Here is a 110,926-nt window from a genome sequence, read left to right as displayed (position 1 = left end):
AAAGGCTATATATCCAAAGCTTTGGCCGACCTGCTTTGGGGAAATGGTATACAGATGATTACTAAACCCCGTAAAAACATGAAAGACTTTAACATCTCTCAGGCCGATAAAATAATGCTCAGAAAAAGGGCTATCATTGAATGTGTAAACGATGAGCTAAAGAACATCTGCAAACTTCAGCACACCAGGCACAGATCCGTGAATAACTTTCTGATGAACACTATGGGCGTGCTTTGCGCTTACCATTTCTTCCCTAAAAAACCTTCCCTTAATATTATATTTCAAGAAAATGACGACCAGCTTTTATTAGCTGCTTAAACCGAACTCACGTTAATTATCATCGTGTAACTGCCCTGCAAGCTTCTTTTTAATAAAACCAGCCGCCTTGGTATATCCCCCTTCCGATCCGTCCACAAAATGAATATGCCCATCTTCCAGATCGCGCACATAGCATGACATTACCGACTCGCGGCTTACATGAAACCCGAAATACAATTTACCTTCGTTTTCCATTTTCACTAATAGGTGATGCAACCTCTTCCGCTGTTCGGAGGTTCCAGATATAACAGTATTAATCTTACCGTCAATCACCAGCGTATCCGACATTTCAACCAAACGCTTCAGGTATTTTTTCCCATCGCTGGTATTGAAATAAATGTGGCTGTAAAGCATAATTAACCATTCTTTCAGCAACTCCAATATTTTTATTTCGCCCAATCGTGCTTTCATCTCTTTACCCAGGCGGGCAAAGGTTGAGTTCTGTTTTAGCTGCAGAACGGAGATCGGCTGCCGTTTTTCGGGGGTACCATAAATTTCGTCAATATAACAAATCACATCTTTAAACACCATGGCCTGCTTCTCCTCGTTACGGGCTACTACCAATAATGACACTACCTCTTCGGTATTTTCGGGCGGGGGGATCTTGTCCCATCGGCAACTCATCCCGGTAAGGTCAAGTTCTCCCTCACCAGCGGTATGCTGATGCGGGTTTTCCTTATCGCCCTTTACCAGTTTTTCGGCATAGCTCAAACCGTTACCTAATACAATGGGAATGGTAAAATTGCCGGACGTGCAATATTTGCTGATAGTCAGCCGGTACCCGTTCTCATAAACTTTGCTCACGGTAACCATGCCGGTACGCAACTCTAACCCGAAATTACGCTGCGTATTTTCCCGGTATAAAGCCAAAGCTTTCATCACGTCATCCACAATAAGCGGCGGAACAATAAACGTAGCGCCATCTCCGCCGAAAAAGAAAGGCACGGTTATATCCTGTTTAAAAGCGATATTTAACACGGTTACTATACTGCCGGTAGCAGCGAAATTTACATTTTCATGTTCGCCGTTTTGAACTGCCTGTGTGCTGTTACAGATGTCGGTAATGATGATATGCCAGTCGCGGGGCACATGCTGAAAAAGATCAGGCCTTATAAAAAGCTCACTTAAAGGGATGTTATTTACCTTGAGCGACGTGTAAAACCGGTTAGTGTTGGCGGGCATTACGGGTTAATGTTTTGGAGATCATATTGTTTTAAATTTACGCAAAAAACCGATCTGCCGTTTTCACTGAACAAATTACCCCAATTACGGATGAACACAATTTCAGAGAGATAATAATCCCTAAATTCGGCCAATTCTGTAAGTCAACATAACCATGCTAAGAAATTACGCTACGCTCCTCCTTGCTCTCATCCTCCTTATCCTTGCGGGCTGTAACCCCAACAACACCAAACAACCCGAAGCAGATGTTTACAAAGTAGTTAAGGTAAAAGACGGCGATACCCTTGGTTTACTGAGCAGCGATAACCAGGAAGTTACCGTACGCCTTGCAGAGATAGACTGCCCCGAAAAATCGCAGGCTTTTGGGCAGGCAGCCAAGAAATTCACTTCGGATATTTGCTTTGGGAAACAGGTTAAGTTAATAGGCAGCGAGCACGACCGGTATGGCCGTACCGTAGCACAGGTTATTTTGGTTGATGGCACTAACATCAATCATGAACTGGTAAAAAACGGCTATGCCTGGCAATACAAGGCTTACTCCAAAAGTGCCGAACTGGCCACTATGGAAGAGCAGGCCCGTCAAAATCACCTCGGCCTTTGGCGAGACCCTAACCCCACCCCACCCTGGCAATTTCGCAGGGAAAAGAAACAGCCAAAGGCAGATTCGCTTCAAACCCCAAAACCTAAAAAACATTACCGCAGGCACAAGCCAAAACTTGAATATGCAGCTTAAAAGCCTAACTTTATAGGCAATATTACCATATGAAACTCACTAAAGCACTTATTGCTATACTGATTACTTCGGCGCTTATCTGGGCCTTACAAACCAAGTTCGGCGTAGCGCCCCCGATAGGAAAATTTTTAAGCCCGGCAGAAGGCTTCTGGCAAAACGCTGAAAGTAAAAACATCCTGCAAACACACGAGTTGAAGCTGAAAGGCCTGCAAGGCAAGGTGACAATCAAATTTGATGAAAACCATATCCCGCACATTTTTGCCGGTAACCTGCACGATCTGTATTATGCGCAAGGCTACATGACAGCTACCGACCGCCTGTGGCAAATGGATATCCAAACCCGGCAGGCATCAGGACGGCTGGCCGAAGTGATAGGCCCCAAAGTAATGGATATCGATCGTTACCATCGCCGGATGGGAATGGTTTACGGCGCCGAGAAAACGTTAACAGCCATGATGGCCGATCCGATAGTGAAGAACATGGTACTGGCGTACACCGATGGCATCAACGCTTATATTCATAGCCTCGCCCCAAAAAACTACCCTATTGAGTTTAAGCTATTGAATTATGCTCCGGAAGACTGGAAGCCGATCAACTGCGCTTTTTTACTGAAACTGATGTCTGAAACATTGGCCGGAGGCTCGAACGAATTTGCAATGACGAATATTCTTAAAAAATTCGGCCCCGGGGTTACTAATGATCTTTTCCCGGATTACCCGATGCACGAAGATCCGATCATCCCGGCAGGTACCAAATGGGATTATTTTAAACCGTTAAGCATCCCCAAACCCTCAGCCTCTTTTTTAGCCGGTATGACGGATAGCGCTAAAACCAAGCCCCGCGTTGAAGGTATAGGCAGCAATAACTGGGCGGTTGCAGGCAGCAAAACGGCTAATGGCTACCCCATTTTAGCCAACGATCCGCACCTTAACCTCACCCTGCCATCTATCTGGTACCAGGTGCAGCTTTCGGCGCCGGGCATGAATGTTTACGGGGTATCGTTACCCGGCGCGCCCTGCGTTATTTTAGGTTTCAATAACGATATCAGTTGGGGGATCACCAATGTTGATGCCGACGTACTGGATTGGTACCAGGAAAAATTTAAAGATGGGCAGATGAACGAATACTGGTATAACAATAGGTGGAATAAAACCAGCCGCCGCGTTGAAAAGATTGAGGTATTGGGCCAAAAGCCAATTTATGATACCGTAATTTATACCCATCACGGCCCTGTTGTTTACGAAAGCAATGCCAAAAAGGGTGATGGAGCCAGTTTTGTACCCATAGGCCACGCGTTACGATGGATAGCTCACGAACCATCGGACGAGCTGATGGCCATGTACTTACTGAACACCGGCAAAAATTATGACGACTACCGCAAAGCGCTGCACTATTTCAGCGCCCCGGCATCAAACTTTGTATTTGCCAGTAAAACGGATATCGCCATAACGCCAAACGGTAAATACCCGCTTAAATTTAAAGACCAGGGCAAGTTTATTTTAGATGGTACCGACCCGGCAAACGACTGGCATGGCTTTATCCCCTTTGAACATGATCCGACAATAAAAAACCCGGCGCGTGGCTTTGTAAGTTCGGCCAATCAATCATCAACAGATCCTACTTATCCATATTACATCAACTGGTCGTTTGCGCCTTATGAGCGTGGCAAACGTATCAATGATCGCCTTACCGCGATGAATAAAGCTACCGTTGATAGTATGCGAATCCTGCAAACAGATACCTACAGCATACGCGCACAGGATATTTTGCCCGCCATGCTCAAATACATCGACCCAACAAAGCTTGATGCCACACAGCTTAGCGCCTATCATCAAATAAACAGGTGGAATAAGGATGTCACCGCCAACTCCATAGGGGCCAGCATTTTCAGCTACTGGTGGTCGGCAACCTACAACATGATCTGGAGTGATGAATTTGCGGATAAAAACCTGCAGGAAAATTATCCGTCTGCCGATAGAACAGAACAACTCATCCTGAAAGAAGCTAATTCAAAATGGTTTGATGATGTACGCACCCCCGAAAAGGAAACCGCTGCAGATATTATCAGCAAAGCATTTAACATAGCAGTTAAACAACTGGCCGATAAGCAGGGCAAAATTGGCACTAACTGGCAATGGGGTAAAGTAAGGCCATTTGAAATAGCCAGCCTTTCGCGCCAGCAGGCCTTTGGGTCGGGTAATTTCGAGGCGGGTGGCTCGGGCACCACCGTAAATGCATTGAACAATGGCCACGGCCCGTCGTGGCGTATGGTGGTACAAATGGGGCCAAAAGTGAAGGGCTACGGGATCTTTCCGGGCGGCGAGTCAGGCAATCCGGGTAGTTTTTTTTATAACGACATGCTTAAAACCTGGCAAACCGGCCAGTTAAAGGAGTTACTTTTCATGCAATCAGTAAACGAAAGCTCGCCCCGTATCAAATCAACCTATACATTAACAGCTAAATAAAAACCAAAATGGTATTCCTCGTTATATTAATACTTTCATTTGCCAGCGGGTATTTTTTGCCGTGGTGGATTGTGGCGCTCATTTCGTTTTTAACCACATTAATTATCGGCCGTACGGCCAGGGGCGCGTTTTGGTCGGGCTTTAGCGCGGTGCTGATAGTTTGGGTAGTACTGGCCCTTTTTAAAAGCATCCCTAATGATCACATCATGGCCACCCGCATAGCTCATTTGTTTATGTTGCCCGCCTGGGGATATATTTTAGCCATTACGGGAATAATCGGTGGCATAGTAGGGGGCATGTCGGCGTTGTCAGGCTTGTGGCTCCGGCAGGTATTTCTAAAGCCATAAAACAACAACGCCCGGTTTAATGACCGGGCGTTGTTGTTTTGCTCATTTATTTAATTAAAATGTCGCGAGGGTTTCTTTTAAAGTGTTAACAGCTTCCTTATCGCTTGTAGCTTGCGCAAAAATATCCTGCGAAGTAGCTTTAGCGCCATAATAAGCAGCGTTCGAATCTTTATCGATACCTAAATTTGAACCATTGATGCTTATACCGGCAAATAAACCACGGCTGCGTGAATACGAGTAAACCTCGGCCTCTAATTTATAATCGGTGCTTGCGGTAGAGCTGCGACCAACCGGACCTGCTGCAGCCGAAATATCACCACCGATGGTAAAATCGCCATTTTTCACTTTGGTTAACACACCTTTATGACGGAAAACCAATACCAGGTCGACAGATTGAACACCAATTTGTAAACCAAAGCTACCGCCTGTAAGTGTAACAAATACCGGATCGCTCCACTTGCCATTTCCCAGTTTCACCATGGCAACGCCTTTTCCTCGTTTACCGCCAATACCGAAGCCGGCGTTGATCAGTTTAGGGATAATTACAATACCTTCGTACTGATCAAGCAGATCGTGCGGGATACTCTCCTTCATTTTGGAAAACTCTTTCAAAACGTTCGACGCGTTGTGCAAACGCTCTGTTTGCTTGCTGCCATCATCCACGGGCTTAGCCGACGTTAATACAAAAAAAAGGCTCATCAAAAGGGGGAGGCTCAAAAATTTCAGCTTTTTCATGGGGTTTTACATTTAAATATGGTTAATTTTCATAGTTTTCAATACACTACAAACCTCCAAAACACGTACTTGTTTTTTTATTTTTTGTAATGGTAACGTCAAAACCAATCATTGATTACACAGGGTTTAGCTAATTTTTCGTTATAAGACAAAAAATAAGCTAAATCAACGTGACCAAAAAAAGCGATCAACGGTTTATCTTTGCCGGTGCAAATGAACAAGCCGGATAAACAACAGGTATTTTCTATCAATAACGAGCAACAATTTAACGAGGTTGCTTTGCAGGTTTTTAACTACCAGGCCCTCAACAACCCTGTTTACAGGCAGTTTATCACCGGCTTAGGTATTGATGTAAACACAGTTAAAACCGTTGATCAGATCCCTTTTTTACCTATCGAGTTTTTCAAATCGCACTCTATATTGAGTACTGCCGATCGGGTAGAACTCACCTTTACCAGTTCGGGAACTACCGGCGTGATCACCAGCAGCCATCGTGTTACCGATAAAACATGGTATGAAGAAAGCTTCCGTAAGGCGTTTGGTATTTTTTATGGAGATATAAAAGATTATACGATACTGGCGCTGCTTCCATCCTATTTGGAGCGTGAGGGCTCATCGCTTATTTATATGGTTGATGACCTGATCAGGCAATCAGCTAACACGGATAGCGGCTTTTTTCTGTATAACCATGATGAGCTTTATCAACAGCTAAAAAAACAACAGGATAAAGGTAAACCAACACTTTTAATTGGCGTTACCTTTGGCCTGCTCGATTTTATTGATAACTACAGGCTCAATTTCCCCGAATTGATTGTAATGGAAACTGGCGGAATGAAAGGCCGCCGCAAGGAAATGATCCGTGAGGAATTACACGAAATTTTATGCAATGGTTTTGGCGTTAAACACATTCATTCCGAGTATGGAATGACCGAATTGCTGTCGCAGGCTTACTCCTATGGCGATGGTATTTTTGAATGCCCGCCGTGGATGCAGATCATCATACGCGACACTAACGATCCGTTAAGCATATTAAAAACGGGTAAAACGGGGGGCATCAACGTTATCGACCTCGCCAATATCAACTCCTGCGCGTTCATCGCCACGCAGGATCTGGGTAAGCTTTATCCCGATAAAAAATTTGAGGTATTAGGCCGGTTTGACCAAAGCGATATCCGCGGATGTAATTTGCTGATTGCTTAAAAGCGGTGAGAAGCAAGAGGGAAGAAGCAGGAAATAAGAAAAGTATTGCATACAGGACAAAACGGTACCAGGTAAGAAGTCACCCTGGCTCACGAACAATAGTTGATAAGATTTCTTGATTCTTAACTCCTGATTATTGACACTTTAACAGGTATAATTGTTATTTTTGGGCGCATCATAAAATGCTGAAAACATGATTGAGAAATTTTTAACCGAGGAGCAGGATCCTAAAGCAGTTGAAAAGGTTTATTCGCGTTTGGTTGACTTGCTATCAACCGGCGAGGAGATCATTTATATTGCCGTACAGAAAAAACCGCTTGTAAACCTTTTTCCCGATTGCATAGCGATAACTAATAAACGCGTACTGTTTTTTACCCCGGCAAACCTGGGTTTATCTATCAAGTTTGTTGACTTTGTTTGGAAAGATATTGTTGACGTACATACCAAGGAAGAAATTATTGGCGCAGTGTTCAGCGTGCGTACCACCGGCGGTGCAGAAATGGCGGTAGATTACCTGCCCAAAGTACAGGGCCGTAAGCTTTATCAATACGCCCAGGAGCGTAAGGAAATAGAACGCGAAGCCCGCCGCCAGCGCGACCTTGAGCAAAAACGCGCCGAATCGGGTGCTATCCAGTTAGAAAACACCCCTAACCGTGCTGCATTTGTAGCTCCGGCATCGCCGCAGCCATTCGCACCGGCTCAGCCAAACGGGTATACCGCACCTACGGTTCCGTTAACGCCACCTGCGCCGGTTGCCGCGCCTGCTCCGGTAGTTCAGGAAACACCGGCCCCGGTCGCTTCGGCAGCCGCGGCTCCAAAGCCTGATGAGCTTACGGAAAAATTGAAGAAACTGAAGTTATTATTTGATAACGGGCTTATCTCCCAGGAAGATTATAATGCTAAGAAACTGGACCTGCTAAGCGATTTTTAATTGCTATAACATACGATACAGGGAGCGATGGTTTTAAAAATCATCGCTTTTTTGTTTTTCAGGCGGTACCAGGTATTAAATTAACCGTTGGTCAAACCGGAACGGCAATCGTTTTATAAGTTTAACCTGATCCACATCCGGGTGAAGAGGATTAATAAGGTAATTGTACTCATCAGGCACTATGGATGAGGGTACGCGCATTAACAGATGTTTCAGTTCTTTTATAAAAGCGTCACCAAAATCGCGCAACTTCAGCGGCGCATCGATATCCCGCCAGTTATCAGGCAGCAAATCCATATCCAAAGTAGCAACCTCGCGGTCCGGAACTTGAATTTCGGTAAGGCAAAAGTCATCGGGAATGATCAGCGGCTGCAAATGTACCAACACCTCAAGTACGGCCAGGGCTCTTGATGATGCCGTGTACAGCATCGCCCTCCCCTCGCTGTTCCAGCGGCCGCCGTATAACCGCGCGCCAGTACCGCTCAGGTCGTTAGCATAGTGGCATTTAACAATACGGTATAATATCATCAGGCAAAAATACCGTGCTCTATACGGCCCAACTCTTTAAATACCATATCAAAACCGGCAGAAGTATCCAAAATAGTAATAGGAGCTTCGCCACGGAAAATAACCGAAGGCGTTTTGATCCAAATCTTGAATTTCTCCATCGAACCGAATACTTCTTCACCACGGGCGTACAAACGGGCTAATTCAACGGCCTTTTCGGCGTATTCTGTTTTAATGATAGCATCATCTTCATAGCGTTGCAGTGTTCGCTCAGAAATATGTAATATACCCGCGAGTTCCTGGATATTAAGGGATATTTTTTTTGCGAATGAAAGCAAAACGCTTTTAGGGAAACCCTTACGCGCCAGGTTTATAATATCAAAGCCTGATGAGAAATTAAACGCCCTTGAGCCGCCCAACATCTCAAATACAGAGGGCATAGCATTTTGTACCCTATATGCTGCCATTGGTTCGTGGAGCATATTTTCAGTTTCAGCTTTCTTTTTTTGCGACATATATACAAATATAATTACCATTTGTCGTATCAGCAATAACTTTCTTAACTTTTTAACTCTTTACATTTACAAATACTTGAATTTCGGCATCATCTTGCCGTAACAAATAATCCATATATTACCCCCGCATAATTTATTATGGAAAACACGGATATCATTATTATTGGCGGAGGGGCGGCAGGATTAATGACCGCCCGCACATTGGCAAAAGCGGGAAAAAACATGGTATTGCTGGAAGCACGCGACCGCCTTGGCGGGCGGATCCATACATTAGAAAATGGAACCTCCCTGCAACACGCCGAACTCGGGGCCGAATTTATCCACGGCGACTTGCCCCTTACCCAGGCTTTACTTCATGAAGCCGGTATCAAATATTCGCCGGCATCTGCCTCTATGTGGCGATACGATGATGGTAGATTTATAGCCGAAGGGCATGTAATTGAATACTGGGACGAGTTCCTGGAACGTATCCTCCAACTACAGCAGGATATGAGTATAGAAGAATTTTTACAACTCGAATTTTCGGACGATAAATATGCCGGGCTTAGGGAATCTGTTCGCAGGTATGTTTCCGGGTATGACAATGCCGACCCTAAAAAAGCCAGCGCGTTTTCTATCCGTAAAGAATGGCAAAACGAACACGAGGATGCCCAATACCGCATTGAAGGCGGCTACCGCGAGTTGGTTAATTACCTGGCCGATGAGTTTAAACAGGCGGGCGGCCATATTTTTGTGAATGCCATCGCAAAAGATATAGACTGGGGGCAACACCATGTTATAGTGAGTACCGACATCGGCATAACCTACCAGGCTAAACAATTGCTGGTTGCCATGCCGTTAGGTTTATTACAAGCCGAAGCCGGCTTAAAAGCAACCATCAGCTTCGACCCTCCTATCGATTATTATATCAAAGCATTAAAATCACTTGGCTTCGGCGCCGTGATCAAAGTATTATTAGAATTTGACGAAGCCTTTTGGTACAGTGATGAGGTTAGAAAAATGACAGGCGCCGACCTGGAAGACATGGGTTTCCTGTTCTCGAACGAGGCCATCCCGGTTTGGTGGACGCAAATGCCGGTCCACCGCCCCCTGCTTACCGGCTGGCTCGGTGGCCCTCCCGCTGCCGAACGTTTACACACCAGCAATGAAGATATGCTGATGCAGGCACTTGAATCCATCTCCCACATGTTTAAGATAGATATCGAGACCTTAAAGCAAAAGCTTTTAACCTGGAACGTCATAAACTGGACAGCCGATCCGTTTTCGCGGGGATCATACAGTTATGATACCATTGACACCGCCGAAGCGAGGAAAATATTAAGTCATCCAATTGGCGATACACTATTTTTCGCCGGAGAGTACCTGTATGAAGGCACAGCCATGGGAACTGTTGAGGCGGCTTTGACGAGTGGGTTGCGGGCAGCAGAGCGGTTGTTGGGGGGGTAATGAGATGTGTCCCTCTTAGCCAGGCTTTAAACCGCATTTGCCGCACTCGTAGCCTTTATCCCATTTTATCGCAGAAAGGAATTTCCTGCAATCATCATCCGTTGCAAACCTTCAGAAAATTCTATTATGTTTAATCCTTTAAACATCTTTTTTAATATTTATACCTCGTCTGGTATAAATACACTAATAATTTTAGTATTTATAAATACCTTATTCTATAATCCGAATAATTATGGACAGTTTGAAAATCAATTCGGGTGAAAATTTCTTATCGCGACTTATTTGAATAGCTGCAATTATCTTAAAAGCGATATCCCTGAGTGAGTTTCCTACTGAATAATAATATTAACTTTTATTAATTATTTTAATTTGTCTTTCTTGTAACGAATAATTACGATATTTATTTTTTCATATATGGAAAAATCACTTAACTTCATAATAAGTTCAATTGACGGTTGATTCGCAATTGTTAACCCTAATTCAAAGCCTTTTAAACCTGTTTATGTAATCCTGCGCTACCTATGAAAAATATATATTTAAATTCTGTGTCTTGCCTTTTTGGTGTTTTAATATCCTTGTTGATAACTGGATGCCTAAAGAATAAAAGTGATAGCGACATCATTACCGCCCCCCGACATGGGATAACTTAACTACATGGGTTGAAATCCAGCGATCAAACACAGGCGATGTTTGGACGGAAATTGCAAATGGTAAAAAATTTAATCTGCAATGGAGTTATCAAGATCCATCAAAAGCAGTAATTGTTGGTAGGTACCAATACAACTTTTCAAATCTTGAAGTTAAAATCGATACTACTGGAGCAATCCGGATTAAAAGCAATCAGCTATCCTTTATCAACATAAACTCGAATGGACAGTTAGCTGATTCCGCAGCTGTAGCTTTTACTCAGGAAAGTGATTCAACGATTATTCTTAAAAACAATACCATAACACCGGCTATAGCAATCCGATATAAAAAGTTAAAAACTCCTTAAAAGAATGCCTATGAAAAATAAACCTGATCGCTTAAACCTATCCTAAGAAAACAGTCTTCTAAATTCAATCGAATTCACAAATGAAAAATAAAATTAACCTTATTATTATAGGGCTTGCCCTCCTGTGCATTTTCCCTGCCTGTAAACGTACAAGTGACTTTCGTCCAGACGCTGTTGACCCTATCAAAAACATGAAAGATGGCCCTATTACTTTAAAATCAGGGGTCGTAATAATTAAAAAGGGAAATAACTATTACTGACAGGGAGACGTACTGCTTACAGATATCCAAGTTAAGGCATTGGATCAGTACGGAACATTGGTTGCTAAAAAGCCCGACTATATTGGACCCGATACCACAGTTCATCCTGTTTACAATATACCGGTGCAGAAAGGGGCTGACGGGAAAACTGTTGCAAGAGCTTTTGGCGTATACCCAACACCATATAATCTTTGGGCAATGGTGCGTTTTGTTTATGATGCTAATCTCACTTACGATCGGAAGTATATCATACAACAGGCATTAGCTCATTGGGAAGCCAATACTAATGTCAGGTTCTATAATGCTACGGGGCAGCCGACTGTTGACCCGACCTATGGATTTGCATACCCATACATATTATTTGTAAATGCCAGCGATAACAGTTCTGCAATTGGCCGCCAGGGAGGAGCTCAACAACTTCACCTCGCAGCATTTCAAGGTGTAAATGCCGCTATCCACGAGATTGGACACGCGCTTGGCCTTTATCATGAACAGAGCCGATATGATAGGGATAACTCCATCAATATAAATCTGGCGAACGTTGCAGATTCTGTTCGTTACAATTTCATTAAATACACAACAAATTATTACGCCATAGGAGCTATTGACTATAATTCAATAATGATGTATGGTTCGTACGATTTTGCTATTAACTCAAGTATTCCGGTAATGACCAAAAAATCGGATGGAAGCACCTGGACAGGGGGATCCGTGCTTTCGGACCTCGATAAGAGATGGGGGAATACTTTCTATATCCCATATATAGCGAGATCTGACACCTATGCCGAATTGGCTCCAACTGTTTACAAGGCTGATAATACGGTTATGACAGCACAGGAGCGCCTGAATTACCAGGCGCAATTGAATAATGGGAACCCAAATCCTCCGAACTGTTGTCGTTTACCAAACACGTTCTGATAATAGGTAATTGCAGTATTGAAGTAGCGGAAACACCGCTACTTTTTCGTGTTTCTGTACCTTATCATAGATACTTGTAACGCCATATGCAAATTAAGGCAGCTTTTGTTCTCTTTTTTATAATCCAGATTTCTATTGAATGTATCCATGCTCAATGTAAGACAACGTTCAGTAGCGCAACAGATTTAACATTTTCCGGACTGAGATGGTCAATTGCCGGTAACAATGAAGGAAATTCTCCCAATATATTATCTGAGTTGAAATTTAACAATCTGGTTTATATAGGGAGCCGATTGAATAGTGAACTTCAAGTAAAGCGTGGGATGAAATTCAGTATTGGGTTTCAAAAAGCATGGTCCGCGAATGGAAGTGGAACCGACATGGATTATACACAAAATGACCGAACCGAGCCAACCTTTCAATCGTCATTCGATAGCAAGCATGGTTTCCTGCAATCGTTTCAAATAGGAATTAATATCCCTGTATTGTATAAGCGGAAAATAATTATAACGATAGGGCCTAAATATCAAAACACTTTACAACGGCTTGATATAACCAACCCAAACTTCAATGATCTAAATAGTACTTATAAAGCAGAGTGGAAAGGGATTGGATTGGAATCCGAAATCGGTGGAAGATTGACGAAATCAATAAATGTTAAAGGGCAATTATGCTTTGGTTTTTCGAAATATTACGGACAAGCCGATTGGAATATCATCACTATTTTTCAGCACCCCAAAAGCTTTGACCAGCGTGCCAACGGCTGGTTTTTAAATGAGAATATTAGTTTTCTTTACAGCATTAATCGGTTTTTGGGAATATCAATTTCAACTTACTACAATTTAAATCGGTCTGATAAAGGCGTTGATAAATCTTACTTAAAGAATGGGAATCTGCTCACCACCCGGTTTAATGGAGTAACCGCGCACAATTACGGTGTAGCCTTAGGAGCTATCTTAACGATTGGAGAAAATGATCGTCATTAAAAAGGTAACGAAGATCGACACATCAACGATTGTATAGCCCTTTTAGTACAAAAAAAGACTTTAACGCATTGTTAAAGTCTTTTAAGTGTTCCCGACGAGATTCGAACTCATATCAACTGAACCGGAATCAGTAATTCTATCCATTGAACTACGGGAACATGCGGTGCAAATATAGATTATTTTAAACAGTTTAAAACCCTTACTTATTTTTTATTGGTTGAACTATCTGCTAAACAGGTTCGGATTTAGCCTGATCTTTTTCAATCCGGTATAGGTTGGTTGTTTGGGGCAGCTTTTCTGTTATGTTTACAAAGAAGTGAATTAAGAAACACCCGAAAGCTCTTCGCTTCCGGGCGTTCATATCCCTTCACAAATCCATGATGAACCTAACCGGCCGGTTAATTTTTAATTTTCAAGTTCGATCCGTTCCTGATCTCGTCCGAAGCTACTTTAACCAGTTTATCTTCCGGTTTCAGGTCGCCGCCAAAAATCTCAACGCTATCGCCGCTGGTGAGGCCTTTTTTAACATCAACCCAAACGGCTTTATTGTTAACTACCTTAATTATAAAAACCTTTTCGGTAGATGTAGCTACGGCGGTTTTAGGCACAACATAAGCGCTGTCGGCGGCAGGCAGTGGTACGCTTACTTCGGCAAACATGTGTGGCAACAGTTTTTTGCTTTTGTTATATACGTCCATTTCCAACCTTTCGGCGCGGAGTTTCTCGTCTAACGCGCCGGCTATACGCTTAACCTGCGCGGTAAATTTTTCGCTTGGTAAAGCCCTTACGGTAAAGTTCACTTCGCTTTTATTACTTAAGGCTCCGGTGTAAATTTCGGGTACCGATACTACCAAACGCATGCGGTTTTGATCCTGCACGGTAAACAGCGGATCGGTACTTTTACCCCCCGGGCCAACGTAGGCGCCCAGGTTTACATTACGGCTGGTGACAACGCCATCAAAAGGCGCGCGGATTTCGAGGTAGCCCAAATTTGCCGAAACCTCCTTTAAGCCCGATTTAGCGGCTTCAACATTGGCCAGGTCGGCATTTTTTTTGGCCTCGGCCTGTTCCAGGTCGTTTTGCGACACGGTACCGGGGGTTTTGCTGGTGCTCAGCAACCTGTCGTAAGTGGCTTTGCTGGCATAATAAACAGCCTCAAACTGTTTAATGCGCGATTGCGCCGAGGCCACCTGCGAATTCACTTCCGGCGCTTCCAGTACCGCCAGTAGCTGGCCGGTGTGTACTTCCGAGCCGATATCAACCAGCAACTTTTTTACATAGCTGTTGGTTTTGGCATACAGGTCAACCTGTTGGTAAGGGAGCAGTTCGCCGGGTATAGTGATGGCGCTGCTTAGCCTGCCTTTGGTTACGGGTACAACCTCAACCGTTGGGTTTTCTACCGCCTCCTGTTGTTCCTGTTCTTCCTGTTGTTCTTTTTTTTCTTTATCATCCGAGTGGCATGCACTCATTGAGCCTATTGCCATTGCTAAAACGGCAAGCAGCAATATCGATTTGTTTTTAAGCTTGTTCATGGTGGTGCAAAGGGACATAAAATTTACTTTCTTTATCTTCCGGGTCTAATGAAACAGATTGGGTGCTGGCATTACCTTGTGCCCAGGCAAAAACCAATGGCAGTATCAGTAACGCGGCGAAGGTTGAGGCGATTAAGCCGCCAATAACCGCGCGACCAAGCGGCGAGGTCTGGTCACCGCCTTCGCCAAGGCCTGATGCCATGGGGATCATGCCCACAATCATGGCTAAACTGGTCATCAAAATAGGGCGTAAACGCAGGGCTACAGCTTCGCGGGCCGATTTCAGGGCATCGCCGTTATGGCGGCGCAGCTCTTCGGCATTGGTGATCAGCAATACCGCGTTAGAGATTGATACACCTACCGACATGATCATACCCATGTACGATTGCAGGTTAAGCGTAGCGCCCGTTATCTTCACTAAAAATAATGAACCAAACAATACAGCCGGCACGGTTGAGAGTACCACCATCGACATTTTGAATGACTGGAAGTTGGCTGCCAGCATCAGGAAGATCACCAATACCGCTACCAGTAAACCGCCCTGTAAGCTGTTAAGCGTATCTGTAAGGGTTTGGCTCAGGCCGCGTAATTCAACCTTTAAACCGCGTGGCGGATCGCCTAAGCCATCAAGGGCTTTTTGCACATCATGTGTGGCTGTACCCAAATCTTTTTTATTGATATTGGCCGTAACCGATAGGGTAGGCACAGCGCCCACGTTGTCGTTTTCGCCAAAGGTGGTACCGGTTTTAACATCGGCCACGTCGCCCAAAACCGGGCGTGCCTGGTTAGCCAATACCGGGATTTCCCGTACATCATTTAAACTGGCCATCTGGTATTCGGGTACCTGCACCTGTACCAGGTAGCTCAGGTTTGATTTCTCATCAATCCAGTTATTTTTCTCGGTAAACCTTGATGAGGAAGTTGACGCTACCAACGAGCGCGAAATATCATTCAAACCAACGCCCAGTTGCGCGGCGCGTTGCCTGTCGATATTGATATCGATAGTTGGGTAATTAAACGATTGGCCTATCTGCACATCCCGCAGGTAATTAATACTTTTAAGTTTATCAATCACTTTAAAGGCATAATCAACGTTTTGCTTTTTGTTTTTACCGGTGATGGCAATTTCAATAGGGGTTGGCGAACCCTGGCTCAAAATTTTATCGGTAAGTTCTATCGGCTCAAACGATAATTTAACATCCGGCAATTGCCTGGCCATCCGTTGCCTGAACTTTTCCTTCAGTTCATCCAGGTTAGTCTTATAGTCTTCGGTTAAGCTCACCTGCATAACGGCCTCCTGCGGACCGGCCATAAACAGGTAAATAGGGTTGGTTGAAAATGATGACGGGTGCGAACCAACAAAGGTAGAGGTGATAGCGATGTGGTTTTTACCTACAATATCACCTAAAATATCCTGCGCTTTAACCGCTATCAGTTCGGTACGCTCTAAACGGGTACCATCAGCAGCACGTAAGCGCACCTGGAATGTGCCTGAATTTACCTTAGGCAATACATCGCGCCCAATGGTAGCAAACAGTAAAAAGGCAAGGCCAAACGCGCCTAACAAATAAATTGTTACCAGTAACTTGCGTTTGGGCAGCATGCGCTCCATCAGGCGCATAAAGCTATCCCTGAATTGATCAAACCTGGTGGCTTTATGATCTTTGTGCTCAAGAACGGATTTCATCACTTTTTCTTTCTGCTCCCAGGGTTCGCCTTCATCCTCTAAAGCGAAACCATCCTTATGGCTGTGGTCTTCGTGCTTGTTGATCATGATCCAGTTGGCCATGATAGGTACAAAGGTTTGTGCCAGGAAGTAAGACACGATCATGGAGAAACCGATAGCCAATGCCAGCGGCAGGAACAGGGCGCCCGGGATGCCGTTCATGGTAAAGGCCGGTGCAAACACCGCCAGGATACAGAACAGGATCAGCAATTTAGGGAACGCGATCTCCTTACAGGCATCCCAGATAGCCAAAGCTTTAGGCTTGCCCATATCAAAGTGCTGGTGGATGTTTTCGATGGTTACCGTCGATTCGTCTACCAGGATGCCGATAGCCAGCGATAAGCCGCTCAACGTCATGATGTTGATGGTTTGGTGCGCCAGCGACAGGAAGAAGATGGCCGAAATGATACAGGTTGGGATAGTAAGGATCACGATAAGCGCGCCGCGTTTATCGCCCAGAAACAGCAATACCATCAAGCCGGTAAGTACCGCGCCGATAGCGCCCTCTTCAGCCAGACTTTTTACGGCGTTAATTACATACACCGACTGATCGAACACGAAAGAGAGCTTCACATCTTCGGGCAGTAAAGCCTGGAAGCGGGGCAGCGCCTTTTTGAGGTTTTGTACCACATCCCATGTAGAAGCCGTGGCCGATTTGGTGATGGGCAGGTATACCGAACGTTTACCGTTAATAAGCGCGTAACCGTTGGTGATATCGGCACCATCTTCAATAGTGGCTACATCCTTCATAAACACCGTTTGGATGCCGTTTTTATAAAGGGGGATATCGCCAAAATCCTGCACTTTTTTTATGGTGGTGTTGGATGGCGCAAGGTAATTGTAATCGCCGATGCGCACGTTACCTGCCGGGGTGTTCTGGTTGTTTTCGCGCAGGGCTACCACCACCTGATCGGGCGTTAGGTTGTGCGCGCGTAACAGGTTGGGATCTGCCTTGATCAGGATAGTACGCTGGTTACCGCCAAAAGGAGCCGGTGCAACAAGCCCCGGGATAGAGGTAAACGACGAACGTACATAAACCAAAGCATAATCAAGCAATTCGTTATTGCTGCGGGTGGCGCTGCTCAACACCAGCTGACCAACCGGCAGCGTTGAGGCATCAAAGCGCAGAATAAATGGCGGCTGCGACCCTTGCGGGAAACTGGCCTGGGCGCGGTTGGTATAACTCGTGACCTCCGCCGCGGCCTGGGCCATGTTAGTGCCCTCGTAAAAAGTAACTTTTATTAAGGTTAAGCCCTGGATGTTTTTGGTTTCGATGCTTTTTACGCCCGATACAAAAAGCAACAGGTTAACATATTGCTTACCGAAATAAGCTTCCATTTGGTTTGGGGTGAAACCGCCGTATGGGTGCGATACGTAAATAACCGGCAGGTTAAGATCCGGAAATATATCGATCTTGATGGTACGTACCGCGTTTATACCGAAGAAGAACAGCCCGGCTACGATAACCAATATTGTAATTGGTTTTTGCAGCGCCCCTTTTATCATTCCCATTGTATATGTGTGTAACAGTTAAAAATTATTGATGAATAACCCGAAATCGCCGGTTGATGCCGATTTATAAAGCAGCGCCTGCCATACATTGTTCAGGGCGATGTACTTATCGATCTCGGCCCGGTTAAGGGTATAAAGCGCCTGCGTAAAATCAACGATGTTTGACAGGCCGTTTTTATACAGCGTATATTTCTGAATGTAAGCGTTGTTGGCTGCGCTGACCTCAACAGGCACCTCGTTCGCGTTTTTGAGCGCGTTGGCTATCCGTGTTTCGGCTAATGATTGCTGGGCCTTCAATTGCTTGTCAACCAGTTCGTAATCGTTTTTATATTGCTGCGAGGTAAACTTTTGCGATTGTACCTGGTAATGGGTACGGAAAACGCTGGTAAAGTTCCATACCACGCCTATGCCAAAAAGATAGTTAAAACGCGTAGGGTCAACACCTGCGCCGTAACTGCCTGTGTAGCTATCCTGGTTAACGGCATAATCCGAATTAAAGCCGGAACCCCTGCCCTGGTAAACGCCAAATAAACTGAACGTTGGCATGGCGAAGGTGCGGAGGTATTTAGCCTGCTGATCGCTTACGTTGATCCTGTTTTGGTAAAATTTGAGGGTAGGATGATCGCTTGCAGCTACTGAACTCAGGGCTTCGAGGTTGTTGGGCTGTTTGGTGATGAAAGCGCTGTCCAGCAGAAACTCCTGCGGCGGGATGCCCAGGTAAATAGAAAGCTGGTTGCTTTGGTCCTGAACGGTTTGCTGCGCGTTGGTCAGGGCTATTTTAGCGTTTGATACCTCGGCGTTAGCTAAAGATGAGTCAACGCCCGGGTTTAGCCCGTTCTTTACACGTGCCACAACTACGGTTTGCAGTTGTTTGGCGCGGTTAAGGTTATCCTGCTGTGCTTTGGCAAGCTGTTGGGCTGCCAGTAAGTTAAGATAAGTAGCCGCCACGCGTACCTGGTGCTGAAACTGCTCCTGCGCAAGGTCGGTCTCATCACGCGATACGATGGTTTTCTGTACGCCGATACGCTGCTTCGATCTGCCGAAGGCAAAAAAGTCCCAGCTTACGTTGGTTAAATAGAGGGCTCCAAAAGCTGCGTTCCAGTTTTGTTTGGCCAGGGCCGGTCCTGATGAGGATACCGAAAGGCCGCGGTAACCGTACGATGGCCCGTTTTGGCCGTTCACCGTACCGTAGTCCTGCTGCGCGGAGAAATTGACATCCGGCAGGTACTCCGTTTTTGTTTCTTTGAGGTATGCCTTAGAGGCGTTAAGCTGGTTTGCCTTCGACTTGATGGAAGCATAGTTAGCAAGGGCCATTTGTTCAGCATCCTTAATGGACAGGATTTGTTGCTGAGCTTGTACGTGTAAGACATATAAAACACTCAAAAAAAACAGGAGTAATTTTTTTGAATTAGTGTTTAACATGAGGGTGTATTTTATACACCGCAAATGTATAGGTATATGATTCATGAGAAAAATGAATTATTTTTGTACAAATCATTAGTAAAACTAATAATGAATATCGCATTACATCATTTCAGGTTGGTAGATACCATATCCAAAGAGGGTTCGCTCACCAAAGCTGCCGCCTCTTTACACCTCACCCAATCTGCCCTTAGCCACCAGTTAAAAGAGCTGGAAAAGGAACTGGGTATAGAGGTTTTTCACCGCCAGGGAAAGAAGCTCCAGCTAACCGAAGTCGGCTTCCGTTTTTTACGAAGTTCAGAAAAAATACTGGCCGAAATACGTATCCTCGAAGAGGATATTAACAACTATAAAAATGGTAAAACGGGCAAGCTCAATATCAGTATGCAGTGCTATACGGCTTACCATTGGTTGCCGGGTGTAATTAAGGATTTTAAGAGCCAATGGCCTGATATTAACATAAATATAGTTTCTGACGCGAGCCGAAGGCCACTTGAATACCTGATGCGCGGCGACCTTGACCTGGGCATTGTGCGTACCCAGATGGTGAACACCCAGATAGTGTATGAACGCATTTTTGAAGACCGCCTGATCTGCATTTTACCGGCCGATCATCCACTGGTAAAAAAGCCCGTAATTGACATTTGCGACTTCCAGGACCAGGAGCTTATTCTGGCCCTTTACGACCCCTCATACCAGGAGACACCCATCATTGAAACGCTGATACAAGAGCAGCAGGTAAAGCCCAAAACTTTGAGCCGGATCCACTATACAGATGCCACTATAGAGATGGTAAATGCAGGCCTCGGAATAAGCGTTATGGCCGACTGGATTGTGAAGCCGTACCTGCCCGGTAAACACATTGTTACAAAACCATTGCACCATAGTATTGCAAAACGTACCTGGTACGCCGCCACCTGCCGCGATACCCCGGTAATTCAAAACTTTTTGAGCTGCCTCAAAAATCATTTCTGCAAAACCGAAATGCTGTGCAATGAATTTGACAATGCCGAAAATTACCAGGAACTGCGTGCAGTTTAGCTGCTTTTTGATATTGCTATTGATAGTGAATGGCCTGTGTGCGCAAACAGTATTGAGACCGTTTCCAAAACATGTTGTTTACGCTGCCGGTACCATCAAACCCAGCCATCTGACTCAAAAACAGCTGGATGAGCAGGTAGAAATGTTTTACAACCAATGGAAGGCGCGCTATATTAAGCCTGGCTGCGATAGGCAGCAGTATTATGTTTGGTTTGAGAAACCGGGAAAAGAATGCGTATCTGAAGGGCAGGGTTATGGCATGATCATCACCGCGCTGATGGCCGGTTATGATAAGCAGGCCAAAGCCGTTTACGATGGTTTGTACAATTACTACAAAGCCCATCCTGCAGGCAGATCGGCTTACCTGATGGCCTGGGCGCAGGGAAAAGGCTGCAAAAGCCTTGACGGAAGCGCGGCTACTGATGGCGATATGGATATAGCTTATTCGTTATTGTTAGCAGATAAGCAATGGGGAAGTAAAGGAGGTATAAATTACCTGCAGGAAGCCCGGAAAATGTTAACCGCCATTATGCGTTATGAAATTAACCCGCTTAGTTACTCCGTATTATTAAGCGATGGCAGCGATGGCGATAGCAGGGATTACTATGATATGCGCACATCAGATTTTATGCCGGCCAATTTTAAGGCTTTTGATGACGCTGTAAAAAACGGCAAATGGCAAAAGGTTATTGATCGTAATTACAGCCTGCTTGCTAAACTGCAAAAAACTTACAGCCCTGATGCAGGCCTGGTTCCTGATTTTATACAAAGGATTGATAAAAAAGCCCGTCCCGCCAAACCCCATTATCTCGAATCCAAATATGATGGTTTTTATAACTATAATGCCTGCCGTGTACCTTGGCGTGTAGGCACCGATTATTTATTGTACGGTGATAAGCGGGCTAAGTTATTTGTTGATAAGATAAACCACTGGATAAAAGAGACAACCAATGGCAACCCGGATAATATTTCGGCAGGGTATACGCTGGAAGGGAATGATATTAAAGGCCGGTATTTTGAGGCTTTGAGTTTTATCGCTCCTTTTACGGTGGCCGCGATGGTTGATAAAGGTAACCAGCAATGGTTAAACAAGCTTTGGGACTACCTCGTAGCTTTTAAACTGGAGGATTACGATTACTATGATAATAGCATCAAAATGCTGAATATGATTATTGTAAGTGGGAATTACTGGAAAGTGGAATAGAATTCTCCCTTATTTCATTGCTTCGTGTTTACTCATGATGTGTTATGTTTTTAAGAAACACGTTGTCATAGGGGAGTCTACTTCGAACCACCCGACGAATGAAATCACTTGCAATATCGCATTGATTAACAAATAATTACAACAAAAAAAATGAACAAGCGGGAAATTATCCGACTTGTCCATTAACGTGATCTCATTTGGATTCGAACCAAAGACCTACTGCTTAGAAGGCAGTTGCTCTATCCAGCTGAGCTATGAGACCATCGCGACTTTTTCGCGGTGCAAAGATGCAAATTTATGGCGAATTTTCAATCAATTTTATTAATTGATTTACTGTTAGTTATTTAGCCGCCCACAAAGGCATAACTATGGCCTCGCGGTGTTTGTTTTTAATGGTATCGCAAAAGTCGGCGGTGCGTGCAAACGGGTAGCCTTTAGCTTGTGCCCAGTCAATAAAACCGGCCAGCCGCGCGGTTAAGGGTTCGCCGGAGTTTCTGGCTATATAGCCGGGGATGCCAAATCGCTCGTGATTGTGCAGGTCTGTAAATTCCCAGGGATGGAAATACAGGTTCAGGTAACCATCTTTTCGGTAGGCTCCATTACTCATCCGTTTTAATAAAAACAAGGGGAGGTTATGGAAGCTTAGCCAAAAAAGCGGAAAACGCAGCCACGACGATACCGATGCCGGGAGCTGCAAAACATTCTGATCGTAAAACCAGGAACGCGGCTTTTTCAGGTTGTTATACCTGCCCGGCAACCAGGTTGGGTTTAATGACGAGTTATATTCATAACCGGCCTTTTCAATTTCGGCTTCATCAACCGGCATCATCCGTGCCATCCTGAAACCAGTTACCGGGGTGCCGGAAAGCTCTTCCAGTACCTGCTTTGATTGCAGCAGGTGCTCGGGTATGAATTCCGAATGGTAATAACCGTGCGATGCGATCTCGTGGCCGTCTGCTACTATCTGCCGGATGACGTCCGGTCGGTTAACCGCGTAGTTTGCGGTGCAGAAAAAAGTAGCTTTTACTTTTTTCTGCTTCAGCAATTCAAGTATGGTTCGGGTACCGCGGGTAGAAATTTCAAGTTGCTCATCAAAAGGGATCGATTTGCCGTATTCTGTCGGCAGATCAAACTCCTCTACATCAAATCCTAATAAGATCATTATCTACAATAACAACATTTGATGAACGGATAATATAATTGGGCCTGTGTTTGGATTGCATAAAGATCTTACCCACATAAATACCTATCACGCTCATCAACATTAGCTGCAGGCCGCCAAAAAAGGCGATGGTCGCGATGATTGACGCCCAGCCCGATACCGCGTATCCCAAACAATAGCTGATCAGTACATAAGGGATATACAAAATAGCCACGGTTGAAAACAGCAGGCCAACCATCGAGATGATGTAGAGCGGCCTGGCGCTAAAAGCCATAATTGTGGTTACCGCCAGTTTAACCAGCTTGGCAAACGAATAGCTCGCTTCGCCGGTATGGCGTTTGGACGGTACATATGGAATGCCAATCTGTTTATAACCCGCCCATTTGATGATCCCTCTGAAAAATATCTCGTACTCATCAATCAGCTTGAGCTGCTTCACTACCTTCTCGTCTATCAGCCTGAAATCGGCAGTGCCGTTTTCCATTTTAATGTCTGATAGCATATTCAGGCCCTTGTAAAACAGCCTGGAGGTAACTTTTTGATAACCTTTGCCATGGGGGTTTTCGCCTTCGCGATACGTGTAAACAATATCGTAGCCCTCTTCCCAGTGGTACAGCATTTTTAATATCATTTGCGGCGGGTGCTGCAAATCGGCATCCATGGTTATTACCGCGTTACCACTGGCCATGGCTATGCCCGCTTTCAGCGCGTAATCTTTACCAAAATTGCGCGATAATTCCACATAAAATACATTAGAGTGTATTTCGGCATTAACCTTCAGCTCATTTAGCGTATTGTCGCGGCTTCCGTCATCAACAAAAATCAATTCGTAAGCGTAGCCGGTGGGCTCAAGTGTTTCGCGGATCTGATCGATCAGGTAACTGATATTTTTCTCCTCGTTGTGAGAGGGTATAACAATAGAAAGCTTTTTATCGACAAGGTAAGCCATTTTACTCGATCACTATTTTTTTGCAGCAGGTTTAATAAAGGTGAAACCAGATCTTGATATATCCCTATACCCACGTAACATACCTGTTACGCTAAAAAGTATAAAACGCTACAATACCCCACGTTTTTTTTAATTGAGGGTATCGAAAGCTCAAAATCGTAACATAACCGTTACAAAAATAACCAATAACAATATGATATACGAAGTTCTTTATCGTTTTTTTGTCAAATTAAAAGCCGGCTTAATATTTAACTATAGTTTAACCAGCTATTCAATCGCGGTTGCGGGGGCCGGTGTTTCGGCACTGAAATCCCTGAACAGGGTTTCGTAAATGATTTTAACCCAGATTAAAAAACAGGGCAGCGATTTCAATTTATACGGTACGATATAATGCCTGCGGATATAATCGGGAAAAAGATCTGACGGAGACAGGCTGGTGATAATAAGCGCGAAAACCAGCAAAAAAATCTCGAAACCGGTAACCGGCCTGTCCAGGTTCATAAACCAGATGGCTACGCCGGTAAAGGCGATAATGTAAGTAGATGATTCGGCCGAGCTGCTAAAAATAACCGCGAAAATAAGTACCGACGACAGGATGAGCAATTGATACTGAAGGGTTTTATACGCTTTAATTCGTAAATACGACAGGCCAAACAATACCAGCGCTGGCCCGATCACATACATATTTTTCAAATCCTGGTAATCAAACACCCTCCTGATTAAACCTGTTATACAGATTTCCTGCATGTACGAATGCTGGTTATCATTATTTTTAACCACCAAATCGGTATACCAATCATGATAGGTTTGCACAATAAACGATGGCGACGAGATAGCCATGGGCAATACAAACAACACAGCCGACCAGAAAATAAAGCTCAAAACAAATTTGGGCTTGTTGGTTGAAAAGAAAAAGAAAGCCAGGCCAACTATCCCGTAAAGTTTTATAAAAGCTCCTAAGGCTATCATGAGCGCCGCCCAGAAATCTTGCTCACGTTTTATAAAATTAAAGCCAAGGATAATTAAAGCGGCTATCATGGGGTTGCTTTGCACGTTGGCCGAGGCTGTCATCAACTCATGCGCGCAGAGCAGCAGAATCACCACATACTGGTCTTTTTTTATCGGCAGCGTTTGAATGGCTTTAAGCAGGATAAAGGCGTTAAGCAATACCCATAAAATAACCCCTATACTATCGGGCAGTATGGCAAAGGGCGCCATAATGATAGAAAACACCGGACCGTAGTGGTTCAAATCGTAATAATGCTCAGGTTGGTAAGCATACAGGTTATGCTGATGGATTACATTTAAAAAGTTGTATTTAAAAATGGTATAGTTGTTAAAACCCTGGTGGGCTAAAACGCCTTTAACAACCAAAAATAAACTTAAACCAAACCATAGTGTGTAAACAAAAGGTTTGTTATAGGCGAGCTTAGCAAGTTTTTGCACGTATTTAGGATATTTCTGTGCGAATATATAACATCGGTAACAAAACTGTTACTTTTTTGATATTTCTTAATACAGGTAATGATGGGTACCGGGGAATCACTTTTGAAAAAGAGTTGACTGAGTGTAGCCTCACCTAAATCCTCTCCAGAGGAGAGGACTTTAAGAAATAAAGCGCTGCCTCTTTGAGGAGGGCTGGGGTGAGGTTTTTCGCGTAGGCAAAGGCAACTCTTTTTAGCGATTCCCCCTGATGATGGGTGTTAAACAGGAGCCTGCTCTCAACCTTAATTGATATATTTGATTACACTTAATTATCAACCTGATGAACCAAACGCAAAATTCCACTCCCTTTAACGATGGTGTTAACCGCCGCAAATTTATTGCGCAATTAAGTACTCTGGCCGGAACAGCCGCCTTGTTATCTGGCCCCTTAACCGGCAATGCCGCATCCATTATCAAACAGGCCGAAAACATAACCGTAGGCCAGATTATTGATCTGTTTATGAAACAGGTGCCCGGCGCGCCATTGCCTAACACGGTTGATACTTTGAAAGCCGGGAACCGGGATATAGTGGTTACCGGTATAGTTACCACCATGTTCGCTAACATAAGCGTTATTGAAAAAGCTATAAGCCTTGGCGCAAACTTTATTATTGCCCATGAGCCTACCTTTTACAACCATGCCGACGAAACAGCCTGGCTGGCCAATGATGATGTTTACCAATACAAAAAGCAACTATTGGATAAGCACAATATAGCCGTTTGGCGCAATCACGATACCATCCACAGCCTTAAGCCCGATGGCGTGGGCCTCGGCTTTTTAAAACAACTGGATTGGGTGAGTTACTACAAACCCGAAACCGGCAACCTGCTTACCCTCCCCCCTACCTCATTAGGCAATTTGATAGATACACTGAAAAAGAAGCTGAAAATAGAAAAGGTACGCTATATTGGTAATATAGCGCAAAGTTGCCAAAAGGTGCTGCTGTTACCCGGCGCGGCAGGCGGCAAACGCCAGATTACCGAAATGAGCACCAAAAAACCAGATGTACTGATTTGCGGCGAAATTTCGGAATGGGAAACCGCCGAGTACGTGCGCGATGCCCAGGCCAAGGGCGATAAGCTATCGCTGATTGTATTAGGCCACATTGCCAGCGAAGAGCCGGGATCAGAATTTATGATTGGCTGGCTTAAACAGCATGTACCGGGCGTGAAGGCTACGCATATCCATCCGGGCAATTCGCTGCAGTTTTTGTAATAGGCAGTTGTTGAGTCCAATGCTTTTAATTTTTTTCGAAAACTACTTGCGAAACCAAATAGTTGCACATATATTTGCAACCAGTCAGTTTCTTATTAAAACCTTTAATCATGAAAAAAATAATACTGTTTGTTTTGTGCCTTTTAACAGGCCTGATGTTTATTAATGCGGGTTTAAATAAATTTTTTAACTACATGCCTATGCCTAAAGATATGCCCGCCGAAATGGTAAAAGTTGGGCAGGCGTACATGACTATTGGCTGGCTGATGCCGCTGGTAGGCGCAGCCGAAGTGATAGGTGGTTTGCTGCTGATCATTCCGGTAACAAGGGCATTGGGGGCGGTAGTGCTTACACCGGTATTAACCGGAATTTTGTTATCCAATATCAGCATGTCGCCATCGGCATTGCCTGTTTCACTGGCGTTAACGGCGGTTGTTATTTGGGTAATTATTGATAACCGGGAAAAGTACCTCCCCATGATCAGGAAATAATATAATTTATAACTTTTGATTTTGCCGGTCGGCGGTTTGCACAACTAAAGATTTAATGAGACGAGATATTTTTCAGGCCATATCCGATCCAACCCGTAGGGCCATTATAGCCCTTATTGCCCTACAGGCCATGACACCCAATGCCATTGCAGAGCATTTTGACACCACCCGGCAGGCCATTTCAAAACACCTGAAGATATTAACCGAATGCAGGTTGCTAAAGCAGGAACACCAGGGACGGGAAATTTATTACCAGCTGGAGATTGACAAAATGAAAGAGATAGATAAATGGCTGGAGCAGTTCCGCAAAATTTGGGAAACCCGCTTTTCGCAGCTCGACGAACTTTTATCTAACCTAAAAAAACAACAATAATGAAACACCATTTGCAGTTTGATTTTTTGGCCGACAAACAAAACAATACACTTACCATCAGGCGTGAGTTTATGGCAGGCAGACAACTGGTTTGGGATTGCTACACCCAAAGCCGGTTGCTTAACCAATGGTTTGCCCCCAAACCGTTAACTACCAAAACAAAATCGATGGATTTTAGCGAGGGTGGGCACTGGCACTATGCCATGGTTGAACCAAACGGTACCGAATACTGGGGCCTTACCGAGTATGTTAAGATCAGGCCGATTGATTATTACACCGCTTTAGACGCTTTTAGCAATGCCGAAGGTGAAATAAACGAAGCATTGCCCCGCGCCGAATGGCTGGTAAGCTTTACCGGCAAGGATGAAAACACCCTGGTTGAAACCATCGTAACCTATAAATCGCTGTCTGATCTGGAAACGGTTATACAGATGGGTATGGAGCAGGGCATGATGGCTACGCTCCAAAAACTCGACGAGCTATTGTTAACCTTAAATAAATAAAAATGAGCACGAATAAAAAAAGTTTATGTAAATAAACTGGTTGATTTATTAATGATATAGCTTTAATGGAATATTAACTTACCTCTTCGGCAAAGTTCCCTGTACCTTATAGTCGTTGCGTCCCATTAGCTTTACGTGCTGCGATTTTTCAATCCGGTACAATGAATCGGGAAAATAGCTCAGCTTTTCATTGGTTTCATACAACAGATTTTTAGTGTGATTGTAAATCAGGATCCATTGTACCTTTTCACCAATTTTTTTGATGATAATACGGCGGGTTTTTAATTCGGGTGTTCGTGCGCTGTAAATGATGGCGCTATCGCCCGCGCTTACCAAGTAACTGTTTTTCCAGGCAGGGCGGTTAATGTCTGATTGGATAAAAAGGTTCAGCTCCTGGCTCCAGTTACCTATATGTACAGTTTTGGCTTCGGTAACCCCGTTATGGGTAACTGTTTTTATGACTGCAGGATTAACGCTTGCTAACCGGGCCGAATCCGCCCGGAAAAATGCTTTCAGGTCAAAATAAACCAACTTCGCGCCGCTTTGCCTGTTATCGGGCCTGCACGAAAATACAAATGTTACCAACAGCAAAAAGCCGCCCCATAGGGCGGCTTTCCTTATATTTTTGAGGTTAAACCAATACATTGCCAGTCATTTCGGCAGGAATCTCTACGCCTAATATGCTTAGTATAGTAGGTGCAACATCGCCCAGTTTACCATCTTTCACTTCTTTCACATCTTTATCAATCACAATACATGGCACCAGGTTAGTGGTATGCGCTGTGTTGGGTGAGCCATCTTCATTGATCATGTAATCGGCATTACCATGGTCGGCCAGGATAATGAACGAGTAGCCATTAGCCAAACCTGCTTCAACAACCGCCTGGGTGCAGCTATCGGCAGTTTCGGCAGCCTTCACTACCGCGCTGAATACGCCGGTGTGACCAACCATATCGGTATTGGCAAAGTTAAGGCATACAAAATCCGGCCAGCCGGCTTCCAGTTCAGGAATGATGGCATCCCTTATACCGGCTGCACTCATTTCCGGTTGCAGATCATAAGTAGCCACTTTAGGCGACGGCACCAGCAGGCGTTTTTCATTAACAAATTCTCTTTCGCGGCCACCCGAAAAGAAGAAGGTTACATGCGGATATTTTTCAGTTTCGGCAATCCTGATCTGGCTTTTGCCCGCGTTCTGCAAAATCTCGCCAAGGGTTTTGGTCAGGTCTTCCTTGTTAAACACAATCTGCACGTTTTTAAACGTTTCATCATATGGGGTCATGGTGATGTAACGGATATTGAGCGGATGCATGTTATACTCAGGGAATGATTTCTGGGTTAAAGCCAGGCTGATTTCGCGGCCCCTGTCTGTACGGAAGTTGAAACAGATCACTACATCACCTTCGGCAATAACAGCAAGTGGTTTGCCTTCACCGTCAATAGCTACAATCGGTTTTACAAATTCGTCTGTAACTTCTTCCAGGTAGGAGTGTTTAATGAGGTCGGTAATTTTTTCGGCAGGCGTGCCAATGCCGTTAACCATCAGGTCGTAAGCTAATTTAACACGTTCCCAGCGGTTATCGCGGTCCATCGCGTAATACCTGCCAATGGCCGAAGCAATTTTGGCGTTGGTACCTGCAATGTGTTCTTCCAGATCGGTAATAAAACCCAGGCCCGATTTTGGGTCGGTGTCACGGCCATCTAAAAAAGCGTGAATGTACACGTTGGGTACTTCCAGCTGTTTAGCTGCATCGCAAAGGCCTTTTACGTGCCTGATGTGTGAGTGAACCCCGCCATCAGATACAAGGCCGATGAAATGAACGTTTTTATTGTTTTGTTTGGCGTATTCAAAAGCGTCTTTCAAAACGGGGATGGTTGGCAGTTCGTTATCGTCAACCGCTTTATGGATGCGGCCAAGTTCCTGGTAAACCACCCGGCCTGCACCAAGGTTCATATGCCCAACTTCGGAGTTGCCCATCTGCCCGGCCGGTAAACCTACCGCGGTACCCGATGCTTCGAGCTTTGAATTTGGATATTGCTGAATCAGGCTGTCAAAAAACGGCGTTTTTGCAGCAATGATAGCGTTTGATTGATCGTTGCGGCCGTAACCCCAGCCATCAAGTATAATTAATGCGAGTTTTTTCTTGTTTTCCACAATGCAAATATAACCGCATGGCAATACTTTAGGTACAATTTTTTTATTTATAGATCATTGCAAAATAAGCATAAAGTATTGCCGTTTTATATTTAATATAATTTTGAAAAATCTTTCAAAAACCAATTTAAACATGGTATCTCTTTGTAACTTTATCACCTTATGAAACTATTATACTTGCCCTCAGTTATTTTACTGTTAATGCTTCCGCTTGCCACCATGGCCGACGGGATAGATAATGTGGCCAATTTGCTTAAAGCCGGTAATACCAAAGAGTTATCCAAACTACTTGCGCCCAGTATCGAAATTACCATTATGGATAATGAGAATACCTATTCGCAAACCCAGGCTACTGTTATCCTCGATAAATTTCTGGCAAAAAATAAACCCAAAAGCATCAAATCGTTGCATAAGGTAAACTCAGGCGGTAACTATCATTTTGGTGTGTATTTGTTAAATACAGATAACGGCGAATTCCGGGTAGCCATTACCCTTAAGGATAACAGTGTGGTTGAGCTGAAAATAGAGGATGAGAAAGTGAAGTGAGTTTTTGATAGTTCATGGTTCATGGATCATAGTTCATAGCCGAATGTTTATAGTTCATTTTGCTCTTTTTGCTCAACTACCGAACCTGTGTTTTGGCCATGAACTATGAACCATTATCTATGAACTCAAAAATTGTTACTTTTGCCCCAAATAGTAACACACTTGGATAAAGAACTTATACACCAATTTATAAAGTATACCCTGGCAGAGGATGTAGGCGATGGCGACCATACATCCCTGTCAACCATACCTGCAGGTGCTACCGGTAAGGCAAAACTTTTAGTTAAAGACGAAGGTGTACTGGCCGGTGTTGAACTGGCTGCTGAAATTTTTCATATTGTTGATCCTAACCTGAAGCTTACTGTTTTTATAAACGATGGGGCCACGGTAAAGTATGGCGACGTAGCTTTTGAGGTAGAAGGCAGTTCGCGCAATATATTAACTGCCGAGCGTTTGGTACTGAATTGTATGCAGCGCATGTCGGGAATTGCTACAAAAACACGTGAGATTGTTGAGCTGCTGAAGGATACCGGTACCCATGTTTTAGATACCCGTAAAACAACGCCAGGGCTGCGTTATCTTGAAAAATGGGCCGTACGCATTGGCGGCGGCGTTAACCACAGGTTTGGTTTGTACGATATGATCCTGATTAAAGATAACCACGTTGATTACGCGGGCGGGATCAGGCAGGCTATAGAAAGCGCTAACCATTATCTTAAAGAAAACAACAAGCAATTAGCCATCGAGATAGAGGTACGTAATATTGATGAGTTGCGGCAGGTACTGGAAACAGGTGGCGTAAACCGCATTTTGTTAGATAACTTTAACTTTGATGATCTGCGGACCGCGGTTAAATTAGTTAACGGTAGTTATGTTACCGAAGCATCGGGCGGCATTACTATCGATAATATTAGCGAGTATGCCAAATGCGGGGTTGATTACATCTCAGTAGGTGCTTTAACGCATTCGGTTAAGAGCCTCGACCTTAGCTTAAAGGCGGTAAAATAACGCGGGAAGAAAAAATCCGATAACATTTATTTACACAAAGTTTAGTAGCAAAAGCGCCGTGATTAAAGCGCTATTACCGCTTCAATTTTGTAATATTGCAGCAGAATGATAACCGTTTACTCTGTTACAGCACTCATAATGGCTTATCTATGCGGCTCGATACCCACAGCTGTTTGGATAGGTATGGCTTTTTATAACGTAGATGTACGTGAATACGGGAGCGGTAACGCCGGTGCTACCAACACTTTCAGGGTGTTGGGCAAAAAAGCCGGGATTCCGGTTATGTTGCTTGATATTTTTAAAGGCTGGGCTGCCACCAACTTCGCGTATTTTATTGGTGTTTCGGCCACCGGGCCTATCAACTCGGTAGCCTATACTAATTATGAACTGGCCCTCGGAATTGCCGCAGTTATGGGCCATTTGTTCCCGATTTTTGCCGGTTTTAGGGGTGGCAAAGGCGTAGCTACCCTTTTTGGAATGATTTTGGCTATACACTTTCATGCAGCCTTGTTATGTATTTTTGTATTTATAACGGTGTTACTGGTCTCTAAATACGTATCATTAAGTTCAATCACGGCGGCGTTTACTTATCCTATAGGCGTTACCTTTATTTTCCCAACGCCTATACGGGCTATAGTAATCTACGGCATGTGTATTTGCGTACTGGTATTGGTAACCCACCAAAAAAATATCGAGCGACTAATAAGGGGCAAAGAATCGAAAGTTAATTTTTTTAAGAAAAAAACCACTACTGCCTGATCCATTTATGAAAAGATTTAAACCTGCTTTGGTTGTGATTGCTGTCATGACCATTTTTTCGTGTTCCACGGTGCCATTAACCGGTCGTAAACAACTAAGCCTTGTGGGCGATGCCGAGGTAAACCAATCGGCAGCCGCCAGTTACAAGCAACTGCTGTCCGATCCTAAAACCAAGGTAATTTCAAACGGTACAGATGCACAGCGCGTTAAAGTTATCGGTAACAGGCTGGCCACAGCCATCCAAAAATACCTGAATGACAACGGTTACGGCAATCAGTACAACTTTGCCTGGGAGTTTAACCTCATTCAAAGCAGCGAGGTTAATGCCTGGTGCATGCCGGGTGGTAAAGTAGCTGTGTATAGCGGCCTGCTGCCCGTTGCCAATACCGATGCTTATTTAGCTGTAGTTATGGGACACGAAATTGGTCACGCCATCGCCAGGCACTCGGCCGAGCGCATTTCGCAGGAGATGCTGGTACAGGGGGGCGGGCAATTGGTAGGCGCTGCCACAAGCCAGCAATCGCAGGCTACCCAAACTGCTATAAGCACATTATACGGTGTTGGCTCGCAACTTAAGTTACTGGCGTACTCGCGTAACCAGGAGTCGGAAGCAGACCGTTTAGGGTTAACCTTTATGGCCATGGCCGGTTATGACCCGCATAACGCCATCGCGTTTTGGCAGCGTATGGCGGCGCAAAACAAAGGCGGTGCCCCGCCCGAGTTTTTAAGCACCCACCCGGCCGATGCTACCCGTATAGCCAATATCCAGAACCTCATACCTGAGGCTATGAAATATTACAAACCTTAATTTATATTTGATCCCGCCCCGCAAAGGCGGGATTTTTACTTTTATGGCTAAAAGGCAGTTTTTAAAAGCGCAATGGAAAAACCTGGTAATGCTCAATTACGAGGTTGATCCTGATATACTGAAACCGCACATTCCTCCAGGCACCGAGCTTGATTTTTGGGAAGGCAAGGTCCTGGTGAGCATGGTTGGCTTCATGTTCCTGGATACTAATGTTGTAGGGATTAAATGGCCATGGCATGTGAATTTTGAAGAAGTGAATCTCCGTTTTTACGTTAGGTATTTTAACGGTACCGAGTGGAAGCGGGGGGCTGTGTTTATAAGCGAGATAGTGCCTAAAGCGATGATAGCGCTTATTGCCAATAATCTTTACAGGGAACATTACCGGGCATTACCAATGCGGCACTCGGTTACCCCGGCTGCTGATAACCACACCGGTTTTTTATACGAATGGAAGCTGAACGGCCATTGGAACAAACTGGGTGCGACGGTAAGCAATAAACCACAAGCCATTGAACCCGGCAGCCCCGAAGAATTTATTTTAGAACATTACTGGGGATATAACGCGCTGAGTGCTACCAAAACGATGGAATACCAGGTGGAGCACGTAACATGGCAAACCGGCGCTGTAATCGATTATATTTTTGACGCTGATGTTACCGCTTTGTATGGCAGGGAATTTAAGCCTTATTTAGAGAAAGAACCTGTTTCCGCGTTTTTTGCGCTGGGATCGGAGGTTGTGGTGAGGATGGGGGAAAAGATTATGGTGAAAGGTAGTGTCAGGAATTAATAGAAGCCGCCGCTCGGCTGGAGCCGAGCGGCGGCTCGGGGCGGCTGTGGGCTGAGCTATTTCCCAGCCTCATATATATTATTCCCTCTATCCACATCCGGATAAACCTTGCCTGCATCTACCTCCACTTTGCTCACCGCAGCTTTCTTATTACCGCTAAAAGTATAACTGCCGGTATATTCCCAAATCTCTACCGGAAATTCGCGGTGCTCTGCCGAACCGTCGGCATAGGTAAGATCGACCACCAGCGGCATCGCTGCTTTGTTGATATTTTCAATAGTGATCCGGGGTTGTTTGCCCGCGGCGTTTTCCACCTTCGTTATTTTTTGATCTAAACGGTAGTTATTTAAAAACATCGATTTCCAGAACCAGGTCAGGTCTTCACCAACCGAGCTATCCATGCTCCTGAAAAAATCCCAGGGGGTAGGGTGTTTGTAAGCCCAATCGCGAATATATTTCCTGAAAGCCGTGTCAAAACGTTCAATACCTAAAATATGGTTGCGCAGCAGGCCTAAAGCATAGGCCACTTTTTGATATTGCAGCGGATAAACCTGGTTGCCGGGCAAAGCATCAGGCCTGGTAACTATCGGTAATAGCTTCTCTGTAAATAATGAATCCAGCGGACTGTCAATTTCGGCATAACCGATAAACTCACCTTTGTTAAATTTTTTGGTGGCTATCATATCAATAAACATATTAAAGCCCTCATCCATCCACGCGTATTTACGTTCATTACTGCCAACCACCATCGGGAACCAGGTGTGCCCTAACTCGTGGTTTACAACGGCCCAGTACATGTTACCGGTATCTTTCGCCGCGCAAAATACCATGCCGGGGTATTCCATGCCATCCAGGTTAGAAGCCACATTAACCGCCTTGTTGTAGGGATAAGGAAACCATTGCTCCGAAAAATGCTGCAAGGTGAATTTAACATACGCTGATGAACGCTTCCAGCTCTTGGCTTTGTCCGATTCAACCGGGAAAACCGAGCTGCCCATTACCCTTTTACCGCCCGCGATGGTAAAACTTTCGGCTTCCCAAATAAATGAGCGGGAGGCTGTCCAGGCAAAATCGCGGGCGTTATCCAGTTTAAATTTCCAGGTGCAAAATGGTTTTGCCGGGCGCGATTTGGCATCGGTTACCTCTGCCGCCGTGCGGATCTGTACAGGTGTTTCGCTTTGTTTAGCTTGCTGCCAGCGTTTAAGCTGTATTGGCGTCAGCACCTCGCCGGGGTTTAATAAATCGCCCGAGCTTTCAACAATCATTCCGGATGGCACTGTAATGTTCACCTCGAAATTACCGTACTCTAAATAAAATTCTCCATTGCCCAGGTAAGGGAGTGTATTCCATCCTTCAACATCGTCCAGTACACACAGGCGGGGATACCATTGGGCTACAGCGTAGATCTCGCCGTTTTTGGTGGGCAGGATATCGGTGCGGTTTACTAAAAAGTCGGCATTTTTATAATTTACCGGGAAGTTGTATTTGTAACGGATGCTAAAGCTGATGGACTGGCCACTGGCTAAGGGCTCAGCCAGTTCCAGCTGCATGCGGGTATCGTAGATATGATACCGTATGTTTTCATTTTTACCGGCAAGCCGGATATTTTCAATCTGGTAACCACCGTCCGGCGTTTCGCTGGTTGAGTCTTTATACAAAAAAAGCTTTGATTCAATCCCCCTCGAATTTTTTTTAAACACATTTTGCTCCAACTGTAACCACAGAGCCGACAATGCTTTGGGGCTGTTGTTGGTATAGGTGATGGTGGCCGTTCCGCTTATTACCTTAGTTTTATCATCAAGCGCTACATCAATTACATAATCGGCTTTGTTTTGCCAATAGGCGGGGCCGGGTTCGCCGGTTGCTGTGCGGTATACGTTGCCCTGGGGGAGTAAGGAAATGGCCGGAAATAAATCGGCCGGGTTGTATTTTGTTTGGGCTGAGGTTACTCCGGCAGATAACGTAAGTAAGCCGAATATGATCAATTTAATGTTTTGTAGGGGTTTTAACATATTGATAATTAAATGAGCGGGTGTTTGAAGTTTTTACTGCTCAATATAATAAAAGTTGCTGATTTTGTACGGGTATTGTAGATGTTTTGGCGCAAAAAGGTGCTAAGGCGCAAAGGTTTTTTGTGAAGCGTTTAGAAGCAAAGCCTTAGTTTTTTCTTTGCGCCTCCGCTCCTTTGCGTGCCTTAAATATTAAAGCGAAAGGCTTTATTTACCTCCTAAAACTTCCATTACCGCCTTGGCCTTCAATAAACACTCTTCATATTCATTTTCGGCAATAGCATGATAGGTAATGGCTCCTCCCGCATGAAAAGAGAGATATTTATTAACCGAGTTATATAGCAACGACCTGATCACCACATTAAAATCAAAATCATCATCCGGGCTAAAATAGCCTATCGCGCCGGAATACACGCCCCTTTTGCTTCGCTCATAATGTTCCATCAGCTGCATACAACGCACTTTGGGTGCGCCGGTCATACTGCCCATGGGGAAGGTGTTTTTGACCACCTCAACGTTTGTAAGGCCGTCTTGTACCTCACAAACTACTGTCGAGATCATTTGATGTACATGCTTAAAGCTGTAAATGCCGAATAGCTCTTCTGTTTTAACCGTACCTGCTTTGGCCGAGCGGGTAAGATCGTTACGCACCAGGTCAACCACCATTACGTTTTCCTGCAGTTCTTTGGGGTGGCTACGCAGGTTTTGTTTGGCCTGTTCATCGGCCTGTTTATCATCCATCCGTTTGGCCGTGCCCTTAATGGGTTGCGATATCAGCCTGTTATCTCGTTTAGCCAAAAAGCGTTCGGGGGATGCACCAAGGATATAATTGCTACCCCATTTAAAAAAGGCAGAAAATGGATTAGGTGATACGGCATTGAGTTGTGTAAAAAGGTTTAGCGGATCAATCTCCGCTTCCTCTGCAAAAAACTCCTGGCAAAAGTTGGTCACGTAAAGATCACCGCGGCTGATGTGCGCTTTGATCTGGTTTACGGTATCAATATATTCTTCCCGGCTGAAACGCGGTTTTAAGCTTATGGGAGATTGCCGTTTGGCCACTACAGGTTTCTGAACAGTAATGGCGTTCATTACCCGCTCCGGTTCATCAGAAATTATTTCAATGTCATTCCCCTTAATCAGGATCAAATGTTCAGGAACAAAAAAATACAAATCAGGGAATCGCAATCCATCAACGTTTTCGGATGTAAGCTGCTCAACCTCATTTTTAAGATCATATCCTAAAAAGCCGGTCATCCAGCCAGGATTATTTTTTCTGAATTGTTTAAGCTGCTCAAATGCGTTACCAACACTGGCAATAAGGTGCGACTTTGCACCTGCAGCTATCAGCGTATCAAATTTAGAATATGGATCGCTGAAACCGTTCGAATCAAGGTAACATGTGGTATCAAATACTGACGCCCATTGCAGTGCTTTGTGTTTAAAATGCGGCAAATACTGTACCTGTACAATCACGGTGCAAAAATAACCAAGTAAATGAAATTAGATAGTTTAATGTGATTCGATTTGCATGGCGGTTTCGTTTCGTGGAGACACGAAACGGAGGAAGGTAAAGAAACGAGAAAAGATCAGCTTAAGCTGATCTTTTCTCGTTTCTTTACCTTCATGTAGGCCGTGTCTCTACGGACAGTTATGTTATTAATGTAATGTTAAAGTCTGTTTCCTGTCCGGACCTACAGATAAATATTTTACCGGTACGCCAAGTTCGGCTTCCAGGTAATCAATGTATGATTGCAGTTTGGCGGGGATTTCAGATAGTTCGGTAATCCCGGTCAAATCTTCATTCCAGCCTTCAATTTCCTTGTAAACAGGCTCCGGTTTTACCGAGCAAATATCATAAGGCATATAGTCGATCTGCTCGCCCAGGTAGTTGTAATGGGTAGCCGCATAAATTTTCTCAAAACCGCTCAATACGTCAGCCTTGGTCATTACTAATTGGGTAACGCCGTTAAGCATAATAGCGTATTTCAACGCAGGAAGATCAATCCAGCCGGTACGGCGCGGGCGACCTGTTGTGGCGCCAAACTCATGACCAACTTTCCGTAATTCTTCACCTGTTTCGTTTTCCAGTTCGGTAGGGAAAGGACCGCCGCCAACACGGGTACAGTAAGCCTTGAAAATGCCGATTACTTCGCCAATTTGCTGTGGGGCAATACCTAAACCGGTACAAGCGCCGGCAGCCGTAGTATTTGATGAAGTTACAAATGGATACGATCCGAAGTCGATATCCAGCATAGCGCCCTGCGCGCCTTCGGCCAATACTTTTTTGCCTTGTTTAATATAGTTGTTTACCAAATGTTCAGAATCAACCAGCGGGAACTGGCGCAATACATCCAGTGCCTCAAAAAATAAAGTTTCACGTTCCGAAAAGTCGGCCACCTCGCCGTAAAGCTGTTGCAGCATGGATACATGTTTGTCAACCAGTTTCTGGTAGCGCTCTTTAAAATCGGGCAGGGTAATATCGCCGATGCGTAAACCGTTACGGCCGGTTTTATCCATATAAGTAGGGCCGATACCTTTCAGGGTTGAACCAATTTTGCCTTCGCCCATTTTTTTCTCGTTTGCAGCATCCAGCAACTGGTGGGTTGGCAATATCAGGTGCGCTTTTTTAGCAATTAAAAGATTTTTTTTTGCCAGCAGGTCGTGACCGGCATCTTTTAATTTATCCAGTTCTTTTTTCAGGGTGATGGGGTCGATCACAACGCCATTACCGATAAGGTTGATGGTGTTTTCAAAAAATATACCCGAAGGAATGGTGTTCAAAACAAACTTTTTACCGTCGAACTCCAAAGTATGACCCGCGTTTGGCCCGCCCTGGAAACGTGCAATCAGGTCGTAGCCCGCGCTCAGTACGTCAACAATTTTTCCTTTTCCTTCGTCGCCCCACTGGAGGCCTAATAATACGTCAACAGCCATTAATTTATCGTAAGTTCAAGAATATGTGTTATGAAAGGGGGCAAAGTTAAATTTTTCTGTCACAATTACCATCCCTTAATTTGGTGCAATTGCCATAAAGGTTTAACGAGTGGTGTTTGATATCAAACTTTAAAATATCGCCCATCATGCTCTGGATCTGCTGGATGCGCGGATCACAAAACTCAACCACTTTGCCGCAATCAATACAAATGATGTGATCATGCTGTTTGTAGCCGTATGATTTTTCGAACTGGGCCATGTTTTTACCAAACTGGTGCTTGGTAACCAGATCGCATGATACCAGCAGCTCCAGTGTATTATACACGGTAGCACGGCTCACACGGTATTTTTTATTTTTCATGTGGATGTACAACGATTCCACATCAAAATGATCGGTACGGGAATAAATCTCTTCAAGTATGGCAAAACGCTCGGGTGTTTTACGCAAATTTTTATTTTCGAGGTAAGCCTCAAAAATCTTCTTAACCATGGGTATGGTATCCTGCTGTGGCATAATGTTATATTAACGTAGCAAAGTTATTAATTATTTATGGGAATAGGATTGTTAGAGTCAGGAAGTCAGGAAGTCAAGAATCAGGAAGCAAGAGTAATGAGTTTCGTCTTGTCTCTTAATTCTTGATTGCCTGCCTCTGTATTCCTTCCTCTTAATTTCCTGTTTCTCTACTCAGGACGCTTTCTCAATAGCCGAATCAAAACGGTTAACCGCTGTTACGCCCTTTACCTGTTTCAGGTTTTTGATCAGGGTATCCAGGTGGCCGGTATCATTTACATAAAGCATCAGCTGGCCTTCAAAAATACCGTTATCGCTATCAACAGTGATGGAGCGGATATTGATCTTAAAGTCGTTTGATATTACGGTAGTGAGCTTGTTGATCAGGCCAACCTCGTCAATACCGGTAATACGCAGGCCCGTAAGGAAGGCAAGTTCCTGCTGGTTGGTCCAGCGAGCTTTCACTATACGGTAGCCGTAATTAGCCATCAGCTTGGCCGCGTTAGGGCAGTTGGTACGGTGAATTTTGATACCATCGCTCACGGTAACAAAGCCAAAAACATCATCGCCCGGAATAGGGTTGCAGCAGTTGGCCAGCTTATAATCTATCTTCTGCATGTCCTCCCCAATCAATAAAATATCACTGTCTTTGGCTTTGATATTTTTAATGAGGGTTTGAACCTGCTCCTGGTCCATTTTGTCCTGCGGTTTGTTATCAACCACTTTTTCGGAGGCCAGGTATTCCTTCAGGTCTTTCATATCAATAATGCCTTTGGCAACATTGTAAAAAAGATCCTGGGTAGCCTGAAGTTTAAAAAAGTAGCTGATCTTCTGCAGGTTTTCAGAATTGTAAGTGATCTTGAGCGATTTCATTTTACGCTCCAGGATCTCCTTGCCGTCCTCGGCAATTTTACGTTTCTCCTCTTTTAAAGCCGATTTAATTTTGGCTTTAGCCTTGGCGGTAACCACAAAGTTCAGCCAATCTTCCTTAGGTGTTTGTTTGCCGGAGGTAATGATCTCTACCTGGTCGCCGTTTTGCAGTTTATAGCTTAACGGCACCAGTTTGTGGTTCACTTTGGCGCCTATACAGCTCGCACCTACATCGGTATGGATTTCGAACGCGAAATCGAGCGCGGTAGCGTTTAACGGTAACTGGATGAGCGCGCCCTTCGGCGTGAAAATAAAGATCTCATCGCTAAAGAGGTTCATTTTAAAGTCGTCGATGAAATCAAGCGCGTTACTGTCCGGGTTTTTCAGCATCTCGCGCACCTTGCTTACCCATTGGTCCAGGCCGCTGTCGGTGCTGGATTCTTTATATTTCCAATGCGCGGCAAAGCCCTTTTCGGCAATCTCATTCATGCGTTTGGTTCTGATCTGTACCTCAACCCATTGCCCCCGGGGGCCCATTACCGTAGTGTGTAATGATTCGTAACCGTTTGCTTTGGGTGATGAGATCCAGTCGCGAAGCCTGTCGGGGTTGGGGCGGTACTGGTCGGTAACTATCGAGTAAGCTTTCCAGCAGTCGGCTTTTTCATGCTCCTGGGGGCTATCCAAAATAATGCGGATGGCAAAAAGATCGTACACCTCTTCAAAAGGTATCGATTTCTTTTTCATCTTATTCCAGATGGAGTGGATAGATTTCGGGCGGCCAAATATATCGGCTTCCAGACCCTGGCTATGTAAAACCTTGTTGATAGGCTCGATAAAATCGCGGATAAACCGTTCGCGCTCCGTCTTTTTTTCGTTCAGTTTATTTTTGATGAACTGGTAGGTTTCCCGCTCCATGTATTTCATGGACAGATCTTCCAGTTCGGATTTTATGGCGTACAAACCCAGGCGGTGAGCGAGGGGAGCGTACAGGTACACCGTTTCTGACGAGAGTTTCAATTGCTTATCTCTCGGCATAAACTCCATGGTGCGCATGTTGTGCAGCCGGTCGGCCAGCTTAATGAGTATCACCCTCACATCATCGGCCAGGGTGAGCAGCATTTTACGAAAGTTTTCGGCCTGCAGCGAACTGTTGGTATCAAACACCCCCGAAATTTTGGTAAGCCCGTCAATGATTTTGGCAACTTTTTTGCCAAATTCCATTTCAATTTCATCCAATGTAACGCTGGTATCTTCAACCACATCATGCAGTAAGGCGCACACTATAGATGTGGTGCCCAGCCCAATTTCTTCGGCAGCTATCTGGGCAACGGCAATGGGGTGGTATATATAAGGTTCGCCGCTTTTACGGCGCATATCTTTATGGCTTTCAAGGGCCATATCAAAAGCCTTGCGTATCATGCGCTTATCGCCCTTTTGGAGGGTTGATTTACAGGCACGCAGCAAGGCGCGGTATCTTTTCAGTATCTCGTTCTTCTCGGCTTCCAGATCAATCACTAAGTCTTTCATGTACGGGGTATTAACGGTATAAAATTGTAAACACCCGGCAAATAAATATTATTGCGGGTATTAGTAAAATACCAAAAAAAATTACATTATTTTTGTTGTAAGTAAAAATATGAAATTTATTGGTTTTGTGTTGTTGTTCTGTTGTCTGCTTGGCGTTGCAAACGCCCAGACAACTGCGCCTGCCGTTACGCCTACGCCTCCATCTGTAAAACTTGGCAAAAATGATACCATCAAAACGGCTATGACTGTTTTAGATGGCGAACTGGTGCCATGGATTGTTGAGCCCGAGGTGAAAATTGTAGATACCCGCATTTTTGCCAGCGAAGCCGACAGGCTAAATTATCGTCGCCTGCGTTACAATGTGCTTAAAGTGTTGCCGTACGCGCGCTTTGCCGGGCAAAGATACCGCCAGCTGCAACGTGACCTTGCGGTTACTGCCGATAAGAAAACCCAAAAGGAGCTTGTAAGCAAGTGCGAAGACGAAATAAAAACCCTGTTTAATAAAGAAATAAAGAACCTGACAATTAGTCAGGGAGAGGTTTTGATCAAGTTGATTGATCGCGAAACGGGCCAAACAAGCTTTGCCATGGTTAAAGAACTGAAAGGCGGTTTTAAGGCATTCATGTTTCAATCAATAGCCAGCATATTTGGTCATAACCTTAAAGAAACTTACGACCGCGAGGAGCAGCGTGACATTGAGGCCATATTAACCCAGGCCGGTTACGACTCGACCAATAACTAATTAATGGATAATACAAGCATTTACCGCTTTAGCGTTCAAAAGCTAAACGGTGAAGAAACCGATCTTTCCGCGTATAAAGGTAAAGTACTGTTGATTGTAAATACCGCTTCACAATGCGGCTTTACCCCGCAGCTTAAAGAGCTTGCGGAATTGAAAAAGCAATTTGCGGGGCGCGATTTTGAGATCCTCGCATTCCCTTCTAACGATTTTGGCCAGCAGGAACCTTTAGACGGACAAGCCATCGGCGTGTTTTGTGAAAACTATGGCGCCAATTACCCGGTGTTTGATAAGATAAAAGTTAGGGGAGCCTACGCCCATCCGCTGTACCGGTTCTTTGCCGATAAGAAAGCGAATGGTAAACTGGCTTCAAGCCCCCGGTGGAATTTTCATAAGTTTTTAGTTGATCAGGAAGGCCATGTGGTTGATTTTTACTACCCTTTCACCAAGCCGCTGTCGTCAAAAATCAGGAAAAAGATTGACCGCCTGCTGACAGCCCCGGCTAAGCAATAACTTACCTTTGCGCCATGCTTAAATTAGATATACTGGTTTTATCCGTACATCCCGACGATGCGGAACTGGGCTGTGCCGGTACAATTTTAAAACATATAGCCCTCGGTTATAAAGTGGGTATTATTGATCTTACCCGCGGCGAACTGGGTACCCGCGGCTCGGCCGAGATCCGTAAACAGGAGGCTGAAGCAGCGGCGAAGATCCTGGGCCTTGCTGTGCGCGAAAACCTTGGTTTACCGGATGGCTTTTTTGAAAACACCCGCGAATACCAGATCAAGGTTATCGAAGCTATCCGTAAATATAAACCTGCAATTGTTATTACCAATGCCTATCATGATCGTCACCCCGATCATGGCCGGGCCAATCAACTGGTGGAGGCTTCGGCATTTCTGGCCGGGCTCAGAAAAATTGAAACGTATCACGGCAACGGCGAAGTTCAGGAAGCCTGGCGACCAGACCTGGTGATGCATTTCATACAGGATAACTATATAACGCCTGATATACTGGTAGACATTACCGAACACTGGGACAAAAAGATTGAAAGCATTTATGCTTATGGGTCGCAGTTTTACAACCCTGATTGGGAAGGGGAGCCGCAAACCTACATTTCAACTCCCGATTTTATTGAAATAGTTACAGGGCGTGCCCGGGAATTTGGTAAGGCAATTGGTGCTAAATATGCCGAAGGTTTTACAAGCAGGAAAATTTTAGGGGTAGATAACCTGTTTAATCTTAAGTAGGAATTTTTATACCGCTATTTGCAAAATAGCTGACCTGTTTCAGCAAAAAGAGCCTCCCTGTTTATCGGGGAGGCTCTTTTTAATATGTGGATATTAGATCTGTTTAAGCTTTAATATATTCAAAACGATTATTTTCGTTGCTTCTTTCTCTTCTGAGCTTATTTTCATTAGCCAGTTTTAAAAGGATCCCAGATAACTCGGAAGTTTTAAAGTCCGAATCATATTGCTCTTTGCAATAGTTCGCTATAGATGATATAGAGCGTTGACTATCAAAAAAATCGGTATTCAGCAGCTGGTTCAATATTTTAGTGGCACCTGGTTTTTTACGACCGGTAACTACCCCGTTTTCATCTTCCAAACGTAATTTGCGTCCTTTTTTGCTGAACAAATCGGCGCCTTCCGCATCCGTTTTTTCAGATTCAATCATTACCTCCAGTAGGCGATCAATAATCCGAACCTGTACTGCTTCTGATTTAAACGAATTTACAACTTCCGCAACCTCAATAAGTTGTTTTTTTAATTTCTCTATATGTTTACTCATAACAAATGGATAGAACTACGTTACTTAAAACGGGTTACAACAAATCTAATTGGAATAATAACAAAAAATATAGCGTATTTTGGAAAAAAAGTAGCGTATTTTAATATCTTTTGTATTTTGCAAATAATAGATGTGCTTTTGTCCTTATTAAATATTAGTTAACATCCAGTTGTGCACCCCGTAAAATGGGGCAATAACAAGGTTCTCTTTGTGAATAGTTACAGGGCGGCCGATATCTGATTTATCATATCCAGGCCTGTGTCAATATGGCTTTTTTCAATAATGAGCGCCGGGCGGAAACGTATGCTCTTCTCACCGCAACCAAGATACATAATATTATTATCAAATCCTCTTTTCAAGAAATTATCCCTTGTGTTTTTGTCAGGAAAATCAAAGGCGGTGAGCAATCCACGGCCGCGTACATTACTGATTACCGGGTTCCGCTGTGCTATTTCACTTAAACCTGCCCGCAGGTATTGGCCCATTGCCTCCGCGTTATCGCAAAGTTTATCCTCTTCAATAATCTCCAGTATTTTTGATGAACGTACCATATCAACCAAATTACCTCCCCAGGTTGAGTTAATACGCGATGATATTTTAAAAACATTATCCTCCACCTCATCAATACGGCGGCCTGCCAGTATGCCGCAAACCTGCATTTTTTTGCCAAAGGCTAAAATGTCCGGACGGGCTTTTTCGCCGAAGTGTTCATGGCACCAGAATTTACCGCTTAAGCCCACGCCGGTTTGCACCTCATCGTAAATTAATAAGGCCTCGTATTCGTCGGCCAGTTCGCGCAGTTTTTCCAAAAATTCCTTCCGCACATGGTTGTCCCCCCCTTCCGATTGGATGGGCTCGATAATGATGGCGCAAATATCATCCTTGTTATCGGCAAAGGCCTGCCTTATTTGTGCCACAGACAGCGCCTCGCGGTGCAGTAAATCATCGTGATTGGCATCACTGTACGGAAAATTGATATAAGGTACAGATACCCGAGGCCAGTCGAACTTGGCAAACCACTTGGTTTTATTGGGTACGGTATTGGTAAGGCTTAAGGTATAACCCGAACGGCCATGAAAGGCATGCTCAAAGTGGAGTACTTTAAAGCCTTTTTCTTTGGTGTAACCTTTGGCAAAGTTTTTTTGCACTTTCCAGTCCATAGCCACTTTAAGTCCGTTTTCAATAGCCAAAGCCCCGCCTGCAATAAAAAAAGCATGCGGTAAATAATCGGGAATACCTATACGGGCAAAGGTTTCAACAAACTGGGCGTACTGGGTAGTGTAAATATCCGAGTTTGAAGGGTTGGTTAAGGCCGCAAGCATCAGGTTTTTTTTAAACTCCTCGTCGTTTACCATTTTGGGGTGGTTATAACCCAGCGGCACCGAGGCGAAGCAGGTAAAAAAATCAAGTAATGTGCGGTTGTATTTGGCATCGTAAATATAAACACCCTTACTTTTTTCCATATCGAAAGTGAGGTCGAAGCCGTCGGCTAACACATGCTTCTGTAACGAAGCCTGCACGTTTTGCGGAGAAACAAGTAGGTTGTACATATCAAATTGGTTTGTTACAAATTTAATAAAAACTGCCTAAAATCAAAATTTAGGCAGTTTTTGAACCGATTGACCAAAAAGTAACTTTAAATTGTTTAAACTTACTTTTTGTACCAAACTCAAAAATGGTACACTTTGGCAAGCCGTATGTTTTTGAATAAATGGAGCAAAATCATCATTGTTTTCATTTTACGCCTCCTAAAAACCAAACCACTTGCCCGGCTTATATAGAGGTGGTGCCAGCGGAACAAAATTTGGGGTAACGCCTGGTGAGCATTGATGATTTTTTAAGAGCGATTTTATGAAGCCCGCTCAAACATACTTCAATGTTGATTGTATGTATCTTATAGCAATTAATCACCTCACCAGGAGTTTCCTTTCGATTAAATTCTTTTATTGGTTGGTTATTTTATTATTTAATTTAGCAGCACTGCATAATTAAAGTGGGGTACCAGTGAAAATATGGGAGTAGAACCATCGTCAGCCTATCAAACCAAAACAGCCTTAAAGGCAACGCTTGCCGGTACTGAAGCCTGGGACCTGCTCGAAGATTTGCCCATTGCGGTATATACCTGCGACAAGGATGGCTATATAGTTTCATTTAATAAAGCCGCCGTTGAGTTATGGGGAAGGCCACCACATATTGGTCGCGACAAGTGGTTTATGGATTGGAAGCTTTTTCGTACCGATGGCACCGTGCTGTCTTATGAACAATCGCCCATGGGGCGTACCCTGCAAACGGGTGTGGCTGTTATCGGCGAGGAGCTTATAATTGAACGCGGCGATCGCACCATCAGGTATATTTTACCTACCCCGCGGCCGCGTTTTAATGAAAAACAGGAACTGATTGGCGCGGTTAGCATGCTGGTTGATGTTACGGCGCAAAAAAGCCATGAGTCGCGAAAGGCGATGCTGGCCTCGATTATCGATTCGTCGGAAGACCCGATTATCAGTAAAACACTGGATGGGATAATTACCAGCTGGAATAATGCCGCGCAACGCCTGTTTGGCTACACGGAAGAAGAGATCATCGGAAAACATATTTTCCAGTTAATGCCCGAAGACAGGTATGATGAAGAAAAGCTTATCGTTTCAAAAATAAAAGCTAACGAACGCGTTGAACATTTTGAAACCGTACGCAAAGCCAAAAACGGCGATGAGGTGAGAATTTCACTTACCGTATCGCCCATGAGGGATAGCAACAACCGGGTAATTGGCGCCTCAAAAATAATACGGGATATACGCAGGCAAAAAGAGGCCGAAGAGCGTACGCGGCAATATGCCGAGCGGTTGGAGATTTTGAACACCATAGGGCAGGTGATCTCGGCCGAACTGGATATCCAGAACATCCTGCAAAAGGTTACCGATGCTACCACGCAACTCTGCGGCGCACAGTTCGGCGCTTTTTTTCATAACCTTATTGATGAAAAGGGCGAATCATATAAGCTGTTCACCTTATCGGGCGCCCCGCGTGAGGCTTTCGAAAACCTGGAGATGCCCCGTAATACAGCAGTTTTTCACCCTACGTTTAGCGGTGAGGGCGCGGTAAGGGTTGACGATATCACCAAAGATGCGCGTTACGGAAAAAATGATCCGCATTTTGGCAAACCTGCAGGGCATTTGCCGGTAGTGAGTTACCTGGCGGTGCCGGTGAGGGCAAAATCGGGCAAGGTGATAGGCGGCTTGTTTTTTGGCCACCCCGAACCGGCTAAGTTTACCCACGAGCATGAGCAGCTTGTGGTGGCCGTATCTGCCCAGGCAGCTGTTGCGCTTGACAACGCCAAACTTTACGAGGATATTAAGCAGCTTAACGAAAAAAAGGACGAGTTTATAGGTCTTGCCAGTCACGAATTGCGTACCCCCGTTACCAGCCTGAAAGGCTATCTGCAAATTATAGAACGGAATTTAGTAGCCGATGAAAAAAATAAGGTGCTTGTAGGCAAAGCGCTTGACCAGGTTGGTAAATTAACCACGCTGATATCGGATTTGCTGGATGTTACCAAAATTCAAACCGGTAAGCTCCCGTTTACTTATACCGGTTTTGATGTGGTGAGGCTGCTTACCGATTTACGCGAAATTTTGCAGCAAACCAACCCGTCGCACCGGCTTATTTTTAATATGCCATTTGAAACACTGTTTATAAACGGCGACAGCCAGCGTATTGAGCAGGTTATCATAAACCTGATCACCAACGCGGTTAAATATTCGCCTAAAGCCGATGAGGTAATCATTACGGCAGGTGTGAACGGCGATAAATTCAGGGTTTCGGTACAGGATTTTGGTATCGGTATCCAGCCCGATCAGTTAGATCGTGTTTTTTCGAGGTTTTACCGGGTCGAAAATCTGGCTTCACACATGTCGGGCCTGGGGATCGGCCTGTATATCTGCAATGAGATAGTAACCCGACACAACGGAAAATTATGGGTGGAAAGTGAGTATGGAAAGGGATCGACGTTTTATTTTGAAATACCGATCAATATGGATGCGTAATCTGAACCGGGATTTGGGAGGATTTTTGGATTACGGGATTTTGTTTCGCTTCTTTTGTCTGAACTCGAATTTGGGGGAATTATTAGAATTTATGGAATTTGCTAACCGCTTTAAAATTCTGGTAATTTCTTAATTCGATAAATTTCGGTTCAGACAAAATCAACGCAATCAAAAAGACCATCGGTCAAACTTTTCCTTCATCCCCAATAACCCCCAGATTCCGCCGCTGTGTACGGCTAAAATTTTGCTCCCCGGCTTAAACGCGCCTTTTTCAACCTGGTCAAATAACGCGTACATCATTTTGCCGGTATAAACCGGTTCAATCAGGATACCGGTGTCGGCCACAAACTTTTTAATGAAGTTGATCAGTTCATCGTTTGCTTTTCCATATCCCCCAAAATGGTAGCCGGTGTGAACGTTAAAATCAGCGGCGACTGTTAAAAACCTGTCGATCTCATTTTTAATGAAACCGCCGTTTTTAAATACAGGCACCGCATTAAATTTCGTTTTAAGCTGATGATTGCCTAAGCCGTTGATGATGCCTGCCGCCGTGGTGCCGGTTCCGCAGGCGCAAAAGATATGATCGTAGGTTTCGGGCAATTCATCTACCAGTTCGCTGCAACCCAAAGCCCCTTCGGCCGATGCTCCACCTTCATCAATAAAAAAAGCCTGCCCGTTGTTACCAAAAAATTGCTGAAACAATGCCGGTTTATCCCGATAGCTGTCCCTGTTGGTAAATTGCAGTTGCATCCCATGCAGACGGCATAAAAATAAGGTGTCGTTATCAACCTGCTCGCCCCGCACTATGCCGGTGCTTTTAAAGCCGAACCTGGCCGCCGCGGCAGCGGTTGCCAGCAGGTGATTGGAGTATGCGCCGCCAAAGGTTACCAGGTGTATTTTGTGCTGATGCTGTGCCCTTTTAAGTACGTATTTAAGTTTGCGCCATTTATTGCCCGATATCATGGGGTGGATCAGGTCATCGCGTTTAATTAAAACCTTCACCCCCCGGGCATCAAACATGGGGTTGCTGATGGGCTGTACGGGGCTGAAAATTTCCAGATCGATGTTCATAAAATAATATCGCCTTAATGCTATTGCAATATTACGCTTAACGAACCACAAAAAACGATTACTTTTGCGCCTCAAATGGCATACGAACCCGAACTTGTTGAACAGGAAGAACAGGACCTTTATGAACACCTGCGCATAGTTGTTGATAAGGGGCAGTCGCTTTTGCGTATTGATAAGTTTTTGATGCACCGGGTGGAGAATGCCTCGCGCAACCGCATCCAGAACGCCATTGAGCTGGGCAACGTGCTGGTGAACGATAAAACCATCAAATCCAGCTATAAAGTAAAACCCCTGGATGTGATCTCGGTGGTTTTGCCTCACCCGCCGCGCGATACGGAAGTATATCCGGAAAACATCCCCATCAATATTATTTATGAAGATGATGATGTGCTGGTGGTTGATAAGGAACCGGGCATGGTGGTACATCCCGGCTATAACAACTACACAGGTACGCTGGTAAACGCCCTGGTTTATCATTTTCAGCAGTTACCTACTCTGCCTGGTAATGATGGCAGGCCCGGCCTGGTACACCGTATTGATAAAGATACTTCGGGGTTACTGCTTATCAGTAAAAACGAACGCGCCATGACCTGGCTTGCTAAACAGTTTTTTGAGCATACCATTACCCGTAAATACATAGCGCTGGTTTGGGGCGATTTACCTGAAGATGGCACCGTAACCGGCTATATTGGCCGCAGTGTGGCCGATAGAAGGGTAATGTCGATATATGATGACCCGGAAAAAGGCAAATGGTCTGTAACGCACTATAAGGTTTTGGAGCGGATGGGCTATGTTACGCTGATAGAATGTCAGCTGGAAACCGGGCGTACCCACCAGATCAGGGCGCATATGCGGCATATTGGTCACCCGCTGTTTAGCGACGCTACTTACGGCGGCGATAAGATTTTAAAGGGTACCAGCTTCAGCAAGTACAAACAGTTTGTTGAAAACTGTTTCGCGCTGATGCCGAGGCAGGCGCTGCACGCGCAGACTTTAGGCTTTTTACACCCTACATTAAAAAAACAGGTGCACTTCGAATCGCCCCTACCGGCCGATTTTGAAGCTGTACTGGCCAAATGGCGAAGGTACAGCGATACCGACAACAGGGAATAATACGTTTAACAGAAACAGCCATTTAACAATTAACCAGCAGCCTTTAGATTATACCTGTTTATAACATGATGCCCGTATTCATCAATTTTAACGGCGAATATTTTCCGCAAAACACACCGCTGTTGAGCGTCGGTAACCGGGGCTTTAAATATGGCGACGGCCTGTTTGAAAGTATGCGGCTGATGAAGGGAAAACTGAAATTTGCCGAACTGCATGCCGACCGGCTGCAGCGCGGCATGAAAGCCCTCAAAATTGACGGGTACTCGCAAATGGATACCTGGTTTTTAAACGAGATAGTGACCGAACTGGCCCGCCGTAACAGAGTTAAGCATGGCAGGCTGCGCCTTACTGTTTACCGCGATGCCGAAGGCCTTTACACGCCAAGCCAAAACAAAATGGGTTACTGCCTGGAACTGAACCCCAGCGAGGAGCCCCGCTATTTTTTAAACGAGCGCGGGCTTATTATGGATGTTTTTGCCGATTTGCCCAAGCCATGTAATTACCTATCCAACATAAAAACCTGCAACTCGCTTATTTATGTGATGGCGGGCATCCATAAAACGCAAAACAGGCTTGATGATGTTTTTCTGTTGAACCAAAACGGCAATTTATGCGAGGCCAGCAGCTCCAATATCTTTATTAATTACCAAAATCATTTGTATACGCCTGCTTTAAGCGAGGGGTGTGTGGAAGGCGTAATGCGCCAGGTAGTGATTAAACTGGCCGAAGAAAACAATATCCCCCTAACCGAAGCCCAGATCAATCCCGATATTTTGTACGAAGCCGATGAGGTGTTTTTAACCAACGCTACCAGGGGCATCCAAACGGTAATGGGTTTTGGGGTGAGGCGCTATTTTAACAAGTACAGCAAGGTGCTGATGGATGAATTGAATAAGCTGTAGCAGCCCCACCCAACCCTGCCCGGAAGGGAGGGCTTTTAAAAACTCCAGAATGCAAATCAAAAGTCTCCCCTGCCGGGGGAGATTTAGAGGGGGCTGCTTACTTCTACTTTTATCGCTTCAGATATGCCGTCCCAAAGTGCTATACGGGCTTGTAAAGCTTCCTTCACAGCTTCGGTAGCTTCGGCCCATTTACTGTCGTCATCACCGCAAAGTTCGGCGGTCATCTGGTAGGCCAGTTGCGAGTGGTGGTCGCCGTCAACTTCAATATGGCGTTCAAGGTAGTAAAGCAGGATATCAACTTTGCCGGGCAACTGTCGGCTTAACTCTTTAACAATACTTATAAACATTTCAGGAATCAGGTCTTCTCGGCCAAAAGTAAATACCGCGGCCTGCAGGTAATCTTTATTGGTATTGATCACCTCGAAGGTATGCTGCACAAAGTTGCGGGCTGCAACCGGGATATCGGCAATAATTAAAGCTTCATCCACATGTTTGCCAAAGTGCAATTCGTTAAACAGGTTTTGGATGCCTTTCGCTTCACTGCCGGCCTGTTGCATAGCGCGCAAATACAACTCAAAATGACTTGCGCGGTTCCCCTGCTCGTCTACGTCGCTTTCCTCGCCGGCAACAATTTCGTTAATCAGGTAGCGGGTATTGGCGTTGCCGGTTGGCATCCATGGTGTAACGGTACAGGTAAGCCTTTGCTGCAAGGCCTTTAACAGCGACATAAAATCCCAAACGGCAAACACATGGTGCTCCATAAAAACAGTAAGCTCATCTAGCGAGCTAATGTTTTTATAAAGCGGATGATTGATGAGTTGATCGCGTAAAGGTTGGATGTCGTTTTTTAATGCTGCAATGCGGTTGCTGTGATCTGCCATACGTTCCCTTGATTTTTTGAAGGCAAAGATAAAGATTGACGTAGTAATGAGCAGGCTGAATGTTTGTTTTGACAGAACGGTGATGAGCCTAAGGCAATGGCAAAGCACAACTACGTTTGCCATACAATGGCAGAGTGATGCTTAACCCTTATTCGGGGCACAATCATTTTGAGTAATCGGTAGCAATGTTTTATATTCAACCATGAAAATTAATACCTTATTGCCCGCAATACTTTTATTTATCTGTACTGCCTGTAACAATGCCAAAAATGATAATACCCGGTTACGTAAAGATATTACTAAGTCGATACCGGATGATAGCACTGATCTTTCAGCCATAAAAGGTTCGAGAGGGGCTAACCTGATTGATGATATTTATGCTAACCAATTGCTAAAACGGCCCGAACTGCGCAAGTTGGAAGATTTGATCCGGCATTTTGATGACGGAGCCGCTGACAGCCTGAAACAGTTTGACATGTACAACGGGAAATCGTTGGAGTATTACAGGTCGGCAGGCGACCTTTTATTGAATATCAAAGACACTGTTTTGAGGGCTCATTTCAGGGAGATGATAGATCAAAGCCGACATAAGTACCAGGACACCATAAACCAGTTCTCAATTTTGGTAAACCATATTGATAGCAACAGGATAAAGGTGGGCGACTATCACCTTGCTTTAAAACTGGCCGTTACCTTGCCGATCATAGAGCGCTATCAATTTGAAAGTCTGCCGGATTTAAAAAGCGCGGCCAATCTCGCAAACGAAGCCCAGGGTTTAAAAGTAAAAGCGATGCAAATGGTTAGTAAAAACAGGGCTAATGAATAGATACCTCGCTTGTTGCCCGAGATTAGGTCAATAAGCTGCTGAGGGGGGGCGTACAGCTTAGCATAGCGCCCACAATCGGGGACGCTTGCGGTAGCGGATATAGCAAATGCTCAATTTTCTTTTTGAAGATGATCTATGAAAAAAATAAAAGAGATAATTTTTATTACGTTCTTAATTATTACGGGATGCTCAGTTAAGGATGTGCAAATTGACGACATGGTAATAAAGAGCAATATGTATTTTATATCCAATAACACCAATGTTCCATATACCGGCGTGGCCGTATCGAAATTTATCACCGGACAGGTTTCTGGCAAAACTTCGTTTTTAAACGGCGTTCCCAATGGAACGTGGTTTGCTTACGGATACAACAACGAAATTATTCAATCGGGAACCTATCAACCACATTTATTAAAATCCGGGGAGATTGGATCAATTGAGCACGCTATTCGAATGAATGTTTGCACAGTAAGAGAGGGAAATCAAACTTTCATTGACTTATATATCGTAACAAACAACAACAACGAATTTGACATAGAAAAAAAACAGCCTATGTTTAACATAGTAGTAGATAAGTTGAAAAAAGAGGGCTTAACTACGCGAACCGATTTGATTAATAAAATTCGCGTAGTAAAGATGGAGCTTTAGCGCAATACTCCCGCTACCGCAAGCGTCCTCGCTTGCGGTAGCGGGGCAATCTGGTTACTTAACAATTCAATACTATTCCTATGAAATACACATGGCATACGTGCATCAGCAAAGGATCGAACAATCTAAGGCAAGAGCATTTGCCTTAGATTCCGATAAATCACTTATCGATTTTTTTTAATTCAAAATAAACTTCTTTCGTTGTGCCGTTTTCAAATTTCATTACAATTCGACATGTACCTGGCGATTGAAATACAACACCGCTCCAACGAGATAAATATCTCATAACATTTTTCTCTCCAAATTTAAAGTTAAAATCGGAAGACTTTAAAAGCTCATCATTATTATATATAAATAATGTACCTGAGAACTGGTATATCTCTAAATCAGTTGCTTCTCTGTAAGCCAAAGCAAAGACTACAAATTTTTCAAGAGACAATGGAAAAGCAGTAGCAGATACTGAATCTATGATATTTATTAAAGATATCTTATTGCTATTATAATCTCTTAAACCCTCTTCTGCAACCAATAGCGATTGTAAATACATATTTAAAATATTTCAGTGTTTACTTTTAAATCTTTCTGGAAACTAATATTTTCAGACACTATATTATAATCACACACTTCAGATGAATTATTTGCGAAATATATAGAGGCAATTTTTTCAGCCCATCTCAACGGCGCATCCTTCAATTGTTTAAAGAAAAAGTTGACTTGCTCTGTAGGTTTAAATGTCAAAGCGATTATAAAAGAATATAGTAATGTTAAATCTTCTATTGTTCGCCTTTCCGTATTAACAATTGCCATAAAATCACTTACTATAGCATCAGTTGAATAACTGCTTGATAGAGTCGCGATAGAATCATTTTCTTTGTAGTGCTTATACAAATATGATGGTGTATTAGCAAAACTTAGATACTTCATTAAAGTACTTAAGTCCAATTGTTCTTTATTTGTATTCATAATTTACACCTATAATATTTAATATCCGTATTGGAGTATGGAGTTAAGTATACGGAATGTATTACTTCTGACGTAATTCCCCATTTACTTATTACAAATGGCACTACTGGTTGTATATCTCGTTGCACTGAAATGACAAAACCAGAGTGTTCTGCGTCACCATTTTTTTTATCGTACCATACGGCAATATCTCCCGCTAAAACGTCTCCCAACTGAATCTCATGAAACTCATCATCCATTAATATTTTCTTAACCTCTTCTGCATCATATATCCCTGTCCTTCTACTTGCAAATGTCATTCCATGGCAGTTATAACAATCTGACGGTGATGTTTTGAAAATGAGTTCAGGATATTGTTTCTTTAGACCTTCCATTTGAGCCTTAAATAAAGGCGTCTCCTCCAACCCCGTATACTGCTCGTTATCAATTAAATTACTCTTACTAGTGTATAAGGTAATTTCCTTTTTATCTTTTTTTACTGTAAAGCTTAGGATCATTATTGATCCAAACATAATGATAAATGTCTATTAAATGTACTACTAATAATACAAAAATGTATATTAATCCTATAAATATTCTTTTATAGTACATAGAGCAAAACACTTGCTTCTTGCTCTTCTTAAAAATCATCTTTATTGATAATCGTGATAATATCGATTCAATAAATATATCCGTCCTCTTTTTATCATTCAACCGTATCTTTACTTTGTCATAACTAAAAAAACCGCTACTTTTGTGCGGCCTTAAAAACAATATTATTTTGTCCAAACAAATGCCCGAGCAACATCTACCGGAATCCATATTTAATCAGCTTGATGCTTTCGGGCACAAAAAAGTTGTTTTCTGCTCCGACCCGGATACCAACCTGAAAGCGATTATCGCTATTCATGATACTACCCTGGGCCCTGCCTTTGGCGGTGTGCGCATGTGGGCCTATCGTACCGAGGGTGAAGCATTGGACGATGTGCTGCGTTTGGCCAAAAGCATGACTTATAAGGCGGCCATTGCAGGCCTTAACCTGGGCGGCGGTTATTCGGTAATTATCGGCGATTCGCGCCAGGGCAAAACCGAAGCTTTACTGCGCAAATTCGGCCGGTTTGTAAAAAACCTGAACGGCGAATTTATTGCTGCCGAAGACGTGGGCACCAACCCGCGCGACATGGAGTACATTAAAATGGAAACCACCCATGTTACCGGCGCACCCGAAAATATTGGCGGCAGCGGCGACCCATCGCCTATCACAGCCCTCGGCGTATTGATGGGCATTAAAGCCTGCACCCGCGAAATGTACGGTAGCGACAGCTTAACCGGCAAATCGGTTATTGTACAGGGTATTGGTCACGTTGGCGAAAACCTGGTACGTTTACTGCGCGATGAAAATGTAAAGGTTTACGCCAGCGATATTAACGAGGAGCGCGTAATACAGATAGCCAAAAAATATGGCGCCGAGGCGGTATCAAACAACACCATTTTTGATATCGATGCCGATATTTACGCGCCATGCGCTATGGGCGGCACGGTTAACAGCCAAACCATCGGTAAATTGAAATGCGGTATCATAGCGGGCTCGGCCAATAACCAGCTGCGGGATGAGGCCGAACACGGGCAAATGCTGGTTGATAAGGGCATCCTGTTTGCACCCGATTATGTAATTAACGCGGGCGGCATCATCACCGGTTATTCCGAGTTGATGAATTTTAACAGGAAACGCACGCTTCAGCTTACCGAAAATATTTACGAAGCCACGCGCAACGTATTAAAGCTATCAAAAGCCGAAAATATTTCAACCATTAACGCGGCCAATAAAATTGCCGAAAAACGCATTGAAGACATCCGCAAGGTAAAATCATCCTATTAAACACAATTAATTAGTTATATCACCGTTTGCCATCAAGGCAACCAAAATCGTTCTTACAAAAATGTTAAACAGAAGGCACCTCCGGGTAAAAGTACTACAGGCACTGTACGCGTATCACCAATCGGATACGAAAGATGTTAAACTTTTCGAAAAAAACATGCTCCATAGCATCGATCAGGTTTACGAAATGTATATCTGGATGCTCTCGCTGATTGGGGAAGTGGTAAGTTTTTCAGAAAACGACGCACAGGAACGTGCCAACAAACACCTGCCCACCGCCGAAGACCTGAACCCCAACCTTAAAATTATCACCAACAGGTTTATAGTTAGCCTTAATGATAACAAAGAGTACATACAGGCTAAGAAAAAGTACAAGGTTGACTGGAATTTTGAACCCGAACTGGCCAAAACCCTTTTCATCACCCTCCGCAATTCGCCCGAGTATGCAGAATATCTTGCCAAAACCGGCGATACCCTGCAAACCGACAAAGACATCATCAAATTCATTTTCAAAAAAGTGATCCTGAAATCATCGCTGGCCGAACAGGTTTTTGAGGATATGTTTATTTTTTGGCCGGTTGATAAGGATGTTTTACAGGCATTGATAGCCAAAACGTTCAAAAACTTCTCGCACGATGATTACAAGCTTAACCACCTGGCCGAAATTACCGGCAACTGGGTTGAAGACCGCGAGTTTGTAGTGAACCTGTTTCAGCAAAGTGTGCGGTACGATGGCGCTTACCAGGAGCTGATTGCCGCCAAAACCCAAAACTGGGAGCCCGAGCGTATTGCCATGATGGATACACTGCTGATGAAAATGGCTATTACCGAGTTTATTAACTTTAATTCGATACCGGTTAAGGTGACTATTAACGAGTACCTGGAGATTTCGAAAGAGTTTAGTACACCTAAAAGTAATTCATTTATAAACGGTATCTTAGACAAGATTTTGATTGAGCTGAAAGCCGAAAATAAGATCAAAAAAATTGGCCGCGGCCTTATAGAATAATCTGAAAAATGAAAAAACTGTTTTTAAGTTTAGTTGCAGCAGGCATGTTACTGGCAGCCTGCAATGGCACCGGGAGCGGCAGCAAAGCAGATAGCAGCGCTACGGCACAGGCAGATAGCAGCGCCAAAGCGGCCAACGCGCCGGTGGTGAAATTTGAAAAAGAAAGCCACGATTTTGGCAAGATTACCGAAGGCGATACCACGCATTACGATTTTAAATTTACCAATACCGGTAAATCGCCGTTGATTATTACCAACGCGCGTGCTACCTGCGGCTGCACTACCCCAACCTGGCCTAAAAGCCCGGTTAAACCCGGCGAAAGCGCTGTTATAGGCGTTACCTTTAACAGTGCCGGCAAAAGCGGTTTGCAGGATAAACAAATTACGGTTACCGCCAACACCATTCCCGCCGAAACGATGGTACACCTGATAGGCGAGGTATTAAAAAAGAAATAATTAATTTAAACAATGATAGCTACTATTTTATTAGAGGCAGGCGGTTTTGGTCAGTATGGCCAGCTGGTACCCATGGTGTTGATCATCGTGGTGTTTTACTTTTTCATGATCCGCCCGCAGGTTAAAAAACAAAAAGACCAAAAAAAATACGTTGAAGAATTAAAAACAGGTGATAAAGTAGTGACTACTGCCGGTATTCACGGCCGTATTATCGCTGTTAACGATACTACTTTTTTAGTTGAGGTTGATAACGGCAAAATCCGCTTTGATAAATCAGCTATCTCGCTCGAGGCATCAAAAGCGCTGAATACGCCGCCGGTTGAGAAAAAAGCATAGTTTTGTTTAGGTGAAAGGGAAAAGGTTAAAGGCGAAAGGTAGAAGCTTATCGTTTTGAACCTTAAACACTCCTTACATAAAACAAACAGGATGAAAGGTTAAAGGAAAAGGGAAACACTAAAGTGGAAAACCTTTCACCTTTAACCTTTCGCCTTTAACCTTAAAAAATAATGGCAATAGTAAAATTATCGGCAACAGAACGGAGGCGGCTATCGGTATTTTTTACCTGTTTGGCCGTGGCTGTTGTAGCCTGGATTTTTACTACCCTTTCTGATCCTATTCCCTACACCATCCGCGAGGTGCTGATATTTAAAAACGCTCCTCAAAAGCGCGCTTTTCATTCGCTGCAGCCCGATACGGTTGACGTTACCATTAAGGGCACCGGCTGGCAAATGCTTTTTTCAAAAATCAATAACGATAGCAAACCGCTTACCGTTGATCTGCACACGCTCGAAAACCATAATTACGTGGTTTTAAGCAGCCAGTTAAAACAAATTAACGCGGGTAAGGAAGGTGTGAGCCAGATCATCTCTATCGATCCGGATACCTTGTATTTTGATTTCAGTAACCGCCTGGTAAAAAAAGTACCTGTGGAACTGGTAACCGGGATAGTTTATCAAAAACAGTTTGCCATATCGGGTAATATCACGGTGAAACCGGCATACGTTACCGTGAGCGGCCCGGTTGAACGGCTGAAGGATATCACTTCGTGGAAAACAGATTCGCTTAAATTAACCGGTATTAACGAAACGATTAATACCCGGGTAAACCTGCAGCCCAGCAAAGAGGGAAACCTGAACGTTTACCCCAGATCGGTACAGGCCATTATACCGGTTGATGAGTTTACCGAAAAAACACTCGAGATCCCGGTAAAGCTGCTCCATAATAATTACGCGGATGTAAAGGTATTTCCGCAAAAGGTAAAGATCACTTTTACCACATCGTTAAGCAGGTACCCCGATATGGACGAAGATCTTTTTGAAGCTACCGCCGACCTGGATTTGTGGCGCGATAAAGGTTACAGCACCTTGCCGGTAAAGCTGATCCGAGTGCCCCCGTTTTGTAAAATAGTAAAAGTTGAACCCGGCAACATCGATTTCATCATCACCAAATAATGCTTAAAGTAGGTTTAACAGGTAATATAGGCAGCGGCAAAACAACCATAGCCAAGGTATTTGAATTGCTTGGCGTACCGGTTTTTTATGCCGATGACGAAGCTAAAAAGGTAATGGTTACCGATGATGTACTTATTGCAGGTATTAAACAGGCTTTTGGCAACGAGGCTTATAGGGGTGATGGCAGCCTGAACCGTAAATACATCTCCAACATAGTTTTCAACAACAAGGCCGAACTTGATAAGCTGAACGCGCTGGTACATCCCGCCGTATTCAGGGCTTTTGAACAATTTGACGGGCTGCACCAGGCCGCACCCTACGTAATTCGGGAGGCTGCTATCTTGTTTGAAAGCGGATCGTATAAAATGTGCGACCGGGCTATTATGATCACCGCCCCGCTCGAAACCCGGATTAACCGTGTAATGCTTCGCGATAAGTTAAGCCGCGCCGATGTGGAAAGCCGCGAGGCCCGCCAGATGCCCCAGGATGAAAAAGTAAAACTGGCCAATGATGTAATTATCAACGACGGAAAGCAGTTGGTAATACCGCAGATACTGCGTTTACACGAGCTTTACCTGTCACTCTCCCGCAATTAATGATACTCGACGATTTTGTTTACTTTGATGATAAAGGCCTGTACTGTAAATACGGCGATTTCTATCTCGACCCGCAACAACCGGCCAAAACGGCTATCATATCACACGCCCATGCTGATCATGCCGTAAGCGGTAACACCAATGTATATTGCACCAGGGCTACGGCAAGCATTATGCAACTGAGATATGACCGTACAGCAGCCAGGGTTTTCCACATAGCGGAGTTTAACCGGCCATTTGTGGTTGGCGGCGTAACCATAACCCTTGTGCCGGCAGGGCACATGCTCGGCTCGGCTCAGATCCTGATGGAATACCGGGGCGCGCGCTACCTTTATACCGGCGATTACAAGCTGCAGCCAGATGCCACCTGCGAGCCTGTGGAATGGGTTACCGCTGATGTATTGATTACAGAAAGCACTTTTGCTGATCCCGCTGTGATCCATCCCGATCCGGTTGCCGAGATCATAAAGATAAATGATATTAAAGTAAACATCCTGTTGGGCGCTTACGCGCTTGGCAAAAGCCAGCGGCTAATTAACCTGATAACCGAACATGCGCCGCAAAAAAAGATCCTGGTGCACCATAAAATAATGCCTATCAATCTTATTTATGAAAAGATGGGTTTCCCGCCGGGTAAATACCAGGTTTACGGGCGTAAACTAATGAAGGTTCAGGATGAATTTGTGTATGTCGTTCCGCCTTTTACTTTTGATAGTTACATCAGGGCTACGGGAGTAAAACGGTTGTTTGCTTCCGGGTGGAAAAATTTACAGGTTAACAACCAGGACACCTTATTTATATCCGACCATGTAGACTGGAACGATATCCTGCAAACCATAGCCCAAACCCAACCCCAACAGGTTTGGACGCTTCATGGCAAGGGCGAACACCTGCGGGCTTATCTAAAAGATGATATCTTTGTAAAAATACTGAATTGATGTTGCAGGAGGGTGCCGATTACTATATTAACGACGATGGCAATTTTGTTTTTACAGCCCAATACCATTTAAAGCGCGGCTACTGCTGCAAAAACAAATGCCTGCACTGCCCCTGGAATTATGGCAGGCCGCCATTAACCCAATCTGAAACCGGTGCAGCGGATAACGGGTCAACAAATCCATGTTAAATTAAAAATAATTAAACATATTTGTATCCCATTCATTACTACTATTATGCGGATAGAAGACGAAATACAAAGTACCAATTTTGAAGACGTTTACCACAAGGTAGCCATTAACGTGGCCTACACGCAGGGGTGGCTGGGTAACTATTTTCGTTGCCATTTTGAAAAACATAATATTACGCAACAGCAATTTAATATCCTGAGGATTTTGCGGGGCCAGTACCCTAAACCGGCTACCATCAACCTGCTGAAGGAACGGATGATCGATAAAATGTCTGACGCTTCGCGCATTGTTGACCGCCTGGTTCAGAAAGGCCTCGTATCGCGCTGTACCAACAACCGCGACCGCAGGGCCGTAGATATCCGCATTAGCGAAGAAGGCCTGGCTACCCTTGCGAAAATGGACCAGGAGTTTAAAACAAAAGATATCCTGAGCCAAAACCTCACCGAAGATGAAGCCGCTACACTTAGCGATTTATTGGACAAAATGCGGGGATAGATTTTGAGCTTAGAGGCGAAAGGTAATTGCAGCTATGATTTTTTTTTATCTCTTGCGCTCATATTTCTTGCGCTCATTTAAAATGAGCGCTTAATATGGATTGGCGTTTGCAACGCCAGTATTTACCGCATGTTTTTAGTAATAAACCATATCAGGTTAATATCAATTTGCTTCAGTATAGTTTTTAAAACTATTTAAGATGGCCTGCCAGCCATTTTTCTGCATTTCGATAGGGTTTTGATTTTCCGGATCGAACGTTACGGTAACATCAGTCTGCGCTCCGTTTTGTTTAAACTGCACGCTCGCCTGGCGACCGTTTGGCATGGTGCAGGTAAACTTTTCGCCTTCAACAATTTCATCATAAGTAGCCTCAAAATCAAACCTTCTGCCCCCCTGAAAAAAGTCAATGCTTAACCAACGTATTGCCGGTAGTGGCCTGAATCAGTTTATCTTTTGATTGATCGATCAAGGTAGCTATATCCATGCGGGATGGATTATCGGCCAGTACTTTTTCCAGGTCGGCAATAGCGGCTTTGAGTGAGTTTAATCCCCGCGCCCTATCATAAAAGCGTGAGTTGTTTTGCAGTTTGAACATACCGTAATCGCGATAGGCGATGCCACGGTTCTGGTAGTATTTATTATCCTTTAAATCGTTGTTGATGGCTATAGCCTTGGTAAGATCGACGATAGCCCCTAATAAATAAAGTTCTTTATCGGCAGGGCTGGCCTGGCTATCACGGCCGAGGTAACCTTTGGCCCTTGCGCGGTAATAATAAGCGGTAGCGTCGGCAGGCTTCACCGCTATCACCTTGCTATAAGCCACTATTGATTTTTTATAATTATCACTATGGTAATACGAATAACCCAGCATCCACATGGCATTGGCATTGGTTGAATCGGTAATACAGGCCTTTTCCAAATGAGCCACTGCCGACCGAAAATCACCATCCATCAACGCTTGCTGCCCCAGCCTAACATAAGCGTTTTGCGCCAATGCAGGTTCGAACGTTGACATGATCAGGAAGGGAATGATAACCGACAGTTTCATTGAACGGATTAATGGTTAAACAATAATGGTATTACAATAACTATCAATAAAACAAATTATTATGCCTTACTATTAATTTATTTTAAAAATTACCGGGCACAAAAATTTTGAGCACAGCGATACTATGACTTTTTTTCATCTTTAACAACAAAATCTCATTTATTTACAAATCAACCAACTTATTTATAATAATCACGTAATCAATATATTAATTACGTAAATTGATTGTTGTTATTTATTAGCTTAACTTGGCACAGCTCTTGAAACATAATGTTCCGCGGCTTAAAACTGCAAATTTACCTGTAAACACCGCCGTGGTAAGCTTACAGGCTGACAACATGACGTTTTATACTACACATAAATATAATTAATGAGTTTAGATCCGTTTGATTTCAAGCATGCTTTACCGGTTATAAATGAGGATTCGGAGTTTTTTCCGCTCATGTCATCAGAGGATGAGGAGGAAATGAATAACGAAGAATTGCCCGATGTGATGCCTATATTGCCTTTACGCAACACGGTGTTATTTCCCGGTGTTGTGATACCTATTACCGTTGGCAGGGATAAATCAATCAAATTGATTCGCGATGCCAACAAAGGCAGCCGGATGATTGGGGTGGTTGCGCAACAGGATGTGGGCATTGAAGACCCTACTTTCAACCAGCTTAACAAAGTAGGTACCATTGCGCTCATCATCAAAATGCTGCAGATGCCCGATGGTAATACTACTGTTATTATACAGGGCAAAAAACGCTTTTACCTGAAAGAAGAGGTACAAAGCGAACCGTACATTAAAGCAACTGTTGAACCATTCCAGGAAATAAAAGGCAAGGAAGATAAGGAATTTAAAGCCATGGTATCATCTATTAAAGATATGGCCATGAACATTATCCAGCTTTCGCCAAATATTCCGAGCGAAGCGGGCATCGCTATCCGCAATATTGAAAGCACTTCGTTCCTGATCAACTTCATATCATCAAATATGAATGCCGATATGGCGGCCAAACAGCGCCTGCTTGAGGTTGCCAACCTGCGCGAACGTGCCAACCTGGTACTGGAACATTTAACGCTCGATTTGCAGATGCTGGAGCTTAAAAACCAGATCCAGACCAAGGTACGCGTTGACCTTGACAAGCAGCAGCGCGATTATTTTCTGAACCAGCAGCTTAAAACCATACAGGAAGAACTTGGCGGCAACACACCCGACCTGGAAATTGACAGCCTGCGCCAGCGCGCAGCCAAGAAGAAATGGGCTAAAGAGGTTAAGGATCATTTTAATAAAGAGATTGAGAAACTGGCGCGCACCAATCCAGCAGCGGCCGATTATTCGGTACAGATCAACTACCTCGAGCTGCTGCTTGATTTGCCATGGAACGAGTTCACCAAAGATAACTTCGACCTGAAACGTGCGCAACGCGTTTTGGATAAAGACCATTTTGGCTTAGATAAAGTAAAACAACGCATTATCGAATACCTGGCCGTGCTGAAGTTAAAGCATGATATGAAAGCGCCAATACTGTGTTTGGTGGGCCCTCCGGGTGTTGGTAAAACCTCACTGGGAAAATCAATAGCCAAAGCCCTCGGCCGTAAATATGTAAGGATGGCATTGGGCGGTATTCGTGATGAAGCCGAGATTCGCGGTCACCGTAAAACATATATCGGCGCCATGCCCGGCCGCATCATCCAGTCTATCAAAAAAGCGGGCGCTTCAAACCCGGTTTTTATTTTGGATGAGATAGATAAGGTTGGTAATGATTTCAGGGGCGATCCGTCATCCGCCCTGCTTGAGGTGCTTGACCCGGAGCAAAACGGCACTTTTTATGATCATTATGTAGAGATGGATTACGACCTTTCTAACGTGATGTTTATAGCTACCGCAAACTCATTAAGCACGATCCAGCCTGCTTTGCTTGACAGGATGGAAATTATTGAGGTTAATGGCTACACCATCGAAGAAAAAGTGGAGATTGCCAAGCAACACCTGTTGCCGAAGCAACGCGAAGCCCACGGTCTTAAATTAAAAGACATCAGCCTGAAAGCCGATGTGCTTGAAAAACTGATTGTAGATTACACCCGTGAATCGGGCGTGCGTTCGCTGGAGAAAAAAATAGGTTCGGTAGTGCGGGGCGTAGCCAAAAACATCGCGATGGACGAGCCTTATAATACCAATGTTAACAAAAAAGACATTGAAAAGATATTAGGCGCGCCCATCTTTGACAAAGACCTTTACGAAGGGAACGACGTTGCAGGCGTTGTAACAGGCTTAGCCTGGACATCTGTTGGCGGCGACATCCTGTTTATTGAAGCAAGCCTGAGCCCGGGTAAAGGGCGCTTAACCCTTACAGGCAGCCTTGGCGATGTGATGAAAGAATCTGTTACCATCGCGCTTGCCTATTTACGCGCGCACGCAGGTACATTTAATATTAACCCGAAACTGTTTGACCAGTGGGATGTACACGTTCATGTTCCGGCGGGTGCTACGCCTAAAGATGGACCTTCTGCAGGTGTTACCATGCTTACCGCGCTGGTTTCGGCGTTTACGCAACGTAAAGTGAAACCTCATTTAGCCATGACAGGCGAAATTACCCTGCGCGGCCGTGTATTGCCTGTTGGCGGTATCAAAGAAAAGATCCTGGCTGCCAAACGTGCCAATATCAAAGAGATTATCCTTTGTAAATCCAACCAAAAGGATATCCTTGAAATTAAAGAGGATTATATAAAAGATCTCAGCTTCCATTATGTTACCGATATGCGCGATGTAATTAAGCTGGCGGTACTTGATGAAAAAGTAAAAGATGCTTTGGATTTGACTGTTAAAGAAGACGAAAAAAACGTTGTTAATTAATTAAAACCGCCCATATTTAAAAAAGGTTCGCAGTTTGCCCTGTGAACCTTTTTTTTGAGAATAAAAGTTTTGCTGTCAAACTTTCCTAACCCGCCAATTCCACAACTCCTTTATTTACATTGCGTTTTTTATATATTAGCGAGCTAATTACTATATAAACCCCAATGCTTAATAAACTATTTTTTACGCTGGTATGCCTATTGGGCACTACCTGTTTAGTTGCCCAGACACGTGGCCACGAATTTGGGATCCAATCAGATAATGATTCATTCCTGGGCCAGGGTTCTGACAGGTATTACACCAACGGTATCTTTTTTTATTACCGCAAGGCTTTACAGGTAAATCCATCTCAAAAAGAACTGCAAAACAAAGTACTGGGCTTTGAAATGGGCCAAAAAATGTTTAACCCGCAATCGGGCTATGTACGCGGACCTTTTGATGTAGACAGGCCTTTTGCTGCGTACTCCTATATAGGCTCAACGTTAAACTTTTTATATAAAAACGAAAGCAACCTGAAGCTGGGCGCTCAATTAGGCTTGGTTGGCCCCGCGGCTGGCGGCGAACCCGTTCAAAAACTTATCCACAGCACCTTTGGTTTTTATTCGCTTAATGGCTGGCAGTATCAAATTAAAAATGATGTGGAACTTAACCTGTCGGCAGAGTATAATAAGCTGTTAGCGAGGGCCTCGTGGATTGATCTGAGTTTTGCATCATATGCCAACCTTGGCAACGGTTTTACGGGGGCAGGAGCAGGCGGCTTTGTTCGTATTGGTAACTTTAACCAGCTTTTCAACTCAATAAGTACACAGAGCATTGTATCAACCGGTGGCGAAGAGCAATTGCTGCACAAACACGAAATATTTTTTTATTACAAACCATTGGCCAACCTGGTTGGTTATGATGCCACCATACAAGGCAGCCTTTTCCGGAAGCACGATGATCCCGGAAGCATGGAAATTACGGGGACTAAAAAACCGTTTATTTTCAGCCAGCAGTTTGGTGTGGCTTTTACCACCAGCAGGTTCGCGTTTGATGTTGCCGCCATTTTCCATACCAAAGATACTAAAGAGATGATCCGCTCACACCAGTGGGGGTCAATTACCGGGTTTTATAGGTTTAAGTAGGAGAGATCAGTGGTTGGAGATTAGAGGTTAGTGTCAATGTCTAAACTCAGATCTCCAGCCTCTGATTCTCTAACATCCTAATCACTGATATCAAACTTCCGGCCTCTTCCCTCTTTTTTGGCCGATTGTATTTTCTTATTATCCAACCGTGCGGCTTTTGCTGCTTTGCTCACCTTGGTTGGTTTACGCACCTTAGGCTTCTGAAGCGCTTTGGTAAGCAGCAGTATAAGGCGCCCGATAGCTTTTTCTTTATTTAGATACTGACTGCGTTCTTCATCGCAAATCACCTGCACATAACCATCTTTGTTTAAGCGGTTTTGCAGCTTTTCAGTAAGAGTTTGCTTTTCTTCCTCAGTAAATAAAGCCGATGCTGTGATTGAAAACAGCAGTTCAACTTTGCTGGATACTTTATTTACATTCTGGCCGCCCTTGCCGCCGCTTCTGGATGTTTTGTATACCGTTTCTTTTTGCAGATCAGCTTTGTTAAAATTCATGTTTAAAAATACATTAACTTACTGCAAAGGACTATCTTTTTGCTGTGAATTTGCTATTTTAGCAATCCTATGAGCAACAATATTGTAGTAGCCATCGATGGCTATTCTTCATGCGGGAAAAGCACTATCGCAAAAGCCTTAGCAAAAGAGCTTCAGTTTATTTATGTTGATAGCGGGGCAATGTATCGCGCCGTGGCCTTATACTTTATCAGGCATAATATTGACCTGCAAGATCATGCTCAGGTAGCCAACGCCCTACACAACATCCATCTGAATTTTAAAACCCACAACCATAAAACCTTCATTACATTAAATGAAGAGGATGTATCGGAAGAGATTCGGCAGATGCACGTGGCGGAAAAAGTAAGTGCAGTAGCCGCTATCAAAGAAGTTCGCACTGCCATGGTGCGCCAGCAGCAACGCCTGGGCCGTTCAAAAAACATCATTATGGATGGTCGGGACATCGGCACCGTAGTATTTCCGGATGCACAGGTAAAACTATTTATGACCGCCGACCCAAAGGTACGCGCAGAACGTCGCTATAAAGAGTTATTGCCAACCAACCCTGATATCACCCTCGAAGAAGTTTTTGATAACCTGGCCCATCGTGATTACCAGGACACCACCCGCGAAGAAAGCCCTTTAACCCGCGCCGAAGACGCCATCATATTAGATAACACCGACCTGAGCCAGGACGAGCAGCTGATGTTTGCCCTGAGCCATATCGAACCGTTTATTGCGGAATAATGATTGTTTGAATCAGAATTTACCGAATTTGAGAATTGTCACAATGTATGATAATTACATAATTTTTTTGATCCTAAAATTCTGTAAATTCTGATTTGACTTCAATAAGGAAAAATATTTCGTTCATACTCAAATTTAAGGATATTTATCTGCAGAAAAAAGCCCCATAACAAACGCTATGGGGCTTTACTATGTAATATCTATAGATGCTTACGCCTCAACAGGCTGACCGATCAGATGCTGAGCTGCCAGGTACTCGGCAATTTGCACGGCATTGGTAGCAGCGCCTTTACGCAGGTTGTCTGATACTATCCAACAGTTCAGGGTATTATCCTGAGTTTCGTCACGACGGATACGACCTACAAACACCTCATCTTTATCATGCGCATCAAGCGGCATCGGGTATTTCAGGTTTGCTGTATCGTCAACCACAACAACGCCCGGCGCGTTCGCTAACAGTTCGCGTACTTCGGCCAGGTCGAAATCGTTAACAAACTCAATATTAACCGACTCGGAGTGGCCACCCATAACCGGGATGCGTACTGTAGTGGCAGTTACTTTAATGCTGTCATCGCCCATGATCTTTTTGGTTTCGAGGATCATTTTCATCTCCTCTTTGGTATAACCATTTTCGGTAAATACGTCAATTTGAGGGATCACGTTCAGGTCGATAGTGTATGGGTAAACTTTCGGTCCGTCAATGCCTTTACGCTCGTTAAACAACTGATCGACAGCCTTAACGCCGGTACCGGTAACTGACTGGTAGGTTGAAACCACCACCCTTTTTATTTTATATTTATCATGCAGCGGTTTTAAAGCTACCACCATTTGTATGGTTGAACAGTTTGGGTTGGCAATGATCTTATCTTCGGGAGTAAGCACATTAGCGTTAACCTCGGGCACAACCAGTTTTTTGGTTGGATCCATGCGCCATGCCGACGAGTTATCGATCACAGTTGTACCAGCAGCCGCAAACAAAGGGGCTTGCTGTAATGAAGTGCTTCCGCCGGCCGAGAAAATCGCTACGTCCGGCTTCATCTTAATCGCATCCTCAACAGAAACTACCTTAAACTGCTTACCCTTAAAAGTAATTTCTTTACCAATACTTTTTTCTGAAGCTACGGGAATTAATTCTGTAACGGGGAAGTTGCGTTCTGCAAGAACCTGCAACATTTTGGTGCCTACTAATCCTGTAGCACCTACTACTGCGACTTTCATTTTTTAAATTGTTTTTGAAATGTATCCGGGCTGCTTCACAGCGGCCCCTTTTTAATTGATTATGTGTTTTAAAAGTTAAACCCTCAAATATGCACATTTTTTTGGTATCGGAGAAATATTAAGTCTATAGTTTTTGTGGGAATTACTTTATGAGATTACACCGATTGGGAATAATTACGCAGATTTTGTCACTCTCATCAATCCTAAAAATCCCCCCAAATCTCGGTCCAGACTGAAAAACCGAAATTGGTGTAAGGTCCAAATCCAGGCTTTTTTACTTCTTTTGGACTTACCGACTTCGGACTTGCTGACTAAATACTTAAAAACCCTACATTTGCGCCGTAAAACTCAAAATTGCATGAGCGAAAAAATTTTGGTGATTGGCGCCAACGGACAAATAGGCACCGAACTGGTACTGGCTTTGAGAAATATACACGGCGCCGATGCTGTTATAGCTTCGGATATCAACAGCCCTACCTATGCAATGCGCATCAGCAGCGGTCCTTTTGAACTGGTGAACGTGCTTGACAAAGATAACCTGCATCACATATTTGATAAGCACCGCCCTACACAAGTTTACCTGTTGGCGGCCATCCTATCTGCCGTAGGTGAACAAAAACCTAAAATGGCCTGGGACCTGAACATGACCGGCCTGTTACATATCCTCGATTTCGCGGTTGAATTTAAAGTTAACAAAGTATTCTGGCCAAGTTCTATTGCTGTTTTCGGTCCTCATTCGCCGCAATACCATACACCGCAGTATTGTGTAATGGACCCTAATACAGTTTACGGCTTCAGCAAACTGGCCGGCGAACGCTGGTGCGAATATTATTTTAATAAATACGGACTGGATGTACGCAGCATCCGTTACCCTGGTTTGGTAGGCTGGAAAGCCAACCCGGGCGGCGGCACCACCGATTATGCCGTACACATATTTCACCAGGCCTTAAAAACCGGCAAATACGAAAGCTTTTTGGCAGGGGGTACAGCCCTGCCCATGATGTATATGGACGATGCCATCCGTGCCACCATCAGTTTAATGGATGCACCTGCCGAAAAGATCAGCATCCGCTCGTCATACAATTTAGCAGGCATTAGCTTTACCCCTGAGCAATTAGCCGCGGAGATCAAAAAATTGATCCCCGGTTTCGAGATCAGCTACAGCGGGAATGATCCGCGCCAGGCCATTGCCGATAGCTGGCCAAAATCGATAGATGACAGCTACGCCCAAAACGACTGGGGCTGGCAGTTAGAATACAACCTGCCCAAAATGGTGGCCGACATGCTGGAAAACTTGAAAAAGATCATTTAAGCGAGGTAAGAGGTTAAAGGCGAAAGGGATAAAGGTTTTGACTTTTAAAGCTTAAAGACCAGAGGATAAAGGTTAAAGGTTTTTATCCGCCTTTAGTTAAACAAATATTATATTTACAGCCTCGCTTTTACAGGCAAGCGCTTGTGAAACAATAAGGGTTGATCCATGAACCATCAACCACAAACAATGAACTAAAACACATGGGAAGAGCATTTGAATTCCGTAAAGAAAGAAAATTTAAGCGCTGGGCCAAAATGGCTGTGCAGTTTACCCGTTTAGGTAAAGAGATTGTGATGGCTGTTAAAGCCGGCGGCGGCGATGTGAACACCAACTCGCGCCTGCGCACCGCGGTACAAAACGCCAAAGCCGTAAACATGCCTAAAGACCGTGTTGAGGCTGCCATTAAACGCGCGTCGAGCCGCGACGAAAAAGATTACGAAGAGCTTGTTTACGAAGGTTACGCGCCATACGGTGTTGCCGTGCTCGTTGAAACCGCTACAGATAACACCAACCGTACTGTTGCCAATGTACGCAGCTATTTTACCAAATACGGCGGCTCGTTAGGAAAAACAGGTTCGCTTGATTTCATATTCACCCGCAAATCGGTTTTCACTTTTGAGCCGGGCGACCGCGACCTGGAAGAGCTTGAACTGGAACTGATTGATGCCGGCCTGGAAGAAATATTTGTTGAAGCCGACGAAAATGGCAACGATATTGCTGTAATCCATACAGCTTTTGAAGATTTTGGCAAAATGCAAAAAGCTTTGGAAGAAATGGGTATCGAAGTAAAATCGGCCAAACTGGAGCGCATTCCGCAATCATTCCATTCGGTAACTGAAGAGCAGGTTCCGGAGATTATGAAACTGATTGACCGTTTGGAAGAAGACGACGACGTGCAGGCAGTTTACCATAACATGGCCGAGTAAGCCCAACAAAAACCTCCCCGGTAGGGAGGGCTTTAATAAACAAAATAAAAAGTCTCCCCTACCGGGGGAGATTTAGAGGGGGCTATGCCACTATTAAACACACGAAAAGGCGAACGTAAAGTAAAAGTAACTTTTGCTAACGGTCTTCTTTTTGTTGAAAGTGACGGCGGCAAACCACAAGCTTTTCCGCTGGAATGGTTCCCCAAACTCCTCAACGCTACTGATGAGGAACGTGAAGACTGGAGCCAAACCGACAAGGGGATCCGTTTTAATAAACTGGATACTGATGTGATGCTGTGAGAGAGCCAAGACCACAAGAGTCGAGAAACAAGATGAGAAACTCCTTTTGTCTTAATCTCTTGATTCCTGATTCTTATATCTGACAAAAAATGGTTTTTGAGGAATTTTTAAAGAAGAAAAGAATTGACCTTACCGCCTTACAACAAGGCGAGCCGGCTTTGTTTTCTGAATTCCAAAACCATTTTGAACAAATGGGCGAAAAAAGCTTCGACCATTCCAAAAAATACTGGTTCAATAAACTGAGGCGCAGGTTCCCGATGCCTGTCGAAGTAAAAACCGAAAAGGTAAAAATCAAAAACCAGCTGGCCGAGCAAACGATCACAGAGAGTTTGACTGAACCCGCACCAACTGCTAAAGTTGGCTTTACGCCTAAGTATCGCGCGCCGGCCGCTCCCAAACCGACTACTTCAACCGAAGATCTGAAAGAACAGGCTCCAGAACCAACAAATCCGGAAACGCCTGCTACCAAAAATGCGGCCAAACCGGCATTTAAACCACGCTTTAACCCTGCAATGGCTAAGGCAAAACCAACTGATAGTGAAATAACATCAGCAGAAGCACCTTCCGAACAAAAAGCTGATACACCAGCGGCCCCGTCGGAAACGCCAACAGTTGCAAAGCCAGGTTTTAAACCCCGCTTTAACGCGGCAATGGTAAAACCCAAGCCAGCTGAAGATGCGGTACCGGCAGAAGATAAAAAAGAAGAAGCTACTGCCGAAGCGCCTAAGCCAACCGAAGAAAAACCCGCTGCAAAAATGGGCTTCCCCCCCCGCTTCAACGCCGCTGCGATGAAGCCTAAGGAAACGCCTGCCGAGGATAAGAAAGACGATACCGCAGCTGAAGAAAAACCAGCGCCTAAAATGGGTTTTAAACCCCGCTTTAACGCTGCTATAGTGAAACCAAAACCTGCTGTTGAAGAGGATGCCCCGATTATTGAAGTTAAAAAAGAGGAACAATCACCTGCTGAAGAGGCACCTCAGGCACCGGCTACAGAAGTACCCGCACCAAAATTAGGTTTTAAACCGCGTTTTAACGCTGCGGCTATGAAACCAAAGCCAGCAGCTGAAGAGGAAAAACCAGTGGAGAATGAAAAAGCCGACCCGCCCATTGATGAACCCACAAAGCCAACAGAACCTACTGCACCAAAGCTTGGCTTTAAGCCGCGGTTCAATGCTAAAACTACTCCCAAAAAATCGGAGGAGGAAGAGTAAATCATTTACTCCAAACTTTCCAGGAGTTTAGCAGACGCGTAACTTCCATTCGCTGTCTCGCCGTTGTTGGTTTTGTCACCTTGACCGTTAACCTAAGCTGCCATATACAAATTTTCCGATGCGCCGTTAGGCGCTACCCGTTTGTAGGATAAAGATAAAAAGGCCCTTTGCCTCTTAGAGGCTACCCTATAAATCATGCTTATAAATATCCTGAAGAGGGTAGCCTCTACGAGGCAAAAGACTGTCTGCTTGCATCGTCTATAAATAGGTATCCCCTACGGGGAATCTAAGCACAGTAGTACTTAGCGAGTAAATCATACTTTTCTCCTCAACTTTTGAATGGCCTCGTTCTTAAGTTGACGGCCATGGTGTTTTCACCAGTAAATATCAATGTTACTTGCTATGCGAAAACAACCAATGCAGCAAATCGGGCTCATTAAAGGCATTTTCCCAACTGTTGTGCCCAACGCCAGGATATAAGGTAAAACGCGGATTACCCCCGGCCTCTTTAATGGCATCTACCATAACCTGCGAATGATCTGCGGGTACTACAGGGTCATTACTACCGTGGAAGATCCACAGTGGAACTTTTTTAGCGTATTTTTTTGCATTGAGCGTATTGTCACCGCCGCAAATGGCAAACGCTGCAGCGAATACTTTAGGTTTACGGCCAATGATCTCGAACGTGCCCATGCCGCCCATACTCAGGCCACCCACGTAAACTTTATGCTTATCTACAAAAGGCTTATCTAAAAACTGCTCAACCAGGCCCATCAACATTACCATGGCCATAGTTGGCGGTGCATCTTCCTGGAAAATAAATTTACGTTTATTGGTTACCGAATCAGTTACCTGCTTCACATTGCTCCAATAGCTTTTAGCCGGGCATTGCGGAAAAACCACGATAGCCTCGTACATTTCCCGTACGCTATCCTGCAGAAAGCGGGAGGCTCCATAAACCAGTTGCGATTCGTTGTTATTGCCGCGTTCCCCCGACCCGTGAAGCACAAACAGCAACGGGTACTTTTGTCCGGGGTTAAAATGTTTGGGAAACAGTATGCGATAAGGCAGCGTATCTACTTTAAAAATATAACTTCCCCTATCAAACGACGACATATTTTGTGCACCTGCTGAGAAAGAGGATAACAATAACAAACCCAGCGCAACAATAACGGGCATTTTTTTGACCATAAAAAAAGGTTAAAAGTTTTAGTACAGTTTTAATGTACCAAAACAAATTTAACCTCTTTAAACACCTTTTGTTTATTTTTCGGCCGATTTAATTTTTTGCGATTTCCGGGCTTTCAAAACCCAGCTTTTTTAAACCGCCCTTCACCTCAGGGCAACTCATAAAAAGCTTCCAAAGCAAACCCGTACGATAGTTTTCAATCATCACAATGATAGGCCCCTGATCTATTGCCAAATATGAATTAGCATACCAGTTATGCGATTCGCTGAAAGCATCCGTAAAACCGTACTCTCCCCAGATCTTATCGCCAAGATCGTAATAAAAATGGCGCAGGGCCTTCATTGAATATTCGGGCGTGTAAGGGAAAGCCGATAGCGCCGCGGTAGGTGTGATTACACCCAGATCATTAGTTGGCGAATGCGCGTTGTATCCCTCATAGTTATCGCTGGCGGTTAGTCCCCAGCAATTTTCGCCGTAGCCTTTATATTTTTGTGGGTTTTCTACGCAATAAGCATGATTAATGAGGGTATGATTCTTATTCTGTTCCCAGTAATCAGCATATTGATCTTTTAAGCCCTTCGGATTTAAACCCAGAAAAGAGTACTGCGAAAAAAACAGCGGACCGCCATAATCAAAACCCAGGGGTAATTTAAAGCCGTAAAAAGTTTTCCCGTTTTTAAAAAAGTCGCTCTGCACCCAGCCGTTATGATAAACACTGGCACTAACCGGGTAACGCTCGGCCGATGCGGCCAACACATAGGTAATTAAACATTCGTTAAAACCATGTATCGGAAAATTCATGGCCCAGCCGTTGTTGGGGCTCCAGTGCCAGTAAAGGGCATCGCGGCCATCGCGGGTAAACCAGTTCCATTCCATATCGCTCCACAAACCATTGATCATACCGCGAATGGTATTTTCTTTCGGGTTATCGGCGTTAAAGTACTGCCTGGCGCACAACAGGCCCTGGAACAGGTAGGCCGATTCAACAATATCCGCCCCGTCATCCTTACGGCCAAAACGGATCACCTTACCAGTTTCGCCGTTTAACCAGTGCGGGAAAGCGCCGTGAAATTCATCAGCCTTGCTTAAAAACCTGACAATCTTCAGCATCCTGTCAACTGCCTGCTCGTGGGTGATCCACTTACGGCTATCAGCCACGATCAATGACATTACACCGAAACCTGAGCCGCCGGTGGTTACCACCTCATTGCCATAATCAAACGAAGTATTACTCCGCTCGCGGGCCAACCCGCTTACCGGGTGACCAAAATCCCAGAAATACCTGAATGTTTGGCGCTGCACCACATCAAGCAGGGCGCTATCTGTAAGGTTCCTGATAATGCCTACCGGCTTAATCCCATCGTTGGCCTTTTTTGCCGGTTTTTGGGCAAAGCCACAAAGCGACAGCGACAGCAGAATGTGGGTAATAATAGATAGTTTTTTCATTCGAAAAATAGTTGTATTTTATAAGTTAGGGCTGCTAAAGCCTAAGCTTTTCATTCCTGTTTTTATTTCGGGCGCACTCATAAACAAGTTCCAGAGCAGGCCGCTACGATAATTCTCAATCATCACCACAATAGGCCCCTGGTCAATAGCCAGATACGAATCAGCAAACCACGGGTCCGTTAAATTAAAAGCATCGTGAAAACCATATTCACCCCAAAGCTTATCACCCAGGGTGTAATAAAAAAAACGAAGGGCGGCCATTGATTGCGCAGGCGTATATGGCAACGAGGCGATGGCTGCGGTAGGGGCAATCACGCCAACGTCGTTGGTTGGCGAACTTGCGGTATAACCGCCTTGAATATCACTGGCGGTCAGTCCCCAGCAGTCGGCACTATAACCGCCATTACCCAGAGGGTTAGTTACGCAATAATTATAATTGATAAGGGCGTGGGCCTTGTTCTGTGTTTCGTAGTTGGCATAAGCATCGCTTAACCCATTAGGGTTTATACCGAGGAAAGAATAATGTGCAAAAAACAGCGGTCCACCCCTATCCGGCCCAAGCGGCAGGGTAACATTATAAAATGTTTTGCCGTTTTTAATACCGCCATTAGCCGCCCATCCCTGGTCGTAAACCGATTTGGGGATACCATGGGTGGTTGAAGAAGCACCGAGCACATAAGTGATCAGCGCTTCGTTCCAGCCGCTTATTTTCATGTTGATAGCCCAGTTTTGATCGGGGCTCCAATGCCAGTAAAGTACGTTTTGATTGTTTTGCCTGAACCAGTCCCACTCAACACCATTCCACAAGGCATTAATGTCCGCGCGCAACTGGGTTTCGGCCTGGCTGGCATCGTTAAAATACTGGCGGGCGGTGATAAGGCCCTGCATCAGGTAAGAAGTTTCTACAAGGTCGGCACCGTTATCCTGCGCGCTGAAAGGCACAACGGCCCCTGTAGTACCATTTAACCAATGCGGAAGTGCGCCGTGAAACTTTTGCGCTTTGGTATTTAAAAAACCTACAATTTTCTGGAGCCGCGCAAGGCCATCGGCGTGGGTAATATAGCCACGATTTATACCGGCAATAATGGCCATTATACCGAAACCAGACCCGCCGGATGTTACCACATCGCCCGACGAGTTGCGCTCGCGCGCCAGGCCGCTGGTGGGGTGGCCAAAATCATAAAAATATCTAAAGGTTTGCTTCTCAACCAGGTCGAGCAATTCCGTATCGCTCACCAATGGAAACTTCGGGGTACTATCAATTGAGGTAGTGAGCTTAATCTGGACGGCCGATTGAAGGCTACCGCTTTTGGCCGATTTTAAAGCCGTTGAAACATTAACGGTATACCGGCTTATATTTTGCAAACCGTTCGGAGTGATCACCAACGTGCTGTCGTTATGCTGAAAAGCTACGGTAAAAGCGGCCGCTGCTCCTGCCGCGTCAGTAATAGCAACGCTCCCGCCTGCCAACGAACGGTTAAGGGGTTCGGAAAAAGAAATACTTATAGCAGGCTTTGTACTTACATCGGTATAAGTAAAGCCCTGGCTTTTACCGTTTACCTTAACCGAACTAAAGGTAAATGACGATGGCGTTGGCTTAACCGGATCAGGGTTGCTTTTTGAACTTTTACCGCAGGCAAAAAATAAAAGCGCAACTGCAAATACCAAAGTGCTTTTAGTATTTATCATTGTAGATGGGGATAAAAAAGGTTGCCTGCCTTACGGCAGGACAACCCGAATCAATCAACTGTGTATTATCTTCCGGCGGCTTCGAGGTTGTATAAAGCCGAAACCTGCGAAGCTGAAAGCGCTTTATTATAAAAGCGGATGTTATCTAAAGTACCGGTAACATACCCAGCCCAGCCCTGCGCACCTGTATTTGCAGTAAGCGAAGGTGTAGTTTGAAACTGCAACGTACCGAACACCATTTTAGCTGCCTTGCTCCAGTCCATCGGGGCAAAACCTGCAACCGTGTTTTTGCCGGCCAGGGCTCCGTTGTAATAAACATAAATAGTTGAACTTGCCGCATCAAACGTAACGGTTACATTGATCCATTTATTCCACGGATCGTCAACGCTGTATCCGCCCTCCCAACCGTCAACACCAGCCGAACTGCCGGCTATATTAAAGGCATGCACCTTCAGTACGCCTTTTGTGGCCGAGCCGCCATTATCAAAAAATATGGCTAAGCTGCCCCAGAAACCTGCGCCTCCGGGCTGATCATTCTGGATATCCATTAAGCCTATAGCGGCATTATTTTGCGGCATATTTACCCATATACTGGCAGTAAAACTTTTTAAAGCTTTAATAGCGGCAGGGGTATCATAAAGAGCGTAAGCATTGGCTGCGCCTTTTAAACCATTACCATTTAAGCCCTTGGCAAAGCTGGTACCGGTTGCTACGCCTGTACCACCGGCAATACTATCGGCCAGAGAGGTTGTGAACGGATAATAAGCTACCAGGCTGGCAGGCTCAATATCTTTACTGGCGCTGTAGCCCCCAAAGGTTGGCAGCGGTTTTGAAGGTGCGTACGATTTGGGATCGAAGCCTTTTTGGCACGATGTGATCGTGGCACACGCCACGGCACCGGCCAGCAGCGTTGCTTTTATTTTATTGTTGGATAGTAATTTCATTGTTGCTGAATTTTTGATGATCAATAACCCGGGTTTTGTGTTAAAGTGCCGCCGCTTAGGTCAATTTCATTTTGCGGTACCGGCCATACCTCGTTTTTACCTGCTTTCCAGCCGCGCGAACCAAATACTTCTGCACCACGTCCCTGGCGGATCACATCGAAATAACGGTCAAACTCCATCGCAAATTCAACGCGGCGCTCTTTATAAATAGCGGCGCGTAAATCGGCCTGTCCGGTAACGGTTACTTTAGGCAATATCGCGGCGTTACCGGCCCTTGCACGGGCACGCACCAACTCAAGCGATGCCAGGGCAGGTGCCGAATTACCTAACTCATTGTTGGCTTCTGCGTTCATCAGCAATACATCCGCATAGCGTAAAACGATTTTATTTTGCTGGCAGCCTTCGTTAAAGCCCGATACATACAGACTGAAAGGCACGTACGATTTCTGGTTGTACATCGGGTTATCCCCGTCGGCAGGGATTTTATCACCCTCCGGTGTAGTTTCACCGCGAAAAATAATGGTGGCATCGCGGCGCGGGTCGCCAGTTTCGTAGGCTGCAGCCAAATCGGCAGTTGGCACGTTAAAGCCCCAGCCACCACCAGTTGAGCCGCGCACCCCCTGCACCTGCGAATACTGCGAATTAGAGGCGTCAGGGTTATTGGGGATCAGCATACACTGAACCTCGAAAATAGATTCCTGGTTGTTTTTATGCGTGGTACGGAACATCTGCTCGTAATCAGGAAACAATGAATAACCCATACCCATTACCTGTGTGGTGTAGGTAACCACGTCAGTCCATTTCTTTTGATATAATGCGGCTTTAGCATGTAAAGTAAGTGCGGCACCTTTAGTAGCGCGACCAATATCGGCCGATGAATAAGATTGCGGTAAAACCGACGCGGCATCATTCAAATCAGTTTCGATAGCGGCCCAAACCTGTGCTTTCGGCGAGCGCGGCAGGTTATAATCAGAGGCGTTTTTAGGCACAGATAAACGCAAAGGCACATCGCCAAAGGCGCGCACTAACCTGAAATAAGCATAGGCGCGGATAAATTTAGCTTCGGCAAGATATCTTGCTTTGAGGCCCTCATCCATAGTTATGCCCGGTACATTAGTCAAAATCTGGTTGGCAAAGTTAATAGTTTGATACTGGCCTGCCCAAAAATCAGCTACCTGGCCGTCACCTGCGGTTACAGTGAAGTTGTGAAAATTATTGAAAAATGTAGCATCGGTAGGGCTGCTGCCTTTTTCGGCATCGTCAGATCCCATGCTTTCAACGGCTATCGGAGCGAAAGCGATGTTTTTCCATTCGCGCAGGTTAGCATACATGGCATTTACAGCTTTTGTAGCGTCGTCCTGAGTTTTCCAGAATTGGGTGGCTGCCTGGTTACCCGCCGGAGCAACGTTTAAGAAGCTCTTTTTACAAGCCTGAAATGATATAGCTGATGCAACAAGACCTAAAATAACGGCCTTTTGCAATAAAGTTTTTTTACTGTTCTTCATCTTTATATTGATTAAAAAGTAACGTTAACACCAAAATTGTAGGTAGCATACAATGGGTAAACATTAGCATCGATACCCATATTACCTACAGAACCGCCAACTTCCGGACTAAAGCCCTTGTAGCCGAAGAAGTTAAGGGCATTTTGCGCGTTGGCGAACAACCTAACCTTTTGTATTTTCCATTTGCTTAATATGCTTCCAGGCAAAGTGTAACCTAACTGGGCGTTCCTGAGCCTGAAATAAGCACCGCTTTCTACATAAAACGAGTTTGGCTTAGCATTGTCTGTAGAGCCTACGTTTACTGATGGATAGGTATTAGATGTGCCCGGACCATGCCAGCGGTGATCAAAAAAGTCTTTGGTGAAATTTTCGTTACCAAAGCGGTAAGCGATATTGGCATTATAAACGCTTACATCGGCGGTACCCTGAAAATCAAGGGCAAGATCAAAATTCTTGTAAGTGAACGAGGTGTTGATACCATAATTATATTTTGGCATCGGGCTGCCTAAAGACACACGGTCTTTACTATCTATCACACCATCGTTATTGGTATCCTGGTAAATAAAGTCGCCCGGTTTGGCCCCGGTTTGTTTCGAGGCGGCAACTTGCTCTGGCGTTTGGAAAATACCGGTAACCTGGTAGCCATAAAACTCGCCTATCGGCTGGCCAACAACGGTGCGGGTAGCCAACTGGCCGTTAGCTATGCCGTTACCACCCTGGTAAATAGGTATATTTCCTGATAATACTTTTAAAACTTTGTTGTTGTTGATGCCCAGGTTGGCGCTGATGCTGTAATAAAAATCTTTGGTAGCCTGATCTTTCCAGCTTAACAATACCTCAAAGCCACGGTTTTGAATAGTTGCCTGGTTGCCGAGTACGTTACCACCTCCTGTACCTAACGAAGCTAATACAGGAAGAGGGTAGATCGCATCTTTTGTCTGGCGGTCATAGTAATCGGCCTCAAATGATAATCTGCTATCAAGAACCGAGCCCTCAATACCAAAATCGGTTGATTCCGTTTTTTCCCAGAACACGGTTGGTGGTACTATGGTGTTAACGCTGGCACCTGGATATGTTGTCTGCGGGTTACCAAATACAGCTGTTAAATAAGGATCGGCAGAAACAGTAAGGATACTTGGATTAATCGGCACTCCAGAGTTACCCTGTTTACCCCAGCTTGCCCTAAGCTTTAAGTTGTTAAACACTTTTTGATCTTTCATGAAACCCTCATTGGTGATTACCCACCCGCCACCTACTGACGGGAAGTAACCATAAGTATGATCACCATAAAACTGAGAGGCACCATCCCGACGGATAGACGCGTTTAAAAGATATTTATCTTTAAACGAGTAGTTAACGCGCGCAAATTGAGACAAAGCACGTGTAAACACCTGCGAACCCGGAGTTGGATAGTAAGTTACCTTAGCAGTATCGGGGAATGAACTGCGCAAGCTGCCGCTGCTCACGTAAGGTACGTTTTGGGCATGAGCATCTAACTGTTTGGTACGATAATTTTGCGCGCTATAACCTAACAAGGCAGTTATTTTATGATCCTTGATTTTTACATCATAGGTAAGCGTATTTTCCCAGATCCAGTTGCGGGTTTCGCTATGATTAACATCAAGGTTTGATACCAAACTTTTCTGCGCGAATGTAGCCGCGTAAACAGGCGTATATCCTCGTACCTCAGCCTGACCAATATCGCCACCAAAACTTGATTTAAATTTAAAGTTTTTAAGAAACGATACTTCGCCATAGGCGTTGTAAGTTAAACGCATGTTTCTTGATTTTTGGTTGAAAAAATCAAGCGTAGCCTGCGGGTTGTAGTTGTTACCATCACCTGTATGGTAATCGTTAGGGTCGCCGTAGGCACCATCTTTGTAATATACCGGCAGGGTTGGCGCAACACCAAACAACTGGTGAAAAATCCCACCATTTACATCGGCCGATTTTCCGGACAAACCACTTAGGGTATATCCAAATTTAAGGTCTTTTACAGGTTTAAAATCATTTGATAAGTGCAGGGTATAACGTTTGTAGTTATTGGTTTTTGCCAAACCATCCTGATCAAGATATCCGAATGACAGGTTATAGGTTACCTTCTCGGTACCACCGCTAAGTGATAGCTCATGATTAGTTACAAAAGCGTTTCGCAAAATCTGTCCGTACCAATCGGTACCCTTGCCATAACTGGCCGGATCACTGAATAATACCGGGCTAACGTTATTATAAGCATAAAGCTCATTAATTGCAGTTGCATATTCGGTGGCATTGGCCATTTTTACCTGGTTGGTAACTGATTGCCAGCCCGCATAACCATTGTAGTTGATAACCGGCTTACCTTTGCTGCCGCGTTTGGTGGTAACCAACACTACACCATTGGCCGCCCTGACACCAAAAATAGCGCTGCTCGAAGCATCTTTCAGGATCGAAATATTTTCGATATCCTGCGGGTTCAGGAAACTGATATCGTCATACCAAACACCATCAACCACATATAAAGGGCTTACATTTCCAAAAACAGTACCTAAACCGCGGATACTGATGGTAGGTGAAGCGCCTGGCGAACCGCTGTTGGTAATTTGTACACCGGCAACCTTGCCCTGTAAACCGCTTATCGGGTTTACCGATGCTTGTTTTGAAATTTCGGTACCTTTTACCGACGCTACCGAACCGGTAACGTCAAGCTTACGCTGGGTGCCGTAACCAACCACAACCACCTGCGCCAATTCATTAGCCTGGGGTTTTAATAATACGTTAAGTGTAGTTTGGCCATTCACCGGTACTGATAAACTGGTGTAGCCTATGTAAGTAAATGTTAAAGTTGCGGTTTTTGCCGCGCTAATGGTGTATGAACCATTAACATCTGTCTGGGCTCCTGTTATTGTACCGCTTACCTGTACCGATACGCCTATCAGCGCCTCGCCAGTGGCAGCATCAGTTACTTTACCTTTAACTGTAACGTTTTGTGCAAACGTGGCGTCATAGGAAAATAAAAGCAATAACAACACTCCTGAAATAGTAAAGAATCTTTTCATAGTGGGGTTTGTAAAATAAAACGGATTAGAAATAATTGGTTATTACTTCGACAAAACTGGAAACTTAACAGCCATTTATCAAAAAAATTAACTCAACATTAATACATCATTTGTGAACTGAATGCGCAAACCGTAATTTCATTCCTTTTTTTCGTATCAAATGAAGTAAATAAAACGGTTTAGTGTTTTCCAAACCCATTATTAGTTTATACAAAGCGAAAGCTTGTGAAATCATAAAAACACATACCCATGAGAGGTAATGATGTAGTATTATAACTCCATGAGAAACTCGGTGAGGTTTTTATCATGCTCCAGATTGAGCTTTTTACGAAGCCTGTAACGGCGGATTTCAACCCCGCGCAACGAGATATTGAGCAGGGAAGCCATTTCCTTACTGCTCATGTTCATGCGCAGGTACGCACATAATTTCAGATCGTTCGGAACCAGGTCGGGGTGACGGTTTTTTAATTTTTTGAAGAAATTTTCATGAGCTTCGTTGAAGCTGGTTTCAAAAATATTCCAGTCGCGCTCATCGCTCATCCCTTCGTCAATTACTTTCTGAATTCGGCGAAGTTGATCTTCGGCCAGTTTTTTGCCGTCGCCGCCTTTCAGGTGTGTTAACTCATCGCTTATTTTTTGAAGCAGTTCGTTTTTATAAACAATGTTCATGGCTGAATTGGCCAGTTCACGGCTTTTGCTGGCAAGGTCGGCCTGTAGTTGTTCATTTTTGATATTAATGATGTGCTGCTCGTTGGCAATGGCTTCCTGTTTTAAAGCTTCTTCTTTTTCCTGCTGCAGCTTTTGGTGGATGCGCTGTTGATGGCGTTTAAGTTTAAGGCGGTAATAATACCTGATAAGGTAATATGCGCCAACCGCCAGCAGCAAATAAAATATCATGGCTATGCGCCCGGCATACCAGGGCGGCAAAACGGTAAAGGTAAAAACCGCCTGCCGGGAAATATGCTGATCGTTAATTTTGGCCCGCACCTTGAAATGGTAAGTACCCTGATCAAGGTTAGTAAACTCTTTTTGTGTCTGGGCGGTCCAGTCGCTCCATTGCCGTGAGTATCCCTCTAAGTAATACTGGAACTGAACCCTGGCCTGCCTGTAATACGGCAGTGAATAGGTTATACGGATATTATTTTCGGCATAAGGAATATCAAATTCCTGTTGTTCGGTAGCGCTTTCGCTTAGCAGGGTAACCTTATCGGTTACGTTTTCAACCCGCCGTATCAAAGCGGGCGGAATACCGGCGTTGTTATCCTGCAATACATCTTCATCATTCAATATCACAAAGCCATCGTCAACGCTTATCAGGTAAGTTGAGTTATTGATACGGTTAATGGTTTCGTAATGCTGTACCATGCGGCCGTTTAAAATGGTAAAGCGATTGGTATCGATACTGACTTTTCCGGGCGCCGAAAAATCGGCAAGGGCTACCCTGCCCTGATTGATAAACCAATACTTTTTACCTATAGCTTTGATAATTTTGCTTGAGGAGGCAAAGGTGCCCAGCTTTTTGTTCAATTGCTGGTATTTAAAAAAGCGGTCGGTTATGTCATCGTAAATATAAAAGCCCGAATCTGACGAAAAAACGATCCTGTTATCCAGATCAAACACATTTACATTGTAGCTTCCGGGTAAACCCGATTTTTTATCATAGTAAACACTTTGCAACGCTTTACTCCTGTCGGCATTCAAGGTTATTTTATAGATTCCTTTATAAGCATGACTTACCCAGATCTGGCCTTTGCTGTCCTGCTCTACATAGCGCGAAGGCTCGCCGAAACCGGCTATTTTATGATCTAACAGCCAGTCGCCCCCGGCGTTTTTACGGTAAGTAACCAAACCGGTATAAGTACCCTGGATCAGCCTATCGGGGCTTATTTTCTTAATGGTCCAACCGCCGGTAATACCCGATATTTTGGTAATTGACGTTCCATTTACCTGGTAGGTGCCATCGTTATGCCCACAAAGCAACCGGCCGTCCTGCAGGGTAAGGTCCCATACCTGCCCCTGCGAACCCGGCACCAGCTTAAAATCAAAAGATTGAAACGGGCCGCCATTGTTTCCGGGAAACCAATCGCTGTAAAATAACCCCTGGTTGGTACCGAGGTATATTTTGTTATTGAAAATGATACTTGAGTAAACCGTACCAAACTTACCCGTTTTATCAAAGTAAAAATATAGCGGCGAATTGATCTCTATGCGATCAATACCGTTATCCAACCCAGCCCAAAGGTTTTGCGCCGCATCTGTATACAAACTCAATACGGTGTTATTTTGCATGCCGCTGGCCTTGTTAATGTGCTGCACAACCCTGCCTGCGGTATCAATAATCACAATACCATTCAGGATAGTGCCATAGGCAAAATATTTACCCGAAAGAGCTACACCATTGTTAAGCTGATAGGTTTTTAAAAAATCGTTGCTTTGGTTAGCCCAGGGCTTAATAGTTTGCCCATCGTAAATGAATAGCCCGTTTTTTGCAGTGCCTATAATGTATTTACCAGGCTTAAACTGAAGTATAGATAATACCCCGCTTACACCGAGGATCTCGCTGCCGGGGAGATAATTTAGCTTATTACCTTTTAACTCGAATAAGCCTTTGGTTAACTGCTCAACAAAGTAGCGGTTACCGAGTTTAAACAGGAACAGGTAAGGTTGCGGCGCCTTAATTACCTCAATTTTACCCTTAGCATAAATATATATGGAACCGAAGGCCTGGAATAAAACCCGGTTATTGTCGCAGTATATCTTCCATATTTCTTCATTAATGGGTTGATACTTTTTGGGTACGAGGCTTATCAACGAGGTATATTTCAGAAAACCCTTGCTATCGTTTTGCCAGTAACCAAACTCACCGTAGCCGCCGGCGTATATTTTACCCCGTCCGTCGGCGCTAACCGCACGCACAATTAAACCGTTGGGCATGGCGTGGTGCTGCCAGTACTTGCCATCAAAAGCAAGCAACCCGGCGGCATTACCAAAATACATAATACCATGTTCATCGCACGTAACCGACCAGTTTTGATTGCCCGACTGGTAGATAGCCTTGGTATAATTTTGCACATAGGGCACGCCAATGCTTTTAATATCAACAGCAAAAGATTTTAAAACCGGGATACCCCAAAGGCAAATAAAAACAAAAAGGAGTTTACGCATAGGTTGATATAACGCTTGGCTACAGCTAATGAGTTTGCTAAAATAGTGTTTGCATTGCACAAAATAAAAAAGCTTACCCTTAAGGATAAGCCTTGTATCATGAGCAGCAGCAATAAATATTTATTCTGCAGGTTGGAGTTTGTTTTTATTGATATTTACCGGCTGGGGCACTTTTACATAGTAACCTGTACCATCATAAACCCGCTTACGCGGATGCGCTTTACAAGTCTCGCTGCAACAGCCATCCAAAGCTTCGCCGCATTCATCACATTGGGTAAAATGCTCGTTGCACTCCGGATTAGCGCAATTGATCATTTTAGGCGTGGTTTTACCACAGTTTAAGCAGGTTGAAATAACAACCGGGTTTACGCTGTTCACATCAACCGAAAGGCGGTTATCAAACACATAGCATTTACCTTCAAAATCCTCGCCGCCTGCTTCTTTACCGTATTTAATGATGCCGCCATGCAATTGGTATACTTCGGGGAAACCCTCATGCAACAGCAATGCCGATGCTTTTTCGCATTTAATGCCTCCGGTGCAATAGGTCAGTATCTTTTTGTCCTTGTATTGTGCCAGTTGGTTAATCATCTCCGGAAAATCGCGGAAGTTATCAATATCCAAGGTAACCGCGTTTTTGAATTTGCCTAATGAGTGTTCGTAATTTGAGCGTACGTCAAGCACAACTACATCATCGCGGTCCTTCATAGCCAAAAACTCCTTCGGCTCCAGGTGGATGCCTGTTTTTTTGCGCGGATCGATCACATTAGGATCACGTAAACCCGAGTGAACAATCTCCGACTTGTAACGCACATGCATTTTAACGAAAGATGGCGTATCCACCTCATCAATTTTAAACTCGGTTTTAGCAAAGCGCTCGTCGGCATGTATGGTTTCCATGTAGGTTTTGCAGGCCTCAACGCTGCCCGAAACAGTACCATTAAGCCCCTCATCGGCAACAATAATACGCCCGGTTAAACCTAAACTTTTACAAAATTTTAAATGATCGGCAGCAAATTGCTCCGCATTATCTATTGTTGAATAACAATAGTAAAGTAGGGTATTAAACTTTTCCATAAAACCATTGATACTGCTGCAAACAGTGTTAAATGAGCGGCGCAAAGATAGGAAATTTAGGTAAAAGGCGAAAGGTTAAAGGCAAAAGGTAACTGCCTTTTGGTTGTAAAGGGAAAAGATTAAAGGCTAAAGGCAGCTTCGGTTTTCCCATTAAAAAAACCTTTTACCTTTCGCCTTTAACCTTTTACCCTACCTTATCCCGTAAAATATCCTGAACCCTTGCAGATATTTTTTATTACCCGCGTACGAAATACCGTAATCAACACGGAAAATGAGGCGCTGTACGCCTACGTAAAACTCACGGTAATTGCGGTTATTTTTGGTTGTTAAGTAGTTGGCGCCGATAACCTCTTCGAGCTTTGCTTTGCGCAGCAGCGGAATATGATTAAATAATGATCCGGCGAAGTTATGCTGATAATGCGCTTCTAAAAAAGCGCCGTTGGTGCTGTAGGTATAAAATGGCAGGAAGTGGAAACTTCCTACATAGGTTGGGTCGAAGGTGGTGCCCTGATTACCCAAAAAGTGGTTATAATCCATGTAGTACAGCTTGTTATTATTAAAAAAGCCGCCGCCCGATATTTTGAATGATGAATAACCGGAGAGTCCTACCTGCACCTGGTCCTGAGAAATATCCAGCGATGCGAAGTCGTAATCAACATCCGAACCTAAAATATTTTTAAAGCCCCTGCGGTAATTAACTTTTAGCATCGGATACTTTGATTTGAGGTTGAATTTGCCGGTAGGCCGGGTTTCATACCGCTGATCGAAAGTGAATAAAGCCGATGCGTTGAACACCAGCGCCTGGTTATCCGGGAAAAGGAATGAATGGTCATCAGCGGGGGTACCCGGTGGCGCCAGCGGGTTGTTGGAGGTAAACTCCCGATCTTTAATATCCTTCAATTTACTGAAGGAGGTATTGTATAGTTGTGAACGGCTTGAATAAGAAAATCCACCTTTTAATAATACACCGTTTGCTACCTCGCGCTGGTAGCCGAAGTCGCCGTAATGACTGCGGTAATATTTTACATAGTTATTTTCGCTTAACAAGGTACTCAGCGTATTGAAATATAGCGAACGTGTGCCTACGTTGTTAAGATCGAGTACATCGCTGCCGAAATCGGCATAAAACTTAGCGGCGTGGAAAGGATCGTTCAGGTACTCGATACCCATATTGGCGCTGAATATTTTATTCGAGAAACCATACCGTACAGCAGGCGTTATGCTGAGTGAATGGAAATCATCAATAGTGCGGATATAGCTTACCTTGGCATTAATCCCAAAACCTTCAACCGTATTGTAGTAAAAGGTTTGTATAAACGGGAAAATGTAAAGTGAATCGCGGTTGCTCTTATTGCTGGCAGCATAGCCGAATATGAGGTAGCCGGGGTAATTGATATGATTTTTATGATGCTGCAGCGAATCAAGATATTTATCAGTTTTATGATATTCTGCAATGGCGTCTTTCTTTTTATAATCACGCTCTTCATAAGCTGTTAACGGTATGGGGCGGGCTTCAGCCCAATAATTGGGTTTCTTGCTGTTGGCTACGGTATCCACTTTCAGGATCTCACCGGTAAAAAATCCCTCCGGAAAAGATGGGTTTACCTTATAGTTGTTATAAACCGCAGCATAATAACCTCCAAATTTAAAGCCTAATACCGCGCCCTTAAAGTTGTACTGTGTTGAAGCCGGCATCCAAACACTATCAGTAATAGCGATGTATTGCTGCCTGATGCTCAGGGTATCAACAAGGTTAAGGTTGCTTACCTTATTATCAACAAACAGGTCAATACTGTAAATCCGCCAGTCGTCCTCCACAATGTAAATGTCTCCCTGAAAATACTGCCCGTGGGCATGTTTAGGCGTTACATGAATTTTATCGATAGTATGCCCGCTCTCGGTGGAAGTGCCCAATAATTTGTAATTGTAAAACTGTGGCGCGTACGAGGCTATCGGCGAAACAAAGCCTCTTGAAGCTAAACCGGGAATAGTAAATACGTTTTCATAAAAATTAGCCTGTAGGTCTGAAGCTTTTTTGTAACCAAAGGCTGTATTTTGCCCGGCCATGCGGTTGGCTATGGTAATTTCCCTTATTTTATCAGGTTTTTGAAAGTTATATTCAGACAGGGATTCTGACTGATAGAGAATGCCGCGTCCGTTCGAGTCCAGATCAAGCGTTTTCTGCACCTCCTGCCCTATCATGGATTTTGGTACACTCAACAGCTTCTGTACGCCTTTAATATAAACCGCGCACGAAAACGAGGTAGCTTCCTCCATATAATACCTGCGCTTTTTTATTACCTGTTTGATAATGGTATCAGCAGCATCGCGTTTTTTACGATAAATTTCAGATACTCTGCCGGTGTTAAACTGTTCGTCGGCCAATTGTACGTCATGTTGCTGATCCTGACCAGATATGGATACCTCATCTGTTTTCTCAGCGTACCCTACGTTACGGTATACCACTTTATAGGTACCCGGGGTTAATTTAAACTGGTAAACGCCGTTTTCATTTGTTGTAGTGCCGTAAGTGGAGTTACGGATATAAACAGAAACAAACGGAATCACCCGTCCGTTTTTATCAGTTATTTTCCCCGACAGGAGGGCTTGTTGCGCCGATGCGGTAAATCCGCATATTATGGCTATAAATAGCAGTATGTATCTTCTCATATCTTTCAAGTGTTTAATGCTTTATACCTTAAAAATGTTTCATTACACACTTAATAATTATTTAAGGTTTAATAAACCTCGGTAAATGCTGCCGAATGCTTAATTTTGCCCCCTTTAAACACGCATACTATGTACAACACCCTACAGCCGGTTTTACAGCAGGAACTTACCGACATTGAGAATGCCGGTTTATACAAAAAGGAACGCATCATAACATCGCCGCAGGGCGCCGATATTACCGTACAAAGCGGTGCCGAAGTAATTAACTTTTGCGCCAACAACTACCTCGGCTTATCGGGCAATGCCAAAGTGATCCAGGCTGCTAAAGATGCGATGGATACGCATGGATACGGCTTATCGTCTGTACGTTTTATCTGCGGCACACAAGATATCCATAAGGAATTGGAGAAAAAGATTGCCGAATTTTTAGGCACTGAAGATACTATACTTTACGCCGCGGCATTTGATGCCAACGGCGGCGTGTTTGAACCATTATTCAATGATCAGGATGCCATCATCAGCGACGAACTGAACCATGCCTCAATCATTGACGGTGTACGCCTTTGCAAAGCGCAACGCTACCGCTACAAACACGATAACATGGCCGACCTGGAAGAGAAACTGCAGGCTACACAAGGCTTGCGCCACCGTATTATTGTAACAGACGGCGCTTTCAGCATGGACGGAACCATTGCACAGTTAGATATAATTTGTGATCTGGCCGACAAATACGATGCCCTGGTGATGATTGATGAGAGCCACTGCTCGGGCTTTATGGGAAAAAGCGGTCGCGGTACGCATGAACACCACAACGTGATGGGCCGTATTGATATCATTACCGGTACTTTGGGCAAAGCTTTGGGTGGCGCATCGGGCGGTTTTACATCAGGCCGTAAAGAAATCATTGATATGCTGCGCCAGCGTTCGCGCCCGTATTTGTTCTCAAATACTTTAGCCCCGGCTATTACAGGCGCTTCTATCGCAGTGCTGGACATGCTAAGCGAAACCACCGAATTGCGTGATAAACTGGAAAGTAACACCCAATACTTCCGCCAAAAAATGACCGAAGCGGGTTTTGATATTAAACCAGGCGTACATCCGATAGTCCCTGTTATGTTATACGATGCCAAGCTGGCCCAGGAGTTTGCCGCTAAAATGCTGGATGAAGGCATTTATGTGATCGGGTTTTACTACCCGGTAGTACCACAAGGTAAAGCAAGGATCAGGGTACAAATCTCAGCGGCACATGATCAGCATCATCTGGATAAAGCCATCGCGGCGTTTACCAAGGTGGGTAAGGAGCTGGGGGTATTGAAATAAGCCGCACAGTTTTTTATATTTGTAGGTAATAAAGCCTCCTTTTATGGAAAGTACAAAAGTAACCCTGAATGTTAAAGCAGATTCGCTGTCTCTTGTTAAAGAGTATGCAAAGCGGCAACATACCAGTGTATCTAAATTGGTGCAGGACTTTTTTGACGGAATTGCAGAACAGGAAAAAAAAGAAGATCCAATAAAAGAGAAATATAAAAACGTGGAGATACCTGAATGGATAAAGCAATTGACAGGTATAGCAAAAGACCCCGATCCAAATATGAGCTACGACGATATGAAATACGAATATTTCAAAGAGAAGTATGACTTATAAACGACTATTTCTGGATAGTGACGTTTTACTGGATATGTTTTTGAAAAGGGAGCCTTTTTTCTTCCATACACAAGTCCTGTTAATTGAATGTATAAAAGGTAATATTGAATTGCGAACATCTTCTCTGGTAATAGCAAATACAATTTATGTGCTGAGGAAACAGGTTGGAATAGTCAAAGCCAAAGAAAATTTAAAGAATCTGTTTAATTCCGCCAAGGTTTTATCGTTCGAATTCGATGCAATAGAATCAGCTTTATCAAGTGATTTTACCGACTTTGAAGATGCCATTCAATTCTACATCGCCCAAAAACATCATTGTGATGCCATCATCACCCGAAATATAAAAGACTATACTAACTCAACAATACCGGTTTTAACAGCCGAACAATTTTTAAATACATTATAATGCAAGCTCAGATAGACCAATATACCGCCGAGATCAATGCTTTTTCGCCGGCCAATGCCGATGAATTAGAAGCGTTCCGTATTAAATTTTTAGGCACCAAGGGTATTATCAAAGACCTTTTTGAGCAGTTTAAAACCGTTGGCACTGAAGAGAAACGCACTTTTGGTAAGGTACTGAACGAGTTTAAACAACTGGCCGAGGCTAAATACAACGAACTGAAGGAAAATATAGGTTCTGCTACGCAAAGCAAAGGCAATGATCTTGATCTTACCTTGCCCGGCGATGGTTTCGCGGTTGGCTCACGTCACCCGCTGTCATTGGTCAGGAACGAGATCATTGATATTTTTAAACGTTTAGGTTTCGTTGTTGCCGAAGGTCCGGAAATTGAGGATGACTGGCACAACTTTTCGGCCCTGAACTTCCCGGATGAGCACCCGGCCCGCGATATGCAGGATACCTTCTTTATTAAAAAGAACAACGGTAAGGATGATATCGCCCTGCGTACCCACACCTCATCGGTACAGGTAAGGATGATGGAAGCCGGTAAACCACCGTTCCGCGCTATTATGCCGGGCAGGGTTTACCGTAACGAGGCTATTTCGGCGCGCGCCCACTGCTTCTTTCACCAGGTGGAGGGTTTATATGTTGATGAGAACGTATCATTTTCCGATCTGAAACAAACGCTTTACCACTTTGTGCAGGAGCTTTACGGCGAAGGCACCAAGGTGAGGTTCCGCCCCTCGTACTTCCCTTTTACAGAACCATCGGCCGAGATGGACATTTCATGTACCATTTGCGGCGGCTCGGGCTGTAATATGTGTAAACACACCGGTTGGGTAGAGATTTTAGGCTGCGGCATGGTAGATCCTAACGTATTGGAAAACTGCGGTATTGACAGTAAAAAATATACAGGCTTTGCCTTTGGTATGGGTATGGAGCGTATCGCCAACCTTAAGTACGTGATCCGCGATCTGCGCCTGTTCTCCGAAAATGATGTACGCTTCCTGAAACAGTTCCAAACTGAAATGTTATGAGGCAACTCACCATCATATTACTGGTAGCTATCAGTTGCTTTTCGTGCGGAAAGGCAACTGATAATGTACCGAGCATACCGGTAAATTATCAGGCCGCTTTAGGTACACCTGCGTTATCGCCGCTAAACGTAGCCGGCGGTACGGTGGTAATTAACGGCTACGGTGTAGCCGGACTGATCATCTACCGTAAAATAAACGGTACTTATGCCGCGTACGACAGGTGCAGCAGCTACCAGCCTGAAAAAAAATGTGCATGTACGCCTGATGGTACCGGCTTTACAGTCACCGACCAGTGCAGCGGTTCGAAATTCAGTTTGGAGGATGGCACCCCGGTTAAAGCGCCGGCGACAAAGGCTTTAAGATCATATAGGGTATCTGTTACCCAGTTTGAAATTCAAGTGAGTAATTAATTGATGGAAGCCGATAAAATTAAAGATAGTATTAAAAGAGCGGCGCAGGAGCTTTTCCGTAAATTCGGGTACCATAAAACCAGCGTTAACGAAATTGCCAAAAAAGCCAAAATTGCCAAGGCTACCATTTATAAATATTTCGACAGCAAAGAGGCCGTACTGCATGTATTGCTAATGGACTACATCAAGGCCAGCGTTGACGACCTGGTTGAAAGTAATACCCCTGATATTGATGAAGAGGCTTATCTTAATAACCTCATCATGAAAACCTGCCGCCTCTCCTACACCATCTGCAACGAATTTATCGGCTGGGATTTTATCCGCGAATCGGCCAATTCACAGGACTTTTTGAAGAACCTTTCCAACGAACTGGAAGAGTTGTTGATGGCTTCCTTTATCCAGTTGCCAGGCATCCGTAAGCACGAAACCTATCAGCAACGTTTACGCTTTTTGATCAAGTGCAGCAAGAGCATTGTGTTCAGCTTCGCATTTACTTCGGTGAGCGATTCGGATGTAAGAAAGAATTTTGTTTCTTTTCAGAAAGAGATTTTGCCTTATTTGGTGAAGGCGGCTATTTCGGTTTAATCAGTTATTTTAATATTGATCGTTCCCGAATCCTCTATATCCCATAATGTGGCTTTTTCAATACTAATGGCATTGAGGTTTAGGAATGATTCGGCTTTTTGCTCGTAATCGTCTAAGCCTTCGCCAAGCCGAGGTATTTCGATTATGCTGATATCATTTTGGGCAATTCTACTCATCTTTTCTGCAAGCAAGATTAAAGTATCCTCTGAATAACTGCTTTGGGCATTCGATGCTATAGAAAAATCATCCTCAAATAAAAAGTAATCGGTTATCAGGATAGAAAAAAACTGGTTGTCCCGCTTATCAAAATAAAACATTTCGGCAAAACGACGGGGCGACTGCCGTAAACCAGCCATTACCCAATTATAAATTAGATCCTCCCTATCCATATGCATTATAAGCGTAATAAAAATTGATTAAACCCCAAAATAAAACCCCATACCAATGTGGTTTTTAGTTTTAAATTTACTATGTTAGCATAGCAAATTTAATTATCATGAGCCGCGAACTGACAGATTTTTCCGAATTGATAGATGAACAATTTGAGATTGAAGATATCGAAGTTGAAGAGGATGCGATTGCCTATTTCCTGAGCTTCTTTGATTAACTTCTAATGGTGCTGTGCATGCAGCATCCGTTATTCTCATTAAATAACAGACTTTGGTTCAATGTAAAGAACATTGGCCGCTCATTTGCCGCGGGGGCTGTTACTTTTGGCTTGGGTGGCTGTTGCACAATTACGTTGTTTTAAGATATATTTTATTATCTATTTGATTTTTAGTATTTTAAGGCATGCAAGGAAAGAAACTGCGCCAGGAGAAGCTATTTATTACCTATCAATTATCCAATAGTGTTCCCTTAGATAATATTTACAGGCGGCTGAATGATTTGCTCGACCTGAACTTTCTATACAAAGCTACAGCTAAATACTACGGCTCTGTGGGGCCAAAAAGCATTGATCCGGTTGTATTCATGAAGTTGATGATCGTGGGCTACCTGGAGAACCTGAACAGCGACAGACGTATTATCGGCGTTTCGGCTATGCGTATGGATATCCGTTACTTTATTGGTTATGATATAGATGAAGAACTACCATGGCACAGTACCCTAAGCAGGACCAGGCAGCTTTACAGCCAGGATATATTTACAGATTTATTTAAGCAGGTATTAAAACAATGTGTGGATATGGGGATGATCTCGGGAAGACGCCAGGCAGTAGATGGTTTCTTTATTAAGGCAAATGCATCTCTTGACAGCATGGTTGAAAAAGAGATCATGGCTGAAGCTGAAACCTATAGTAGGGAATTAGCCTCAAACGAGGAAGATGATAGTACTAACGATAATGGCAACGGAAAAGGGATCAGAGTTGAGGACAGAGACCGGGAGCCAATCAAAAAAGTAAACCCTAAAAAACATTTTACCCAGGTGGTTTCCGGTGAAGGGGCAACAGAAAGAACCGGTATAGATATATCGCCTTCTCCTCTAAGCATCGCTACCCGAAACGAACTGATCGACAAAGGCTTAAAGCCAAAGATAAATCCCTCGAACAAAACCCACTATAATCCTCATGATCCCGATGCTAAGATCTCGGTAAAACCAGGCAAAGCTACAGCTCTGAACTACCTTGGGCAGGTATGTGTAGATACAGCCACCCACGTAATTACCCACGTACAGGTTTTCACTGCTGAAAAGCACGATAGTCAATGCCTGGCAGCTGTATTGCGGCATGTAAAAGGCAACCTTAATGAAAACGGCTTAGCCTTACAGGAGATCATAGCAGATACGGGCTATAGCAGCGGAGATGCCCTGAAGGCTTTAGAAACGCAAAAAATAACCGGTTATATTCCAAACCGAACACAGTTCAACTACCAGCGGGAGGGGTTTACCTATCATCCTGAAGGGGATTATTACCAATGTGAAAAAGGGGTACAGTTAAAGTACAATGGCGTATACTTAACAGGTGGTTATTGGATGAAGGATTATACAGTAATCCGAAAGGCTTGCGATGGATGTACCCTGCAACCGGATTGTTCAGCCTATGCTGAAAAACGAACTTTGATCCGCGAAACGATAGACAAACCTTATTACGACCGGATGCATGTCCGGTTACAAACCAGGAAAGCCTGTGCGTTAAAAAAACTTCGCCAAAGCACGGTTGAGCCGGTCATCGGAACATTAGTTAATTATAATGGAATAAAACGGGTGAATACAAAAGGATTGCAAGCAGCTAATAAATGTTTAACGATGTCTGCTGTCGCTTATAATCTCAAGAAGATGTTAAAACATAAACCCCGATTAATTCAGGATAACATCCAAACTCTTAAAAAACGATTAAAACAAGACATTATGCTTTGGTTTAGCCGATATCAGCTAAACAAACAATACCATCTTCACATACTATCAGTTGCTCTTTTCTAATAGAAAAGGAGTTCTATCTATAAAAAACACCTGATTGTGCAACAGCCACTTGGCCCAAAAGTAACCAAAAACCCAAGACAGAAAAAAGCTTCAGCCCACGAGGCCATACGCCCGGCCCGCTTTTCTGTCGGGCCACCGCGCAGATTTCTTAGGCAGGCAATATCTTTCTTTTCAACTTTCTCTTTTCCCCTTTTGCTTTTGACCTTTCACCTTTATCCTTTCGCCTTTAACCTTTCTTAACCTTTCTTAACCTTTTCCCTTTCACCTTTTCCCTTTCACCTCCTCCTCCATTTTCAGGATTAAATAAATAGGGTTAACTTTGCAGCCTGATGAGTAAAGCGAATAAACCCAAGTTTTTTGAGAACGTACAGATCATTGATATTGCCGAAGAAGGCAAAGGTGTAGGCAAAGCCGACGATTTTGTACTTTTTGTTGATAAAGCCGTTCCCGGCGATGTGGCCGATATACAGGTATACCGCAGCAAAAAAAACTTTGGCGAAGGCAAAATAACGGAACTGAAAACCCCTTCCGAATACCGTACGCAGGCTTTCTGCGAACACTTCGGCACCTGCGGCGGCTGCAAATGGCAGCATATGACGTATGAGGCCCAACTCAAATTCAAACAAAAATCTGTTTCCGACGCGTTAAGTCGCCTGGCCAAGATCAATGTAGATGGCATGATGCCTATCGTACCATCGTCGGCCGACAGGTACTATCGCAACAAATTGGAGTTCACCTTCTCCAACAAACGCTGGCTTTACGATGGCGAAAATAAGGAAGACGGAGAGCTGAACATGAACGCACTCGGCTTTCATATCCCGGGCCGCTTTGATAAAATATTGGATGTAAACCACTGCTACCTGCAGGCCGAACCATCGAATAGCTTACGTAATGAGATCCGCGATTTTACCTTACAAAACGGTTATACGTATTACGATCTGCGCAACCACCAAGGCATGCTTCGCAACCTGGTGGTGCGCACCTCATCAACCGGCGAGAATATGGTAATTGTTGTTTTTGCCTATGCAGCGCAAAACGAGATTGATAAGCTGATGAGCCACATAAATGCCAAATTCCCTCAGATTACCTCACTGCTTTACATCGTAAACCATAAAAAGAACGATACCATATTTGACCAGGAAGTTGTAGCCTTTAAGGGCCCCGAATACATACACGAAGAGATGAACGGGATCAAATTCCGCATCGGTCCGAAATCGTTCTATCAAACCAACTCGGTGCAGGCGCTCCGCTTGTACGAGATAACCCGCGAGTTCGCGGATTTTAAAGGCGACGAACTGGTATATGACCTTTACACCGGAGCGGGTACCATAGCCAACTTTGTGGCCGGTCATGTACGCGAGGTTGTTGGTGTTGAGTATGTACCAACCGCTATTGAAGATGCCAAAGTAAACTCGGCCATCAACAATATCACCAATACCAAATTTTACGCCGGCGACATGAAAGATGTACTGGTAGGTGATTTCGTAGCAGAGCACGGCAAACCTGATGTGATCATTACCGATCCGCCGCGCGCAGGCATGCACCCGGATGTTGTGACCCGGCTAATGGAAATTGAAGCCCCTAAAATTGTTTATGTAAGCTGCAACGCCGCTACCCAGGCCCGCGACTTGCTGGTACTCAAGGAAAAATACGAAACGGTAAAAATACAACCTGTAGATATGTTCCCGCATACCCAACACGTGGAGAATGTGGTGTTGCTTACTTTGAGAGATTAGAGGTTGGAGATTAGAGATTAGTTGTTTTTTTAGCTTATAGTTCATGGATCATAGTTCACGCCCGGAAGTAAAATCAATACAATCAAAAAATCGGTGTAATCCCAGAAAAAAAGAATCGGTGTAATCATAAAATAATCGGTGTAATCCCAGAAAAAAAAAACATGAATCCGGAAGAACTACTTAATGAAAGCAATGAACGCAGCAAACCGGCGGCTGATAGCCCGCTGATTAGTTTGGAACGCGATCTGAAATATTTTAGCGAATCGATCAAAGAGGTAGCGGAAGAGATCATGAATGAAGGATTATCTTCTTACCCGATATTTATTGCCCATCAGCATGAATTAAGCCTGGGCGAGTTGATCCTGGACAAAAACGATCTTAACTCGGAGTGGAGTATCCATGCTTCAACTTTAGAAGAATTTGTTGAGCGGGATGTGATCAAACCAGTACTGAAAGAACGTTTTGTTAATAGTTATAAAGACCCTTACCAATACATGTGCGTTTTTGTTGTAGTACCGGAAGGCGCCAACTTTGTATATTTTCCGTACGTAAAGTAGCAAGTTTTAAAGTTTGAATGTTGTAAGGTTAAAAGTTATGCTTTGGCTTAGATGCAACTTGCATATTCAAAAATTAAAAATCAACTTTACAACATTGTAACGTTACAACTTTACAACCAAAAAAATGCCTGATAAAAAACTCCTCATATTAAATAAGCAACAAATTCAGCAAAAGCTGGACAGGATAGCCTACCAGATACTGGAAGATAATTTTGACGAGGAAGAGATACTCATAGCCGGTATTTTGCCCCGGGGTAACCACCTTGCGTCGCGCCTTAAAGTGATACTTGACGGTATAGCGCCATTTAAAAGCCGCCTGCTAAACATCGAGCTTGAAAAGCAAAGCAGCAGCCTGAGCGCCAATATTGATTTTGAGGTAGAAGAATGCAGCAATAAGGTAGTGATCCTGGTTGATGATGTATTGAACAGCGGCAAAACTTTAGCTTACGGTTTTGGCGTGTTTTTGGACGTACCGCTAAAAAAACTACGCACCGCGATATTGATAGACCGTAACCATAAAAGCTTCCCGGTAACTACCGATTTTGCCGGCATGGCCCTATCAACCGTTATTAAAGAACATGTGGATGTGGTGTTAGAGGAAGAGGATGAACAGGAGGATGGGGTTTATTTGAGGTAAGGAAAAAATCAGGCTATAAATTCGTTAATCGTTTTCGCTAATGACTGGTGGGATGATTTGTCTGAATCACAAAAGCTAAATTCCAATAATTACCCCAAATTCGGGTTCAGACAATCAAAATTCTGCCCATCCTATAAATGCGCCCGAATCCCGGTTCAGACTCCCAACGCCTCCTCCAGCTTCTCAACCGACATATCAATCCCCTCAACAATATTGCCGGCTTGTAAATAAAAACGTTCGCGTTCGGCCAGTTTACCGGTTATAAAATCAACCAGTTCATCCCCTTTTTTACCCTGTAACACAGGGCGAACGGTTTTACTGTTTTCCAGCCGGTCTGCTAATGTTTTAGGCGATAGCTTAATATAAAGGGTTTTACCGTTGGCATTCATCCAGTCCATATTATCAAAAAAGCAAGGTAGGCCACCGCCGGTTGATACCACGGTATTTTCGGCGTATTCAGTTTCTTTTAGCACCTGCGATTCGAGTTTACGGAAAGCGCCTTCACCAAACGATGAAAAATATTCGGCTATACTCATGCCTGCTTGGGCTTCAAGCACATGGTCGAGATCAACAAATTCGCAGCCCCATTTGGCGGCCAGCTTGCGGCCCCAGGTTGTTTTGCCGCAACCCATAAAGCCCACAATAAAGTATTTCATAAAATTTCTTTAGCTTAAGTTTATGCGAGGATCGACCCAAACATATAAACAACATTAACCAGCGTACTCATCAAAATTACCTTGAGAGTTCCCCCACTATATTTACACAGAAGTTAGAAAATAATTTATTTCTGCAGGTACTGCTTTACTATATCATCATACTTCGGCACCGAATGGTAATGCCATTTATTAACCACCGTACCGTTTTTAATAAGTAACACACCCGGATTTGAACGCACCATCGACTTGAGCGGCACGCCATCGGCATAAAATACCTCGCTAATCAGCTTATGCTCTTTGGCAAAAGCCTGCGCATCGGTGGCTGAGTTGGAGGTAAGTAATATGGTGCGGATATTATAATTTTGGGTAAGATTGATAGCCAGCGCATTGAGGCGGTTAATGGCATCTTTATCAGTCGCGCTTAAATCATAGGCAACAATAAACAAGCTATAAAACGGACTTGAAAGTAACTCCTTTGTATAATCATTGCGTTGCGCATCCTGAATGGCCAGGTCGCGGATTTTTGGCTCATACCCTTTTTCAACCAGGCGGTTTTCCGGGTCGCCTACTACTTCCCAGTTGGCATCCTTCCAGATATTGGTTTTCAGGTAATCCTTATCATTCATTACTTTGGTTTCGCCTGTTTTTTTGTTTTTGAGATGATAGGTCAGCTCAAATTCATCACGGGGGGCGCCGGGCGGGGTGGTCATTTCTGCAGGCAGGTTAGCGCCTATTTTATAAGGCAGAAAATCAACTACCGGCAAAAAATTATAGGTATAAATACCAAAACCCAGGGATACCATGGTTGCTGCTATCAGCCATTTATCTCCTGCTTTAGCGCTAAATAACGGACTGATCTCTTTCCGTTTTACAAACAATATCAGCACCAGGGCCAACAGCACCATATCCTTACTGAAGGACTGCCAGGGCGTAAGCGGAATTGCATCGCCAAAGCAACCGCAGGTTTGCACCACTTTAAAAAATGCCGAGTAAAAAGTAAGGAAGCCAAAAAAGATGATCAGCAATAACAAACCCCACGTAACCTTAACCGCGCGAACGCCGATCAAAAGCGCGAAACCCAGTATCATCTCCAGCGCGCAAAGCACAATGGCCATGGTAAGCGCCAGGCTGTTGAGAAACGTTATATGAAAAACCTCAAAGTATTCTACCAGTTTATAAGAGAAACCCAGCGGATCATTAGCTTTGATCAGTCCTGAAAATATAAACAGAAGGCCCACCAGTAACCGCGGAATCCATATTAAAGCACCATTTGAAGATTTATTTTTCATTCGCCCTTATTTATTCAAATGAACATTTAATTTAATCAGTGCGAACACCGCATAGTTCAGCATATCCTGGTAATTCGCTTTAACACCTTCAGATACTTCGGTTAAACCCTGGTTATCTTCTATCTGCTTTACACGCAATAGCTTCATCAGTATCAAATCAGTTAATGAACTGATGCGCATATCGCGCCAGGCCTCGCCATAGTCGTGGTTTTTGGCAAACATCAATTCTTTGGTTTCGTTCACTTTTTCATCAAACAGGCGCTCTACATGATCGGGCGCAAGCTCATTGGATACCTCCGGACCACATTCCAACTGCATCATAGCTATTACACAGTAGTTTACAATGCCAATGTATTCACCGGTGATATCATCACCTACTTTAGATACTTTTTTTTCTTCGAGTGTGCGGATGCGCTGGGCCTTGATAAAAATCTGATCGGTGATGGATTGCGGGCGGAGGATGCGCCATGCGGTGCCGTAATCGCGGGTCTTTTTCATGAATAGACCTTTACATACATTAATTACGCCTTCGTATTCTGCAGCTGTGTTAGTCAAAGGATGATGTGTTTTGTTTGTTGTAACGTTGTAAAGTTTAAATGTTGGAAGGTTTTGAAGCCTGCGCCTGTAAAGTTAGTTAACTTTGCCGTATTATAACTTTGCAACACTTAACTAACCGTGGCTAAAAATACATTTTTCGGTAAAAAAGTTACACTCAAAGTGGGTGGCCGGTTGATCGACCTGTCGAGCCCCAAAGTGATGGGCATTATCAATACTACCCCCGATTCTTTCTTTGCAGATAGCCGGAAACAAGGCGTAGACGAAGCCCTGCAACAGGCAGAAAAAATGCTTGCCGATGGGGCTACCTTCCTTGATCTCGGCGCTTATTCATCACGGCCCGGGGCTGTTGATATTTCTACCCAGGAAGAAACAGACCGGTTATTGCCTGTTGTTGAGGCTATTGCTAAGGCATTTCCGGAAGCTGTTATGTCGATAGATACTTTTCGCGCCGGTGTAGCAGAAGCAGCTATTAAAGCGGGGGCGCACATCATCAATGACATTGGCGGAGGTACGCTCGATGATGACATGTTTGCTACGGTAGCCCGCTTACAGGTGCCTTATATTTTAATGCACATGAAAGGTACCCCCCAAACCATGACACAATTGGCGCAATATGATGATGTTTTTAACGAAGTATTTGATCATCTGGCCGGTAAGTATCAGCAGCTAAAACGTCTCGGCATACATGATGTAATCCTCGACCCCGGTTTTGGCTTCGCCAAAACTGCAGAGCATAGCTATGCTTTGTTAAACAGGATGGACGAGTTTAAAACGCTTGGTTTGCCGGTGCTTACAGGCATTTCGCGCAAGAGGATGATCTACGGATTGTTGGGCAACACTGCCGCTGAGGCGTTGAACGGCACTACAGTTCTGAACACTATTGCTCTAACCAAGGGTACAGATATTTTAAGGGTACATGATGTGAAGGAGGCGGTGGAGGCGGTGAAGATCTGGGAGGCGGTTGAGGGTCGGTCGGAGACCTGGCAATAATTACCGCTCGGCGGGCGGCCAGCCGGGTGGTAACTATCCCCAGGCCTCTGGCCTGCTCTCTACCCCACCAACTCCATCATTTTCAATATCGAATCCACATATTCCCTGTCGTTAGCCAGCCTCGGCACTTTGTGCTGCCCGCCCAACTTGCCTTTCTCCCGCATCCAATTAAAAAAAGTACCATCCGGCGCGCGGCGAACTATCGGCCTGCGCAGCGCAAGGTCTTTAAAACGCTTGGCATCATAATCAGAGTTAACCCGGCGCAAGGTTTCATCCAACAGGTCAACAAAGCGTTCAAACTCGGCAGGCTTTTTCTCAAACTCAATAATCCATTCGTGGGCGCCGCAATCATCGCCATTAAAATAAACGGGGGCGGCAGTATATTCCCTGATTACGGCACCGGTTTGTGTGCAGGCTTCTTCCAAAGCGCGTTCGGCGTTATCAATAATCACTTCCTCGCCAAAGGCATTGATAAAATGTTTGGTGCGGCCGGTAATCTGGATCCGGAACGGGTCAAGCGACGAGAACCTGATGGTATCCCCTATCATATAGCGCCATAAACCGGCATTGGTTGAAATAATGAGCGCGTAATTTTTATTCAACTCCACCTCATCAAGGGTGAGGGTACGGGGGTTTTCATCGTGCAGGTTTTCTACCGGTAAAAACTCGTAAAAAATACCGTAGTCCAACATCAGGAGCATATCGCCGGGTTCTTTGGTATCCTGGATGCCGAAGAAACCTTCTGATGCGTTATAATTTTCGAGGTAATACATATCCTCGTTGGGGATCAGCTTTTTAAACTGCTCGCGGTATGGGGTAAAGTTAACCGCGCCGTGAAAATACATCTCCAGGTTAGGCCATACTTCCAGCAGGTTATTTTTACCCGTTATTTCCAAAATGCGTTTAAACAGCACCAAATTCCAGGTAGGTACGCCGCTAATGCTGGTTACGTTCACATCCTTGGTGGCATGGGCTATTTTTTCGATTTTTTCCTCAAAATTCTCCAGCAGGGCGATATCTAAATGCGGTGTGCGGTGAAACTCGGCCCACATGGGCAGGTTTTTCATAATCACCGCCGAGAGATCGCCAAAAGATGTATCCGGACTTAACTGACTGATCTGATGGCTGCCGCCCAACGTCAATATCTTACCGGTAAACATCCGGGCGTTGGGCTGGTTATTGAAATAAATGGTAAGCAGGTCTTTACCACCTTTAAAATGGCATTCCTCTAAAGCCTCCTCGCTTACGGGGATAAATTTGCTCCTGTCGTTAGTAGTTCCCGACGATTTGGCAAACCAGCGGATCTCTGACGGCCACAAAACATTCTTTTCGCCTTTCAGCATTCGCTCAATGTAGGGCTTTAATGTATCGTAGTTTTGTATCGGCACCTGCTCTTTGAACTGGCCCAGGTTTTCAATGCTTTTATAATGATGTTTTTTGCCCCATTCAGTGTTTTCTGCAACCGAAATCAGTTGCTCAAACCATTCTTCCTGCACTTCATTCGGATATTTCATAAAAAGCTCAATCTGGTGGATACGCTTTTTCATGAACCAGGTAAATACGGAGTTAAAGAGGGTCATAAGCTGTTATTGAGGAAAAACTTTTCGTTTAAGTACAAAGTTTGCCCCAAGATACACTTTCCTCACCATTTCGTTCTCGGCCAACACCTCAGGAACGCCCGATTCTAATATTTTACCTTCAAAAAGCAGGTAAGCCCGATCTGTGATCGAAAGCGTTTCCTGAACGTTGTGGTCGGTAATCAATATGCCAATGTTACGTGTACGCAGCTTAGCTACCATAGCCTGGATCTCCTCTACAGCTATCGGGTCAACCCCGGCAAAAGGCTCATCCAGTAAAATAAAATTAGGCTCAGCGGCCAAAGCCCGGGCAATTTCGGTACGGCGGCGTTCACCTCCCGATAGCAGGTCGCCGCGGTTTCGGCGTACTTTATGCAGGCTAAACTCATCTATCAGTTCTTCCAGCTTATCTTTCTGTTGATCTTTAGACATCTTACCCATCTCCAGTACGGCTTTGATATTATCTTCCACCGAAAGCTTCCTGAACACCGATGCCTCCTGCGCCAGGTAACCGATGCCTTTCTGGGCGCGACGGTACATTGGATCCTGGGTAATATTGTCATCGTCCAGGTGGATAACACCTTCGTTCGGTTTTATCAAACCCACAATCATATAAAACGAAGTGGTTTTGCCGGCACCATTGGGGCCCAACAAACCAACAATTTCGCCCTGCGCCACATCAAACGATACATCGTTTACAACGGTACGCTGCTTGTATTTTTTAACTAAATTATCTGCTCTTAGTATCATAACCCCCTCTAAATCTCCCCCGGAAGGGGAGACTTTTTATTTTGTTTTAATTAATATTGATGTAAATACCTGACTTTATATTTTTAAAGCCCTCCCTCCCGGGGAGGGTTGGGTGGGGTTATTCGTATCCCTTTCACATTCAACTGTATCGTTCTCCTTTCCCTCCAAACGTTTTCTTCTATCGAGTAGCACATGTCAAACGGCACCCCGGCCCTTAGTTGCTCAATATATTGGCCATGGTTAAAGGCAATACAATCAAACGCGGCCGAATCTTCCTGCATTACGCTCATTTTAATGTGCGAACCGCCTACCAGGCCCGCGTTACCGCTAACATACACATTTTTACTTATGAAAACAGGTGCCATATTTTCGGGACCGAAAGGCGCAAACTGGTTCAGGATCCTGAAAAATTTGGCTTCTATCTGGCTTAAACGTAATTCGGCATCAATTTGTATCTGCTGTATCAATTGTTCGGGTTTTATGGTTGCGCTTACCACTTCTTCAAACCTGTTGATAAATGCCTCAAGATTATCGGGATGCATAGTAAGGCCTGCCGCATATTTGTGCCCGCCAAACTGGATCAGCAGATCCTTACAGCCGCAAAGCGCCTCGTACAAATCATACCCCAGCACAGAACGGGCCGAACCTGCCACATGCCCGTTTGAGCGGGTTAACACAATGGTTGGCCGGTAATACTTTTCGGTAAGGCGGGATGCCACAATCCCGATAACGCCTTTATGCCAGTTTTCGTTAAACACCACCGTCGATTTACGGGATGCCAGCACGGCATCATTGCTGATCATGCTCAGCGCCTCGTCGGTAATAGTTAAATCATGCCCTTTACGCTCGGTATTGTGCACATTAATCAGCGCGCTTTGCTCTTTGGCGATGTCCTGATGGGTGGCTATCAGCAAGGCTACCGCGTGCCTGGCATCATCAATTCGCCCGGCGGCGTTAATCCGTGGGCCGAGCAGAAATACCACGTCCGATATGGTATACGGTCCTGTTCTTCCGGCAATCTCCATCAATGCCTTAACACCGGTACAGGGATCAGTATTTATTTTATTCAGCCCGAAGTGTGCCAGCACCCTGTTTTCGCCGGTAATGTGTACAATATCGCAGGCAATACTGATCACCACCAGGTCAAGGTAGCAATTCACCTCCTCCTGCGGGATATTATTTTTTTCGGCATAAGCCTGGATCAGTTTAAAGCCGATGCCGCAGCCCGATAGTTCTTTGTAGGGATATTCGCAATCTTCGCGTTTAGGATCCAGAACTGCCACTGCGTTAGGAATGGAAGCTCCGGGCAGGTGGTGATCGCAGATGATAAAATCAATGCCCTTTTCATTGGCGTAATCAATTTTATCAACAGATTTGATCCCGCAGTCCAACGCGATGATCAAATGAACGCCCGTTTGGGCAGCATAGTCTATACCCTGGGTTGAGATGCCATAACCCTCTTTATACCTGTCGGGAATGTAGTAATCTGTATTATCGTAAAGCTTCTTGAAAAAGCTGTAGGTAAGCGCCACCGCGGTAGTGCCATCCACATCATAATCACCATAAATCATGATTTTTTCACCTTTTTCAATAGCCTGTTCAATACGCACAATAGCCTTCTCCATATCCTTCATTAAAAAAGGATCGTGCAGGTGCCGGTAATCGGGCCTGAAAAAGTAACGGGCATCTTCAAAAGTGCTGATACCGCGCTGCACCAGCAGGCTGCTTAAAACGGTATCTATATTAAGTTCGGCGGCTAATTTTATTACATCATCGTGGTTTATATTATCTCTTAGCGCCCAACGTTTATTCATATCTTTGCAGCTTTAAACAGTAAATATACTATGCCCTGTTAAAGCGGCAAAGTTACATCCAAAATCTGACAGATAGTTTACTATGGAATTTTTTGCTTTAGGCGAGGGCTCTTATTCGGTTGATGCCACTAAAAAGTTTATCCCTTTTAACCCCGAAACTGATAACCCGAAAGATCGTCCCGCCTCATTATTCATCCACGTTAACCCGTTTTTAATTAAAACCAACACCGACCTGATAGTTTTAGATACAGGTTTAGGTTTTAAGGATACCCGCGATGAACTGATGCTGCACCAGAACATCCGTAACGCCGGCTTCGATCCCGATGATGTAACCCTTGTACTGATGTCGCACCTGCATTATGATCATTCTGGCGGCCTTGTGGTAGAGCGGGGCGGCAAACTGGTTCCGAGCTTTCCGCAGGCCGAGCATGTAATTAACAAACAGGAATGGGAATTTGGCCTGAGCGGCAAAGGTTCATCCTATCACGTTGAAATATTTGAGGCTTTACAGGCCGGGGCTAAAATTACCTTTGTTGAAGGCAGCGGCGAATTTAAACCCGGTATCAGGTATGAGCATTCGGGCGGACATTGCCCCGCGCACCAGGTATTTTGGTTTAATATGGAAGGGGAAAAGGTATTTTTTGGAGGAGATGAATTGCCGGAGCCTGAACAACTACTGCGGAAATTTATTGCCAAATATGATATGGATGGCCGTAAGGCGATGATGCTGCGGGAAGAATATGGTAAAAAAGCCGCCTCCGAAGGTTGGAAATGCCTTTTTTACCATTCTAAATCATTTGCCATTGGTACGGTTGAAACAGAAGGCGAGCATTTTAAAGTGAAGCCGGTTTAGCTTTAGTCAGATACATCAAAAAGCTCCTTTATTTTTTCAACGTTAAGCGGCTTGGAAACAAAATCCTTTACAAGCGGGTATGAGCGTGCCTTATTGATATCATTACTGAATACAGATGACGAAATAATATAAATTTTGCTTTTACCCAGCGGGTCAAGGTTTAAACGTTGATACTCGTCTAAAAACTCCCAACCATTCATAATAGGCATATTAATATCAAGCAAAATATAATCAGGCAGTTTGGCCGGGTCGTTCCTCTGGATCTCAGACAATTGCTCAATCGCGTATTTTCCGTTAAGGCAGGCCATAATTTCCGTGTTCAATAAAGCCTTTTTTATCAGTTTTATCGAAATAAAGTTGTTGATCTCGTCATCATCAACCAGCAGTACACTTATGGCTTTGTTGTTAATCGTCATGTTTATAATTTAAAGCGCGTAATCGTTATACGGGAACATGGTTAAAAAGTTTTACACCTTTTTGTTGTAAAACAAAAAAAACTATATTATTTAACAATACACGTAAATAACCTATAGCAGGGTTAATTTATTTTAACGTGAAAATTAATAAAAGTTTCACACACAGAAATCAGCGCACAAAGATAACTAAGGCACGGCAACTGTTTAAAAGCTATAGTCGTGCTCAACTTTACAAATCCGCACCTGGTAACTTTCGTACCATTTTTCGCGCCCTTGCTGCTGGGCAAACAAATGGTGCGCATTAGCTTTCCAGTTCTTAATGGCATCTAACGTTGCCCAGTACGATACCGTAATGCCTACATCATTACGTGCCGACTCGACACCTAAAAAACCGGGTTGCTGCCTGGCCAGCCGGTCCATTTCGGCAGCCATTTCACCATAACCCTCATCACCCGGTGTACGTACCGATGTAAATATTACAGCATAGTAAGGAGGGCGCGGTGTTGAAGCGGTCATCTAATTGTGCGAATTTTAGGTTTCAGTTAATAAGTTCTACTTATGCGGATAAACCCGGATACTTGAATAGCCCGCTTATTCCGTAAATCTAAATTAAATAAAAATGTGCAGGTAATTCATCATCACCTGCACATTTATCAGCTGCATATCCGCAAATTTAAAATCTGCGTATTTGCTATTATTCAATCACGCTTTCTTCAAACTCATATTCTTCCACAGGGGGGCATGAGCAAATCAGTGTTCTATCGCCGTAAGTATCATTTACCCTGCCCACCGATGGCCAGAATTTATTGGCAGCTACATAAGGCAGCGGGAATGCCGCTTTTTGGCGGGTATAGGTATGCTCCCACTCGTTGCCGGTAATTACGGATACTGTATGCGGCGCATTTTTTAGCGGGTTGTCTGTTTTATCAGAGATCCCGTCCATCACATCGGCAATTTCATGGCGGATAGCGATCATGGCATCGCAGAAACGGTCAAGCTCATGCTTAGGTTCCGATTCGGTTGGCTCAACCATTACGGTGCCCGCAACCGGGAATGAAACGGTTGGCGCGTGGAAACCATAATCCATTAAACGTTTCGCGATATCGGTAACCTCGATACCAGCCGGTTTAAACGAGCGGCAATCTAAAATCATTTCGTGCGCGCAGCGGCCGTTAGCGCCAGTATAAAGCACAGGATAATGTTCCTGCAACCTTGCTTTGATATAGTTAGCGTTAAGGATAGCGTAACGGGTAGCATTGGTTAAGCCTTCGGCACCCATCATGGCGATGTAAGCATGCGAAATAATTAAGATAGAAGCAGAGCCCCATGGCGCGGCCGAAACCGCGTGGATTGATTTGCCCCTGTCGATATCTACCACAGCGTGACCCGGCAAATAAGGCACCAGGTGTTTAGCCACGCCAATAGGCCCCATACCCGGGCCGCCGCCGCCATGTGGGATACAGAATGTTTTATGCAAGTTAAGGTGGCAAACATCGGCACCGATATTAGCCGGACTGGTCAAGCCTACCTGCGCGTTCATATTGGCGCCATCCATATAAACCTGGCCGCCATTTTCGTGAATGATCTCGCAGATTTCGATGATGCTTTCTTCAAACACACCGTGGGTTGATGGGTAAGTAACCATCAAACATGAAAGTTCGTTTTTATATTGCTCGGCTTTGGCGCGCATATCGGCAACATCAATATTACCGTTATCATCACATTTAACCACTACTATTTTCATACCGGCCATAGCTGCGGATGCCGGGTTGGTACCATGTGCTGATGACGGGATCAAAGCGATGTTACGGTGAGCATCGCCCCTGTCGTGATGATAAGCGCGGATCACCATTAAACCGGCGTATTCACCTTGAGCACCGGCATTTGGCTGTAAGCTCATGGCTGCAAAGCCGGTAATCTCGCTTAACCAGTTATTGATCTCATCAAACAGTTGCATATAACCGCCAACCTGGTCGGTTGGTGCAAATGGGTGTATTTTGCTGAATTCGGCCCAGGTAACAGGCACCATTTCGGTAGTAGCATTCAGCTTCATGGTACACGAACCTAAGGCGATCATCGAGTGGCAAAGCGAAAGATCTTTCGCTTCCAATGATTTGATGTAACGCAGCATTTCATGTTCAGACCTGTGGGTGTTGAACAGGCTGTGCGTTAAATAAGCCGAAGTACGCTGCAACCCGGCCGGGATAACGGTTTCAACAGCGGCATTAAGGCCGTCAAAATCTACATCGTTAATTGTTTTACCTTTTACCTTGGCAAAAAAGCGCACAATGGTTTTAATATCCTCAACCGAAGTAGTTTCATCAATACTTATGGTAACTACCGAACCTTGGTAGTTCAGGTTCATTTCGTTGTTTAAGGCTTCAGAGTGGATTGGGCCTGCTAAATGGCCTACATCAAACTTAACGGTATCAAAATAAGCTTCGTTAAGCTGTTCGTAACCTAACTGGCCTAAAGTTTTAGCTGTTAACACCGCCAACCCGTGGATACGCCCGGCAATCCGTTTAATGCCATCCGGACCGTGATAAACAGCATACATGCCTGCCATAATAGCCAACAAGGCCTGGGCAGTACAGATGTTTGAGGTAGCTTTA

General features: G+C 44.3%; 103 protein-coding genes and 2 tRNA genes (1 of these 105 running past the window's edge). 56 read left to right on the top strand and 49 right to left on the bottom strand.

Going from position 1 to position 110,926, the window contains the following annotated elements; genetic code table 11:
* Positions 1-318: transposase (locus tag LX99_RS14100; RefSeq protein WP_146203123.1), on the top strand; the 318-nt coding region annotated here is incomplete at its 5' end.
* Positions 319-330: 12 nt separating this feature from the next.
* Here LX99_RS14100 and LX99_RS14095 read toward each other — a convergent pair.
* Positions 331-1,500, bottom strand: a complete 1,170-nt coding sequence (locus tag LX99_RS14095; protein WP_109608446.1) for a DUF3095 domain-containing protein — start codon at positions 1,498-1,500, stop codon at positions 331-333.
* Between the two features lie 154 nt (positions 1,501-1,654).
* Between LX99_RS14095 and LX99_RS14090 the strand changes: the two genes are divergently transcribed.
* Genes LX99_RS14090 through LX99_RS14080 form a run of 3 tightly spaced genes read left to right on the top strand, consistent with a single transcriptional unit; the run spans position 1,655 to position 5,045 of the window.
* Positions 1,655-2,233 (top strand): thermonuclease family protein, encoded by a 579-nt coding sequence (locus LX99_RS14090; protein WP_109608445.1) that lies wholly within the window; start codon positions 1,655-1,657, stop codon positions 2,231-2,233.
* 29 nt (positions 2,234-2,262) lie between these two features.
* On the top strand, positions 2,263-4,698 hold the full coding sequence (locus LX99_RS14085; protein WP_109608444.1) for a penicillin acylase family protein: 2,436 nt from the start codon (positions 2,263-2,265) through the stop codon (positions 4,696-4,698).
* A gap of 8 nt (positions 4,699-4,706) precedes the next feature.
* Complete coding sequence (locus LX99_RS14080; RefSeq protein WP_022832929.1) at positions 4,707-5,045, top strand: hypothetical protein; 339 nt, start codon at positions 4,707-4,709, stop codon at positions 5,043-5,045.
* A gap of 54 nt (positions 5,046-5,099) precedes the next feature.
* Here LX99_RS14080 and LX99_RS14075 read toward each other — a convergent pair whose 3' ends face one another.
* Positions 5,100-5,780, bottom strand: coding sequence for a lipid-binding SYLF domain-containing protein (locus LX99_RS14075; RefSeq protein WP_109608443.1), 681 nt, complete (start codon positions 5,778-5,780; stop codon positions 5,100-5,102).
* Positions 5,781-5,993: 213 nt separating this feature from the next.
* Between LX99_RS14075 and LX99_RS14070 the strand changes: the two genes are divergently transcribed.
* Together LX99_RS14070 and LX99_RS14065 are read left to right on the top strand one after the other, a co-directional pair.
* Complete coding sequence (locus LX99_RS14070) at positions 5,994-6,980, top strand: LuxE/PaaK family acyltransferase (protein ID WP_109608442.1); 987 nt, start codon at positions 5,994-5,996, stop codon at positions 6,978-6,980.
* 193 nt (positions 6,981-7,173) lie between these two features.
* Complete coding sequence (locus LX99_RS14065; RefSeq protein ID WP_109608441.1) at positions 7,174-7,911, top strand: PH domain-containing protein; 738 nt, start codon at positions 7,174-7,176, stop codon at positions 7,909-7,911.
* A gap of 75 nt (positions 7,912-7,986) precedes the next feature.
* Here LX99_RS14065 and LX99_RS14060 read toward each other — a convergent pair whose 3' ends face one another.
* On the bottom strand, positions 7,987-8,439 hold the full coding sequence (locus tag LX99_RS14060) for an RES family NAD+ phosphorylase (protein ID WP_109608440.1): 453 nt from the start codon (positions 8,437-8,439) through the stop codon (positions 7,987-7,989).
* The gene (parS, locus tag LX99_RS14055; RefSeq protein WP_245927916.1) at positions 8,439-8,858 is read right to left on the bottom strand and encodes a type II RES/Xre toxin-antitoxin system antitoxin; all 420 of its coding nucleotides are present in this window, start codon (positions 8,856-8,858) and stop codon (positions 8,439-8,441) included. The genes LX99_RS14060 and parS overlap by 1 nt, the downstream gene beginning before the upstream one ends.
* Before the next feature lie 213 nt (positions 8,859-9,071).
* Between parS and LX99_RS14050 the strand changes: the two genes are divergently transcribed.
* From LX99_RS14050 to LX99_RS14035, 3 genes are all read left to right on the top strand, one after another.
* Positions 9,072-10,379 carry a flavin monoamine oxidase family protein gene (locus LX99_RS14050; RefSeq protein WP_109608438.1) on the top strand — a complete coding sequence of 436 codons (1,308 nt, stop codon included), beginning with the start codon at positions 9,072-9,074 and terminating at the stop codon, positions 10,377-10,379.
* 1,293 nt (positions 10,380-11,672) lie between these two features.
* Positions 11,673-12,551: a M12 family metallopeptidase gene (locus LX99_RS14040; RefSeq protein WP_109608436.1), complete on the top strand. Its 879-nt coding sequence runs from the start codon at positions 11,673-11,675 to the stop codon at positions 12,549-12,551.
* Positions 12,552-12,637: 86 nt separating this feature from the next.
* Positions 12,638-13,537, top strand: a complete 900-nt coding sequence (locus tag LX99_RS14035) for a hypothetical protein (protein ID WP_109608435.1) — start codon at positions 12,638-12,640, stop codon at positions 13,535-13,537.
* An 86-nt stretch (positions 13,538-13,623) separates the two neighbouring features.
* Here LX99_RS14035 and LX99_RS14030 read toward each other — a convergent pair.
* The 4 genes from LX99_RS14030 to LX99_RS14015 form a co-directional block, all read right to left on the bottom strand.
* Positions 13,624-13,695 (bottom strand) — tRNA-Arg (locus LX99_RS14030).
* A 240-nt stretch (positions 13,696-13,935) separates the two neighbouring features.
* Positions 13,936-15,069, bottom strand: a complete 1,134-nt coding sequence (locus LX99_RS14025) for an efflux RND transporter periplasmic adaptor subunit (RefSeq protein WP_109608434.1) — start codon at positions 15,067-15,069, stop codon at positions 13,936-13,938.
* Positions 15,056-18,307 (bottom strand): efflux RND transporter permease subunit, encoded by a 3,252-nt coding sequence (locus LX99_RS14020; RefSeq protein ID WP_109608433.1) that lies wholly within the window; start codon positions 18,305-18,307, stop codon positions 15,056-15,058. The genes LX99_RS14025 and LX99_RS14020 overlap by 14 nt, the downstream gene beginning before the upstream one ends.
* Positions 18,308-18,325: 18 nt before the next feature.
* Positions 18,326-19,729 (bottom strand): TolC family protein, encoded by a 1,404-nt coding sequence (locus tag LX99_RS14015; protein ID WP_109608432.1) that lies wholly within the window; start codon positions 19,727-19,729, stop codon positions 18,326-18,328.
* A 90-nt stretch (positions 19,730-19,819) separates the two neighbouring features.
* On the opposite strand from LX99_RS14015, the gene LX99_RS14010 reads away from it, so the two are divergent.
* The gene (locus LX99_RS14010; protein WP_170122696.1) at positions 19,820-20,770 is read left to right on the top strand and encodes a LysR family transcriptional regulator; all 951 of its coding nucleotides are present in this window, start codon (positions 19,820-19,822) and stop codon (positions 20,768-20,770) included.
* A complete protein-coding gene (locus LX99_RS14005; RefSeq protein ID WP_170122695.1) occupies positions 20,736-21,974 on the top strand; it encodes a glycosyl hydrolase family 8 in 1,239 nt (412 codons plus the stop codon). Before LX99_RS14010 ends, LX99_RS14005 begins: the two co-directional genes overlap by 35 nt.
* A 188-nt stretch (positions 21,975-22,162) precedes the next feature.
* Here LX99_RS14005 and LX99_RS14000 read toward each other — a convergent pair.
* The 4 genes from LX99_RS14000 to LX99_RS13985 form a co-directional block, all read right to left on the bottom strand.
* Positions 22,163-22,236: transfer RNA gene (locus LX99_RS14000), tRNA-Arg, on the bottom strand.
* A 78-nt stretch (positions 22,237-22,314) separates the two neighbouring features.
* Entirely contained in the window at positions 22,315-23,136 is an 822-nt protein-coding gene (locus LX99_RS13995; RefSeq protein ID WP_109608429.1) for a polysaccharide deacetylase family protein, read from the bottom strand.
* A complete protein-coding gene (locus LX99_RS13990) occupies positions 23,117-24,085 on the bottom strand; it encodes a glycosyltransferase family 2 protein (RefSeq protein ID WP_109608428.1) in 969 nt (322 codons plus the stop codon). The genes LX99_RS13995 and LX99_RS13990 overlap by 20 nt, the downstream gene beginning before the upstream one ends.
* Before the next feature lie 267 nt (positions 24,086-24,352).
* Positions 24,353-25,531, bottom strand: coding sequence for a glycosyltransferase family 87 protein (locus LX99_RS13985; protein WP_109608427.1), 1,179 nt, complete (start codon positions 25,529-25,531; stop codon positions 24,353-24,355).
* 319 nt (positions 25,532-25,850) lie between these two features.
* On the opposite strand from LX99_RS13985, the gene LX99_RS13980 reads away from it, so the two are divergent.
* From LX99_RS13980 to LX99_RS13965, 4 genes are all read left to right on the top strand, one after another.
* On the top strand, positions 25,851-26,786 hold the full coding sequence (locus LX99_RS13980; protein WP_109608426.1) for a Nif3-like dinuclear metal center hexameric protein: 936 nt from the start codon (positions 25,851-25,853) through the stop codon (positions 26,784-26,786).
* Positions 26,787-26,896: 110 nt separating this feature from the next.
* Positions 26,897-27,277, top strand: a complete 381-nt coding sequence (locus tag LX99_RS13975) for a DoxX family membrane protein (RefSeq protein WP_109608425.1) — start codon at positions 26,897-26,899, stop codon at positions 27,275-27,277.
* A gap of 55 nt (positions 27,278-27,332) precedes the next feature.
* A complete protein-coding gene (locus LX99_RS13970; RefSeq protein ID WP_109608424.1) occupies positions 27,333-27,650 on the top strand; it encodes an ArsR/SmtB family transcription factor in 318 nt (105 codons plus the stop codon).
* Complete coding sequence (locus tag LX99_RS13965) at positions 27,650-28,153, top strand: SRPBCC family protein (RefSeq protein WP_109608423.1); 504 nt, start codon at positions 27,650-27,652, stop codon at positions 28,151-28,153. The genes LX99_RS13970 and LX99_RS13965 overlap by 1 nt, the downstream gene beginning before the upstream one ends.
* Positions 28,154-28,231: 78 nt before the next feature.
* On the opposite strand, the gene LX99_RS13960 is transcribed toward LX99_RS13965, so the two are convergent.
* Both LX99_RS13960 and gpmI read right to left on the bottom strand, forming a co-directional pair.
* A complete protein-coding gene (locus LX99_RS13960) occupies positions 28,232-28,798 on the bottom strand; it encodes a hypothetical protein (RefSeq protein ID WP_109608422.1) in 567 nt (188 codons plus the stop codon).
* On the bottom strand, positions 28,785-30,308 hold the full coding sequence (gene gpmI / locus LX99_RS13955; protein WP_109608421.1) for a 2,3-bisphosphoglycerate-independent phosphoglycerate mutase: 1,524 nt from the start codon (positions 30,306-30,308) through the stop codon (positions 28,785-28,787). Before gpmI ends, LX99_RS13960 begins: the two co-directional genes overlap by 14 nt.
* Before the next feature lie 162 nt (positions 30,309-30,470).
* On the opposite strand from gpmI, the gene LX99_RS13950 reads away from it, so the two are divergent.
* From LX99_RS13950 to LX99_RS13930, 5 genes are all read left to right on the top strand, one after another.
* A complete protein-coding gene (locus LX99_RS13950) occupies positions 30,471-30,854 on the top strand; it encodes a DUF4783 domain-containing protein (protein WP_042727280.1) in 384 nt (127 codons plus the stop codon).
* A gap of 162 nt (positions 30,855-31,016) precedes the next feature.
* A complete protein-coding gene (nadC, locus tag LX99_RS13945) occupies positions 31,017-31,862 on the top strand; it encodes a carboxylating nicotinate-nucleotide diphosphorylase (protein WP_109608420.1) in 846 nt (281 codons plus the stop codon).
* Between the two features lie 105 nt (positions 31,863-31,967).
* Complete coding sequence (plsY, locus tag LX99_RS13940) at positions 31,968-32,621, top strand: glycerol-3-phosphate 1-O-acyltransferase PlsY (RefSeq protein WP_109608419.1); 654 nt, start codon at positions 31,968-31,970, stop codon at positions 32,619-32,621.
* A 7-nt stretch (positions 32,622-32,628) separates the two neighbouring features.
* Positions 32,629-33,429 carry a M48 family metallopeptidase gene (locus LX99_RS13935; protein ID WP_109608418.1) on the top strand — a complete coding sequence of 267 codons (801 nt, stop codon included), beginning with the start codon at positions 32,629-32,631 and terminating at the stop codon, positions 33,427-33,429.
* Positions 33,430-33,472: 43 nt separating this feature from the next.
* Positions 33,473-34,216, top strand: coding sequence for a YqjF family protein (locus LX99_RS13930; RefSeq protein ID WP_109608477.1), 744 nt, complete (start codon positions 33,473-33,475; stop codon positions 34,214-34,216).
* 56 nt (positions 34,217-34,272) lie between these two features.
* Here LX99_RS13930 and LX99_RS13925 read toward each other — a convergent pair whose 3' ends face one another.
* The 5 genes from LX99_RS13925 to LX99_RS13905 form a co-directional block, all read right to left on the bottom strand.
* Positions 34,273-36,228 carry a M1 family metallopeptidase gene (locus tag LX99_RS13925; protein WP_109608417.1) on the bottom strand — a complete coding sequence of 652 codons (1,956 nt, stop codon included), beginning with the start codon at positions 36,226-36,228 and terminating at the stop codon, positions 34,273-34,275.
* Positions 36,229-36,432: 204 nt separating this feature from the next.
* Positions 36,433-37,698 carry an anthranilate synthase component I family protein gene (locus tag LX99_RS13920; protein WP_109608416.1) on the bottom strand — a complete coding sequence of 422 codons (1,266 nt, stop codon included), beginning with the start codon at positions 37,696-37,698 and terminating at the stop codon, positions 36,433-36,435.
* Positions 37,699-37,881: 183 nt separating this feature from the next.
* Complete coding sequence (locus tag LX99_RS13915; protein ID WP_109608415.1) at positions 37,882-39,159, bottom strand: adenylosuccinate synthase; 1,278 nt, start codon at positions 39,157-39,159, stop codon at positions 37,882-37,884.
* A 46-nt stretch (positions 39,160-39,205) separates the two neighbouring features.
* Complete coding sequence (locus LX99_RS13910; protein ID WP_022833703.1) at positions 39,206-39,673, bottom strand: Fur family transcriptional regulator; 468 nt, start codon at positions 39,671-39,673, stop codon at positions 39,206-39,208.
* Positions 39,674-39,844: 171 nt separating this feature from the next.
* A complete protein-coding gene (locus tag LX99_RS13905) occupies positions 39,845-42,067 on the bottom strand; it encodes a RelA/SpoT family protein (protein WP_022833702.1) in 2,223 nt (740 codons plus the stop codon).
* A gap of 109 nt (positions 42,068-42,176) precedes the next feature.
* Here LX99_RS13905 and LX99_RS13900 point away from each other — a divergent pair, with 109 nt between their 5' ends.
* From LX99_RS13900 to bshB1, 3 genes are read left to right on the top strand one after another with little or no spacing between them, the layout of a single operon-like run.
* A complete protein-coding gene (locus LX99_RS13900) occupies positions 42,177-42,809 on the top strand; it encodes a DUF4294 domain-containing protein (RefSeq protein WP_109608414.1) in 633 nt (210 codons plus the stop codon).
* A gap of 3 nt (positions 42,810-42,812) precedes the next feature.
* Positions 42,813-43,319 carry a glutathione peroxidase gene (locus LX99_RS13895; protein WP_109608413.1) on the top strand — a complete coding sequence of 169 codons (507 nt, stop codon included), beginning with the start codon at positions 42,813-42,815 and terminating at the stop codon, positions 43,317-43,319.
* A 14-nt stretch (positions 43,320-43,333) separates the two neighbouring features.
* Positions 43,334-44,059 (top strand): bacillithiol biosynthesis deacetylase BshB1, encoded by a 726-nt coding sequence (gene bshB1, locus LX99_RS13890; RefSeq protein ID WP_109608412.1) that lies wholly within the window; start codon positions 43,334-43,336, stop codon positions 44,057-44,059.
* Positions 44,060-44,162: 103 nt separating this feature from the next.
* Here the strand turns inward: bshB1 and LX99_RS13885 are convergent, their stop codons facing one another.
* Complete coding sequence (locus LX99_RS13885; RefSeq protein WP_109608411.1) at positions 44,163-44,600, bottom strand: hypothetical protein; 438 nt, start codon at positions 44,598-44,600, stop codon at positions 44,163-44,165.
* A gap of 218 nt (positions 44,601-44,818) precedes the next feature.
* Positions 44,819-46,150: an L-lysine 6-transaminase gene (lat, locus tag LX99_RS13880; protein ID WP_109608410.1), complete on the bottom strand. Its 1,332-nt coding sequence runs from the start codon at positions 46,148-46,150 to the stop codon at positions 44,819-44,821.
* Positions 46,151-46,612: 462 nt separating this feature from the next.
* Between lat and LX99_RS13875 the strand changes: the two genes are divergently transcribed.
* A complete protein-coding gene (locus LX99_RS13875; protein WP_109608409.1) occupies positions 46,613-48,640 on the top strand; it encodes a PAS domain S-box protein in 2,028 nt (675 codons plus the stop codon).
* A 168-nt stretch (positions 48,641-48,808) separates the two neighbouring features.
* On the opposite strand, the gene LX99_RS13870 is transcribed toward LX99_RS13875, so the two are convergent.
* A complete protein-coding gene (locus tag LX99_RS13870) occupies positions 48,809-49,711 on the bottom strand; it encodes a 1-aminocyclopropane-1-carboxylate deaminase/D-cysteine desulfhydrase (RefSeq protein ID WP_109608408.1) in 903 nt (300 codons plus the stop codon).
* 75 nt (positions 49,712-49,786) lie between these two features.
* Between LX99_RS13870 and LX99_RS13865 the strand changes: the two genes are divergently transcribed.
* Together LX99_RS13865 and LX99_RS13860 are read left to right on the top strand one after the other, a co-directional pair.
* Positions 49,787-50,824: an RluA family pseudouridine synthase gene (locus LX99_RS13865; RefSeq protein ID WP_109608407.1), complete on the top strand. Its 1,038-nt coding sequence runs from the start codon at positions 49,787-49,789 to the stop codon at positions 50,822-50,824.
* Positions 50,825-50,889: 65 nt separating this feature from the next.
* The gene (locus LX99_RS13860; protein ID WP_109608406.1) at positions 50,890-51,726 is read left to right on the top strand and encodes an aminotransferase class IV; all 837 of its coding nucleotides are present in this window, start codon (positions 50,890-50,892) and stop codon (positions 51,724-51,726) included.
* Between the two features lie 83 nt (positions 51,727-51,809).
* Here the strand turns inward: LX99_RS13860 and LX99_RS13855 are convergent, their stop codons facing one another.
* Complete coding sequence (locus LX99_RS13855; RefSeq protein ID WP_109608405.1) at positions 51,810-52,607, bottom strand: DUF3050 domain-containing protein; 798 nt, start codon at positions 52,605-52,607, stop codon at positions 51,810-51,812.
* 202 nt (positions 52,608-52,809) lie between these two features.
* Between LX99_RS13855 and LX99_RS13850 the strand changes: the two genes are divergently transcribed.
* Together LX99_RS13850 and LX99_RS13845 are read left to right on the top strand one after the other, a co-directional pair.
* Positions 52,810-53,433, top strand: coding sequence for a hypothetical protein (locus tag LX99_RS13850; RefSeq protein WP_109608404.1), 624 nt, complete (start codon positions 52,810-52,812; stop codon positions 53,431-53,433).
* 135 nt (positions 53,434-53,568) lie between these two features.
* Positions 53,569-54,081 (top strand): hypothetical protein, encoded by a 513-nt coding sequence (locus LX99_RS13845; protein WP_109608403.1) that lies wholly within the window; start codon positions 53,569-53,571, stop codon positions 54,079-54,081.
* A gap of 160 nt (positions 54,082-54,241) precedes the next feature.
* Here the strand turns inward: LX99_RS13845 and LX99_RS13840 are convergent, their stop codons facing one another.
* From LX99_RS13840 to LX99_RS13830, 3 genes are read right to left on the bottom strand one after another with little or no spacing between them, the layout of a single operon-like run.
* Entirely contained in the window at positions 54,242-54,628 is a 387-nt protein-coding gene (locus LX99_RS13840) for a DUF6941 family protein (RefSeq protein ID WP_109608402.1), read from the bottom strand.
* 2 nt (positions 54,629-54,630) lie between these two features.
* The gene (locus LX99_RS13835; protein WP_109608401.1) at positions 54,631-55,044 is read right to left on the bottom strand and encodes a hypothetical protein; all 414 of its coding nucleotides are present in this window, start codon (positions 55,042-55,044) and stop codon (positions 54,631-54,633) included.
* Entirely contained in the window at positions 55,041-55,556 is a 516-nt protein-coding gene (locus LX99_RS13830; protein ID WP_109608400.1) for a hypothetical protein, read from the bottom strand. The genes LX99_RS13835 and LX99_RS13830 overlap by 4 nt, the downstream gene beginning before the upstream one ends.
* A 260-nt stretch (positions 55,557-55,816) precedes the next feature.
* On the opposite strand from LX99_RS13830, the gene LX99_RS13825 reads away from it, so the two are divergent.
* The 9 genes from LX99_RS13825 (at position 55,817) to LX99_RS13785 (ending at position 62,035) form a co-directional block, all read left to right on the top strand.
* Entirely contained in the window at positions 55,817-56,902 is a 1,086-nt protein-coding gene (locus tag LX99_RS13825) for a Glu/Leu/Phe/Val family dehydrogenase (protein WP_109608476.1), read from the top strand.
* Between the two features lie 61 nt (positions 56,903-56,963).
* Positions 56,964-57,911, top strand: coding sequence for a transcription antitermination protein NusB (locus LX99_RS13820; RefSeq protein WP_109608399.1), 948 nt, complete (start codon positions 56,964-56,966; stop codon positions 57,909-57,911).
* An 8-nt stretch (positions 57,912-57,919) separates the two neighbouring features.
* Positions 57,920-58,366 (top strand): DUF1573 domain-containing protein, encoded by a 447-nt coding sequence (locus LX99_RS13815; protein ID WP_109608398.1) that lies wholly within the window; start codon positions 57,920-57,922, stop codon positions 58,364-58,366.
* Positions 58,367-58,378: 12 nt separating this feature from the next.
* Positions 58,379-58,702: a preprotein translocase subunit YajC gene (gene yajC, locus LX99_RS13810; protein WP_109608397.1), complete on the top strand. Its 324-nt coding sequence runs from the start codon at positions 58,379-58,381 to the stop codon at positions 58,700-58,702.
* Positions 58,703-58,872: 170 nt separating this feature from the next.
* Positions 58,873-59,817, top strand: coding sequence for a CdaR family protein (locus LX99_RS13805; RefSeq protein ID WP_109608396.1), 945 nt, complete (start codon positions 58,873-58,875; stop codon positions 59,815-59,817).
* Positions 59,817-60,413: a dephospho-CoA kinase gene (gene coaE / locus LX99_RS13800; RefSeq protein WP_109608395.1), complete on the top strand. Its 597-nt coding sequence runs from the start codon at positions 59,817-59,819 to the stop codon at positions 60,411-60,413. The genes LX99_RS13805 and coaE overlap by 1 nt, the downstream gene beginning before the upstream one ends.
* Positions 60,413-61,351, top strand: coding sequence for an MBL fold metallo-hydrolase (locus LX99_RS13795; protein WP_109608394.1), 939 nt, complete (start codon positions 60,413-60,415; stop codon positions 61,349-61,351). The genes coaE and LX99_RS13795 overlap by 1 nt, the downstream gene beginning before the upstream one ends.
* Entirely contained in the window at positions 61,351-61,539 is a 189-nt protein-coding gene (locus tag LX99_RS13790; protein WP_109608393.1) for a DUF5522 domain-containing protein, read from the top strand. The genes LX99_RS13795 and LX99_RS13790 overlap by 1 nt, the downstream gene beginning before the upstream one ends.
* Positions 61,540-61,585: 46 nt before the next feature.
* Positions 61,586-62,035: a MarR family winged helix-turn-helix transcriptional regulator gene (locus LX99_RS13785; protein ID WP_022832686.1), complete on the top strand. Its 450-nt coding sequence runs from the start codon at positions 61,586-61,588 to the stop codon at positions 62,033-62,035.
* Positions 62,036-62,197: 162 nt separating this feature from the next.
* Here the strand turns inward: LX99_RS13785 and LX99_RS13780 are convergent, their stop codons facing one another.
* Both LX99_RS13780 and LX99_RS13775 read right to left on the bottom strand, forming a co-directional pair.
* Positions 62,198-62,443 (bottom strand): SRPBCC domain-containing protein, encoded by a 246-nt coding sequence (locus LX99_RS13780; RefSeq protein WP_281270959.1) that lies wholly within the window; start codon positions 62,441-62,443, stop codon positions 62,198-62,200.
* A complete protein-coding gene (locus LX99_RS13775; RefSeq protein ID WP_109608391.1) occupies positions 62,439-63,083 on the bottom strand; it encodes a tetratricopeptide repeat protein in 645 nt (214 codons plus the stop codon). Before LX99_RS13775 ends, LX99_RS13780 begins: the two co-directional genes overlap by 5 nt.
* A gap of 370 nt (positions 63,084-63,453) precedes the next feature.
* On the opposite strand from LX99_RS13775, the gene lon reads away from it, so the two are divergent.
* Together lon and LX99_RS13765 are read left to right on the top strand one after the other, a co-directional pair.
* Positions 63,454-65,928, top strand: a complete 2,475-nt coding sequence (gene lon, locus LX99_RS13770) for an endopeptidase La (RefSeq protein WP_109608390.1) — start codon at positions 63,454-63,456, stop codon at positions 65,926-65,928.
* 164 nt (positions 65,929-66,092) lie between these two features.
* Complete coding sequence (locus LX99_RS13765; protein WP_109608389.1) at positions 66,093-67,052, top strand: lipid A deacylase LpxR family protein; 960 nt, start codon at positions 66,093-66,095, stop codon at positions 67,050-67,052.
* Positions 67,053-67,129: 77 nt separating this feature from the next.
* Here the strand turns inward: LX99_RS13765 and arfB are convergent, their stop codons facing one another.
* Positions 67,130-67,546 (bottom strand): alternative ribosome rescue aminoacyl-tRNA hydrolase ArfB, encoded by a 417-nt coding sequence (arfB, locus tag LX99_RS13760; protein ID WP_109608388.1) that lies wholly within the window; start codon positions 67,544-67,546, stop codon positions 67,130-67,132.
* Positions 67,547-67,615: 69 nt separating this feature from the next.
* Here arfB and cmk point away from each other — a divergent pair, with 69 nt between their 5' ends.
* Positions 67,616-68,293 carry a (d)CMP kinase gene (gene cmk / locus LX99_RS13755; protein WP_109608387.1) on the top strand — a complete coding sequence of 226 codons (678 nt, stop codon included), beginning with the start codon at positions 67,616-67,618 and terminating at the stop codon, positions 68,291-68,293.
* A 210-nt stretch (positions 68,294-68,503) separates the two neighbouring features.
* On the opposite strand, the gene LX99_RS13750 is transcribed toward cmk, so the two are convergent.
* A complete protein-coding gene (locus tag LX99_RS13750; RefSeq protein WP_109608386.1) occupies positions 68,504-69,511 on the bottom strand; it encodes an aspartate-semialdehyde dehydrogenase in 1,008 nt (335 codons plus the stop codon).
* A gap of 358 nt (positions 69,512-69,869) precedes the next feature.
* On the opposite strand from LX99_RS13750, the gene LX99_RS13745 reads away from it, so the two are divergent.
* The 4 genes from LX99_RS13745 (at position 69,870) to LX99_RS13730 (ending at position 73,260) form a co-directional block, all read left to right on the top strand.
* Complete coding sequence (locus tag LX99_RS13745) at positions 69,870-70,823, top strand: NAD-dependent epimerase/dehydratase family protein (protein ID WP_109608385.1); 954 nt, start codon at positions 69,870-69,872, stop codon at positions 70,821-70,823.
* Positions 70,824-71,023: 200 nt separating this feature from the next.
* A complete protein-coding gene (locus LX99_RS13740; RefSeq protein WP_109608475.1) occupies positions 71,024-71,749 on the top strand; it encodes a YebC/PmpR family DNA-binding transcriptional regulator in 726 nt (241 codons plus the stop codon).
* Positions 71,750-71,833: 84 nt separating this feature from the next.
* Entirely contained in the window at positions 71,834-72,049 is a 216-nt protein-coding gene (locus LX99_RS13735; protein ID WP_109608384.1) for a DUF2442 domain-containing protein, read from the top strand.
* Positions 72,050-72,138: 89 nt separating this feature from the next.
* On the top strand, positions 72,139-73,260 hold the full coding sequence (locus tag LX99_RS13730; protein WP_109608383.1) for a hypothetical protein: 1,122 nt from the start codon (positions 72,139-72,141) through the stop codon (positions 73,258-73,260).
* Positions 73,261-73,653: 393 nt separating this feature from the next.
* Here the strand turns inward: LX99_RS13730 and LX99_RS13725 are convergent, their stop codons facing one another.
* The 9 genes from LX99_RS13725 to LX99_RS13685 form a co-directional block, all read right to left on the bottom strand.
* Positions 73,654-74,451: a carboxylesterase family protein gene (locus LX99_RS13725; RefSeq protein ID WP_109608382.1), complete on the bottom strand. Its 798-nt coding sequence runs from the start codon at positions 74,449-74,451 to the stop codon at positions 73,654-73,656.
* Between the two features lie 88 nt (positions 74,452-74,539).
* Entirely contained in the window at positions 74,540-75,895 is a 1,356-nt protein-coding gene (locus tag LX99_RS13720) for a glucoamylase family protein (RefSeq protein ID WP_109608381.1), read from the bottom strand.
* 18 nt (positions 75,896-75,913) lie between these two features.
* Entirely contained in the window at positions 75,914-77,584 is a 1,671-nt protein-coding gene (locus LX99_RS13715) for a glucoamylase family protein (RefSeq protein ID WP_109608380.1), read from the bottom strand.
* Between the two features lie 65 nt (positions 77,585-77,649).
* Positions 77,650-78,528 carry a LamG domain-containing protein gene (locus tag LX99_RS13710; protein WP_146203122.1) on the bottom strand — a complete coding sequence of 293 codons (879 nt, stop codon included), beginning with the start codon at positions 78,526-78,528 and terminating at the stop codon, positions 77,650-77,652.
* Between the two features lie 20 nt (positions 78,529-78,548).
* Positions 78,549-80,033: a RagB/SusD family nutrient uptake outer membrane protein gene (locus tag LX99_RS13705; protein ID WP_109608378.1), complete on the bottom strand. Its 1,485-nt coding sequence runs from the start codon at positions 80,031-80,033 to the stop codon at positions 78,549-78,551.
* An 11-nt stretch (positions 80,034-80,044) separates the two neighbouring features.
* The gene (locus LX99_RS13700) at positions 80,045-83,071 is read right to left on the bottom strand and encodes a SusC/RagA family TonB-linked outer membrane protein (RefSeq protein ID WP_109608377.1); all 3,027 of its coding nucleotides are present in this window, start codon (positions 83,069-83,071) and stop codon (positions 80,045-80,047) included.
* A gap of 270 nt (positions 83,072-83,341) precedes the next feature.
* Positions 83,342-86,236: a triple tyrosine motif-containing protein gene (locus tag LX99_RS13695; protein WP_109608376.1), complete on the bottom strand. Its 2,895-nt coding sequence runs from the start codon at positions 86,234-86,236 to the stop codon at positions 83,342-83,344.
* Positions 86,237-86,356: 120 nt separating this feature from the next.
* A complete protein-coding gene (gene trhO, locus LX99_RS13690; RefSeq protein WP_109608474.1) occupies positions 86,357-87,313 on the bottom strand; it encodes an oxygen-dependent tRNA uridine(34) hydroxylase TrhO in 957 nt (318 codons plus the stop codon).
* Between the two features lie 189 nt (positions 87,314-87,502).
* Entirely contained in the window at positions 87,503-89,983 is a 2,481-nt protein-coding gene (locus LX99_RS13685) for a DUF5686 family protein (protein WP_109608375.1), read from the bottom strand.
* Between the two features lie 129 nt (positions 89,984-90,112).
* Here LX99_RS13685 and kbl point away from each other — a divergent pair, with 129 nt between their 5' ends.
* The 6 genes from kbl to LX99_RS13655 are packed head-to-tail and all read left to right on the top strand — an operon-like array spanning position 90,113 to position 94,063.
* Positions 90,113-91,303 carry a glycine C-acetyltransferase gene (gene kbl, locus LX99_RS13680; protein WP_109608374.1) on the top strand — a complete coding sequence of 397 codons (1,191 nt, stop codon included), beginning with the start codon at positions 90,113-90,115 and terminating at the stop codon, positions 91,301-91,303.
* 43 nt (positions 91,304-91,346) lie between these two features.
* Positions 91,347-91,628 (top strand): DUF6364 family protein, encoded by a 282-nt coding sequence (locus LX99_RS13675; protein WP_109608373.1) that lies wholly within the window; start codon positions 91,347-91,349, stop codon positions 91,626-91,628.
* The gene (locus LX99_RS13670) at positions 91,618-92,034 is read left to right on the top strand and encodes a type II toxin-antitoxin system VapC family toxin (RefSeq protein ID WP_109608372.1); all 417 of its coding nucleotides are present in this window, start codon (positions 91,618-91,620) and stop codon (positions 92,032-92,034) included. The genes LX99_RS13675 and LX99_RS13670 overlap by 11 nt, the downstream gene beginning before the upstream one ends.
* A complete protein-coding gene (pheS, locus tag LX99_RS13665) occupies positions 92,034-93,068 on the top strand; it encodes a phenylalanine--tRNA ligase subunit alpha (protein WP_211319019.1) in 1,035 nt (344 codons plus the stop codon). Before LX99_RS13670 ends, pheS begins: the two co-directional genes overlap by 1 nt.
* Positions 93,065-93,478, top strand: a complete 414-nt coding sequence (locus tag LX99_RS13660) for a Rieske (2Fe-2S) protein (protein WP_109608370.1) — start codon at positions 93,065-93,067, stop codon at positions 93,476-93,478. Before pheS ends, LX99_RS13660 begins: the two co-directional genes overlap by 4 nt.
* Positions 93,479-93,481: 3 nt before the next feature.
* Positions 93,482-94,063, top strand: a complete 582-nt coding sequence (locus LX99_RS13655) for a TetR/AcrR family transcriptional regulator (protein ID WP_109608369.1) — start codon at positions 93,482-93,484, stop codon at positions 94,061-94,063.
* On the opposite strand, the gene LX99_RS13650 is transcribed toward LX99_RS13655, so the two are convergent.
* A complete protein-coding gene (locus LX99_RS13650) occupies positions 94,060-94,419 on the bottom strand; it encodes a hypothetical protein (RefSeq protein WP_109608368.1) in 360 nt (119 codons plus the stop codon). The genes LX99_RS13655 and LX99_RS13650 overlap by 4 nt on opposite strands.
* Positions 94,420-94,855: 436 nt before the next feature.
* Here LX99_RS13650 and LX99_RS13645 point away from each other — a divergent pair, with 436 nt between their 5' ends.
* The 4 genes from LX99_RS13645 (at position 94,856) to LX99_RS13630 (ending at position 99,411) form a co-directional block, all read left to right on the top strand.
* Positions 94,856-96,481, top strand: coding sequence for an IS1182 family transposase (locus LX99_RS13645; RefSeq protein WP_109608367.1), 1,626 nt, complete (start codon positions 94,856-94,858; stop codon positions 96,479-96,481).
* Between the two features lie 329 nt (positions 96,482-96,810).
* Positions 96,811-98,217 carry a 23S rRNA (uracil(1939)-C(5))-methyltransferase RlmD gene (rlmD, locus tag LX99_RS13640; RefSeq protein WP_109608366.1) on the top strand — a complete coding sequence of 469 codons (1,407 nt, stop codon included), beginning with the start codon at positions 96,811-96,813 and terminating at the stop codon, positions 98,215-98,217.
* Positions 98,218-98,378: 161 nt separating this feature from the next.
* Positions 98,379-98,774, top strand: a complete 396-nt coding sequence (locus LX99_RS13635) for a hypothetical protein (RefSeq protein WP_109608365.1) — start codon at positions 98,379-98,381, stop codon at positions 98,772-98,774.
* A gap of 124 nt (positions 98,775-98,898) precedes the next feature.
* Positions 98,899-99,411: a phosphoribosyltransferase family protein gene (locus tag LX99_RS13630; protein ID WP_022830124.1), complete on the top strand. Its 513-nt coding sequence runs from the start codon at positions 98,899-98,901 to the stop codon at positions 99,409-99,411.
* 155 nt (positions 99,412-99,566) lie between these two features.
* Here LX99_RS13630 and LX99_RS13625 read toward each other — a convergent pair whose 3' ends face one another.
* The 3 genes from LX99_RS13625 to LX99_RS13615 form a co-directional block, all read right to left on the bottom strand.
* Positions 99,567-100,067 (bottom strand): shikimate kinase, encoded by a 501-nt coding sequence (locus LX99_RS13625; protein ID WP_109608364.1) that lies wholly within the window; start codon positions 100,065-100,067, stop codon positions 99,567-99,569.
* A 125-nt stretch (positions 100,068-100,192) separates the two neighbouring features.
* Positions 100,193-101,356 carry a BT_3928 family protein gene (locus LX99_RS13620; RefSeq protein ID WP_109608363.1) on the bottom strand — a complete coding sequence of 388 codons (1,164 nt, stop codon included), beginning with the start codon at positions 101,354-101,356 and terminating at the stop codon, positions 100,193-100,195.
* A gap of 6 nt (positions 101,357-101,362) precedes the next feature.
* A complete protein-coding gene (locus LX99_RS13615; RefSeq protein ID WP_042727152.1) occupies positions 101,363-101,854 on the bottom strand; it encodes a DUF1599 domain-containing protein in 492 nt (163 codons plus the stop codon).
* A gap of 177 nt (positions 101,855-102,031) precedes the next feature.
* Between LX99_RS13615 and folP the strand changes: the two genes are divergently transcribed.
* The gene (gene folP / locus LX99_RS13610; protein ID WP_109608362.1) at positions 102,032-102,904 is read left to right on the top strand and encodes a dihydropteroate synthase; all 873 of its coding nucleotides are present in this window, start codon (positions 102,032-102,034) and stop codon (positions 102,902-102,904) included.
* A 59-nt stretch (positions 102,905-102,963) separates the two neighbouring features.
* Here folP and LX99_RS13605 read toward each other — a convergent pair whose 3' ends face one another.
* The 3 genes from LX99_RS13605 to recJ all read right to left on the bottom strand — a co-directional run bounded on the left by LX99_RS13605 (position 102,964) and on the right by recJ (position 107,045).
* Positions 102,964-104,484, bottom strand: a complete 1,521-nt coding sequence (locus LX99_RS13605) for a GH3 auxin-responsive promoter family protein (RefSeq protein ID WP_109608361.1) — start codon at positions 104,482-104,484, stop codon at positions 102,964-102,966.
* A gap of 6 nt (positions 104,485-104,490) precedes the next feature.
* Complete coding sequence (gene lptB / locus LX99_RS13600) at positions 104,491-105,231, bottom strand: LPS export ABC transporter ATP-binding protein (RefSeq protein ID WP_022831177.1); 741 nt, start codon at positions 105,229-105,231, stop codon at positions 104,491-104,493.
* Between the two features lie 83 nt (positions 105,232-105,314).
* Entirely contained in the window at positions 105,315-107,045 is a 1,731-nt protein-coding gene (recJ, locus tag LX99_RS13595; RefSeq protein ID WP_109608360.1) for a single-stranded-DNA-specific exonuclease RecJ, read from the bottom strand.
* 82 nt (positions 107,046-107,127) lie between these two features.
* Here recJ and LX99_RS13590 point away from each other — a divergent pair, with 82 nt between their 5' ends.
* Positions 107,128-107,898 (top strand): MBL fold metallo-hydrolase, encoded by a 771-nt coding sequence (locus tag LX99_RS13590; RefSeq protein WP_109608359.1) that lies wholly within the window; start codon positions 107,128-107,130, stop codon positions 107,896-107,898.
* A gap of 2 nt (positions 107,899-107,900) precedes the next feature.
* Here LX99_RS13590 and LX99_RS13585 read toward each other — a convergent pair whose 3' ends face one another.
* The 3 genes from LX99_RS13585 to gcvP all read right to left on the bottom strand — a co-directional run.
* Positions 107,901-108,314, bottom strand: coding sequence for a response regulator (locus LX99_RS13585; protein ID WP_022831291.1), 414 nt, complete (start codon positions 108,312-108,314; stop codon positions 107,901-107,903).
* 204 nt (positions 108,315-108,518) lie between these two features.
* Complete coding sequence (locus LX99_RS13580; protein ID WP_109608358.1) at positions 108,519-108,830, bottom strand: antibiotic biosynthesis monooxygenase family protein; 312 nt, start codon at positions 108,828-108,830, stop codon at positions 108,519-108,521.
* Between the two features lie 178 nt (positions 108,831-109,008).
* Positions 109,009-110,926, bottom strand: the 3' portion of a protein-coding gene (gene gcvP / locus LX99_RS13575; protein ID WP_109608357.1) for an aminomethyl-transferring glycine dehydrogenase. It continues 974 nt past the right edge of the window; 1,918 of the gene's 2,892 nt are visible here — the last part of the coding sequence; its start codon lies off the right edge, out of view; it ends in the stop codon at positions 109,009-109,011.

The sequence above is a fragment of the Mucilaginibacter oryzae genome, assembly GCF_003148845.1.
GTDB classification, from domain to species: Bacteria; Bacteroidota; Bacteroidia; order Sphingobacteriales; family Sphingobacteriaceae; genus Mucilaginibacter; species Mucilaginibacter oryzae.
The sequence above is the reverse complement of the archived record's forward strand: the minus strand, read 5'-3'. Positions and strand labels throughout refer to the sequence as shown.

What these genes read in the sequence shown, in the direction of transcription:
- LX99_RS14095 (WP_109608446.1), bottom strand. Translation starts at nt 1,500, where the DNA reads ATGCCCGCCAACACTAACCGGTTTTACACGTCGCTCAAGGTAAATAAC.
- LX99_RS14090 (WP_109608445.1), top strand. Translation starts at nt 1,655, where the DNA reads ATGCTAAGAAATTACGCTACGCTCCTCCTTGCTCTCATCCTCCTTATC.
- LX99_RS14085 (WP_109608444.1), top strand. Translation starts at nt 2,263, where the DNA reads ATGAAACTCACTAAAGCACTTATTGCTATACTGATTACTTCGGCGCTT.
- LX99_RS14080 (WP_022832929.1), top strand. Translation starts at nt 4,707, where the DNA reads ATGGTATTCCTCGTTATATTAATACTTTCATTTGCCAGCGGGTATTTT.
- LX99_RS14075 (WP_109608443.1), bottom strand. Translation starts at nt 5,780, where the DNA reads ATGAAAAAGCTGAAATTTTTGAGCCTCCCCCTTTTGATGAGCCTTTTT.
- LX99_RS14070 (WP_109608442.1), top strand. Translation starts at nt 5,994, where the DNA reads ATGAACAAGCCGGATAAACAACAGGTATTTTCTATCAATAACGAGCAA.
- LX99_RS14065 (WP_109608441.1), top strand. Translation starts at nt 7,174, where the DNA reads ATGATTGAGAAATTTTTAACCGAGGAGCAGGATCCTAAAGCAGTTGAA.
- LX99_RS14060 (WP_109608440.1), bottom strand. Translation starts at nt 8,439, where the DNA reads ATGATATTATACCGTATTGTTAAATGCCACTATGCTAACGACCTGAGC.
- parS (WP_245927916.1), bottom strand. Translation starts at nt 8,858, where the DNA reads ATGCCCTCTGTATTTGAGATGTTGGGCGGCTCAAGGGCGTTTAATTTC.
- LX99_RS14050 (WP_109608438.1), top strand. Translation starts at nt 9,072, where the DNA reads ATGGAAAACACGGATATCATTATTATTGGCGGAGGGGCGGCAGGATTA.
- LX99_RS14035 (WP_109608435.1), top strand. Translation starts at nt 12,638, where the DNA reads ATGCAAATTAAGGCAGCTTTTGTTCTCTTTTTTATAATCCAGATTTCT.
- LX99_RS14025 (WP_109608434.1), bottom strand. Translation starts at nt 15,069, where the DNA reads ATGAACAAGCTTAAAAACAAATCGATATTGCTGCTTGCCGTTTTAGCA.
- LX99_RS14020 (WP_109608433.1), bottom strand. Translation starts at nt 18,307, where the DNA reads ATGGGAATGATAAAAGGGGCGCTGCAAAAACCAATTACAATATTGGTT.
- LX99_RS14015 (WP_109608432.1), bottom strand. Translation starts at nt 19,729, where the DNA reads ATGTTAAACACTAATTCAAAAAAATTACTCCTGTTTTTTTTGAGTGTT.
- LX99_RS14010 (WP_170122696.1), top strand. Translation starts at nt 19,820, where the DNA reads ATGAATATCGCATTACATCATTTCAGGTTGGTAGATACCATATCCAAA.
- LX99_RS14005 (WP_170122695.1), top strand. Translation starts at nt 20,736, where the DNA reads ATGCCGAAAATTACCAGGAACTGCGTGCAGTTTAGCTGCTTTTTGATA.
- LX99_RS13995 (WP_109608429.1), bottom strand. Translation starts at nt 23,136, where the DNA reads ATGATCTTATTAGGATTTGATGTAGAGGAGTTTGATCTGCCGACAGAA.
- LX99_RS13990 (WP_109608428.1), bottom strand. Translation starts at nt 24,085, where the DNA reads ATGGCTTACCTTGTCGATAAAAAGCTTTCTATTGTTATACCCTCTCAC.
- LX99_RS13980 (WP_109608426.1), top strand. Translation starts at nt 25,851, where the DNA reads ATGAACCAAACGCAAAATTCCACTCCCTTTAACGATGGTGTTAACCGC.
- LX99_RS13975 (WP_109608425.1), top strand. Translation starts at nt 26,897, where the DNA reads ATGAAAAAAATAATACTGTTTGTTTTGTGCCTTTTAACAGGCCTGATG.
- LX99_RS13970 (WP_109608424.1), top strand. Translation starts at nt 27,333, where the DNA reads ATGAGACGAGATATTTTTCAGGCCATATCCGATCCAACCCGTAGGGCC.
- LX99_RS13965 (WP_109608423.1), top strand. Translation starts at nt 27,650, where the DNA reads ATGAAACACCATTTGCAGTTTGATTTTTTGGCCGACAAACAAAACAAT.
- LX99_RS13960 (WP_109608422.1), bottom strand. Translation starts at nt 28,798, where the DNA reads ATGTATTGGTTTAACCTCAAAAATATAAGGAAAGCCGCCCTATGGGGC.
- LX99_RS13950 (WP_042727280.1), top strand. Translation starts at nt 30,471, where the DNA reads ATGAAACTATTATACTTGCCCTCAGTTATTTTACTGTTAATGCTTCCG.
- plsY (WP_109608419.1), top strand. Translation starts at nt 31,968, where the DNA reads ATGATAACCGTTTACTCTGTTACAGCACTCATAATGGCTTATCTATGC.
- LX99_RS13935 (WP_109608418.1), top strand. Translation starts at nt 32,629, where the DNA reads ATGAAAAGATTTAAACCTGCTTTGGTTGTGATTGCTGTCATGACCATT.
- LX99_RS13930 (WP_109608477.1), top strand. Translation starts at nt 33,473, where the DNA reads ATGGCTAAAAGGCAGTTTTTAAAAGCGCAATGGAAAAACCTGGTAATG.
- LX99_RS13925 (WP_109608417.1), bottom strand. Translation starts at nt 36,228, where the DNA reads ATGTTAAAACCCCTACAAAACATTAAATTGATCATATTCGGCTTACTT.
- LX99_RS13915 (WP_109608415.1), bottom strand. Translation starts at nt 39,159, where the DNA reads ATGGCTGTTGACGTATTATTAGGCCTCCAGTGGGGCGACGAAGGAAAA.
- LX99_RS13910 (WP_022833703.1), bottom strand. Translation starts at nt 39,673, where the DNA reads ATGCCACAGCAGGATACCATACCCATGGTTAAGAAGATTTTTGAGGCT.
- LX99_RS13905 (WP_022833702.1), bottom strand. Translation starts at nt 42,067, where the DNA reads ATGAAAGACTTAGTGATTGATCTGGAAGCCGAGAAGAACGAGATACTG.
- LX99_RS13900 (WP_109608414.1), top strand. Translation starts at nt 42,177, where the DNA reads ATGAAATTTATTGGTTTTGTGTTGTTGTTCTGTTGTCTGCTTGGCGTT.
- LX99_RS13895 (WP_109608413.1), top strand. Translation starts at nt 42,813, where the DNA reads ATGGATAATACAAGCATTTACCGCTTTAGCGTTCAAAAGCTAAACGGT.
- bshB1 (WP_109608412.1), top strand. Translation starts at nt 43,334, where the DNA reads ATGCTTAAATTAGATATACTGGTTTTATCCGTACATCCCGACGATGCG.
- LX99_RS13885 (WP_109608411.1), bottom strand. Translation starts at nt 44,600, where the DNA reads ATGAGTAAACATATAGAGAAATTAAAAAAACAACTTATTGAGGTTGCG.
- lat (WP_109608410.1), bottom strand. Translation starts at nt 46,150, where the DNA reads ATGTACAACCTACTTGTTTCTCCGCAAAACGTGCAGGCTTCGTTACAG.
- LX99_RS13875 (WP_109608409.1), top strand. Translation starts at nt 46,613, where the DNA reads ATGGGAGTAGAACCATCGTCAGCCTATCAAACCAAAACAGCCTTAAAG.
- LX99_RS13870 (WP_109608408.1), bottom strand. Translation starts at nt 49,711, where the DNA reads ATGAACATCGATCTGGAAATTTTCAGCCCCGTACAGCCCATCAGCAAC.
- LX99_RS13865 (WP_109608407.1), top strand. Translation starts at nt 49,787, where the DNA reads ATGGCATACGAACCCGAACTTGTTGAACAGGAAGAACAGGACCTTTAT.
- LX99_RS13860 (WP_109608406.1), top strand. Translation starts at nt 50,890, where the DNA reads ATGATGCCCGTATTCATCAATTTTAACGGCGAATATTTTCCGCAAAAC.
- LX99_RS13855 (WP_109608405.1), bottom strand. Translation starts at nt 52,607, where the DNA reads ATGGCAGATCACAGCAACCGCATTGCAGCATTAAAAAACGACATCCAA.
- LX99_RS13850 (WP_109608404.1), top strand. Translation starts at nt 52,810, where the DNA reads ATGAAAATTAATACCTTATTGCCCGCAATACTTTTATTTATCTGTACT.
- LX99_RS13845 (WP_109608403.1), top strand. Translation starts at nt 53,569, where the DNA reads ATGAAAAAAATAAAAGAGATAATTTTTATTACGTTCTTAATTATTACG.
- LX99_RS13840 (WP_109608402.1), bottom strand. Translation starts at nt 54,628, where the DNA reads ATGTATTTACAATCGCTATTGGTTGCAGAAGAGGGTTTAAGAGATTAT.
- LX99_RS13835 (WP_109608401.1), bottom strand. Translation starts at nt 55,044, where the DNA reads ATGAATACAAATAAAGAACAATTGGACTTAAGTACTTTAATGAAGTAT.
- LX99_RS13830 (WP_109608400.1), bottom strand. Translation starts at nt 55,556, where the DNA reads ATGTTTGGATCAATAATGATCCTAAGCTTTACAGTAAAAAAAGATAAA.
- LX99_RS13825 (WP_109608476.1), top strand. Translation starts at nt 55,817, where the DNA reads ATGCCCGAGCAACATCTACCGGAATCCATATTTAATCAGCTTGATGCT.
- LX99_RS13820 (WP_109608399.1), top strand. Translation starts at nt 56,964, where the DNA reads ATGTTAAACAGAAGGCACCTCCGGGTAAAAGTACTACAGGCACTGTAC.
- LX99_RS13815 (WP_109608398.1), top strand. Translation starts at nt 57,920, where the DNA reads ATGAAAAAACTGTTTTTAAGTTTAGTTGCAGCAGGCATGTTACTGGCA.
- yajC (WP_109608397.1), top strand. Translation starts at nt 58,379, where the DNA reads ATGATAGCTACTATTTTATTAGAGGCAGGCGGTTTTGGTCAGTATGGC.
- LX99_RS13805 (WP_109608396.1), top strand. Translation starts at nt 58,873, where the DNA reads ATGGCAATAGTAAAATTATCGGCAACAGAACGGAGGCGGCTATCGGTA.
- coaE (WP_109608395.1), top strand. Translation starts at nt 59,817, where the DNA reads ATGCTTAAAGTAGGTTTAACAGGTAATATAGGCAGCGGCAAAACAACC.
- LX99_RS13795 (WP_109608394.1), top strand. Translation starts at nt 60,413, where the DNA reads ATGATACTCGACGATTTTGTTTACTTTGATGATAAAGGCCTGTACTGT.
- LX99_RS13790 (WP_109608393.1), top strand. Translation starts at nt 61,351, where the DNA reads ATGTTGCAGGAGGGTGCCGATTACTATATTAACGACGATGGCAATTTT.
- LX99_RS13785 (WP_022832686.1), top strand. Translation starts at nt 61,586, where the DNA reads ATGCGGATAGAAGACGAAATACAAAGTACCAATTTTGAAGACGTTTAC.
- LX99_RS13775 (WP_109608391.1), bottom strand. Translation starts at nt 63,083, where the DNA reads ATGAAACTGTCGGTTATCATTCCCTTCCTGATCATGTCAACGTTCGAA.
- lon (WP_109608390.1), top strand. Translation starts at nt 63,454, where the DNA reads ATGAGTTTAGATCCGTTTGATTTCAAGCATGCTTTACCGGTTATAAAT.
- LX99_RS13765 (WP_109608389.1), top strand. Translation starts at nt 66,093, where the DNA reads ATGCTTAATAAACTATTTTTTACGCTGGTATGCCTATTGGGCACTACC.
- arfB (WP_109608388.1), bottom strand. Translation starts at nt 67,546, where the DNA reads ATGAATTTTAACAAAGCTGATCTGCAAAAAGAAACGGTATACAAAACA.
- cmk (WP_109608387.1), top strand. Translation starts at nt 67,616, where the DNA reads ATGAGCAACAATATTGTAGTAGCCATCGATGGCTATTCTTCATGCGGG.
- LX99_RS13750 (WP_109608386.1), bottom strand. Translation starts at nt 69,511, where the DNA reads ATGAAAGTCGCAGTAGTAGGTGCTACAGGATTAGTAGGCACCAAAATG.
- LX99_RS13745 (WP_109608385.1), top strand. Translation starts at nt 69,870, where the DNA reads ATGAGCGAAAAAATTTTGGTGATTGGCGCCAACGGACAAATAGGCACC.
- LX99_RS13740 (WP_109608475.1), top strand. Translation starts at nt 71,024, where the DNA reads ATGGGAAGAGCATTTGAATTCCGTAAAGAAAGAAAATTTAAGCGCTGG.
- LX99_RS13735 (WP_109608384.1), top strand. Translation starts at nt 71,834, where the DNA reads ATGCCACTATTAAACACACGAAAAGGCGAACGTAAAGTAAAAGTAACT.
- LX99_RS13730 (WP_109608383.1), top strand. Translation starts at nt 72,139, where the DNA reads ATGGTTTTTGAGGAATTTTTAAAGAAGAAAAGAATTGACCTTACCGCC.
- LX99_RS13725 (WP_109608382.1), bottom strand. Translation starts at nt 74,451, where the DNA reads ATGGTCAAAAAAATGCCCGTTATTGTTGCGCTGGGTTTGTTATTGTTA.
- LX99_RS13720 (WP_109608381.1), bottom strand. Translation starts at nt 75,895, where the DNA reads ATGAAAAAACTATCTATTATTACCCACATTCTGCTGTCGCTGTCGCTT.
- LX99_RS13715 (WP_109608380.1), bottom strand. Translation starts at nt 77,584, where the DNA reads ATGATAAATACTAAAAGCACTTTGGTATTTGCAGTTGCGCTTTTATTT.
- LX99_RS13710 (WP_146203122.1), bottom strand. Translation starts at nt 78,528, where the DNA reads ATGAAATTACTATCCAACAATAAAATAAAAGCAACGCTGCTGGCCGGT.
- LX99_RS13705 (WP_109608378.1), bottom strand. Translation starts at nt 80,033, where the DNA reads ATGAAGAACAGTAAAAAAACTTTATTGCAAAAGGCCGTTATTTTAGGT.
- LX99_RS13700 (WP_109608377.1), bottom strand. Translation starts at nt 83,071, where the DNA reads ATGAAAAGATTCTTTACTATTTCAGGAGTGTTGTTATTGCTTTTATTT.
- LX99_RS13695 (WP_109608376.1), bottom strand. Translation starts at nt 86,236, where the DNA reads ATGCGTAAACTCCTTTTTGTTTTTATTTGCCTTTGGGGTATCCCGGTT.
- trhO (WP_109608474.1), bottom strand. Translation starts at nt 87,313, where the DNA reads ATGGAAAAGTTTAATACCCTACTTTACTATTGTTATTCAACAATAGAT.
- LX99_RS13685 (WP_109608375.1), bottom strand. Translation starts at nt 89,983, where the DNA reads ATGAGAAGATACATACTGCTATTTATAGCCATAATATGCGGATTTACC.
- kbl (WP_109608374.1), top strand. Translation starts at nt 90,113, where the DNA reads ATGTACAACACCCTACAGCCGGTTTTACAGCAGGAACTTACCGACATT.
- LX99_RS13675 (WP_109608373.1), top strand. Translation starts at nt 91,347, where the DNA reads ATGGAAAGTACAAAAGTAACCCTGAATGTTAAAGCAGATTCGCTGTCT.
- LX99_RS13670 (WP_109608372.1), top strand. Translation starts at nt 91,618, where the DNA reads ATGACTTATAAACGACTATTTCTGGATAGTGACGTTTTACTGGATATG.
- pheS (WP_211319019.1), top strand. Translation starts at nt 92,034, where the DNA reads ATGCAAGCTCAGATAGACCAATATACCGCCGAGATCAATGCTTTTTCG.
- LX99_RS13660 (WP_109608370.1), top strand. Translation starts at nt 93,065, where the DNA reads ATGAGGCAACTCACCATCATATTACTGGTAGCTATCAGTTGCTTTTCG.
- LX99_RS13655 (WP_109608369.1), top strand. Translation starts at nt 93,482, where the DNA reads ATGGAAGCCGATAAAATTAAAGATAGTATTAAAAGAGCGGCGCAGGAG.
- LX99_RS13650 (WP_109608368.1), bottom strand. Translation starts at nt 94,419, where the DNA reads ATGGCTGGTTTACGGCAGTCGCCCCGTCGTTTTGCCGAAATGTTTTAT.
- LX99_RS13645 (WP_109608367.1), top strand. Translation starts at nt 94,856, where the DNA reads ATGCAAGGAAAGAAACTGCGCCAGGAGAAGCTATTTATTACCTATCAA.
- rlmD (WP_109608366.1), top strand. Translation starts at nt 96,811, where the DNA reads ATGAGTAAAGCGAATAAACCCAAGTTTTTTGAGAACGTACAGATCATT.
- LX99_RS13635 (WP_109608365.1), top strand. Translation starts at nt 98,379, where the DNA reads ATGAATCCGGAAGAACTACTTAATGAAAGCAATGAACGCAGCAAACCG.
- LX99_RS13630 (WP_022830124.1), top strand. Translation starts at nt 98,899, where the DNA reads ATGCCTGATAAAAAACTCCTCATATTAAATAAGCAACAAATTCAGCAA.
- LX99_RS13625 (WP_109608364.1), bottom strand. Translation starts at nt 100,067, where the DNA reads ATGAAATACTTTATTGTGGGCTTTATGGGTTGCGGCAAAACAACCTGG.
- LX99_RS13620 (WP_109608363.1), bottom strand. Translation starts at nt 101,356, where the DNA reads ATGAAAAATAAATCTTCAAATGGTGCTTTAATATGGATTCCGCGGTTA.
- LX99_RS13615 (WP_042727152.1), bottom strand. Translation starts at nt 101,854, where the DNA reads ATGAAAAAGACCCGCGATTACGGCACCGCATGGCGCATCCTCCGCCCG.
- LX99_RS13605 (WP_109608361.1), bottom strand. Translation starts at nt 104,484, where the DNA reads ATGACCCTCTTTAACTCCGTATTTACCTGGTTCATGAAAAAGCGTATC.
- lptB (WP_022831177.1), bottom strand. Translation starts at nt 105,231, where the DNA reads ATGATACTAAGAGCAGATAATTTAGTTAAAAAATACAAGCAGCGTACC.
- recJ (WP_109608360.1), bottom strand. Translation starts at nt 107,045, where the DNA reads ATGAATAAACGTTGGGCGCTAAGAGATAATATAAACCACGATGATGTA.
- LX99_RS13590 (WP_109608359.1), top strand. Translation starts at nt 107,128, where the DNA reads ATGGAATTTTTTGCTTTAGGCGAGGGCTCTTATTCGGTTGATGCCACT.
- LX99_RS13585 (WP_022831291.1), bottom strand. Translation starts at nt 108,314, where the DNA reads ATGACGATTAACAACAAAGCCATAAGTGTACTGCTGGTTGATGATGAC.
- LX99_RS13580 (WP_109608358.1), bottom strand. Translation starts at nt 108,830, where the DNA reads ATGACCGCTTCAACACCGCGCCCTCCTTACTATGCTGTAATATTTACA.